The organism is Caulobacter segnis (assembly GCF_029543125.1).
In the GTDB taxonomy this organism is placed as follows: Bacteria; Pseudomonadota; Alphaproteobacteria; order Caulobacterales; family Caulobacteraceae; genus Caulobacter; species Caulobacter segnis_D.
In genome coordinates this window covers 363,069-470,979 of sequence record NZ_JARQWW010000004.1, presented here as the reverse complement: position 1 = coordinate 470,979, position 107,911 = coordinate 363,069, and the positions used below count along the sequence as shown (strand labels likewise).

107 protein-coding genes and 1 other RNA gene (1 of these 108 running past the window's edge) are annotated in these 107,911 nt (G+C 67.9%); 53 read left to right on the top strand and 55 right to left on the bottom strand.

Annotated features, from left to right (window positions below; genetic code table 11):
• Window positions 1-133: 133 nt before the first annotated feature.
• Together nadA and P7B02_RS14960 are read right to left on the bottom strand one after the other, a co-directional pair.
• Entirely contained in the window at window positions 134-1,219 is a 1,086-nt protein-coding gene (nadA, locus tag P7B02_RS14965; protein ID WP_431355818.1) for a quinolinate synthase NadA, read from the bottom strand.
• A 166-nt stretch (window positions 1,220-1,385) separates the two neighbouring features.
• Window positions 1,386-3,746: a hybrid sensor histidine kinase/response regulator gene (locus tag P7B02_RS14960; protein ID WP_277787142.1), complete on the bottom strand. Its 2,361-nt coding sequence runs from the start codon at window positions 3,744-3,746 to the stop codon at window positions 1,386-1,388.
• Between the two features lie 148 nt (window positions 3,747-3,894).
• Between P7B02_RS14960 and P7B02_RS14955 the strand changes: the two genes are divergently transcribed.
• Both P7B02_RS14955 and P7B02_RS14950 read left to right on the top strand, forming a co-directional pair.
• Window positions 3,895-4,374 (top strand): Dps family protein, encoded by a 480-nt coding sequence (locus tag P7B02_RS14955; RefSeq protein WP_277787141.1) that lies wholly within the window; start codon window positions 3,895-3,897, stop codon window positions 4,372-4,374.
• A gap of 55 nt (window positions 4,375-4,429) precedes the next feature.
• Window positions 4,430-5,557 (top strand): cell wall hydrolase, encoded by a 1,128-nt coding sequence (locus P7B02_RS14950; protein WP_277787140.1) that lies wholly within the window; start codon window positions 4,430-4,432, stop codon window positions 5,555-5,557.
• 3 nt (window positions 5,558-5,560) lie between these two features.
• On the opposite strand, the gene trxB is transcribed toward P7B02_RS14950, so the two are convergent.
• Together trxB and P7B02_RS14940 are read right to left on the bottom strand one after the other, a co-directional pair.
• Window positions 5,561-6,562 carry a thioredoxin-disulfide reductase gene (gene trxB, locus P7B02_RS14945; protein WP_277787139.1) on the bottom strand — a complete coding sequence of 334 codons (1,002 nt, stop codon included), beginning with the start codon at window positions 6,560-6,562 and terminating at the stop codon, window positions 5,561-5,563.
• 49 nt (window positions 6,563-6,611) lie between these two features.
• Window positions 6,612-7,331: a glycosyltransferase family protein gene (locus P7B02_RS14940; protein WP_277787138.1), complete on the bottom strand. Its 720-nt coding sequence runs from the start codon at window positions 7,329-7,331 to the stop codon at window positions 6,612-6,614.
• A 98-nt stretch (window positions 7,332-7,429) separates the two neighbouring features.
• Between P7B02_RS14940 and P7B02_RS14935 the strand changes: the two genes are divergently transcribed.
• From P7B02_RS14935 to P7B02_RS14920, 4 genes are read left to right on the top strand one after another with little or no spacing between them, the layout of a single operon-like run.
• Window positions 7,430-8,491 (top strand): N-acetylneuraminate synthase family protein, encoded by a 1,062-nt coding sequence (locus P7B02_RS14935; protein ID WP_277787137.1) that lies wholly within the window; start codon window positions 7,430-7,432, stop codon window positions 8,489-8,491.
• Window positions 8,488-9,444, top strand: coding sequence for a hypothetical protein (locus P7B02_RS14930; RefSeq protein WP_277787136.1), 957 nt, complete (start codon window positions 8,488-8,490; stop codon window positions 9,442-9,444). The genes P7B02_RS14935 and P7B02_RS14930 overlap by 4 nt, the downstream gene beginning before the upstream one ends.
• Window positions 9,444-10,625 (top strand): ATP-grasp domain-containing protein, encoded by a 1,182-nt coding sequence (locus P7B02_RS14925; protein WP_277787135.1) that lies wholly within the window; start codon window positions 9,444-9,446, stop codon window positions 10,623-10,625. The genes P7B02_RS14930 and P7B02_RS14925 overlap by 1 nt, the downstream gene beginning before the upstream one ends.
• Complete coding sequence (locus tag P7B02_RS14920) at window positions 10,612-11,310, top strand: class I SAM-dependent methyltransferase (protein WP_277787134.1); 699 nt, start codon at window positions 10,612-10,614, stop codon at window positions 11,308-11,310. The genes P7B02_RS14925 and P7B02_RS14920 overlap by 14 nt, the downstream gene beginning before the upstream one ends.
• Here P7B02_RS14920 and P7B02_RS14915 read toward each other — a convergent pair.
• The 5 genes from P7B02_RS14915 to P7B02_RS14895 form a co-directional block, all read right to left on the bottom strand.
• On the bottom strand, window positions 11,307-12,557 hold the full coding sequence (locus tag P7B02_RS14915; RefSeq protein ID WP_277787133.1) for an NAD(P)/FAD-dependent oxidoreductase: 1,251 nt from the start codon (window positions 12,555-12,557) through the stop codon (window positions 11,307-11,309). The genes P7B02_RS14920 and P7B02_RS14915 overlap by 4 nt on opposite strands.
• A 42-nt stretch (window positions 12,558-12,599) precedes the next feature.
• Window positions 12,600-13,589, bottom strand: coding sequence for a mitochondrial fission ELM1 family protein (locus tag P7B02_RS14910; RefSeq protein WP_277787132.1), 990 nt, complete (start codon window positions 13,587-13,589; stop codon window positions 12,600-12,602).
• Window positions 13,580-14,053 carry a transcription elongation factor GreA gene (gene greA, locus P7B02_RS14905; protein ID WP_277787131.1) on the bottom strand — a complete coding sequence of 158 codons (474 nt, stop codon included), beginning with the start codon at window positions 14,051-14,053 and terminating at the stop codon, window positions 13,580-13,582. Before greA (P7B02_RS14905) ends, P7B02_RS14910 begins: the two co-directional genes overlap by 10 nt.
• 103 nt (window positions 14,054-14,156) lie before the next feature.
• Window positions 14,157-14,378: a hypothetical protein gene (locus P7B02_RS14900; RefSeq protein WP_277787130.1), complete on the bottom strand. Its 222-nt coding sequence runs from the start codon at window positions 14,376-14,378 to the stop codon at window positions 14,157-14,159.
• Window positions 14,379-14,416: 38 nt separating this feature from the next.
• Window positions 14,417-15,082 carry a glutathione S-transferase family protein gene (locus P7B02_RS14895; protein WP_277787129.1) on the bottom strand — a complete coding sequence of 222 codons (666 nt, stop codon included), beginning with the start codon at window positions 15,080-15,082 and terminating at the stop codon, window positions 14,417-14,419.
• Between the two features lie 140 nt (window positions 15,083-15,222).
• On the opposite strand from P7B02_RS14895, the gene P7B02_RS14890 reads away from it, so the two are divergent.
• Window positions 15,223-15,522 (top strand): hypothetical protein, encoded by a 300-nt coding sequence (locus P7B02_RS14890; protein WP_277787128.1) that lies wholly within the window; start codon window positions 15,223-15,225, stop codon window positions 15,520-15,522.
• An 88-nt stretch (window positions 15,523-15,610) separates the two neighbouring features.
• Here P7B02_RS14890 and P7B02_RS14885 read toward each other — a convergent pair whose 3' ends face one another.
• The 5 genes from P7B02_RS14885 to P7B02_RS14865 form a co-directional block, all read right to left on the bottom strand.
• Window positions 15,611-16,960, bottom strand: coding sequence for a glycosyltransferase (locus P7B02_RS14885; RefSeq protein WP_277787127.1), 1,350 nt, complete (start codon window positions 16,958-16,960; stop codon window positions 15,611-15,613).
• A gap of 12 nt (window positions 16,961-16,972) precedes the next feature.
• Complete coding sequence (gene carB, locus P7B02_RS14880; protein ID WP_277787126.1) at window positions 16,973-20,269, bottom strand: carbamoyl-phosphate synthase large subunit; 3,297 nt, start codon at window positions 20,267-20,269, stop codon at window positions 16,973-16,975.
• Window positions 20,270-20,413: 144 nt separating this feature from the next.
• A complete protein-coding gene (locus P7B02_RS14875) occupies window positions 20,414-21,613 on the bottom strand; it encodes a patatin-like phospholipase family protein (protein WP_277787125.1) in 1,200 nt (399 codons plus the stop codon).
• A gap of 34 nt (window positions 21,614-21,647) precedes the next feature.
• Complete coding sequence (locus tag P7B02_RS14870) at window positions 21,648-22,493, bottom strand: DUF5694 domain-containing protein (RefSeq protein WP_277787124.1); 846 nt, start codon at window positions 22,491-22,493, stop codon at window positions 21,648-21,650.
• 68 nt (window positions 22,494-22,561) lie between these two features.
• Window positions 22,562-24,295, bottom strand: a complete 1,734-nt coding sequence (locus P7B02_RS14865) for an N-acyl-D-amino-acid deacylase family protein (protein ID WP_277787123.1) — start codon at window positions 24,293-24,295, stop codon at window positions 22,562-22,564.
• A gap of 50 nt (window positions 24,296-24,345) precedes the next feature.
• On the opposite strand from P7B02_RS14865, the gene P7B02_RS14860 reads away from it, so the two are divergent.
• Complete coding sequence (locus P7B02_RS14860) at window positions 24,346-24,591, top strand: DUF1272 domain-containing protein (RefSeq protein ID WP_277787122.1); 246 nt, start codon at window positions 24,346-24,348, stop codon at window positions 24,589-24,591.
• Between the two features lie 152 nt (window positions 24,592-24,743).
• Here the strand turns inward: P7B02_RS14860 and P7B02_RS14855 are convergent, their stop codons facing one another.
• On the bottom strand, window positions 24,744-25,442 hold the full coding sequence (locus P7B02_RS14855) for an HAD family hydrolase (RefSeq protein ID WP_277787121.1): 699 nt from the start codon (window positions 25,440-25,442) through the stop codon (window positions 24,744-24,746).
• A gap of 176 nt (window positions 25,443-25,618) precedes the next feature.
• Here P7B02_RS14855 and carA point away from each other — a divergent pair, with 176 nt between their 5' ends.
• The 3 genes from carA (at window position 25,619) to rpoD (ending at window position 30,791) form a co-directional block, all read left to right on the top strand.
• Complete coding sequence (gene carA, locus P7B02_RS14850; RefSeq protein ID WP_277787120.1) at window positions 25,619-26,788, top strand: glutamine-hydrolyzing carbamoyl-phosphate synthase small subunit; 1,170 nt, start codon at window positions 25,619-25,621, stop codon at window positions 26,786-26,788.
• 73 nt (window positions 26,789-26,861) lie between these two features.
• The gene (gene dnaG, locus P7B02_RS14845) at window positions 26,862-28,757 is read left to right on the top strand and encodes a DNA primase (protein ID WP_277787156.1); all 1,896 of its coding nucleotides are present in this window, start codon (window positions 26,862-26,864) and stop codon (window positions 28,755-28,757) included.
• A gap of 87 nt (window positions 28,758-28,844) precedes the next feature.
• Window positions 28,845-30,791: an RNA polymerase sigma factor RpoD gene (gene rpoD / locus P7B02_RS14840; protein ID WP_277787119.1), complete on the top strand. Its 1,947-nt coding sequence runs from the start codon at window positions 28,845-28,847 to the stop codon at window positions 30,789-30,791.
• A 47-nt stretch (window positions 30,792-30,838) separates the two neighbouring features.
• On the opposite strand, the gene P7B02_RS14835 is transcribed toward rpoD, so the two are convergent.
• The gene (locus P7B02_RS14835; protein ID WP_277787118.1) at window positions 30,839-31,504 is read right to left on the bottom strand and encodes a YbhB/YbcL family Raf kinase inhibitor-like protein; all 666 of its coding nucleotides are present in this window, start codon (window positions 31,502-31,504) and stop codon (window positions 30,839-30,841) included.
• 326 nt (window positions 31,505-31,830) lie between these two features.
• On the bottom strand, window positions 31,831-32,046 hold the full coding sequence (locus tag P7B02_RS14830; RefSeq protein ID WP_277787117.1) for a hypothetical protein: 216 nt from the start codon (window positions 32,044-32,046) through the stop codon (window positions 31,831-31,833).
• Between the two features lie 155 nt (window positions 32,047-32,201).
• Between P7B02_RS14830 and P7B02_RS14825 the strand changes: the two genes are divergently transcribed.
• A complete protein-coding gene (locus tag P7B02_RS14825) occupies window positions 32,202-32,576 on the top strand; it encodes a response regulator (protein ID WP_277787116.1) in 375 nt (124 codons plus the stop codon).
• Between the two features lie 31 nt (window positions 32,577-32,607).
• Here P7B02_RS14825 and greA (P7B02_RS14820) read toward each other — a convergent pair whose 3' ends face one another.
• A complete protein-coding gene (gene greA, locus P7B02_RS14820) occupies window positions 32,608-33,087 on the bottom strand; it encodes a transcription elongation factor GreA (RefSeq protein ID WP_277787115.1) in 480 nt (159 codons plus the stop codon).
• A 252-nt stretch (window positions 33,088-33,339) separates the two neighbouring features.
• Between greA (P7B02_RS14820) and P7B02_RS14815 the strand changes: the two genes are divergently transcribed.
• Both P7B02_RS14815 and P7B02_RS14810 read left to right on the top strand, forming a co-directional pair.
• Entirely contained in the window at window positions 33,340-34,170 is an 831-nt protein-coding gene (locus P7B02_RS14815) for an outer membrane protein (RefSeq protein WP_277787114.1), read from the top strand.
• Between the two features lie 102 nt (window positions 34,171-34,272).
• Window positions 34,273-34,782, top strand: a complete 510-nt coding sequence (locus tag P7B02_RS14810; protein ID WP_277787113.1) for a hypothetical protein — start codon at window positions 34,273-34,275, stop codon at window positions 34,780-34,782.
• A 16-nt stretch (window positions 34,783-34,798) separates the two neighbouring features.
• Here the strand turns inward: P7B02_RS14810 and P7B02_RS14805 are convergent, their stop codons facing one another.
• On the bottom strand, window positions 34,799-35,527 hold the full coding sequence (locus tag P7B02_RS14805) for a glutathione S-transferase family protein (protein WP_277787112.1): 729 nt from the start codon (window positions 35,525-35,527) through the stop codon (window positions 34,799-34,801).
• Between the two features lie 105 nt (window positions 35,528-35,632).
• Here P7B02_RS14805 and P7B02_RS14800 point away from each other — a divergent pair, with 105 nt between their 5' ends.
• Genes P7B02_RS14800 through P7B02_RS14790 form a run of 3 tightly spaced genes read left to right on the top strand, consistent with a single transcriptional unit; the run spans window position 35,633 to window position 37,401 of the window.
• A complete protein-coding gene (locus P7B02_RS14800; protein WP_277787111.1) occupies window positions 35,633-36,352 on the top strand; it encodes a helix-turn-helix transcriptional regulator in 720 nt (239 codons plus the stop codon).
• Window positions 36,353-36,384: 32 nt separating this feature from the next.
• Window positions 36,385-36,876: a hypothetical protein gene (locus tag P7B02_RS14795; RefSeq protein ID WP_277787110.1), complete on the top strand. Its 492-nt coding sequence runs from the start codon at window positions 36,385-36,387 to the stop codon at window positions 36,874-36,876.
• Between the two features lie 21 nt (window positions 36,877-36,897).
• Window positions 36,898-37,401 (top strand): hypothetical protein, encoded by a 504-nt coding sequence (locus tag P7B02_RS14790; RefSeq protein WP_277787109.1) that lies wholly within the window; start codon window positions 36,898-36,900, stop codon window positions 37,399-37,401.
• A gap of 65 nt (window positions 37,402-37,466) precedes the next feature.
• Here P7B02_RS14790 and P7B02_RS14785 read toward each other — a convergent pair whose 3' ends face one another.
• Entirely contained in the window at window positions 37,467-39,473 is a 2,007-nt protein-coding gene (locus P7B02_RS14785) for a hypothetical protein (RefSeq protein WP_277787108.1), read from the bottom strand.
• A gap of 173 nt (window positions 39,474-39,646) precedes the next feature.
• On the opposite strand from P7B02_RS14785, the gene P7B02_RS14780 reads away from it, so the two are divergent.
• The gene (locus P7B02_RS14780) at window positions 39,647-41,104 is read left to right on the top strand and encodes a helicase HerA-like domain-containing protein (protein WP_277787107.1); all 1,458 of its coding nucleotides are present in this window, start codon (window positions 39,647-39,649) and stop codon (window positions 41,102-41,104) included.
• A 123-nt stretch (window positions 41,105-41,227) separates the two neighbouring features.
• Here the strand turns inward: P7B02_RS14780 and P7B02_RS14775 are convergent, their stop codons facing one another.
• Window positions 41,228-41,953 (bottom strand): aspartate/glutamate racemase family protein, encoded by a 726-nt coding sequence (locus P7B02_RS14775; RefSeq protein ID WP_277787106.1) that lies wholly within the window; start codon window positions 41,951-41,953, stop codon window positions 41,228-41,230.
• Window positions 41,954-42,014: 61 nt separating this feature from the next.
• On the opposite strand from P7B02_RS14775, the gene P7B02_RS14770 reads away from it, so the two are divergent.
• The 11 genes from P7B02_RS14770 to P7B02_RS14720 all read left to right on the top strand — a co-directional run bounded on the left by P7B02_RS14770 (window position 42,015) and on the right by P7B02_RS14720 (window position 55,828).
• Window positions 42,015-42,344, top strand: a complete 330-nt coding sequence (locus P7B02_RS14770; protein ID WP_277787105.1) for an Mpo1-like protein — start codon at window positions 42,015-42,017, stop codon at window positions 42,342-42,344.
• A 380-nt stretch (window positions 42,345-42,724) separates the two neighbouring features.
• Window positions 42,725-44,710, top strand: coding sequence for a M10 family metallopeptidase (locus P7B02_RS14765; RefSeq protein ID WP_277787104.1), 1,986 nt, complete (start codon window positions 42,725-42,727; stop codon window positions 44,708-44,710).
• Between the two features lie 54 nt (window positions 44,711-44,764).
• A complete protein-coding gene (locus P7B02_RS14760) occupies window positions 44,765-45,721 on the top strand; it encodes a 2-hydroxyacid dehydrogenase (protein ID WP_277787103.1) in 957 nt (318 codons plus the stop codon).
• Between the two features lie 56 nt (window positions 45,722-45,777).
• Window positions 45,778-46,749 (top strand): ArsR/SmtB family transcription factor, encoded by a 972-nt coding sequence (locus tag P7B02_RS14755; RefSeq protein ID WP_277787102.1) that lies wholly within the window; start codon window positions 45,778-45,780, stop codon window positions 46,747-46,749.
• Window positions 46,746-47,699, top strand: a complete 954-nt coding sequence (gene metF / locus P7B02_RS14750) for a methylenetetrahydrofolate reductase [NAD(P)H] (RefSeq protein WP_277787101.1) — start codon at window positions 46,746-46,748, stop codon at window positions 47,697-47,699. Before P7B02_RS14755 ends, metF begins: the two co-directional genes overlap by 4 nt.
• Window positions 47,696-48,550 (top strand): subclass B3 metallo-beta-lactamase, encoded by an 855-nt coding sequence (gene bla, locus P7B02_RS14745; RefSeq protein WP_277787100.1) that lies wholly within the window; start codon window positions 47,696-47,698, stop codon window positions 48,548-48,550. The genes metF and bla overlap by 4 nt, the downstream gene beginning before the upstream one ends.
• Window positions 48,547-49,611 carry a homocysteine S-methyltransferase family protein gene (locus tag P7B02_RS14740; protein WP_277787099.1) on the top strand — a complete coding sequence of 355 codons (1,065 nt, stop codon included), beginning with the start codon at window positions 48,547-48,549 and terminating at the stop codon, window positions 49,609-49,611. The genes bla and P7B02_RS14740 overlap by 4 nt, the downstream gene beginning before the upstream one ends.
• 57 nt (window positions 49,612-49,668) lie before the next feature.
• The gene (locus P7B02_RS14735) at window positions 49,669-51,267 is read left to right on the top strand and encodes a flavin monoamine oxidase family protein (RefSeq protein WP_277787098.1); all 1,599 of its coding nucleotides are present in this window, start codon (window positions 49,669-49,671) and stop codon (window positions 51,265-51,267) included.
• Window positions 51,268-51,285: 18 nt separating this feature from the next.
• Window positions 51,286-51,795 carry a RidA family protein gene (locus P7B02_RS14730; protein ID WP_277787097.1) on the top strand — a complete coding sequence of 170 codons (510 nt, stop codon included), beginning with the start codon at window positions 51,286-51,288 and terminating at the stop codon, window positions 51,793-51,795.
• Window positions 51,796-51,876: 81 nt separating this feature from the next.
• On the top strand, window positions 51,877-54,537 hold the full coding sequence (metH, locus tag P7B02_RS14725; protein WP_277787096.1) for a methionine synthase: 2,661 nt from the start codon (window positions 51,877-51,879) through the stop codon (window positions 54,535-54,537).
• Window positions 54,538-54,553: 16 nt separating this feature from the next.
• Window positions 54,554-55,828, top strand: coding sequence for an MFS transporter (locus tag P7B02_RS14720; RefSeq protein ID WP_277787095.1), 1,275 nt, complete (start codon window positions 54,554-54,556; stop codon window positions 55,826-55,828).
• A 4-nt stretch (window positions 55,829-55,832) separates the two neighbouring features.
• Here the strand turns inward: P7B02_RS14720 and purT are convergent, their stop codons facing one another.
• From purT to P7B02_RS14705, 3 genes are read right to left on the bottom strand one after another with little or no spacing between them, the layout of a single operon-like run.
• Window positions 55,833-57,026 (bottom strand): formate-dependent phosphoribosylglycinamide formyltransferase, encoded by a 1,194-nt coding sequence (purT, locus tag P7B02_RS14715; RefSeq protein ID WP_277787094.1) that lies wholly within the window; start codon window positions 57,024-57,026, stop codon window positions 55,833-55,835.
• Window positions 57,023-57,544, bottom strand: coding sequence for a hypothetical protein (locus tag P7B02_RS14710; protein WP_277787093.1), 522 nt, complete (start codon window positions 57,542-57,544; stop codon window positions 57,023-57,025). Before P7B02_RS14710 ends, purT begins: the two co-directional genes overlap by 4 nt.
• A 21-nt stretch (window positions 57,545-57,565) precedes the next feature.
• A complete protein-coding gene (locus P7B02_RS14705; RefSeq protein ID WP_277787092.1) occupies window positions 57,566-61,141 on the bottom strand; it encodes a hydantoinase B/oxoprolinase family protein in 3,576 nt (1,191 codons plus the stop codon).
• Window positions 61,142-61,175: 34 nt separating this feature from the next.
• On the opposite strand from P7B02_RS14705, the gene P7B02_RS14700 reads away from it, so the two are divergent.
• The 4 genes from P7B02_RS14700 (at window position 61,176) to P7B02_RS14685 (ending at window position 63,753) form a co-directional block, all read left to right on the top strand.
• Window positions 61,176-61,871, top strand: a complete 696-nt coding sequence (locus P7B02_RS14700; RefSeq protein ID WP_277787091.1) for a J domain-containing protein — start codon at window positions 61,176-61,178, stop codon at window positions 61,869-61,871.
• A gap of 114 nt (window positions 61,872-61,985) precedes the next feature.
• A complete protein-coding gene (locus P7B02_RS14695; RefSeq protein ID WP_347276655.1) occupies window positions 61,986-62,291 on the top strand; it encodes a hypothetical protein in 306 nt (101 codons plus the stop codon).
• A 66-nt stretch (window positions 62,292-62,357) separates the two neighbouring features.
• Complete coding sequence (locus P7B02_RS14690; protein WP_277787089.1) at window positions 62,358-62,648, top strand: putative quinol monooxygenase; 291 nt, start codon at window positions 62,358-62,360, stop codon at window positions 62,646-62,648.
• Between the two features lie 4 nt (window positions 62,649-62,652).
• Entirely contained in the window at window positions 62,653-63,753 is a 1,101-nt protein-coding gene (locus P7B02_RS14685) for an NADH:flavin oxidoreductase (RefSeq protein ID WP_277787088.1), read from the top strand.
• A gap of 118 nt (window positions 63,754-63,871) precedes the next feature.
• Here the strand turns inward: P7B02_RS14685 and P7B02_RS14680 are convergent, their stop codons facing one another.
• The 5 genes from P7B02_RS14680 to P7B02_RS14660 all read right to left on the bottom strand — a co-directional run bounded on the left by P7B02_RS14680 (window position 63,872) and on the right by P7B02_RS14660 (window position 67,239).
• Window positions 63,872-64,780 (bottom strand): SMP-30/gluconolactonase/LRE family protein, encoded by a 909-nt coding sequence (locus P7B02_RS14680; RefSeq protein WP_277787087.1) that lies wholly within the window; start codon window positions 64,778-64,780, stop codon window positions 63,872-63,874.
• Window positions 64,781-64,866: 86 nt separating this feature from the next.
• A complete protein-coding gene (locus P7B02_RS14675; protein ID WP_277787086.1) occupies window positions 64,867-65,382 on the bottom strand; it encodes a dihydrofolate reductase in 516 nt (171 codons plus the stop codon).
• A complete protein-coding gene (locus tag P7B02_RS14670) occupies window positions 65,379-65,684 on the bottom strand; it encodes a phosphoribosyl-ATP pyrophosphohydrolase (protein ID WP_277787085.1) in 306 nt (101 codons plus the stop codon). Before P7B02_RS14670 ends, P7B02_RS14675 begins: the two co-directional genes overlap by 4 nt.
• Window positions 65,684-66,529, bottom strand: a complete 846-nt coding sequence (locus P7B02_RS14665) for a thymidylate synthase (protein WP_277787084.1) — start codon at window positions 66,527-66,529, stop codon at window positions 65,684-65,686. The genes P7B02_RS14670 and P7B02_RS14665 overlap by 1 nt, the downstream gene beginning before the upstream one ends.
• Before the next feature lie 158 nt (window positions 66,530-66,687).
• Window positions 66,688-67,239 carry a DUF924 family protein gene (locus P7B02_RS14660; protein ID WP_277787083.1) on the bottom strand — a complete coding sequence of 184 codons (552 nt, stop codon included), beginning with the start codon at window positions 67,237-67,239 and terminating at the stop codon, window positions 66,688-66,690.
• Between the two features lie 121 nt (window positions 67,240-67,360).
• Between P7B02_RS14660 and P7B02_RS14655 the strand changes: the two genes are divergently transcribed.
• The 3 genes from P7B02_RS14655 to P7B02_RS14645 all read left to right on the top strand — a co-directional run bounded on the left by P7B02_RS14655 (window position 67,361) and on the right by P7B02_RS14645 (window position 70,056).
• A complete protein-coding gene (locus P7B02_RS14655; RefSeq protein ID WP_277787082.1) occupies window positions 67,361-68,230 on the top strand; it encodes an RcnB family protein in 870 nt (289 codons plus the stop codon).
• Between the two features lie 154 nt (window positions 68,231-68,384).
• Window positions 68,385-69,404 carry a ketol-acid reductoisomerase gene (ilvC, locus tag P7B02_RS14650; protein WP_277787081.1) on the top strand — a complete coding sequence of 340 codons (1,020 nt, stop codon included), beginning with the start codon at window positions 68,385-68,387 and terminating at the stop codon, window positions 69,402-69,404.
• Between the two features lie 88 nt (window positions 69,405-69,492).
• On the top strand, window positions 69,493-70,056 hold the full coding sequence (locus tag P7B02_RS14645) for a nucleoside 2-deoxyribosyltransferase (protein ID WP_277787080.1): 564 nt from the start codon (window positions 69,493-69,495) through the stop codon (window positions 70,054-70,056).
• Between the two features lie 10 nt (window positions 70,057-70,066).
• Here the strand turns inward: P7B02_RS14645 and P7B02_RS14640 are convergent, their stop codons facing one another.
• Window positions 70,067-70,807 (bottom strand): tRNA1(Val) (adenine(37)-N6)-methyltransferase, encoded by a 741-nt coding sequence (locus P7B02_RS14640; protein ID WP_277787079.1) that lies wholly within the window; start codon window positions 70,805-70,807, stop codon window positions 70,067-70,069.
• Window positions 70,808-70,985: 178 nt separating this feature from the next.
• Here P7B02_RS14640 and P7B02_RS14635 point away from each other — a divergent pair, with 178 nt between their 5' ends.
• Window positions 70,986-71,921, top strand: a complete 936-nt coding sequence (locus tag P7B02_RS14635; RefSeq protein ID WP_277787155.1) for a polyprenyl synthetase family protein — start codon at window positions 70,986-70,988, stop codon at window positions 71,919-71,921.
• Window positions 71,922-71,953: 32 nt separating this feature from the next.
• A complete protein-coding gene (locus P7B02_RS14630; protein WP_277787078.1) occupies window positions 71,954-72,349 on the top strand; it encodes a YccF domain-containing protein in 396 nt (131 codons plus the stop codon).
• Here the strand turns inward: P7B02_RS14630 and P7B02_RS14625 are convergent, their stop codons facing one another.
• From P7B02_RS14625 to fumC, 3 genes are read right to left on the bottom strand one after another with little or no spacing between them, the layout of a single operon-like run.
• Window positions 72,350-72,658, bottom strand: a complete 309-nt coding sequence (locus P7B02_RS14625) for a CcdB family protein (RefSeq protein ID WP_277787077.1) — start codon at window positions 72,656-72,658, stop codon at window positions 72,350-72,352.
• On the bottom strand, window positions 72,659-72,901 hold the full coding sequence (locus P7B02_RS14620) for a type II toxin-antitoxin system CcdA family antitoxin (RefSeq protein ID WP_277787076.1): 243 nt from the start codon (window positions 72,899-72,901) through the stop codon (window positions 72,659-72,661). It lies immediately after the preceding gene.
• Between the two features lie 51 nt (window positions 72,902-72,952).
• Complete coding sequence (fumC, locus tag P7B02_RS14615) at window positions 72,953-74,344, bottom strand: class II fumarate hydratase (RefSeq protein WP_277787075.1); 1,392 nt, start codon at window positions 74,342-74,344, stop codon at window positions 72,953-72,955.
• Between the two features lie 82 nt (window positions 74,345-74,426).
• On the opposite strand from fumC, the gene P7B02_RS14610 reads away from it, so the two are divergent.
• Window positions 74,427-74,783, top strand: a complete 357-nt coding sequence (locus P7B02_RS14610) for a RusA family crossover junction endodeoxyribonuclease (RefSeq protein WP_277787074.1) — start codon at window positions 74,427-74,429, stop codon at window positions 74,781-74,783.
• 18 nt (window positions 74,784-74,801) lie between these two features.
• Here the strand turns inward: P7B02_RS14610 and P7B02_RS14605 are convergent, their stop codons facing one another.
• The gene (locus P7B02_RS14605; RefSeq protein WP_277787073.1) at window positions 74,802-76,886 is read right to left on the bottom strand and encodes a serine hydrolase domain-containing protein; all 2,085 of its coding nucleotides are present in this window, start codon (window positions 76,884-76,886) and stop codon (window positions 74,802-74,804) included.
• Between the two features lie 68 nt (window positions 76,887-76,954).
• Here P7B02_RS14605 and P7B02_RS14600 point away from each other — a divergent pair, with 68 nt between their 5' ends.
• Complete coding sequence (locus P7B02_RS14600; protein ID WP_277787072.1) at window positions 76,955-77,734, top strand: helix-turn-helix domain-containing protein; 780 nt, start codon at window positions 76,955-76,957, stop codon at window positions 77,732-77,734.
• A 68-nt stretch (window positions 77,735-77,802) separates the two neighbouring features.
• Complete coding sequence (locus tag P7B02_RS14595; protein ID WP_277787071.1) at window positions 77,803-78,321, top strand: hypothetical protein; 519 nt, start codon at window positions 77,803-77,805, stop codon at window positions 78,319-78,321.
• 5 nt (window positions 78,322-78,326) lie between these two features.
• Here the strand turns inward: P7B02_RS14595 and P7B02_RS14590 are convergent, their stop codons facing one another.
• From P7B02_RS14590 to miaA, 8 genes are all read right to left on the bottom strand, one after another.
• Window positions 78,327-79,103: a C13 family peptidase gene (locus tag P7B02_RS14590; protein WP_277787070.1), complete on the bottom strand. Its 777-nt coding sequence runs from the start codon at window positions 79,101-79,103 to the stop codon at window positions 78,327-78,329.
• Window positions 79,104-79,107: 4 nt separating this feature from the next.
• On the bottom strand, window positions 79,108-79,578 hold the full coding sequence (locus P7B02_RS14585) for a PaaI family thioesterase (protein ID WP_277787069.1): 471 nt from the start codon (window positions 79,576-79,578) through the stop codon (window positions 79,108-79,110).
• The gene (locus P7B02_RS14580; protein ID WP_277787068.1) at window positions 79,575-80,051 is read right to left on the bottom strand and encodes an SspB family protein; all 477 of its coding nucleotides are present in this window, start codon (window positions 80,049-80,051) and stop codon (window positions 79,575-79,577) included. Before P7B02_RS14580 ends, P7B02_RS14585 begins: the two co-directional genes overlap by 4 nt.
• Window positions 80,052-80,164: 113 nt before the next feature.
• Window positions 80,165-80,528, bottom strand: a transfer-messenger RNA (tmRNA) gene (gene ssrA, locus P7B02_RS14575).
• Window positions 80,529-81,278 (bottom strand): hypothetical protein, encoded by a 750-nt coding sequence (locus P7B02_RS14570; RefSeq protein ID WP_277787067.1) that lies wholly within the window; start codon window positions 81,276-81,278, stop codon window positions 80,529-80,531.
• A gap of 5 nt (window positions 81,279-81,283) precedes the next feature.
• Window positions 81,284-81,835: an acetolactate synthase small subunit gene (ilvN, locus tag P7B02_RS14565; RefSeq protein WP_277787066.1), complete on the bottom strand. Its 552-nt coding sequence runs from the start codon at window positions 81,833-81,835 to the stop codon at window positions 81,284-81,286.
• 8 nt (window positions 81,836-81,843) lie between these two features.
• Window positions 81,844-83,652, bottom strand: coding sequence for an acetolactate synthase 3 large subunit (locus P7B02_RS14560; RefSeq protein ID WP_277787065.1), 1,809 nt, complete (start codon window positions 83,650-83,652; stop codon window positions 81,844-81,846).
• Window positions 83,653-83,853: 201 nt separating this feature from the next.
• Complete coding sequence (gene miaA / locus P7B02_RS14555; protein WP_277787064.1) at window positions 83,854-84,765, bottom strand: tRNA (adenosine(37)-N6)-dimethylallyltransferase MiaA; 912 nt, start codon at window positions 84,763-84,765, stop codon at window positions 83,854-83,856.
• 64 nt (window positions 84,766-84,829) lie between these two features.
• Here miaA and P7B02_RS14550 point away from each other — a divergent pair, with 64 nt between their 5' ends.
• From P7B02_RS14550 to P7B02_RS14540, 3 genes are read left to right on the top strand one after another with little or no spacing between them, the layout of a single operon-like run.
• Window positions 84,830-85,228: a hypothetical protein gene (locus P7B02_RS14550; RefSeq protein ID WP_277787063.1), complete on the top strand. Its 399-nt coding sequence runs from the start codon at window positions 84,830-84,832 to the stop codon at window positions 85,226-85,228.
• A gap of 40 nt (window positions 85,229-85,268) precedes the next feature.
• Window positions 85,269-86,138, top strand: coding sequence for a phosphoserine phosphatase SerB (serB, locus tag P7B02_RS14545; RefSeq protein ID WP_277787062.1), 870 nt, complete (start codon window positions 85,269-85,271; stop codon window positions 86,136-86,138).
• On the top strand, window positions 86,138-86,803 hold the full coding sequence (locus P7B02_RS14540) for an HAD family hydrolase (protein WP_277787061.1): 666 nt from the start codon (window positions 86,138-86,140) through the stop codon (window positions 86,801-86,803). Before serB ends, P7B02_RS14540 begins: the two co-directional genes overlap by 1 nt.
• On the opposite strand, the gene P7B02_RS14535 is transcribed toward P7B02_RS14540, so the two are convergent.
• The 3 genes from P7B02_RS14535 to hflK form a co-directional block, all read right to left on the bottom strand.
• Window positions 86,800-88,305, bottom strand: a complete 1,506-nt coding sequence (locus P7B02_RS14535; protein ID WP_277787060.1) for a serine hydrolase — start codon at window positions 88,303-88,305, stop codon at window positions 86,800-86,802. The genes P7B02_RS14540 and P7B02_RS14535 overlap by 4 nt on opposite strands.
• Before the next feature lie 64 nt (window positions 88,306-88,369).
• The gene (gene hflC, locus P7B02_RS14530; protein WP_277787059.1) at window positions 88,370-89,212 is read right to left on the bottom strand and encodes a protease modulator HflC; all 843 of its coding nucleotides are present in this window, start codon (window positions 89,210-89,212) and stop codon (window positions 88,370-88,372) included.
• A complete protein-coding gene (hflK, locus tag P7B02_RS14525) occupies window positions 89,209-90,345 on the bottom strand; it encodes an FtsH protease activity modulator HflK (protein ID WP_277787058.1) in 1,137 nt (378 codons plus the stop codon). Before hflK ends, hflC begins: the two co-directional genes overlap by 4 nt.
• 120 nt (window positions 90,346-90,465) lie before the next feature.
• Here hflK and P7B02_RS14520 point away from each other — a divergent pair, with 120 nt between their 5' ends.
• The gene (locus tag P7B02_RS14520; RefSeq protein ID WP_277787057.1) at window positions 90,466-91,578 is read left to right on the top strand and encodes an Mrp/NBP35 family ATP-binding protein; all 1,113 of its coding nucleotides are present in this window, start codon (window positions 90,466-90,468) and stop codon (window positions 91,576-91,578) included.
• A 3-nt stretch (window positions 91,579-91,581) separates the two neighbouring features.
• On the opposite strand, the gene P7B02_RS14515 is transcribed toward P7B02_RS14520, so the two are convergent.
• The 5 genes from P7B02_RS14515 to P7B02_RS14495 all read right to left on the bottom strand — a co-directional run bounded on the left by P7B02_RS14515 (window position 91,582) and on the right by P7B02_RS14495 (window position 97,050).
• The gene (locus tag P7B02_RS14515) at window positions 91,582-92,886 is read right to left on the bottom strand and encodes an OmpP1/FadL family transporter (protein ID WP_277787056.1); all 1,305 of its coding nucleotides are present in this window, start codon (window positions 92,884-92,886) and stop codon (window positions 91,582-91,584) included.
• A gap of 180 nt (window positions 92,887-93,066) precedes the next feature.
• Window positions 93,067-93,972, bottom strand: coding sequence for an SDR family NAD(P)-dependent oxidoreductase (locus P7B02_RS14510; RefSeq protein ID WP_277787055.1), 906 nt, complete (start codon window positions 93,970-93,972; stop codon window positions 93,067-93,069).
• A gap of 138 nt (window positions 93,973-94,110) precedes the next feature.
• Window positions 94,111-95,106, bottom strand: a complete 996-nt coding sequence (locus P7B02_RS14505) for an HlyD family secretion protein (protein WP_277787054.1) — start codon at window positions 95,104-95,106, stop codon at window positions 94,111-94,113.
• Window positions 95,107-95,110: 4 nt separating this feature from the next.
• Complete coding sequence (locus P7B02_RS14500; RefSeq protein ID WP_277787053.1) at window positions 95,111-95,914, bottom strand: ABC transporter ATP-binding protein; 804 nt, start codon at window positions 95,912-95,914, stop codon at window positions 95,111-95,113.
• Complete coding sequence (locus P7B02_RS14495; RefSeq protein ID WP_277787052.1) at window positions 95,911-97,050, bottom strand: ABC transporter permease; 1,140 nt, start codon at window positions 97,048-97,050, stop codon at window positions 95,911-95,913. Before P7B02_RS14495 ends, P7B02_RS14500 begins: the two co-directional genes overlap by 4 nt.
• A gap of 216 nt (window positions 97,051-97,266) precedes the next feature.
• On the opposite strand from P7B02_RS14495, the gene P7B02_RS14490 reads away from it, so the two are divergent.
• Window positions 97,267-98,547: a NupC/NupG family nucleoside CNT transporter gene (locus P7B02_RS14490; protein WP_277787051.1), complete on the top strand. Its 1,281-nt coding sequence runs from the start codon at window positions 97,267-97,269 to the stop codon at window positions 98,545-98,547.
• A gap of 56 nt (window positions 98,548-98,603) precedes the next feature.
• Window positions 98,604-99,221 carry a glutathione S-transferase family protein gene (locus P7B02_RS14485; RefSeq protein WP_277787050.1) on the top strand — a complete coding sequence of 206 codons (618 nt, stop codon included), beginning with the start codon at window positions 98,604-98,606 and terminating at the stop codon, window positions 99,219-99,221.
• 120 nt (window positions 99,222-99,341) lie between these two features.
• Here P7B02_RS14485 and wrbA read toward each other — a convergent pair whose 3' ends face one another.
• Window positions 99,342-99,941 (bottom strand): NAD(P)H:quinone oxidoreductase, encoded by a 600-nt coding sequence (wrbA, locus tag P7B02_RS14480; protein WP_277787049.1) that lies wholly within the window; start codon window positions 99,939-99,941, stop codon window positions 99,342-99,344.
• Window positions 99,942-100,059: 118 nt separating this feature from the next.
• On the bottom strand, window positions 100,060-100,512 hold the full coding sequence (locus P7B02_RS14475) for a PaaI family thioesterase (RefSeq protein WP_277787048.1): 453 nt from the start codon (window positions 100,510-100,512) through the stop codon (window positions 100,060-100,062).
• Window positions 100,513-100,593: 81 nt separating this feature from the next.
• Between P7B02_RS14475 and pcaF the strand changes: the two genes are divergently transcribed.
• The 5 genes from pcaF to P7B02_RS14450 are packed head-to-tail and all read left to right on the top strand — an operon-like array spanning window position 100,594 to window position 104,828.
• A complete protein-coding gene (gene pcaF, locus P7B02_RS14470) occupies window positions 100,594-101,802 on the top strand; it encodes a 3-oxoadipyl-CoA thiolase (protein ID WP_277787047.1) in 1,209 nt (402 codons plus the stop codon).
• Complete coding sequence (locus tag P7B02_RS14465) at window positions 101,802-102,116, top strand: DUF3253 domain-containing protein (protein ID WP_277787046.1); 315 nt, start codon at window positions 101,802-101,804, stop codon at window positions 102,114-102,116. The genes pcaF and P7B02_RS14465 overlap by 1 nt, the downstream gene beginning before the upstream one ends.
• 6 nt (window positions 102,117-102,122) lie before the next feature.
• Window positions 102,123-102,710 carry a uracil-DNA glycosylase family protein gene (locus tag P7B02_RS14460; RefSeq protein WP_277787045.1) on the top strand — a complete coding sequence of 196 codons (588 nt, stop codon included), beginning with the start codon at window positions 102,123-102,125 and terminating at the stop codon, window positions 102,708-102,710.
• Window positions 102,707-103,723, top strand: a complete 1,017-nt coding sequence (locus P7B02_RS14455) for an alpha/beta fold hydrolase (protein WP_277787044.1) — start codon at window positions 102,707-102,709, stop codon at window positions 103,721-103,723. Before P7B02_RS14460 ends, P7B02_RS14455 begins: the two co-directional genes overlap by 4 nt.
• Window positions 103,724-103,766: 43 nt before the next feature.
• Window positions 103,767-104,828: a Leu/Phe/Val dehydrogenase gene (locus P7B02_RS14450; protein ID WP_277787043.1), complete on the top strand. Its 1,062-nt coding sequence runs from the start codon at window positions 103,767-103,769 to the stop codon at window positions 104,826-104,828.
• Here P7B02_RS14450 and P7B02_RS14445 read toward each other — a convergent pair.
• From P7B02_RS14445 to P7B02_RS14435, 3 genes are all read right to left on the bottom strand, one after another.
• Complete coding sequence (locus tag P7B02_RS14445) at window positions 104,825-106,336, bottom strand: flavin-containing monooxygenase (RefSeq protein ID WP_277787042.1); 1,512 nt, start codon at window positions 106,334-106,336, stop codon at window positions 104,825-104,827. The two genes, P7B02_RS14450 and P7B02_RS14445, sit on opposite strands and share 4 nt — an antisense overlap.
• Window positions 106,337-106,412: 76 nt before the next feature.
• Window positions 106,413-106,589, bottom strand: coding sequence for a hypothetical protein (locus P7B02_RS14440; RefSeq protein WP_277787041.1), 177 nt, complete (start codon window positions 106,587-106,589; stop codon window positions 106,413-106,415).
• A 4-nt stretch (window positions 106,590-106,593) separates the two neighbouring features.
• Window positions 106,594-107,472, bottom strand: coding sequence for a transglutaminase family protein (locus P7B02_RS14435; protein ID WP_277787040.1), 879 nt, complete (start codon window positions 107,470-107,472; stop codon window positions 106,594-106,596).
• 77 nt (window positions 107,473-107,549) lie between these two features.
• On the opposite strand from P7B02_RS14435, the gene P7B02_RS14430 reads away from it, so the two are divergent.
• A protein-coding gene (locus tag P7B02_RS14430) for a putative DNA modification/repair radical SAM protein (protein ID WP_277787039.1) crosses the window boundary here: on the top strand, window positions 107,550-107,911 show its start. 871 nt of this gene lie beyond the right edge of the window; the window shows 362 of its 1,233 coding nt (coding positions 1-362); its start codon is at window positions 107,550-107,552; its stop codon lies off the right edge, out of view.

The following is a 107,911-nucleotide window of genomic DNA, read 5'->3' as shown; positions in this document are numbered from 1 at the left end:
TTTGCGGCGCCCGGGGCCCCCCCCACAAAACCCAGCCCCCCCGCGGGGGGGGGGCCCCCGGGCGGGGGGGGGGGGGCCCCGGCCCCCTCCGTCCTACGGGACACCTCCCCCTGAGGGGGAGGATTTAGAGATGTCAGATCAGCTCCACATCCACATGGTGGCGCGCCTTGACCAGGTCGTAGCGGGCCGGCTGAGCCGGGGGCGGCAGGTCGATCATCCGCTGGACGGCCAGGCGGGCGCGGTCGGCGATGGCGGGATCGACCGTCACCTCGAACTCGTCATTGACCAGGGCGTCGTAGATGTTCTGCAGGGTGATCCGCTTCATGTGCGGGCACAGGTTGCAGGGGCGGACGAACTCGGTGTCCGGCGCGTCGGCGGCGACGTTGTCGGCCATGGAGCACTCGGTGATCAGGACCACCTGCTTCGGCTTCTTGGACACCACATAGTCGTTCATGGCGGCGGTGGAGCCGGCGAAGTCCGACACCTCCAGCACCTCGGCCGGGCATTCGGGGTGGGCCAGGACCTCGGCGCCCGGATAGGCGGCCTTGATCTCCAGGATGTCCTCGGCGGTGAAGCGCTCATGCACCTCGCAGCGGCCGGCCCAGGCGATGATCTTCACGTCGGTCTGGCGGGCGACGTTGCGGGCCAGGAACTCGTCGGGGATCAGGATGACCCGATCCACGCCCCATTCCTTGGCGGCCCACTCGACCACCTGCACGGCGTTGGCGCTGGTGCAGCAGATGTCGGTCTCGGCCTTCACGTCGGCGGTAGTGTTCACATAGGTGACAACCGGAATGCCCGGATAGCGCTGCTTGATCAGCGCCACGTCGGCGCCGGTGATCGACGAGGCGAGCGAGCAGCCGGCCTCCAGGTTCGGGATCAGCACCTTCTTGTCCGGCGACAGGACCTTGGAGGTCTCGGCCATGAAGTGGACGCCGGCCTGGATGATGACGGCGGCGTCCGATTTGGCGGCCTCCTTGGCCAGGGCCAGGCTATCGCCCACGAAGTCGCCGACCCCGTGGAAGATCTCGGGCGTCATGTAGTTGTGGGCCAGGATGGCGGCGTTCTTCTCGCGCTTCAGCCGGTTGATCTCCGCGATCAACGGCGCGTGCAGACGCCATTCCAGGGGGCTGACATGGGACTTCACCTTCTCCCACGCGGGAGCGGTGAGGGCTTCGACCTCGGGGGTGAAGACCAGGTGGGCGGAACCGTCGGCCATGTCCATCCTCCTTATGCTCAAAGTGAGCATTAGTGGGGCCACAAAAAACGCCGGGCCGAGAGCGCCGGCGCCCGACTTATGCTGAAAGTGAGCAAAAGTCGTTTAAGACATATAAACGTCAAACCGGGTTCCGGAAAGAGGGGCGAATCAAAAAGGCTTGGCTGGCTCAGGCCGAGGCGCTGGCGGGCTGCGACTTTTCCATTGCCTGAGAGATGGCGGCGGCCAGGGCGTCGAGGGCGTAGGGCTTGCGTAGCAGAGGCCAAGGCGCGGCCTCGGCCAGGGCCAGGGTTTCGCCGGTGTAGCCGCTGGACAGCACAACTGGCAGATCTGGCCGCTGCTCGGCAAGGGCGCGGGCCAAGTCCACGCCGCTGGCGCCGCCAGGCATGATCACGTCAGTGATCACCAGTCCGACCTCCGGGGTCGAGGCCGCAACATGCAGGGCCGCATCCACATGGTCGGCGCGGATCACGGTGTGGCCCAGCTCGGCCAACATCGTCTCCACCAGCTCGCCCACGTCATGGTCGTCCTCCACCAGCAAGACGGTGAGGCTGGCCTGCGGGCGTGGGGTGTCCGGCGTCGCTGAAGTCTCCACCACCCGGACCGGCTCGCTGACCATGGGCAGCAGCAGGGAGACGGTGGCCCCTTCGCCCGGGGCGCTGTCGATGGTCACGCCGCCGCCGCTCTGCTTGGCGAAGCCATAAACTTGCGACAGGCCAAGGCCGGTGCCCTTGCCCACCGGCTTGGTGGTAAAGAACGGTTCGAACACCCGGGCGGCGGTCTCGGCGTCCATCCCCTGGCCGTCGTCATGGACCGAAATCTTCAGATATGGCCCGGCGGGCAGGCCGCCGATGGGGGGCTCCTTCAGGCATTCGGTGCTGATGGTGATGCGGCCGCTGGGCGCCGCGTCGCGAGCGTTGACAGCGAGGTTCAGCAAAGCCGCCTCGAACTGGCTGGCGTCGATGCGAGCGGCGCAGCTCTCGGCGTCCATGGCCAGCTCCAAGGCCACCGCTTCGCCGATGGCCCGGCGCAGCAGGGGCTCCAGCTCGGTGATCAGGGCGTCGGCGTTCAGCACTTCCGGCCGCAGAGGCTGCCGGCGCGAGAAGGCCAGGAGCTGCTGGGTCAGGCGCTCGCCCCGACGGGCGGCGGACATGGCGGCCTCGACCAGGCGCTCGCGGCGGCGCGCGTCCTCGGGATGCTTCAGCACGATGTCGAGCGCGCCGATGACCACGGTCAGCAGGTTGTTGAAGTCGTGGGCCACCCCGCCGGTAAGTTGGCCCACCGCCTCAAGCTTCTGGGCCTGGATCAGGGCGGCCTGGGCGGCGTCGCGTTCGGCCAGGGCCACCTCGGTCCGCTCAGTGAGAGACAGGTTCACCTGAGCCAGTTGTAGTTGCGCCTGCTTGGCCTCGGTGATGTCGAAGCCGATGCCGATGAAGCCGATGAACTCGCCGCCTGGACCGTAGCGCGGCTGGGAATAGGATTTCAGCCAACGCCATTCGCCGTCGGCGCGGCGATAGCGGGCCTCCAGTGAAAAGGGCTTCATGGACCCTTCGCCCGCCACCTGCTCGTTGAGGATGCGAGGCAGGTCGTCGGGGTGCAGCACGTCGCGCCAGTCCAGATCGAGGGCAGCCTCGAAATCCATGGCCGCGAACTCAACATAGGCGCGGTTGACGAACTCGCGCCTGCCGCCCAGGCGCGACACCCACATCAGGGCCGGGGCGCTGTCGGCCAGGGCGCGGAAGCGGGCCTCGCTCTCACGCAGGCCGGCTTCGGCGGCGCGCCGGTCAGTCACGTCGAAATTCACCCCGATCAGGCGGCGGCCGGTCTCCGGATCGTCGGTGACCTCGCCCCGGCTGTGCAGCCAGCGTTCGCCGGAGCCGGCGGGTTGGGTCAGGCGGTATTCGATCTCGTAGACACCGCCCTTCTCGATCGCGGACAGCACGCCGTGGCGCACCCGTTCGCGGTCGGCCTCGTCGATGTGCGCCAGGAAGCCCTCGAAGCTCGGGGTCTCCGTCGGACCGATGCCGACATTGCGACGGAAGCCCGAGGACCAGTGGATCTCGCTGGTGGCGAGGTTCCATTCCCAGACCCCCAGGCCGACGGCCGCCTGGGCCAACTGCAGGCGGGTCTCGCTGGCGGTGAGGGCCTGTTCGGCGTTCGTGCGGGCGCGGGTCGCTTCATCCAGACGGATGATGGTGACCCTCAAGGCCTCCGCCGCGGCGGCGGTGAGAGCCGCCGCGAGCAGGTAGAGAATGAGCGCGCCCTGCTGCAAGGCGGTCAGAGCCTGACCCGTGCCGCCCACCCATCGCCACCAGGTCACCGCCGCGCCAGCCGCGATGCAAACGGCGCCCCAGCGCCAGCCGCCATAAAGGGTGGCGACGATCAGGGCTGGAAAGAAGGCTTGGGTGGGGCTGATCCCGGTCGAGATGCCGGCGACCACGAGATAGAGCAGAAACGCCCCGCCGACGGATGCGGCGGTTACGGCGAATCCGCCCAGAAATCCCGGCGATCGGATGGGAGCCAGCCGCATCGCCAGGAGTTCTGGTCGAAACGCGGGCTTGCGGGCGCCGTCCCTCGACATTCGGGCGTTTTACCTCCGAAAGCGCAGCTTCCGCCCTGCTACATCTTGTCACCAAGATGGACGACCATACCTTAGCGATGCAACAGAGGAGATACCTATGCCGGCCAAGATCAACACGGGGTTCACCGACGCTCAACGCAAGGCGATCGGCGAGGCCCTGTCCAAGGTGCTGGCCGACAGCTACGGCGTCTATCTGAAGACCCACGGCTACCACTGGAACATCCGCGGCCCGTATTTCCAGTCGCTGCACGTGCTGCTGGAAGGCCAATACACTGAAGAGTGGACGGCGCTCGACACCATCGCCGAACGCCTGCGCGCGCTCGGGGTGGCGGCTCCCATGGGCTACGGCGCGTTCGGCAACCTTTCCTCCATCCGCGACGGTGATCCGGAGAACGGCTGGGAAGCGATGCTGACCGAGCTTCTCAAGGACAACGAAGCCCTGATCGCCACCCTGCGCTCGGCCGTCGAGCCCGCGGAGGAAGCTGGCGACGAGGCCACGGTCGATCTGATCACCCAACGTCTGGCTGCCCACGAAAAGCATGCCTGGATGATCCGCGCGACCCTCGACGGGAAATAGGCTTCTGCGCGCGCGCCTGGCCAAGGGGCTCGCTCTCGCCGCGGCGGTCACCGCCGTGGTCGGGCTGGGCGCGTGCGCGAGCCGTTATTACCTGGCCCGGGGATCGGGCAAGGCGGAGGGCGTGGCCGCCACGGCGCGCGGCCTGTCCGACCGAGCCTTCGGCCGCCTGACCGCCGACATGGACGATGCGGCCCTGGCCGTGGCGCGACGGCATGATCCGGTTCCCCGCCTGGACTACTGGGGACGGGTTCCCGGCTGGGAGCGTCTCGATCTCAAGACCCTGCCGACCCTGGCCCTGACCACGATCGACTTCGACACCGCCCGCAAGATCAACGCCTTCAAGGCCGCCGCGCCTCTACCGCCGGCCCCGGCCCGCCCCTTTGTGCTGAAGGCTGGCGGGGCGGAGCGGGACCGGGCCCTGCAATGCCTGTCCCAGGCCGTCTATTTCGAGGCGGCCTATGAGCCGCTGGAAGGCCAGCAGGCCGTGGCCCAGACGGTGCTCAACCGCATGCGCCACCCGGGCTATCCCAAGTCCGTCTGCGGCGTGGTGTTCGAGGGCTCCCAGCGCACCACCGGCTGCCAGTTCAGCTTCACTTGCGACGGATCGCTGGCCCGGCCCCTGAATCCGGCCATATATGCCCAGGCCCAGGCGGTGGCTCGCCGGGCCCTGAACGGATTTGTGCTGAAGAGCGTGGGGACGGCGACGCACTATCACGCCGACTACGTCGCGCCGTATTGGGCGCCGACCCTGGTCAAGCTGCGCCAGATCGGAGCGCACATCTTCTATCGCTGGACGGGGCCGTCGGGTGAGCCGGCAGCCTTTACCGGCCGCTACGCCGGCGGCGAGCTCAAGCTTGATCCGGCGGTGCTGACCGGTTTCGACGCCCGAATCCAGAACCCGACGCCGGGCTCCATGGTGGTGGACGGCAAGGCGGTGGGCACCAAGGTCGTGACCATTCCCGGCCCGACCGGACGCATCGAGGTGGTTCAGGTTCCTGACGCCGCCGCGCCGGACGGCATGCGCACCCGCGTGCGCACCACGCTCGCCGGGCGTCGTCAGGCGACGCCGGAGGAGATGGAGCAGATCAATGCGCGGCTGAAGGCGCTGGAGGAGCGCATGCGGCCTTCGGCGGAGGCTGACCCGGGCGCGCCGATCAGCACCGCGCCGCCGAAGCCGCAGTAAGCCCTACCAGGCTCCGATCTTCTCGGCCTCGGCGTGGCTGATCGGGTGGTTGGCCTTGGCGTGATCTTCCTCGGCCAGGAAGCGCACGGCCTCCAGCGCGGCCATGCAGCCCATGCCGGCGGCGGTGACCGCTTGGCGATAGACGTCGTCGGTGACGTCGCCGGCGGCGTAGACACCCTTTACGGCGGTCGATGCCGTGCCCGCCTTCACTTTCAGATAGCCGCTGGAGTCCATCTCCAGCTGGCCAGCGAAGAGCTGCGAAGCTGGGGCGTGGCCGATGGCGATGAACACGCCGTCGCAGGCCAGGTCGCGGGTTTCGTCGGTCTTGATGTTCTTCAGACGGACACCGGTGACGCCCATCGGATCGCTTTCGCCCTTCACCTCGTCGAGGACGCTGTCCCAGACCACCTCGATCTTCGGGTGGGCCAGCAGGCGCTCCTGCAGGATGCGTTCGGCGCGCAGCTCGTCCTTGCGGTGAACCAGGGTGACCTTGCTGGCGAAGTTAGTCAGGAACAGCGCCTCTTCAACGGCGGTGTTGCCGCCGCCGACCACGACCACTTCCTTGCCGCGATAGAAGAAACCGTCGCAGGTGGCGCAGGCCGAAACGCCAAAGCCCTGGAACTTGGCCTCGCTCTCGATGCCCAGCCACTTGGCCTGGGCGCCGGTGGCGATGATCAGGGTCTCGGCCAGCCACTCCTCGCCGCTGTCGCACTTCACGTGGAAGGGACGCTTGGACAGGTCCACCGACAGGACGATGTCGTTGATCATTTCCGTGCCCACGTGCTCGGCCTGGGCGCGCATCTGGTCCATCAGCCACGGACCTTGGATGACGTCGGCGAAGCCCGGATAGTTCTCCACGTCGGTGGTGATGGTCAGCTGGCCGCCCGGCTGGATGCCGGCGATCAGAACGGGCTTCAGCAGGGCGCGCGCGGCGTAGATGGCGGCGGTGTAGCCGGCGGGGCCTGAACCAATGATCAGGCAGCGAGTGGTGCGGGGCTGGGACATGGCTCCTATGTAGCGAAGATTCTCCGCCGTTGGAGTCGTCGTGGCGGGCCTAAACCGCTTTCTGGATCACGTCGCTGTTAAGGGCGGCCCAGTCCGGGCGGGCGTCGAGCACAGACACCACCTCGCGCCAGCCGAAATCATCACCGCCGAAGTGATCATAGAGGCGTTCCGCCAGGGCCAGATCCGCCGGTGTGTCCACGCACAGGCGATAGGCGCCGCCAGCTCCGTCGGCGGCCACGCGTTGTGTCGTGAAGCGGTCAGGCTGGTTGCGGATGAAGGGGGTGACGTGCTCGCGATCGTGGGTCGAGGCCGCCTCGGCGGCCGCCGTCTCCAACGCCGCGCGGGTGAAAACCTCTACGTCCAGGCCGCGCGGATAGACGCCAGGGGCGTCGAGCGTGGCGTAGTCGACCCCAGTTTCGGCGCGGCGCGCCACCACAAGATCGACCAGCTCGGGGTCGATGAACGGACAGTCGGAGGTGACGCGGACGATGATGTCCGCCCCGGCGAAGCGGGCGGCGTTGAGGAAGCGGGCAAGGACGTCATCTTCGGGGCCATCGACCACCGGGAAGCCGAGCGGAGCGCAAAGCGCGCGGATCGGATCGGACACGGGCCCTTCCGGAGAACCGACCACAACCCGATCGATCCGCCCGGCGCGAGACAGCCGCGCCAGATGCCGCGCCAAAAGCGGCTGGCCGGCCAGCGGCTTCAGGATTTTTCCGGGCAGGCGCTCGGAGGTCATCCGCGCCTGGGTGATGGCGACCGTGGTCATGGGGCAAAGGTATGCGGTCGGGGTTTGCAATCTGCAAACCTGCTTGCTGGTTTGATGCGCCGATTCATCAGATGGTCGCGGCCTGGAGGCGCGTATTCATGGCCAGGATCAAATTCGGCGACCGGCACATCGGCGAGGGCGAGCCCTGCTATCTGGTGGCCGAGATCGGAGCCAATCACGACGGCGATCCGGAAAAGTGCCTGGAGCTGGTGCGCCTGGCCGCGGCGGCGGGCGCCGACGCGGTCAAGCTGCAGACCTACACCGCCGCCGAACTGGTGGCCGACCCGCAGCGGGTGATCACCTGGGGCCCCGAGGAGCAGGAACGCTCCGAGACCATCGGCGGGCTGTTCGATCGCCTGGCCCTGCCGCGCAAGGCGCACGCCGCGATCTTTGCCGAAGCCAAGCGCCTGGGCGTGACCATTTTCTCCACGCCCTTCAGCCTGGACGGCATCGGCTTCCTCGCCGGGCTGGGCGTGCCGGGGTGGAAGATCGCCTCGTCCGACATCCAGTACGGCGGGATGCTGGACGCTCTGGCCGCCACCGGCCAGCCGGTGATCATGTCCACGGGCAAGCACACCTTGGCGGAGGTGGACGCGGCGGTCAGCCGCCTGCGCCGCGGCGGCTGCAGGGAGTTGGTGCTGCTGCACTGCATCGCCCAGTACCCGGCGCCGATGGACGAGATGAACCTGCGCTCCATCCCCGCGCTGCAGGGCATCTATCCGGACGCGGCGGTTGGACTGTCAGATCATTCCATCGGCGTGACAGCCGGGCTCGGGGCCGTGGCCCTGGGCGCGCGGATGATCGAGAAGCACTTCACCTACAACAAGGCGGCCGACGGGCCGGACCACTGGTTCAGCGCCGACCCTGCCGAGTTCGCCGCCCTGGTGCGCGGGACGCGGGAGATGGAGGCGGCGCTGGGGGGCGTGCGTCTCGGCGTCACCGAGAGCGAGATCGCCGAGCGGCGCAACGCCGTACGCTCGTTGGTGACGGCGCGGCCGATCAAGGCGGGCCAGCCGGTGACCGCCGAGGACCTTACGGCCCTGCGTCCCGGCTGGGGCGTCAACCCCATGCAGATGGAGTCCGTCCTGGGTTTGGCGCCCGGCCGCGACCTGCCGGCGGGCCAGGTGCTGACCTGGGACGACTTCAAGCCGGCGCCATGATCGTCTGGTGCGCCGCCGGCCCGGACCTCGGCGTCGGGCACCTGTCGCGTTGCGCCACTCTGTGCCGGGCCTTGGTCGATGCAGGGCAAGCGCCTTTGCTGTTGGTCGAGGCGGCGCAGGCCTATCCGGCGTTCGCTTCGCGGGCGAAATGCGAGGTCGCGTGGGTTGAAGGTCGTGAGGCGGCCTGGGCGGTGCTGGCTTCGCGGAGCGGCGGCCTGCTGGTCACCGATCTGTTGGGTCTGAGCGTGGCGGATTCCGCGCGGGCGAGGACGCTGGGTTTCGGGGACCTGGCCCATATCAACGACAGTCTCAACGGCTACGCCGCCGACCTTCTGGTGGACACTGATGTGACGCCTTCGGCTGCCGCGCCGGCGGGTGTCGAGGTATTGGCGGGGGCGGCTTGGCACATGGTGCGGTCCGACGTGACGGCCGCGCGGCCGGCGATCCCCTGGTGGGGGGCGAAGGCGGAGACCGTCCTGCTGGCCTTCGGCGGAGCGGATCCGGCGCGGGCGACAGAGGCTCTGGTCGCCAGTCTTGCGGACGGTCCCCTGAAAGTAACGGCGGCGCTCGGGCCAGCCATGCCGCAATCGCGCAAGGATGCTCTACGCCGAGCTCGCGGCGCGACCTTCGTGGACGCGCCGGAGGCCATGTCGGAGCTGATCCTGTCGCACGACCTGATCGTCACTCTCGGTGGGCTGACGAGCTACGAGGCCATGGTGCTGGGGCGGCCGGTGGCCTGCGTCTCATGGCGCAATATGGCGCCCTATGTGGCGCTATTGGCGCAGGCTGGCGTGGCGGCGGATCTGGGACTAGTCGAGACGGCCGCTTCGGCTGTGCTTGCCCTGGCCGAAGATGGCCCGAGGCTTTCCGCCCTGGCCCGGAAGGGGTTCGAGACCGTTGACGGAGAGGGCGCGCGACGGGTGGCTGAAGTCCTCATTGGGAAGGTGGCGTGATGCGGCGCGTGCTGGCGGTGGGGGCGGGTCCCGAACAACTGCATCCCATCCGCATCGCCAAGGCGGCGGGGCTGGAGGTGGCGGCGGTGGACCGCGATCCCGCCGCGCCGGGGTTTGCGCTCGCCGATATCTCCCGGCCCATCGATGTGGCGGATAAAGCGGCGGTGATCGCCTTCGCGCGCGATTTGGGAGTCGAGGCGGTTCTGCCCGCGCCGATCGGCCGGTTTCTGACGACCGTGGCGGCGGTGAACGCGGCCCTGGGGCTGCGGGGCATACAGCCGGATGCGGGGGCGGCCTGCGCTGACAAGCGCCTGGCCCATGGCATCCTTTCGGCGGCGGGCGTCCCGGTGGCCGCGCAGGCGGCCATCGACGGGCCGGAGCAGTTGGCGGCGGCCGTGGCGGCGGTGGGCGTCCCTTGCGTGGTCAAACCCACCTTCGGTTCGGGCAGCCGGGGCGTGGCTCTCTGCGCAACGGCGGATGAGGTCGAAGCCGTGGCGGCTTCGGGCCATATCGGGCCGGGCGAGGCCTGGCTTGTCGAAGCGGCGCTGCAGGGGACCGAGTATGGGGTGGATGCGGCGATCTACGCTGGCGTGTTCACCGGCTTGCTGGTCCGAGAGAAGGTCATGACACCGGCGCCGAGCCGGCAGGAGCTGACCTACATCCATCCGGCCCGCGTACCGCACGAGGCGTCGGCGGCACTAGCAGCGGTCGAAGGAGCGGCGCGGGCCATCGGCCTGACGGATTGCCTGATCAACGCCGACGTCATGGTCGATGCGGCCGGGCGGGCCAGCCTGATCGAGATCAGCGGTCGAGCGCCGGGAAACAACATCACCACCCGAATCTATCCGGCGATCCACGGCGACGACCTGATCACCGCCGCGCTTAAGGCCTTGGAGACGGGAAAGCCGCTGCCGCATCCCGGCGAAGGGCGGCCGGTGGTCTTCGCCTTCCTGCCGACGCCGCCGGGGCGGGTTCTGTCGGTGGGGGCGACACCCGACACGCCTGGGCTGTTGGACATTGAGGTCCGCCTCCGCCCTGGCGATGTGCTGGATGTGCTGCGCACCGGCACGGACGCCATGGCCAGGGGCTGGTTGATGGCGACGGGGCGCGACTCGGAAGAAGCTCTGGCCAATTCGCGGAAAGCCCTCGCGGCTCTGGAGATCGAAATTGAGCGCCTCTGACACCCAGCTTGCTGATCGCAGCCGCGACTTCTGGAGCGACGCCATCCGCAAGCACCGGCTGCTCTATCCCGACAGCGAGGTGATCCGCTTCATGGCGCGCATGGCGCCGGACCGCGCGGCCAACGCCGGCAAGGCGGCCCTCGACATCGGCTGCGGCAGCGGCCGGCACATGCTGCTGCTGGCCGACTACGGTTTCTCGCCCGTGGGTCTGGATTTCAGCGCCGACGCCCTCGCCGCCGCCAAGGAGGGCTTGGCCGAGCGCGGTGTCACCGATGTGCGGCTGATCGAGACGCCGTTCCAGGACGCCGAGATCGCCCCGGCCAGCCTGTCGGTGGTCATCGCGTACGGGGTGTTCTTCATCGCCTCGCCGCAGTCCTGCGCGGCTGATCTGGCCCGAGCCTATGAGGTGCTGGAGCCGGGCGGCGCGCTGATGATCAACTTCCGAGATCCCGAGAGCTGGTTCTTCGGCCTGGGCGTGAAGCTGGGCGAGGGCTTTTACGCACTCGACGAGCGGGCCGGAGCCTATGCGGGCAGCAACTACCTGTTCCTGGATGAGACCCAGTGCGAGCGGCTGGTGACGGCCGCCGGATTCGAGATCGTCAATCGCGAGGGGATCACCCTGTTCAAGAACGACCGCAAGGAGCGGCACGTCTGGAACAACTACTGGCTCCGGAAGCCGGTCTAGGCGGTGAGCCGCGTTTCGGCGGGCGTCAGGGCGCGCGACAGGGCTGCCGAAATCTCCGACAGCTTGTCGACCTTGGCGTAGGCCTCCCATGCGCCGGGAACGAACGACGTTCCAAACCGTGTGTTCAGTGCCGAGCGCAGGAGGGTCAGGGCGTTGACGCATTCGGGCGGCTGGTAGCCCCAGCGCGGCGCGACGCTTGAGGCGAGCTGATTCCCAATCGACAGTCGGCCAAACAAGCCGACCAGATTTTGCAGTTCCTGCCGCAGGGCGCCGTCGTCCGCTTCAGCTACGCATTCAGCGGTCAGCAGCACCTCGCCGGCGCTCTCGTAGAGGAAAGCGCGGAAGACCACGCCTTGGGCCGTGAAGTTATGAAGGAAGAACGGCGCGGGCCCGTCGAAGGTCGCGTGGAAGACGTGGGTGTGAAACAGCTTTGCGCGGGGACGCGGCGTTGGCAGGTGCATGGCCTTGAACAAGGGCGTGGGGTTGCCGGCCCAGACAAGAACCTCCTCTTCGGGGACTTCGGCCAAGGCTTGGCGCGGCGAGACCAGGGTCCCCTCGGAAACCCTCACGCCGGCGGAGGTGAGGGCGCGTCGGCAGTCGTCGAAGAAGCGCACATAGCCGGAGACGGGCATGGCCCCGGTCTGGACGCTGGTCCGCCCCCACAGCTCCCGGGGGATCCCGTAGAGGTCGTCATAGGTCGGGTCGCCCTGCTTTAGCGCGGCCAAGGCGTCGATGTTGCAGCCCGCCGGGAACACGCGGCGAAGGCCCATGGTCGCCACGGCGGAGACGTGGAGCGCGGAGGCCGCCTCGCCCACATGCCAGGCGCAGTAGCGTTCGATCGCCTCGTTGATGCACGCCGGGTAGGCGGCGATGCGATCGGCGAGGCTGTCGCCGGCTCCTAACGGGCGCAGATGCACGGTGTCCGAGGGCAGGACCGGGCCGCCGAAACTCTCCATGGCGACCATGCCGCCGTCCGCGGCGGGACTGACCGAGCCGTAGCGAAGCGGTGATTCAACGAACTCCAGGCCATAAGCCTCGAGCAGCCGGCGGGCTGGGTCGTTGCGGTCGCCGAAGTAGTAGGCGCCGTCGCGTATGTCGAAACCGTCCACGGTCTTCGAGCGGGCGACGCCGCCGAGGCCTTCCAGGCGCTCGAACAGGGTGATGTCGCGAAAGCCCAGGCGATGCGCCTCGAACGCGGCGAGGATGCCGGTCATGCCGCCGCCGACGATGCGGACCTTCTTTTCCACCAAGCCGCCCCCAACCTGAGCGAAACGCCCAGCGGCGGGAGCTTAGGTGATTCCCATCCGCCCCAGCACCTCCGCCGCCAGGCGGTCGGTTTCGGCCAGGGGGGCGTAGGTCCAGCCGTGGAAATGGCCGCCGAAGGGGCGGGCGGCGCCGTGGTCCTCCAGGGACTGGTGGAAGGCGCGGAACTTGCGGCTATCGCCGTCCATCTTCAGGACGAAGACCGGCTTGCCGGTGCCGGCGGCCTCGACCGCCATGTTGGTGCTGTCCTCGGTGACGCAGATGTAGTCGGCAGCTGCGAGGAAGGCGAAATAGGGGTTCGGCCCCTCGCCGTCCCAGATCACGCCGGGCAGGTGCTTCAGCCGCGCCGTCATCAGGGTCTTGGCCTCGTCCGGGGTGCGGCGCGAGAAGGTCATCATCAGCGAGCCGCCGTCGTGCTCCAGCGGCAGGACCAGGTCGCGGGCGATGCCGGCGGCGCGGGTCTGCGACAGGTCGAAGGCTTTGGACCGGCCGCCGATCAGCACGGCGACGCGGGGATGCGGCAGGCGGTTCAGCTTGCGGGCGAAGGCCTTGTGCTCGGCGGCCAGGCGGGCGGCGGTCACCCGGTGGGGCGAGCCGACGATGGGCAGGACGTTGTCGCCGGTCAGGCGGTCGTGCTTGGGCGGTGCGACCAGGTCGAACAGACGGGAGGGGGCCTTGGGGTCCTGCAGCTGGACCACGAAGGTCTTGCCACGGGACCAGCGCTTGACCCGGATCGACAGGGGGATGCTGGCGCGGCCGCAGCCGATCCAGATGTCGGGCCAGGGGCCGACGATGTCGCTTTCCGGCTTCAGCGTGGCGCGCGGGAAGGGGTGCAGCCGCCAGGGCAGGCGGCCCCAGTTCCCGCGATAGCCGATGCGCTTGACGACGATGCGGGCGCGGGTGAGGCGAGCGATCGCCTCGGCCAGGCCGACGGCCTGGGCCTCGATGCCGGCGCGTCCGTCCGAAACCGCCCAGATGACGAGCGGTTCGGACGGCTTGTCCGGTCCTAGATCCACTCGACCTTGAGGATTTCGTAGGCCTTCACGCCGCCGGGGGTGTTCACCTCCACGACGTCGCCGGTCTCCTTGCCGATCATGGCGCGGGCGATGGGCGAGGCGATCGAGACGCGGCCCGACTTCACGTCGGCCTCATGCTCGCCGACGATCTGGTAGCGGGCCTCTTCCTCGGTGTCCTCGTCGACGACGCTGACGGTCGCGCCGAACTTCACCTGGGTGCCGGAAAGCTTGGAGACGTCGATGACCTGGGCGCGGGCGATCTTGTCCTCGATCTCGGCGATGCGGCCTTCGATCCAGCCCTGGCGCTCCTTCGCGGCGTGATACTCGGCGTTTTCGCTGAGATCGCCATGCGAACGCGCTTCTGCGATGGCGGCGATGACGTTCGGCCGCTCCACAGTCTTCAAACGCTTCAGTTCTTCGTCGAGGGCGGTGTAGCCCCCGGCGGTCATCGGGACTTTTTCCATTGCGGATTTAGCTCGGGTCGCCCTGGGTTTGATTTCCGGCCGCGGGCGCGGACGTCCGGGGGCTGAGAGGATAGGGGGGCATTCCCCCCGGATCAAGGGTTGTTCAGGGAAGCTTCACCGGCGGTTGATTTTCCTCGACTTTCCCGCGGCGGCCCAGACGGGCGTAGCCGTATAGGATCAGGCCGATCAGTCCGACCCCAAGCCCCACGAACACCACGACTCCGATGGCGGCCCCCAGGACGTAGAAAAGACCAAGGACGATGACCGCCGCGATGGCGGCGATCACGGCCAGTATAAGGCCGCCGGCGAGGGAGGTGCGTTTCATGCCGCCCTCAACGCACCACCAAGGCGAAGGTTCGCCGATCAGGCGTAGGCGTAGGGCCCGCCGCGCTCCAGCGCCCGCTGATAGGCCGGCCGCGCGTGGATGCGTTTCAGGAAGGCGGTCAGCTTCGGCTTGTCCGGCCCGAAGGGGGCGCGGGAGGCCGCGGCCTCCAGCGGGAAGCTCATCATCACGTCGGCGGCGGTGAATTCCGGCCCGGCGAACCACTCGGACCTGGACAGGGTGTCCTCCCAATAGGCCTGCTGCGCCTTCAACTGCGGATCGACGAAGCCGGTCTGGGCCTTGGCCGAGATGCCCTTGACGATCGGCTTCAGCAGGGCCGGGGCGCGTTCCGGGAGGACGCCGAACACCAACTTCATCAGCAGGGGCGGCATGGCCGACCCCTCGGCGAAATGGAGCCAGTGGGTGTAGGCGCGCTTGTCCGCCGTGCCGGCCGGCGGGACCAGGCGGCCGGCGCCGTAGGTCTCCAGGATGTATTCGACGATGGCGCCGGTCTCGGCCACGGTGATGTCGCCGTCGGTGATCACCGGCGACTTGCCCAGCGGGTGCACGGCCTTCAGCTCCGGCGGCGCCAGCATGGTCTTGGCGTCGCGCTGGTAGTGCTTGATCTCGTAGGGGACGCCCAACTCCTCCAGCAGCCAGAGCACGCGCTGCGAGCGGGAGTTGTTGAGGTGGTGGACGGTCAGCATGGCGTTCCCCTGATCATTGTTCAGGTCACTGTGCATCAGCCGCGCGGCGGCGCAAAGCGCTGGCGAACAACGGGCCATGAGACGGGGGAGACGCTTGGCCGCATGGTCAAGCTGGGCCCTTGCCGAGTAAGGCCAAACGCATGTCCGAGCCGAAAAAACGCCGTTTTCCCGTCCGTCAGATCGCCTCCCTCGCGGCGGCGGCCCTGCTGCTGTTCATGGTGGTCTTCCTGCTCACCGCCAACTGGGGACGCGGCGAGGCGGACGCCAGCGGCAAGTGCCGCGACGCGGTGGGCCTGGCCGCCTACACCCAGGACGGCTGGCGGACCATCAAGGACACCTGCACGGCCAGCGAACTGGCGGCCCTGACGGCGGAGTTCAACGCCAACGGCGTGTCCACCGAGCACATCGACCTGGCGCGTCGGATGCAACAGGCGGAATAGATTTGGCTCGGTCGGTCGGCCGATCCCAAAAGCCGCTCATCCCGCCCCCGGCACGTTCGCGGCTTCTCGGTCCTGGCCGACGCCAAAGTCACCGGCCCCAGGCACGATGCCTGGCGTGACAGCGGTTGGGGGCGGCGGCGCGGGCTCGGCGGCGAGTAGCCAATCCGATCACCAAGTCCGCCCCGACCGCCGCGCCGTTCTCGGCCCCACTGAGCGCCTCCGCCGCCGCCGCGCGCTCGGCGATCTTCGAGTCCCCCAACAACCGGCTCAACGACTCCGCCGCCGCCCCGGCCTTGAACCGGTCGCGCTTCAGCACCACGCCGGCGCCGCGCGCCGCGATCCGCGCGCCATTGTCAAATTGGTCGCCCAGGTGCGGGACGACGAGTTGGGGGCGGCCGGCGCGCAGGGCCTGCTGGGTCGTGCCGACGCCGCCTTGGTGGACGTTGGCGGCGGCGCGGGGGAACAGCAGGGAGTAAGGCGCGTAGGAGACGGTGATGGCGTCCGTGGCGCCCCGGGTGAGGCCAAGATCGCCGTCCGGGCCGACCAGCAGCACGGCGCGGCGGTTCAGGGCGCGGGCGGCGGCCAGACCCTCGACATGGAAACGATCGGCGATGTGGACAGCCGCGCTGCCCAAGGTGAAGACGATGGGCGGCTCGCCGGCGTCGAGAAAGGCGGCCAGCGCTTGCGGCAGCGCCGGGGGACCGCCCATCTCGCTGTCATAGCAGGCATAGCCGGTGATGTGGGTGTTGGCGGGGTGGTCGGGCAGCGGCCCGCCGAGCACGGGCGAGAACAGCCCCAGGACCAGGTCGGCGCGCCAGGGCGTGTCGAAGATCACGTTGTCGCGGCTGGGCGGCAGGCCGAGCGTCGCGCGGGCGGCGTTGACGCGCTCGGTGAAGCCGCGTGTCAACAGGCGGCCGAGGTTCAGGGTGGCCCGATTGAGGGCGAGGCCCGCGCGGCTGGTGCGCGGTTTCAGCCATGGGGCGCCCGGCAGCGGCGTGGGCTCGTGCGCCGACATGAACAGCATGGGCGAAAGGGCGACCGAGACGAAGGGCAGGCCCAGTTTCTGCGCCGCCAGTTGGGCGCCGAGGGCGAATGATGAGGCGACGATGACGTCCGCGCCTTCAGCCAGCTCGATCATCCGCCGAGCGCCGGCGGCCGCGTTTGGCAGGACGATGTTATCGTAGAACCAGAAGTTGGATTGGGCGATCTTGCGGGTGATGCCGGCCAGGTCGAGGCCGAGTTCCGCCTCGAAGTCAGCGAGGCCGAGACTGGCGTCCTGAAAGAGCAGGCCCTCGGCTTGGACCTTGGGTTGGTATTCGAGCGAGGTGGCGATCTGCACCCGCGCGCCCCTGGCCTTCAGCGCTTCACCCAGGGCCAGGAACGGATGCAGGTCGCCGAGAGAGCCGGCGGTCGCCAGGATGATCCGAGGCGCCGCCATGCTCGTGGCCCCCTACGCGTAGCTTTGCAGCGGGCGCACTTCCAACGCGGCCGTCTCGGCTTGAGGCGAGGCGATGGCCTGCGCGGCCGCGAGGGCGCCGGCGGCGGTGGTGTAGTAGGGGATCTTCGACATCAGGGCTGAGCGGCGAATCTCGAAGCTGTCGGCCAGGGACTGCTTGCCCTCGGTGGTGTTGAAGACCAGCTGGACCTCGCCGTTCTTCATGGCGTCGACGATGTGGGGGCGGCCCTCCAGCACCTTCTTGACCACTTCGACCTGCAGGCCCTGCTCGGCCAGGTAGGCGGCCGTGCCGGTGGTGGCGAGGATGCGGAAGCCGGCCTGGATCAGCAGGCGGGTCGGCTCGACGATGAAGGGCTTGTCGGCCTCGCGCACCGAGACGAAGGCGCAGCCTGAGCGGGGCAGGGTGACGCCCCCGCCCAGCTGGCTCTTGGCGAAGGCGCGGGCGAAGGCGGGCATGAAGTCCTCGCCCTCGCGCTTCCAGTCGAGGCCCATGACCTCGCCGGTGGAGCGCATCTCGGGGCCAAGCACCGTGTCGACGCCGGGGAAGCGGGCGAACGGGAAGACCGCCTCCTTCACCGCGATGTGGTCGTACGGCTTGTCGGTCAGGCCGAAGCTGGCGAGCTTGGCGCCGGCCATCACCTTGGCGGCGATGGAGGCCACGGGCTGGCCGATGGTCTTGGCCACGAAGGGCACGGTGCGCGAGGCGCGCGGGTTCACTTCGAGGACGTAGATGCGCGGGTTTTCGCTGTGCGGCTCCTCGATGGCGAACTGCACGTTCATCAGGCCGCGGACCTTCAGCGCGAAGGCCATGGCCTCGGTCTGACGCTTCAGTTCGGCGATGGTCTCCGGCTTCAGGGAGAAGGGCGGCAGGGAGCAGGCGCTGTCGCCCGAGTGCACGCCGGCTTCCTCGATGTGCTCCATGACGCCGGCCACGAAGACGGTCTCGCCGTCGCACAGGGCGTCCACGTCCACCTCGGTGGCGCGGTTCAGGTACTGGTCAATGAGGACGGGGCTGTCGCCCGACACCTGCACGGCGGTGCGGATGTAGCGGTCCAGCTGCTCGTCGTCATAGACGATCTCCATGGCGCGGCCGCCCAGGACGTAGGACGGGCGGATGACCACGGGGTAGCCGACCTTGTGCGCCCCGGCGAAGGCCTCTTCGGCGCTGCGGGCGATGGCGTTGTTCGGCTGGGCGATCTTCAGGTCGTGGAGGAGCTGCTGGAAGCGCTCGCGGTCCTCGGCCAGGTCGATGGCGTCGGGGCTGGTGCCCAGGATCGGGATGCCGGCCTGCTCCAGCGCGTTGGCCAGCTTCAGCGGGGTCTGGCCGCCGAACTGGACGATGACGCCGAGCAGGGCGCCCTTGGTCTGCTCGACCGCCAGCAGCTCCAGCACGTCCTCGGCCGTCAGGGGCTCGAAGTACAGGCGGTCGGAGGTGTCGTAGTCGGTGGAGACGGTCTCGGGGTTGCAGTTGACCATGATCGACTCGATGCCGACCTGATCCAGCGCGAAGGCCGCGTGGCAGCAGCAGTAATCGAACTCGATCCCCTGGCCGATCCGGTTGGGACCGCCGCCGAGGATGACGGCCTTCTTGCGGTCCGACGGCTCGCTTTCGCAATCCGGCAGCTGGCCCAGGGCGCCCGTCTCGTAGGTCGAGTACATGTAGGGCGTGTCGGCGCGGAACTCGCCGGCGCAGGTGTCGATGCGCTTGAACACCGGGCGCACGCCGTGGGCGTGGCGCTGGCCGCGGACCTCGGCCTCGGTGAGGTTGGTCAGCTTGGCCAGGCGGGCGTCGGAGAAGCCCATGGCCTTCAGGCGGCGGAACTCGGCGGCGTTGTTGGGCAGGCCGCCAGCGCGGACCAGGCCCTCCTGGCGGACGATCTCGGCCAGCTGGCGCAGGAACCACGGTTCGTACGAGCAGGCGGCGTTGATCTCCTCGACCGTCAGGCCGTGGCGGAAGGCCTGGGCGATGACGCGCAGACGGTCCGGGGTGGGGTTGCCCAGGGCGCGGACCACGGCGGCCTTGCCGGTGTCCGGATCCTCGGCGCCCTCGATCTCCACGTCGTCCAGGCCGGTCAGGCCGGTCTCCAGGCCGCGCAGGGCCTTCTGCAGGCTTTCGGCGAAGGTGCGGCCGATGGCCATGACTTCACCCACCGACTTCATGGAGGTGGTCAGGTACGGCTCGGAGCCCGGATACTTCTCGAAGGCGAAGCGCGGGATCTTGGTGACCACGTAGTCGATGGACGGCTCGAACGAGGCCGGCATGGCGCCGCCGGTGATGTCGTTGGCCAGTTCGTCCAGGGTGTAGCCCACGGCCAGGCGGGCGGCGACCTTGGCGATCGGGAAGCCGGTGGCCTTGGACGCCAGGGCCGAGGAGCGCGACACGCGCGGGTTCATCTCGATGACGACCATGCGGCCGTCCTTGGGGTTCAGGGCCCACTGGACGTTGGAGCCGCCGGTCTCGACGCCGATCTCGCGCAGCACGTCGATGCTGCCCTTGCGCATCCGCTGATATTCCTTGTCGGTCAGCGTCAGGGCCGGGGCCACGGTGATGGAGTCGCCCGTGTGGACGCCCATCGGGTCGATGTTCTCGATCGAGCAGACGATGATGCAGTTGTCCGCCTTGTCGCGGACGACCTCCATCTCATACTCTTTCCAGCCCAGGACGCTCTCTTCGATGAGCACCTCGGTGGTGGGGGACAGGTCGAGGCCGCGCTCGACGATCTCTTTGAATTCCTCGACGTTGTAGGCGATGCCGCCGCCGGTGCCCGCCAGGGTGAAGGACGGGCGGATGATCGCCGGCAGACCCACGAAGTCGAGGCCGTCCATGGCCTCCTCCATGGTGTGGGCCGCCTTGGAGCGGGGGCTTTCCAGACCCAGCTTGTCCATGGCGTCGCGGAATTTCTGACGGTCCTCGGCCTTGTCGATGACCTCGGCCTTGGCGCCGATCATCTCAACCTTGAACTTGGCCAGAACGCCTTGCTCTTCGAGAGCCAGAGCGGTGTTCAGCGCCGTCTGGCCGCCCATGGTGGGCAGCAGGGCGTCGGGGCGCTCTTTCTCGATGATCTTGGCGACGATGTCGGGGGTGATCGGCTCGATATAGGTCGCGTCCGCCACGTCCGGATCAGTCATGATCGTGGCCGGGTTCGAGTTGACCAGGATGATGCGGTAGCCCTCGGCGCGCAGGGCCTTGCAGGCCTGGACGCCGGAGTAGTCGAACTCACAGGCCTGGCCGATGACGATCGGGCCCGCGCCGATGATCAGGATGGACTTGATGTCTGTGCGTTTGGGCATGTCGTTCTCGCGCGCAAGGGCGGTCGCGCGGCGGCGCGCCCGTCCCCTAGGTCAGATTGCAGGTTAAGGGGGTCGTTTAGAGACGTGTGACCCCGGGCGCAAGAACGCAAAATCAGGAAAGATGATGAACGCGCGTTCGCGCTGTCATCGCGGGTCGGGCGCGGGCCCCGGCGTCGCAGGGGGCGGAGCCTCCAGCGGCTTGAAGGCCTGGCCTGAGCGGCCGGCCTCGAACCCGCGCTGGAAAAGGTCGCGCATGTTCTCGGTGCTGAAGTCCAGGCTCGACGCTTCAGCGTTGTCAGGGATGGCGGTGTAGCGCAGGGTGGCGTTGTTTCGGTCGGCGAAGCCCTGGGCGACCAGCAGGTTGGCCTTGGTCTGCGACCGGCTCATGGCGTTGTAGGACCGGCCGAGGATGGCCATGGTCTTGCCCTTGGTGAAGCCGAAGGTGGGGCCGACCTTGCCATTGACCACCACGTAAAGCTCGCCCGGCCGCATCCGGTCCGGGGCCCGCCACAGGTTCATGGATTCGGGGATGAAGAAGAACGGCACGGTGACGCCGCCGTCCACGTGCATCTCCGACACCGCGCGGCCGGCGCCCTGAACGGGAATCACCGCCGGCGGGAAGACGCCGGGGATGGAGGCCGAGGCCACGAGCACGGTGCTGAACAGTTCGACCGAGGCCGCTTCATTGCCCGGACGCTCGGCCGAGATGGCGATCTCGCCCATGTCCCAGATCACCGTCTCCTCGGTGTCGAGGTTGGTGGTGGCGACCAGCAGGCGGCGACCCTTGCGGTGCTCGGCGGCCACGGCGCGCAGCAGCTCTGCGTCCACATGCTTTTCGACCAAGTGCTTGAGGGGCTGCACCCGGAACAGGCTGGGCAGGAACAGGGCGCCCAGGCGGCCGCTGGTCAGGTTCGCGGCCTCGCCATCGGTGTAGGCGGCCCTCAGCTCGTCATCCCATTTTGAGCCGAGGAAGGCGAAGGGGGCGGTCAGGGCGCCGGTGCTGACGCCGGTGACCACATCGAAGTCGGGGCGCGAGGCGCTCTGGGTCCAGCCGACGATGATCCCGGCGCCATAGGCCCCGTTGGCCCCGCCGCCGGAGATGGCCAGGGCCTTCACTCCATGCAGGAAGCGTTGAGAGCTCTGGGCGCGGAAGCGGTCGACGAAGGCGAGCCCGGCGGCGGCGTCGTTGCCGTTGAAGCGCAGCCCCTCAAGCCCGGTGGGCGCCTGGACCGATCGCAAGTCGGCGTTGGTGAAGGGTTCGCGGGAGATGCTGCCGCAGGCGGCGAGGATCATCGCCGCCGCGCTCAGGGCCAATATCTTCCGGAACACGACCATGGCGGGCATTTCGCTCAGCCAGGCCCTATCCCGCAAGGGATTCCTACTTGGGAAGCCAGGCGTTCGGCTCGACCAGCTTGAAGCCTGGAGTCTCGCTCACGCACTGGCGCAGCAGGTGGGCGTGGCCCGCGCCGTAGATGACGACGATGCGGTCGCCGGGCTTGGCCGACTGCAGCATGCGGGCGCAGATCTTGAAGTTGCGCTCGTACCAGCCGGTCAGCAGGGCGGCGCCGGGCTGGTCATCCCCGCCGCCGATCAGGCCGATCTGGCGGTAGAAGTCATGATCCGCCTTGATCGCCGCGGGCGTGTTCATTTGGCGTAGAACTGCGGAGGTTCCGCCCTTGGCGAACAGGGCCTCGCGCGCCTTCATCTCCGCGTCGGTCTTGGCGCGATGGGCGTCGAGCATGGGCTTCTGACCGTGGGCTTCGGCGTAGGCCATGACCGGGCCGTAGGGGAACTGGCCGTCCACATCGACGCCCTCGATGGCGGCGCCGGTCTGCTTGGCCAGGCGATAGCCCAGCTGGACCACCTCGTTACGCTCGCTGCGGTGACCCTTGAGGCCGTCCTGCTGATACTGTGCGTAGCGCTCGGCGGTGACCTTCTGCGGCCATTCAACGGCGATGCGGGTCGGCTTGAACTTCGCCAGGGCGTCGACCGTCTTGACCACGCCGGCCTGTTGCTTAGGCGACAGCACGTCTTCGAACTTGGCGTTGGAGATGTCCGCCCCTGGATTGGCCATGTGGAACGTGCCGACGACCATCACCTCGACCGGCTTGGCCGCCGGTTCAGCGGCGTGCGCCGGCAAGGTGGCGGCGGCCAGGGCGGCGCCGGAAATCCAGCCGGCGATGGCGCAAGCGATCAGTCGTTTCGTGCGGTAGGTCAGGTTCATATGCACCTGATCGCCTGACCAAACGCCGGAATCCAGTGAACTTTCGGAAAGGTCGGCGAACGCCGGTCTCACCAGCTCCAGTCGGCCGCGCTGGTCTTGCAGCCGCCGTCGTTCCAGCCTTTCCAGGCCCGACCGCGCACGACCTGGCCGGTGGCGGCCCCGGTCGGCTCGCCGTTGGACAGGGCCAGGCCGCCGTTGACCACCACGTCGCGGACGCCGACGGCGAACTGCTGAGGCTTCTCGTAGGTGGCCTTGTCGGCGACGGTCGCCGGATCGAAGACCACCAGGTCGGCGTAGTAGCCGGCCTTCAGCAGGCCCCGATCGCGTAGGCCCAGGTTGTGGGCCGGCAGGCTGGTCATTTTGCGCACGGCGTCGGGCAGGGTGAGGGCCTTGTCCTCGCGCACGTACTTGCCCAGCAGGCGGGCGACATTGCCGTAGGCGCGGGGGTGGGTGGAGGATTTCAAGAACACCCCCTCCGGCGCCAGGGCGGCGGCGTCGGAGCCGAAGCTCATCCAGGGCAGGGCGGTCTGGCGGCGGACATTGTCCTCGCTCATCAGGAAATAGACCACCTGCACGCGGCTGCCGTCGGCGATGATCAGGTCGATGATCGCGTCCTCCGGGCTGACGCCGCGCTCCTTGGCGACATCGGCCAGGGTGCGGCCGGTGAGGGGCTTCAGCGCCTCCGACCGGAAGCCGACCAGCAGGGTCCCTTCGGCCCCGGCGTGGCGGTAGAGGCTTTCAAAGTCCGGCTTCTCGGCCCGCATCTCCTTCAGCACCCGGGCGCGGGTCTCGGGATTCTTCAGCCGCTCGATCCAGGCTTCGCGGCCGCCGGCCTGGACCCAGGTGGGCATGGCGGCGTCGAAGCCGGTGGAGCCGGCGGTGTAGTTGTACATGTTGGCGGTGATGCGCTGGCCCTTGGCGCGGGCGGCCTCCACGCGGGCGATCACCGTGTCCAGCTTGGACCAGTTCTCCCGGCCGGCGGCCTTCAGGTGCCAGATCTCGGCCGGGGCGCCGGAGCGGCGGCTGATCTCGATCAGTTCGTCCACGGCCTCGACCAGGCGGTCCCCCTCGCTGCGCATATGGGACAGGTAGATCCCGCCGCAGCGGCCGGCCTCGGTCACCAGGGCGACCAGTTCATCCGTCTCGGCATAGGTCCCCGGCGCGTAGATCAGGGAGGAGCCGATGCCGAGAGCTCCATCCTCCATGGCCTGGACGACGATCCGGCGCATCTGGGCCAATTGTTCAGGCGTCGGATCCACGTCGCCTTCGCCCAGGACCATGACCCGGGGCTGCTCTGCCCCCAGCATGGAGGCGACGTTGGGGGCGATGCCGCGCTTGGTCAGGCCGGAGAGGTATTCGTCCAGGCTGCTCCACCAGATGTCGTACTTGATGTCGCCCTGGCGCGATTGCTCCGCCGCCTTCATGGCCGGGGTGAGGGGACCCATGGAGGAGCCTTCGCCCATGACTTCCAGCGTCACGCCCTGCTTCAGGTCGGACAGGCCGCGGCCGTCGGCGATCAGGCTGTCGGTGGCCCAGCTGAGCATGTTGATGAAGCCGGGGGAGACGGCGAGGCCCTTGGCGTCGATTTCCTTCGTCCCCGCGCCGGGCGCCTTGGGCCCCACATAGACGATCCGCTCGCCCTTGACCGCCACGTCGCCAGTGAAGGGCGCGCCGCCGGAGCCGTCGATCACCGAGCCGCCCCGGATCACCAGGTCATAGGCGGGAGCGGCGAGGGCGGAGGTGCTGAGAAGGGCTGAGAGCGTTAGGGCGGCCAGTGTCGGAAAACGAGGGAACTTCGTCATTTCGGCTGTCGCGGACCTCTGCCATCAGGGACTGGAAGGAGACCCTACCCATGCTCAGCCTGCGTCCCAACTGCGAATGCTGCGACCGCGACCTGTCGCCGGAAAGCCTGGAGGCGCGCATCTGCACGTTCGAATGCACTTTCTGCGCCGACTGCGCGGACAATCGGCTGGGCGGGGTGTGCCCGGGGTGTTCGGGAGAGCTGGTGCGGCGGCCCGTGCGTCCGGCGGCGAAACTGGCGCGGTTCCCGGCATCGACGGCGCGGGTGGTGAAGAACCACGGGGCTTGTGCGGCTTAGATTTTTCTCCTCCCCCGCCTGCGGGGGAGGGGGACCACGAACTGGTGGAGGCGGCGTCCGCAAGCGCAGAGCTCCGTCCGCGCCCCCTCCGTCTCGTCGCTGCGCGACGATCCACCTCCCTATACGCTTCGCTACCGGGCGGGAGAGGAGAGTTACTCCTCCAGATGCGCCAGCCAGGCCGGCATGTCGGCCAGGGTCTCCAGCTGGGCGTAGCGGGGATGATCCGTCGGAGCCTCTGCAGCTTCGTGCGCCCAGACCAGCGGATAGGGAATCAGGGCGGCGTAGCTGCCGGCCTCCAGCGCGGGAAGGATGTCCGAGCGCACGGAGTTGCCGGCCATGGCGGCTTGCTCCGGACCCGTGCCGTGGCGGGAGAAGACGCGGCGATAGGTGTCGGCGTCCTTCTCGCTGACGATCTCGACGGCGGCGAAGTGGTCGCCGAGGCCCGAGGCGGCCAGTTTCTGCTCCTGATGCAGCAGGTCGCCCTTGGTGATCAGGACCAGGCGGTACTGCTCGGCCAGGGTGGCCACGGCGGCCTCCACCCCCGACAGGGGCTCCATGGGATGGGCCAGCAGGTCGCGGCCTGCGGCGAGGATTTCGCTGATCACCCGGTTTGAGACCTTGCCCCCGCTGAGCTCCAGCGCGGTCTCGATCATCGACAGGGTGAAGCCCTTGGCCCCGTAGCCGTAGAGGCGAAGGTTGCGCTTCTCCACCTCGGCCAGGCGCGATTCCAGGGTCGCTTCCTCGGCGCAGTCGGACATCAGGTCCACAAACCGCTTGTGGGTCAGGCGGAACAGGGTCTCGTTGTGCCAGAGGGTGTCGTCGGCGTCCAAGCCGACTGTGGTGATGGGCATGGAAGGCTCCAGATCGGAGCGGGGTGATAGCGCAGGGCGAACTCGACGTCATCCACGCCCGTTTCACCGGTTGACCCGGCCGACCACAGCCCGTAATGACGCGCCCGTTTGCCGGCGGGCGAGGGGTGGCCCTTCGCCCGCCGTTTTGCGACCATGACCCCACAGGAGAATGTCCCATGTCGATCGAGCTGCTGCCTGGGGTGACGGGGGTTCTGGTTCTGGCGGACGGCACGGTCCTGCAAGGGATCGGCGTCGGCGCGGCCGGCGAGGCCCTCGGCGAGGTGTGCTTCAACACCGCCATGTCGGGCTATCAGGAGATCCTGACCGACCCGTCCTACATGTCGCAGATCGTCGCCTTCACCTTCCCGCACGTGGGCAATGTGGGCACGAACCTCGAGGACATCGAGCAGATCGGCGGCTCGTCGGACACCTCGGCCCGCGGCGCGATCTTCCGCGACGCTCCGACCGATCCGGCCAACTGGCGCTCCGAATCGACCCTGGCGGCTTGGATGGAGCGCCGCGGCGTCGTCGGCCTGGCCGGCGTCGACACCCGCGCCCTGACCCGCCTGATCCGCGAAAAAGGCATGCCGCACGGCGTCATCGCCCACAGCCCGAACGGCGAGTTCGACATTCCCGCCCTGCAGAAGAAGGCCGCCGAATGGACCGGCCTGGTGGGCCTGGACCTGGCCAAGGACGCCTCCACCCGCCAGTCGTTCGAATGGACCGAGACCGAATGGTCGTGGCCGGAAGGCTACGGCAAGGTCGAGGCGCCGAAGTACGACGTGGTGGTCATGGACTTCGGCGTGAAGCGCAACATCCTGCGCTCGCTCGCCCAGGTCGGCGCCCGCGTGACGGTGGTCCCCGCCGACACGTCGGCCGAGGACATCCTGGCCCGCAACCCGGACGGCGTCCTGTTGTCCAACGGCCCGGGCGATCCGGCGGCGACTGGCGAGTACGCCGTGCCTGAAATCCAGAAGCTGGTGGAGAGCGGCAAGCCGGTGTTCGGCATCTGCCTCGGCCACCAGATGCTGGCCCTGGCCCTGGGCGCCAAGACGGTGAAGATGGAGCAGGGCCACCACGGGGCCAACCACCCGGTGAAGGACCTGACGACCGGCAAGGTCGAGATCGTGTCCATGAACCACGGCTTCACCGTGGAGCGCGAAACCCTGCCGGCCCCGGTGAAGGAGACTCACGTCTCCCTGTTCGACGGCACCAACGCCGGCATCGAACTGTCCGGCAAGCCGGTGTTCAGCGTCCAGCACCACCCGGAAGCCAGCCCCGGGCCGACGGACAGCCTCTACCTGTTCGAACGCTTCGCCGAGAACATGGACAAGGCGAAGGCCTGAGTTCTTCCAAGGCTTGGCGGTGTGAGCGGCCAACCATAAGGTGGGCCGTGACGCCAACTCGCCCTCAATTCTGATGCGCTTCGACGACCGCTTCCTCGAGGAGATCAAGTCGCGCGTCCGTCTGTCGGACGTGATCGGCAAGTCCGTGAAGCTGAAGCGTCAGGGGCGGGAGTTCGTCGGCCTGTCGCCGTTCTCCAAAGAGAAGAGCCCGTCCTTCTTCGTCAATGACGACAAGGGCTTCTTTCACGACTTCAGCTCCGGCAAGCACGGCGACCTGATCGCCTTCTTCCAGGAGACCGAGCGTCTGACCTTCGTCGAGGCGGTGGAGCGCCTGGCCGCCGAGGCGGGGGTGCCCATGCCGGAGCCGGACGCCCAATCGGCCCAGCAGGAGGAAAAGCGAAAGAGTCTCACCGACTGGATGGACCAGGCGGCCAAGTGGTTCGAGGCCGAGCTGCGCCGCCCGGTGGGCGCCGCGGCGCGGGCCTATCTGGAAAAGCGCGGCCTGCCCGAGAGTGAATGGAAGCGGTTCGGCCTGGGCTTTTCGCCGCCGGGCCGCACGGCGCTGAAGGACTACCTGATCGCCAAGGGCGCCCGGCCCGGCGATCTGGTGGACGCCGGCCTGCTGATCGCGCCGGAGGACGGCGGCGCGCCCTATGACCGGTTCCGCGACCGCATCATCTTTCCCATCGCCGACGCGCGGGGAAAGATCGTCAGCTTCGGCGGGCGGGCCATGGACCCGGAGGCCCGGGCCAAATACCTGAACGGGCCGGAGACCAGCCTCTTCCACAAGGGGCGGCTGCTGTACGGTTTGCCGGAGGCCCGCAAAATCCTGCACGCCGGCCAGGCCGGGGGCGGTGACGCCGCCCTGGTGGTGGTCGAGGGCTATATGGACGTGATCGCCTGCCAGCGGGCGGGGATTTCGGCCGTGGCGCCGTTGGGCACCGCCCTGACCGAGGAGCAGATGGAGGTGCTGTGGCGCCTTCATCCGGAGCCCACCCTGTCCTTCGACGGTGACAAGGCCGGCCAGCGCGCCGCCAGCCGCGCCATCGACCGGGCCTTGCCGCTGCTCAAGCCCGGGCGGAGCTTCCGCTTCTCGGTGGTGGAGGGCGGCAAGGACCCCGACGACGTGCTGCGCGAGCAGGGCGCGGCGGCGCTGAAGAGCCAGCTGGCCAACACCACGCCGTTCGTGGAGGCGCTGTTCACGCGCGAGAAGGACGCCGAGCCGCTCGACACGCCCGAGCGCAAGGCGGGGCTGAAGCAGCGCCTGCGCGCCGCCGCCCAGACCATCGCCGACAAGGACCTGGCCCAGGCCTATCGCGACGATCTGCTGGAGCGGCTGGATGCGCTGCTGGGGCGTGACGCGCCCAAGGCGCGCCCGGCCTGGCAGCCGCGCGCACCGTATGAGGGTGGCCGCGGCGGCGCCTGGAAAAAGGGGCAGCCGCCGCTGCTTCCGCCGACGCCGCAGGGTCTCGCCGCCGCCGAGCGGCTGGCCAATTCGCTCGATCCCCTGGCCGCCGCCCTGGCCAAGGGCGCGCTGGAGGATCCGCACCGGCTGGACGACCATCTGGAGGATCTGCCCACCAAGGGGTTCGGCGATCCGGCTTTGAGGGACCTCGCCAACGAGCTGACAAGCGTGCGTCTTGAAGCAGAAGGCCTTGACTCGGAGGGACTCGCACGCCATCTGCGAACACGTGGGTTTGCCGCGCTTTTGACTGACATCGACCGGGCCGCCGCCGCATCGGGCGCGCCCTTCCTGAAACAGGATGTCACGATCGAGGCCGCCAGGTCCCAGTGGTCGCACGCTTTGTCGGTTCTGAACCGTCTGGCTGCGCTCGAGGAAGCCGTCAGCTCCGCCAAGGGTCGCCTTGGGGGACGTTCCGACATGGAGGCTTTCGAGCGCTTGAAGACGGAGCGGGACAATCTCAAGCGCGCGGTCCGCTCGGGCAGCCTGTGGTCTGAAGCGATCTGAGCCCGAAACGACGCGACCTAACGCCTCATAAGGATTTTTTCGGCGCCGCAATTGCACATATGCGCGGCGACGAATTCGGAGACCTAGATGACTGCTCAAACGGCCGAGACGGAAACTGCGGACGCCCCGGAAAAGGACGGCCCGCTACTCGACCTCACCGATGCCGGCGTAAAGAAGTTCATCAAGCAGGCGAAAGCCCGCGGCTACGTCACGATGGACGAGCTGAACAAGGTGCTGCCGTCGGAGGAAGTGACCTCCGAGGCCATTGAAGACACCCTCGCCATGCTGAGCGAGATGGGCGTCAACGTGGTCGAGGCCGAGGAAGACGCCGAGGGCCAGGAAGGCGGCGAAGTCGCCAACCGCGAGGAAAGCGCCGTCGTCACCACCGACGACAAGCCCGCCTATGACCGCACCGACGACCCCGTGCGCATGTACCTGCGCGAAATGGGCTCGGTGGAGCTGCTGTCGCGCGAGGGCGAAATCGCCATCGCCAAGCGCATCGAGGCCGGCCGCGACACCATGATCCGCGGGCTGTGCGAAAGCGCCCTGACCTTCGAAGCCATCATGGTGTGGCGCGAAGAGCTGGGCAGCGGCCGCATCCTGCTGCGCGAGGTCATCGACCTTGAGCAGACCTATGGCGGCGAAAAGGGCGGGCTGCCGACCGAAGGCGCGCCGGCTGAAGGCGAAGCCGAGGAAGAGGCCGAAGAGGGCGCCGAAGCCGCCGCCGAGGGCGAAGGCGAGAGCGATGACGACTTCGACGACGGCGCCGGCCCGACCGTCAGCGCCATGGAGGCCGAGCTGCGCGAAGGCGTCATGGCGACCCTGGACGCCATCGCCTCGGAGTTCGAAAGCTTCCGCCGCCTGCAAGAGAAGCTGGTCGAGAGCCGCCTGCGCGGCGAGGACCTGTCGGCCGCCGACCGCAAGGCCTATGAGGCCGCCACCAGCGCCATCGTCGGCAAGCTGAAGACGTTGAAGCTGAACAACAACCGCATCGAGGCCCTGGTCGACCAGCTCTATGCGATCAACAAGCGCCTGGTGGGCCTGGAAGGCCGCCTGCTGCGCCTGGCCGACAGCTACGGCATCAGCCGCTCGGAGTTCCTCAAGGCCTATTTCGGCCAGGAGCTGAACCCGAACTGGGCCGAGACGGTGAAGACCATGGGCGTCCGCTGGACCAAGTTCAGCGAGAACGACGGCAGCCAGATCGGCGACATCCGCCAGGAGATCGCGGCGCTGGCCACCGAGACCGGCGTGCCGATCGACGACTACCGCCGCATCGTCCAGACCGTGCAGAAGGGCGAGCGCGAGGCCCGTCAGGCCAAGAAGGAGATGGTCGAGGCCAACCTGCGCCTCGTGATCTCCATCGCCAAGAAGTACACCAACCGCGGCCTGCAGTTCCTGGACCTGATTCAGGAAGGCAACATCGGCCTGATGAAGGCGGTGGACAAGTTCGAATACCGCCGCGGCTACAAGTTCTCGACCTACGCCACCTGGTGGATCCGTCAGGCGATCACCCGCTCGATCGCCGACCAGGCCCGGACCATCCGCATCCCGGTCCACATGATCGAGACGATCAACAAGATCGTCCGCACCAGCCGCCAGATGCTGCACGAGATCGGCCGCGAGCCGACCCCGGAGGAGCTGGCCGAAAAGCTCGCCATGCCGCTGGAGAAGGTGCGCAAGGTCCTGAAGATCGCCAAGGAGCCGATCTCCCTCGAAACCCCGATCGGGGACGAAGAGGACAGCCACCTGGGCGACTTCATCGAGGACAAGAACGCCGTCCTGCCCATCGACGCGGCGATCCAGAGCAACCTGCGCGAGACCACCACCCGCGTCCTGGCGTCCCTGACGCCGCGCGAGGAACGCGTCCTGCGCATGCGCTTCGGCATCGGCATGAACACCGACCACACCCTTGAGGAAGTGGGCCAGCAGTTCAGCGTGACCCGCGAACGCATCCGTCAGATCGAGGCGAAAGCCCTGCGGAAGCTGAAGCACCCGTCACGGAGCCGGAAGCTGCGCAGCTTCCTGGACAGCTAGGACGGAAACGAAAACGCCCCGGAGACGATCTCCGGGGCGTTTTTGATTCAGGGTCTCACCACCCCATCCGGCCCATGCGGCGCATGCCTGTCCACGTCATCCTCGTCCAATCCGCCCCGTCCGTGATCGTTGGCGGCGAAGGTGCGGGGGATGGACAGGTCAGCGGGGTCCTTGGTCTTGAAGGTTCCCACCAGGTCGGCGCTGGCGATGGTCTCGGCCTTCAGGGCGTTGAGGAGGTCGGGCAGGGGGGTGTTGGGGCCCATGCCGAGGCGCTTGCCCAGGGCGAAGAGCTGGAAGTGGTAGCGGTGGAGGCCGTGACCGGCGGGCGGCCGGGGGCCGAACCAGGCGTTGTGGCCGTGGCCGTTCTTGCCCTGGATCGGGCCGACGGGGCTTTGCGGATAGGGGCCTTCCATGACGCCGCGATGCAGCTCGGTCGCCGTGCCGGGGATGTCCCAGATCATCCAGTGGACGAAGGGCGCGTCGCCGGGAGCGTCGGGGTCCTCGACGATCAGGGCGAAGCTTTCGGCCTCCAGCACCGGGTTCCAGGCCAGGGGCGGGGAGAGGTTGTCCTCGTCGGCGCTGTAGAGCGCGTCGATGCGGCCGTCGTCGCCGATGGCGGGGGAGGTCAGGACAAGGGCGCCGGCCATGCGCGGCTGGACCGCCTGGATGGCGAGCGGCGCGCGGGCATGTTGCGGGGGCTTGGACTGAGCCATGGCGTGGTCTCTCGTGCTTGCGGCTGGAACCCTGGAAGAACCCCTGGCGGAGCTTCCGGCTCCAAGCTTGGCCATGCGACGAAATGCGTGCGCTTCAAAACAATTATAGGTTGTTTTTCTCGGAGCGATCACGCAATCTGCACGAGTCGGAGACTTGTTGAGCTCTTGCAGCAGTTGATCCCCCTACGGCTGCGTGACGACCGACGAGGGCGGCGCCGAAAGGCGTCGCCCTTTTCGTTGGGGGGATTCAGCTTGGGTCCCCGCCTGCGCGGGGATGAGCGGATTGGGCCCTTAGGCGGCGAGGGTCTCGCCGTCTCTTCTTGCCCTTAGGCGGCGAGGGCCTCGCCGCCGTGGCTGCAATAGTAGGTCTTCAGCCATTCGGCCGCGTCGGCCGAGGGGGTGGCGATCTGGGCGCTGTCGTGGCGGATCAGCAGCTCGGCGCCAGGCTTCAGGGGCGCGGGCAGGCTTTCATAGGCCTCGCGCGCGGCCGTGGCGTTGTTGAGTTCGAGCACGAAGGCGTCGAGGAGTTGACGCTGTCGCATGGGAGGTCTGGCCCTGGCTGTTGCACTTGCACGACGACCTTACGACAGCATGATGAACGCAAGATGAGCGAGCGGTCAGGCTGTCGCAGCGGCTAGGCGCCGCAGGGCGGGCGGTGAATACTGACGCCGCCGCTCCGCGTTTTGTGAGGATGCCCATGCGCCCCCTGAACCTGCTTTATGTCGATGACGACCCCGACATGCACGATCTGGCCGGCGCGGCCCTGGCGCTTGATCCCGAAATGACCATCACCTTCGCCTCCTCGGGCGAGGAGGCGCTGTCGATCCTGAGCCGTTTTCACCCCGACGGCGTGCTGCTGGACCTGGTGATGCCGGGGATGGACGGGCTGACTGTGCTGGAGGAGATGCGCAAGATGCCGGGCCACGCGGAGACGCCGGTGGTGTTCGTCACCGGCCACTCCCACGCGGTGACCTTGCAGGAACTGCGCGCCCTGGGCGGCAAGGGGGCGGTGACCAAGCCGTTCGACCCCCGGTTTCTGGCCAAGAACGTGCGGATGTTCCTGGGGGCCTGATCTCCTCCCCCGTTTCACGAGGGAGGATAAGTCACCCGATCGCCACGATCTCCACCTCCGAACCCGCGACCATGGCCTCGTCGCCCACGGCCTTGCCGAGCACGGCCTGGGCCAGGGGTGAGACGTAGGAGACCGCGCCGTTGGCCGGGTCGGCCTCGTCCTCGCCGACGATGCGGAAGGTCTGACGGCGGCCGTCCTCGCGGTCGAAGGTGACCGTGCCGCCGAAGGTGACCACCTGGGCGTCGGGCGTGGGCTCGACCAGCTGGGCGCTGGCGCGACGGGCCGACCAGTAGCGCAGGTCGCGGGTGGCGCGGGCGATGGCGGTGCGGTCGCTGCTCACGTCGCCGGCGGACTGGGCGGCGGTGTAGGCGGCGCGGGCCTCGGCCAGCTCAGCCTCGATCCGGTACAGGCCTCGGGGCGTGACAAGATTGGCGTGGGGCGAGATCGGGCGATCCGGCAGATCCGCCGCCGTGGCCTCGTAATCCTCTTCCCGCGTGAAGGCGACGCTCATGGTTTCTCACTTTTATTCAGACGCGCACGGCGCGTTCGAAGGTCCAGGCTGAACGGCTCAGGCGGCCCGTCGTTGCAGGCTTTGAGCTTCACTGTGCGTTGAAACGCAAGGCCTTTTGCGTCTGCTCAAGCTTTGTCCGGATATCGGCGTCTGCGCCATTTAGGCCACACCGAAACCTGGCGGCGGTGCGTTGTGCTGCCCATTCGACCTCTCCGATCGGCGGAGGCGGTCGGTCAGTAAACGGGTTTACGCATGAAGCACCTCCTCCTCACCGCGGCCGCCCTGGCGGCTCTTGGCGCCGGCTCAGCGGCGAACGCCCAGTCCGCGCGCGACTGGTCCGGCGGCTATGTGGGCGCCCAGATGGGGTGGGGGCAGCGCGCCAACGCCGAGGGCGAGCGGCTGGTGTTCGACACCGACCTGGACGGCCAGTTCGACGACACGGTCCGCACCGCCGCCGGCGCTGACGCCTTCTCGCCCGGCTCCTGCGACGGCGTGGCGCGCGGCGCGGCCCGCGGGGCCGGCTGTACGGGCGACAAGGACAGCAACTTCGAGTTCGGCGCCCGCGCCGGCTATGACTGGCAGTTCGGCAACTGGGTGGTGGGCGGCGTCGCCGAAGTCACCCGCCTGAACCTGGACGACGATGTCACCAGCTTCTCGACCACGCCGGCCTTCTACACCTCCACCCGCGAGTTGAACGGCTGGGGCGCCCTGCGGGCGCGCGGCGGCTACGCCATGGGCGACAACCTGCTCTACGCCACGGCCGGCGTCGCCTGGGCCGAGATGCGCGACCGCTTCACCACCAGCAACGGGGCCAACAGCTTCACCGTCACCGGCGATGACAAGTGGGTCACCGGCTATCAGGTCGGCGGCGGTTATGAGCGCAAGCTGACCGACGATGTCTCGTTGGGGGTGGAGTACCTCTACAGCAACTTCGATGAAGGCACGGCCACGACGCGCGCGGGGGGACCGGCCCCGGCCGGGAATCCGTTCCTGCTGGTCAACAGCGCGGGCACGGACATGCGTCGCTCCAAGGACATGACGCAGATCCACTCCGTGCGGATGACCGCCAGCTATCGGTTCTGATCGAGGGGCCGGGCCCGGCGTCTCACGTCGGGCCCGGCGCCTAGCGTCTTGGTCGGCGGCCCCGCAGGCGCCATTGTGCGCCCACGCAATCTTGGAGGCCGCATGTCCGCCACCCGCACGACGTTTCTCTCACTCGCCGCTCTCGCCACGCTTGGCGTGGGCGCCGCCCAGGCGCAACCGGTGACCAAGATCACCGAACTGAAGCCGGCCGACCTGCCGTCGGCGGTGACGGCCCTGGTCAAGGGCACGGTGCCGGGCATCACCATTCTCGAGGCGCAGAAGAAGGAGCGCGAAGGGCGCATCTACTTCGACGTGGAGGGCAAGACGCCGGAAGGCGAGATCGAGCTCGACGTCATGCAGACCGGCGAGGGCGCCTATAGCGTGGTGGAGATCCAGCGCGACATCGCCTGGGCCGACGCCCCGACCGAGGTCCGCGCCGCGGCGGCCAAGGCCGAGAAGAAGGTCGAGCCGGTCCGCGTGATCGAAAGCAAGCAGACCGACGGCTCGGTGATCTACGAGCTGTTCGCGGCGGGCGTGCCGAAGGACCCGTCGCTGGAGATCATGGTCAAGGGCGGCCAGGTCTCCGTGCTCAAGGAGGTCTGGCCGCACTGACGGTCTCGGGGGGGGGCTAGGCCGCGATCGACAGCTCTCCCCACGGATGGTCCGGATAGTGCCGGGCCATCATGCGGTCCACATAGGCGACGAGGTTGCCGTAGCGCTCCGCCCGGCGGCGCAGCGGTCCGTCGAAGAAGGGCGTCAGCACTCCGGCCAGGGCGCCGAAGGCGGTGGCGTCCACCCCCGCCGGCTGGTCGCCCATCAAATAGGGTTTGCAGTCCAGCAGGGCCGACAAGGACTGCAGCGACCAGTCGCCCATGGCCAGGATCTCGTTCGGGGCGTGGCGGGCGACGCCCACTGACATCAGGTTGGCCTGGACCTTGTCCATGACCACGGCCCGCATCTCGTCGCGCTGCTGCGCCGGTAGATGGTCGAACCAGCGGCCGGGGCCTTTCTCGTAGTTCTCGGGGATCATGAAGCGGGCCCAGGCGGAGACCCAGCCGAAGTGGTTCTCGATCATCCGCTCGATGGCCCAGGCCTGGGCGCGCTGGGCGTTGGTGAGGCCTGCGTCCAGGTCGACGCCGTAGGTCTCCTCCATATGGACGCGGATAAAGGTGGAGTCGGCGATGATCCTGCCGCCGTCGTCGATGAAGGGCAGCTGGCCCTTGGGCGACATGTGGGGCGGGGCGCGGTGCTTCTCGTAGGCCAGGCCCGCCATCTGAAGCTGCACCTCGGTCTTGCAGGCATAGGGGCTGAATTCAGGCAGGCCGAAGCCTTCGCCGGCGCCATAGAGCTTGATCATCGCGGTCCCTCCATCGTCACGGCCCCCAAGCGGCGGCCGACGAGCTATTGCTACCGCCATCCTGCTGCCAGCATGCTGTCAGCATGGCTCAGCTAGAGGTTCGCCATGAGACGCGCGGAACGCCTTTTCCAGATCATCCAGATCCTTCGCCGGGCCCGCGGGCCGATCACGGCGGATGCGATCGCCGTGGAGCTGGAGACGTCCAAGCGCAGCGTCTATCGCGACATCGCGGCCCTGATGGGCCAGCGCGCTCCGATCCGGGGCGAGGCCGGCCTGGGCTATGTGCTTGAGGACGGATACGACATGCCGCCTTTGATGCTGACCCCGGACGAGATCGAGGCCGCCGTGCTGGGCGCCCAGTGGGTGGCCGGGCGGGGCGACCCGGCCCTGGCGCGCGCCGCCGAAGACCTGATCGCCAAGATCGCCAGCGCGGTGCCGGAGACCCTTCGGCCCCATGTGCTGGAGCCGGCGGGGAGGGCGTTCAATTCCTGGAACGTGCAGCAGGACTCCATAGACATGGGCCAGGTTCGCTCCTCCATCCGCACCGGCTGCAAGATCGTGCTGGACTATCGGGACGAGCAGGGACGGCCGACCCAGCGGACGATCTGGCCGGTGACGGTGGGCTACATGGAGACCGTGCGTCTGCTAATCGCCTGGTGCGAGCTGCGCGAGGATTTCCGCACCTTCCGCACCGACCGGGTGGCCGGCGCGCAGTTCCTCAATGAGCGCTTCCCGGAGCGGCCAGGCGTGCTGCGCACCAAGTGGCGGAAATACATGGACGCCGAGCGGCGTCGCAGGGCTTCCGCTTCGGGTGAAGGTTGCTAGGTTGAAAACAATCTCTGATTGTGGACCGCCTGATGAAGCCCTTCGTCCTGATCGCCGCTCTGTGGGCCGTGGCCGGCACGGCCTGCGCCAAGCCGGAGGAGGATGTCGCCCAGGCGATCAACGCCTGCTTCGCGGCGGTGATCGACGGGCGGCCGTTGAGCGACCTGACCCACGGGGCGACCTCGATCAAGCTCACCCATAACCCCACCGACTGCACCATCAGGGCCATGGACGGCGCGCCCGAAGCGCTGCGGGGGCAGGTGCTGGCGGCGATGCGGGCGAGGGTCGAGGGCTTCATCCCCGCGCAGACCCGCTGGGAGCCGATGGCCTATGGCCGGCGGGAGACCTTCTGCCTGCCGCCGGGCGGGCGTCATCTGTTCGTGCTGATCAGCACCGCCGAGCCGGACGCCAAAGGCACGCGCCTGATGGCGACGGTGCTGGAGTCGGCCAAAGCCGACCCGCGCTGCTATGCCGACAAAGGCGAGCAGCGGGCGATCATCAGGGATTACCTCAAGGTTCCGTAGGTGGCCGCCAGGCTGCGGAAGGTGGCGGCAAGACCCTCGCGCAGCTCCGGCGGCGACAACACTTCCGGCTTCGCGGACATGGAGGTGCGGCGCAAAGCGCTGGAGGCCTTCTATGGCGGGCCGGTCTGGCAGGCGAACCGAGACAACGACAATGTGTTGCTTCTGAAGCCGGTCGGGCCGGACTTCGACCTGGACCAACGGGCGCCGGTGGGGGCTGGCGGCGATGGTCCCGGCTTCGTGGCGGTGCATACCCACAATCTGAAGGCGCCGGCGGATGCGGCCTTCCTGCGCTTCTTCCGCACCGAGATGGAGCCCGTGCTGCAGGCGGCGGGCATCAATGTGCTCGCGCCCATGGCCACGGAGGCGAGCGCCAACACCTTTCCCCGCCTTCCGGTGCGCGAGAACCTGCCGTCCTTCGTCTGGTTCGCACGGTTCCCCGATGCTGCGGCCTATGACCGGGCCTTGGGCGACCTGGCCCGCAACCCCGATTGGACGAAGGCCGAGGCCCGTCTGGGGGGTGGCTGAAGCGGCTGGTGCAGCGCCTTCGCCTGACGCCGACGGGACGTTCACGGTTGCACGGTTGATCGCCGTCAGCCGGCGTAGCTGTACTCCGGGCGGCCATAGTCGCCCACGAGATCGACACGATAGGCCGAAGACCCGTCGGCGAGGTCGGTGAGGTAAGCCGCGTTGGAAAGTGCGTACATTCCAATGTCCGCTTTCTCAGCCTCAGCCAGCAACCAGCCGACCATGGCGGCCTTCGTTCCTACGCCGTTCGGACCGTCGCCTCCGTAGGATGCGAAATACTGCGCCCGCGACATGACCGCGCCATTGACGGTGAAGGTGGGATCCAGGATCGCCTGGACCTTCGCGTCGCTGGGTGTCCCGCCGAAAATCTCCGCGTAGGCGGATCGCGTTGCTTCGAAGAGGGTCTTGCCGCCGTACTCGGCTTCGAAAGCGGCGCGGCCTTCGCCAACCTTGCCCAGGTTGACGGCGAAGTTGATGTACCGGTTCTCCAGATTGAAGGACTGGTAGTAGGCCCCATTGATGTTGTTGGGGTTCGGGCCTGTCGGTGAGACGAGGTAGTCTAGGCCGCCTTCGGTGGGCGTTCCGTCAGTGAAGAACTGATAGCTGAGGGTAGCCACCGAGGTGGTGGCGTCGGCCGCCTGGACCACGATTTCATTCGCCCTTGCTTCACCCTCGGCGTCGCCCGCCGCGTAGGACAGGGCGGCGTCCAGAAAGACCGCACCAGCCTTGCCGTCCAACTGGGTCTGGCGCAGGACAGTCGTGACTTTCTGCGGGACTTCGGGATCGGCCGCCTTGAGCTCGTCCCGGGAGGCGTACAGCACCGTGTCGGCGAACTGGAAGACGCGGACGCCGATGTACAGGTCCGTGCCGTCTGGCGAGCCCACACGCTGGTCGATGAGGTAGAAGGCCGAGGCTTCCTGGCTGTCGCTGAGTTCGTAGTCTGTGGACTTGCCGGAAAGGCGCGCTGTCGCATTTCCGCCGTAGGCATAGACGCGATCGTCGCCGCCGCCAGCGATCACCAGGTCGAAACCTTCGTTCGCATAGATGTTGTCGTCGCCGTCACCCCCGTCGAGGATGTCGTCTCCGACCTCACCGTTGAGGAAATCGTTTCCGCCGCCGCCAATGATGCGGTCATCGCCCGCCCCAGCGTAGACGGTGTCGGCTCCCGAGCCGCCTACGAACCGGTCAGCGCCGGCGCCGGCGGATAGGGTCGCTCGCTCGATGTTGACAACCGAGCCGCCGCCAAAGGCTTGCGCCACCCCGGCGGCGCTGAGGCTGATGTCGATGTCGAGCGCCGCACTCATGTCATTGGCGTACAGGTGAGCGTGGTCGGAACCTAGGCCGCCGTCGATATGGTCGCCGCGCCAGCCGTAGAGGGAATCGTTTCCATCGCCGCCATCAAGGAAATCGACATCCGCATCGATGGTCGATCCATAGGGCGCATTGGCCCGGCCGCTCCAAAGGACGTCGTTTCCGCCACCGCCGTAAAGCCGGTCAGCGCCTTCACCCCCAGCGAGAACATCCGCGTAGATCCAGCCGGAGATGATGTCCGCGCCGGATCCGCCCGTGATGACGCCTGCCTCGATGTTCTTGAACCAGCCTCCTGGGAAGCCAGGCGTGTTAGGGATGACAATGACGGGAACACCAGCGGCGCTGGCGGCCACATCGATCTGAACGCCGCGCGTCAGCAAGCGCATGTCGAGGGTCAGGGTGTCGAACCCGGCGGAGCCGTCGATTTCGTCCTCGGGACCGCCTGTCAGGTAATCGTCGCCAAGGCCCCCGAAGAGGATGTCGCGCTCACCGGCTTCATCCACGGTGTTGAAGTGGCCGTAGAGCCTGTCGGCGCCGTCGCCGCCGTTCAGAACGTCCCTGCCCTCGCCGCCCCAAAGGGTGTCGCTGCCCGAGCCGCCGTTTAGCTGATCGTCGCCAAGGCCGCCGCTTAGATTGTCCTGCCCATCCAAGCCGTTCAGGAGATCCGCGCCGGCGAGGCCGTCAATCACGTCGTTCTCGGCGATGCCGCTCCGGTCGCCGTCGAGGCGATCGTCGCCCGAAGTTCCATAGATTGTGGCCACACACTTGCTCCAATTTGGCGGAGCGGCGGTATGTAGAATTAGAATGGAGCTGATTTAGGACGTGATCTTGTTCAATGGCTTAGCTTTCGGGATTTGTATTCCAGTGTGAGCTTTGCTTGGTATCTCTGGACAGCAGGCTAAGCTGCGGCTCCAGACGCCAGGGAGGCATGCGTATGACCGACGTCATGATCGGCTTGTCGGAAAAGCCGGAGGGCCTGCGCCTTGATCGCGCCAACCGTCACGGGATCATCGCCGGGGCGACGGGGACGGGGAAGACCGTCACCTTGCAGGTGCTGGCCCAGGGCTTTTCCGACGCCGGGGTGCCGGTGTTCACCGCCGACGTGAAGGGCGACCTGTCGGGCGTGGCGGCGGCGGGGGCGCCGAACGAGAAGATGCTGACCCGCGCCGCCGAGATGGGCGTGACCCTGGCGCCCGCCGCGGCGCCGGTGGTGTTCTGGGACCTGTTCGGGGAGAAGGGCCATCCGATCCGGGCCACCATCTCGGAGATGGGGCCGACCCTGCTGGCGCGGCTGTTCGACCTGAACGAGGTGCAGGAAGGCGTGCTGCACATCGCCTTCGAGGTTGCGGACCGCGAGGGGCTGCTGCTGCTGGATCTGGACGACCTGCAATCGGTGCTGGCCTATCTGGCGGAGAACGCCAAGGAGATCGGCCAGGTCTACGGCAATGTGGCGCCGGCCACGGTGGGGGCGTTGCAGCGTCAACTGCTGACCCTGCGCAACCAGGGCGGGGAGGCGTTCTTTGGCGAGCCGGCCCTGCGCCTGGTCGACCTGATGCGGACGGACCCCCAGGGGCGCGGCTATGTGAACGTGCTGGCCGCCGACAAGCTGATCGCCAGCCCGCAACTCTACGCCACCTTCCTGCTGTGGCTGATGAGCGAGCTGTTCGAGGAGTTGCCGGAGGTCGGCGATCCGGAGAAGCCGAAGCTGGTCTTCTTCTTCGACGAGGCGCACCTGCTGTTCCGCGATGCGCCGAAATCGCTGTTGCAGAAGATTGAGCAGGTGGTTCGCCTGATCCGGTCCAAGGGCGTGGGCATCTACTTCGTCACCCAGAACCCGGCCGACGTGCCGGACAGCGTTCTGGCCCAGTTGGGCAACCGGGTGCAGCACGCCCTGCGCGCCTACACCCCGTCCGAGCAGAAGGGGCTGAAGGCGGCGGCGGAGAGCTTCCGTCCCAATCCTGCCTTCGACACCGCAGAGGCGATCCAGAATCTGGGCGTGGGCGAGGCCCTGGTTTCGGTGCTGGACGAGAGGGGCGCGCCGACCGTGGTGGCGCGGACCAAGGTGCGGCCGCCGAACTCCCGCATCGGGCCGGCGACGCCCCTCGAACGCGATGACGTGCAGGCGCACAGCCCGGTGCGCGGGGTCTATGATGAGCCGATGAACCGTGTCTCCGCCCACGAGATGCTGCAGGACCGCGCGGGGGCGGCGGCCAAGAGCCAGAAGCCGAAGGCGCAGGTAGAGCAGCGGGAGGAGAAACCCCGCGCCGCGCCACGCCGATCCAACCGCCAGTCAGCCGGGGAGGCCTTCACCAAGTCCATGCTGCGCACCATCGGCAGCCAGTTGGGCCGGGAGCTGATCCGCGGGGTGCTGGGGGGATTGAAGCGGCGGTAGGCCTTCAAATCCTCCCCCGCTGGGGGAGGTGGCCCGGAGTGCCGGAGGGGGACGGCTGAATCAGAGGCGCGCTCCAAGCCCCCTCCACCGCTTCGCGGTCTCCCTCCCCCAGAGGGGGAGGATCTATGAGCGCATCCCCAACGCCCGATCACAGGCCGCGTGGGCGTGGATGCTCGTCGTGTCGTAGACCGGCACGACGCTGTCTTCCTGGCCGACCAGCAGCATGATCTCGGTGCAGCCGAGGATGATGGCCTCGGCCCCCGCCTCGACCAGGCGGGCGATGATCTGGCGATAGGCCTCGCGCGAGGCCGGCTCGATGCGGCCGGAGATCAGCTCCTGATAGATCACGTCGTGGACCACCTTGCGGTCCTCGGGCCAGGGCACGATCACTTCCAGGCCGAAGCGCTCGGCCAGGCGGCCCTTGTAGAAGTCCTGCTCCATGGTGAAGGCGGTGCCCAGCAGGCCGACACGACGATGCCCGTCGGCGACGATGCGCTCTCCCGTGGCGTCGGCGATGTGCAGCAGGGGCGCGGAGACCGCCGCCTCGATGGCCGGGGCCATGCGGTGCATCGTGTTGGTGCAGATGACCAGGAAGTCCACGCCGCCGGCCTCCAGCCGCTTGGCGGCGTCGATCATCAGGTCGGTCAGCTCGTCCCAGCGGCCGTCATGCTGCAGGGCCTCGATCCGCGAGAAGTCGAAGGACCACATCAGGCATTGGGCCGAGGCGGTCTGGCCCAGCGCCTCACGGGTGCGCTGGTTGATGATGCGGTAGTATTCGGCCGAGCTTTCCCAGCTCATGCCGCCGATCAGGCCGATGGTCGGCAGGGCGTCGTTGAAGGCGGTGGTCATGTCTTGCCGATCACGGGTTGATGTCCGATCCTCTCCCTAAACAAGACCGAGGAAACGATCCATGGGCGTCGCCCCCACACCCGCCGACGGCGAACGCTATCGCAGCTTCGGCGAGTTCTACCCCTTCTACGTTCACGAGCATTCCAACCGCACGAGCCGGCGGCTGCACATCATCGGCACCGGCTGCTCCATGGCCCTGGCGGTCTCGGCGGTGGTGCTGCGTGACTGGCGGTTGGGCCTGGCGGCGCTGGTCTGCGGCTACGCCTTCGCCTGGGTGGGGCATTTCTTCTTCGAGAAGAACCGACCGGCCACCTTCACCTATCCCCTGTGGTCGCTGATGGGGGATTTCCGCCTGTTCTTCGAGACGGTGAGCGGCAAGCGACGGTTCTGAAGGTGTGGCCGGAAGGCCTCATGCGCATCTTTGTGTGCGCTGCAGCATTCAGGAACTCTATCGCGCGCGGCAAAGTCAAAATGCCGCATTGCTTGCCTTATCCGCTCCCTCCGAGAGGCGCGCCCGTCAAGGTTGCGAGCGGTAACTCTCGCTAACCGTTACCGCGCAAGGGATTCTACCTGGGATTGGCAGTCGGTTGCAAATGCTATTATAGCAACCTGTGCGATAGTATCTTTACTAGAGCAACTAACACTACTTCTAATGGTCGTGTTCGACTGCTACATCCGGTCGCTGTGTAATCTTGTATAAATCTTGCTAAAGGCACGCTCGTTTTCTGCGTGCTCCTGAAGAGACACGTGTTGAGCCTCCCGGAGCATTCAGTGGCTTTCGACCAAGAGTGGCAAACCTGCGGCTGCGCGGCATGCGCTGCCGGCCTGACCGCGCACGAGACGATCTCGGCGGGTGACGGAACCCTGTCGGCCGCGGCGGCGAGCAAGCCCGTCTGGTCCGCCAACCAGATCATCACTAACTACGACCGCAATAATCTGAGCTGGTCGAGCGGCACGGTGCTCTACAGCTTCATGAACACCGGCACGAGTTCGGTGGGCGCGGACTTCAAGGCGCTCACGGCCGAGGAGCGCATCTACACCCGCGCGGCCTTCGACCTGATCGCCGACGTGATCAATCTGAAGTTCGTCGAGACCGTCGATGACGGTTCGAGCAACGGACGCATCCGTTTCGGCTCCGACAACGGCGCCGAGGACTTTGAGTGGGGCCACGCCAGCTGGCGGCGGTCGGGCAGCGATCTGCGCTCGGTCGAGGTCTGGCTGAACCCGGACGCCACGGCGGAGCGCAAGTGGTTCTTCGGCGGCTACAACTTCATGGCCCTGATGCACGAGATCGTGCATGGCCTGGGGGCGCTGCATCCGGGCGACTACAACGCCAACGGCGGCAAGATCACCTACGCCGACCACGCCACCTTCATGCAGGACAGCCGGCAGTACACGATCATGTCGTACTTCCAGGCGTCCGAGACGGGCGCCGACTTCCTGTTCGACGCCGACAACGCGATCTATTCGGGCTCGACCCTGCTGCTGCATGATGTGGCAGGGCTGCAGGCCATGTACGGGGCCAATATGAGCACCCGGGCCGGCGACACGGTCTATGGCTACAACAGCACGGCGGGCCGGGCGTCTTACGACTTCACCCAGACCAAGCAGCCGATCGTCACCCTCTGGGACGGGGGCGGCAACGACACCCTGGACCTGTCGGGCACGAACCTGGTCTCGCGCATCGACCTGAACGCCGGCGCGTTCAGCGACGCCCTGTCGATGACCAAGAACATCTCGATCGCCTATGGGGTGACGATCGAGAACGCCCGCGGCGGCGGCGGCAATGACTCCATCACCGGCAACGCCGCCGACAACAAGCTGGAAGGCCGCGGCGGCAACGACACCATCGACGGCGGCGCCGGCACGGACACGGCCGTCTATTCAGGCGCGCGTGCCAACTACAGCTGGACCGCCAACGCCGACGGCACGATCACCATCCGCGACCTGCGCAGCGGCTCGCCGGACGGGACCGACACCCTGAAGTCGATCGAGAAGCTGCAGTTCACGGACACGACCATCACCCTGTCGGGTGGCGGGGGCGCGACGCCGAGCGTTTCGCTGGACGTGGCCTTCGCCAACATCCTGCGCCATGCGCCGGCCACGGACGCCGAGAAGGCGCTGCTGAACAGCCTTACGTCGCAGGTCGCCATGGGGACGATCAGCCAGGCCCAGGCCTATCAGCAGATCGCCGATGCGGCCGCCGGGACCACCAAGGTCGCGGCCCTGGCCTATCAGTTCTTCGTGGGCTCCACACCCAGCGAAGGCGGCATGGACTACCTGCTGACCAGCGCCGGCGGCAACGCCAACCACCTGAACAGCGCCTACTACACCAGCTTCAATGTCGAGAACCGCTACATCAATTTCGCGGTGAACCTGGGCAAGATGGGCGAGGGCAAGGCCGCCTTCCAAACGGCCTACGGCGCGCTCAGCTTCGATGAAGCGGTGTCCAAGGCCTATGCCACCATCTTCGGCTCGACGCCCACCGCGACCAAGATCGACCAGATCGTCGATGCGAACGTCGGCGCCGGCATGACGCGCCTCGACTATTTCGCGTCCTATGGCGGCGACCATGAGCTGGGCGCCAAGGCGGCGATGGTCGGCTGGCTGCTGACCGAGGCCGAGAAGGCCGGCGTGGGCGTCTACGCCAAGGCGGTGGACGCCTATCTGATGGATCTGGCCGACGGGGCGGCGTTCGGGGTGAACCTGATCGGCGCCTACGGAAGCTCCGCCTTCGTCTATTCGGACCTTGGCTGACACCTGTCGGACGCTCTAGCGTTGGGTCATAAGAAGACGCAACGAGGAGCGCCCATGGCCGAGACGACCGAAAAGCCCTGCATCCTGCTTTCGCACGAGATGCTGATGCCTCTGCAGGCGATGCTGGAGGCGACCTACGAGGTGGTGCGGCTGTGGGATCATCCCGACACGCTGGGCTTCCTGTCGGGTCCGGGGCTGAAGGTCCAGGCCATCGTCCATGCGGGCGAGATGCCGCTGCCCACCGACCTGCTGGCCGAGATGCCGCGCCTGGGCCTGATCGCCTGCGTCAGCGCCGGTTATGACGGCGTGCCGATGGCGTGGTGCCGCCAGCACGGGATCGCCGTGACCCATTCCACCGGCGTCAACGCCGAGGACGTGGCCGACGTGGCCGTGGGCCTGCTGATCGGCGCCTGGCGAGGGATCGTCGAGGGCGACCGCCGGGTGCGCGATGGGCGCTGGGGGCCGGGCGACCGCATGCATTCACGACGTTCGCTGCGCGGCCGCAAAGCCGGCGTGGTGGGCCTGGGCCATATCGGTGACGCGACGGCGCGCCGGCTGGAGGCGTTCGGCATGACCGTCTCCTGGTGGGGCCCCAATCCCAAGGAGAGCCGCTGGCCGCGCGCGGACAGCGTCATGGCCCTGGCCCGGGACAGCGATGTGCTCGTGGTCGCCTGCCGCGCCACACCGGAGAACAAGGGGCTGATCTCCGCTGCGGTGATCGAGGCGCTGGGGCCGCAGGGCTGCCTGGTGAACGTGGCGCGCGGCTCGGTGATCGACGAGGACGCGATGATCGCCGCCCTGAAGGACGGCAAGCTGGGCATGGCCGCCCTCGACGTGTTCGAGGAAGAGCCGACGCCGCCCGCGCGTTGGGAGGGCGTGCCGCACACCGTGCTGACGCCGCACCTCGCCGGCGCGACGGTGGACGCCATTCCGCAGATGGTGGGGCTGACGGTGGAGAACCTGCGGGCCTTCTTCCATGGCGAGCCCTTGCCCAGCCCGGTTCAGGAATAGGGCCTCCAGCGCACAAATTGCTTGCCAAAAGGACATAAAGATATCTTTATGTCTCCATGTCGATCAGCATGGCCCAAGTGGTGGAGATCTTGCGCGCGGCGGGTGAGGACACCCGCATGCGGGTTCTGGCTCTCCTCGCCCAGGAGGAGCTGTCGGTCCTGGAGCTCTGCCGCATCCTGGACCAGAGCCAGCCGCGTGTCTCCCGTCACCTGAAACTGCTGGCCGAGGCCGGGCTGGTCGAGCGTTTCCCCGATGGCGCCTGGGTCTTCTACCGTCTGGCCGCCCATGGGCCGGGCCGGGCCATGGTGGACGCCGCCCTGGCGCCCATTGATCCCGCCGGTTCCGAGGCGCGCGCCGACGCCGAGCGCCTGGGCGAGGTGCGGGCCGAGCGCGCGGCCGAGGCCAGCGCCTATTTCGCCCGCAACGCCGCGCGCTGGGACGAGATCCGCTCGCTCTATGTGGCCGAGGCTGACGTGGAGAAGGCGATCATCGCCGCCGCCGGGCCGGGACCGTTCCGGGGTCTGGTGGACCTGGGCGCGGGCACTGGCCGCATGTTGACCCTGCTGGGCCGCAAGGCGTCGAGCGCCCTGGGCCTGGATCTGTCGCAGCACATGCTCAACATCGCCCGGGCCGAGACGGCCAAGGCGGGGCTGGACCATTGCGAGCTGCGCCACGGGGACATTTTCTTCACCCGCCTGCCGGACGCATCCGCCGATCTGGTGACCGTGCATCAGGTGCTGCACTATCTGGGTGATCCCGCCGCCGCCGTGGCCGAAGCCGCGCGGCTGGTGGCGCCGGGCGGGCGGTTGCTGATCGTCGACTTCGCCCCGCATCGCCTGGAGTTCCTGCGCGAGGCGCACCAGCATCGCCGCCTGGGCTTCTCCGACGCCGAGATGCTGCGCTGGCTGTCCGCCGCCGGGCTTGAGGGCCGCGTCGAGGCCGACCTGCCGCCGGCCAAGGACGGCGGTCTGACCGTGAAAATCTGGACGGGCCGCCGTCCGGCTTCAGTACAAAGGAGCGCCGCATGAGCGCCGCTGAACCCCGCCGCGTCATCGGCCCCGTGGCCCGCGCCGCCGAGCGCGCGCAGTCGCGCCTGAACGTCTCGTTCGAGTTCTTCCCGCCCAAGACCGAGGCCATGGAGGAGACGCTGTGGAGCTCCATCCGCCGGCTGGAGCCGCTGGGCCCGTCGTTCGTGTCCGTAACCTATGGCGCCGGCGGTTCGACCCGTGAGCGGACCCACCGCACGGTGCGCCGCATCCTGGACGAGACCAACCTGCTGCCCGCCGCGCACCTGACCTGCGTCGGGGCGAGCCGTGAGGAAGTGGACGAGGTCATCCGCGAGTACTGGGCGGCCGGAGTGCGCCACATCGTGGCCCTGCGCGGCGACCCGCCGCCGGAAGAGGGCGGCTCGGGCGTGGGCGGGGTCTATACGCCGCGTCCCGACGGCTATCAGAACGCCACCGAACTGACCGCCGCCATTCGCCGTATCGCCCCGTTTGAGGTGCTGGTCGGCGCCTATCCGGAGAAGCACCCGGAAAGTCCGTCCCTGGCTCACGACATCGACGTGCTGAAGGCCAAGGTGGACTCCGGCGCGACCCAGGCGATCAGCCAGTTCTTCTTCGACATCGACGCCTTCCTGCGCTTCGTGGACAAGGCGCGCGGCGCCGGGATCGCCATCCCGATCATCCCGGCGATCATGCCGGTGACCAACTTCAAGGGCCTGAAGCGCATGGCCGCCGCCTGCGAGGCGACGGTGCCCGGCTGGCTGGCCAATCTGTTCGACGGGCTGGACGACGACCCGGACACCCGCCGCCTGATCGCCTGCTCGGTGGCCGCCGAGATGTGCGCCAAGCTGGAGGAGCAGGGGTTCAAGGACTTCCACTTCTACACCCTGAACCGCGCCGATCTGGTCTACGCCCTGTGCCGCGTCCTGGGCGTGCGCGAGCCCGCGCCGTCGCCGTCGGAGGCCGCGGCATGAGGATCGCTCTCGCCACGCTCGCCCTGACGACGGCCTTGTCCGGGACGGCACTGGCCCAGGGCTGGCCGGCCGCGTGGACCAAGCCGGCCGCGCCTTACCGCATCGTCGGCAACGTCTGGTACGTGGGAACCGAAGGCATCGCCTCCTACCTGATCTCGGGCTCGCAGGGGCATATCGTGATCGACGGCGGCATGCCGGAAGGCGCGCCCCTGGTCGAGGCCAACATCCGCAAGCTGGGCTTCAAGCTTGAGGACGTGAAGATCCTGTTGAACACCCACGCCCACATCGACCACGCGGGCGGGCTGGCGCAGTTGAAAGCCGACACCAAGGCCAAGCTCTACGCCGCCAAGGGCGACGAGGAAGGCCTGGAGAAGGGCGCTCACATCGGCGACAGCGAATACGGCGGCGCGACCTTCCCGCCGGTGAAGGTGGACCGCACGATCAAGGACCTGCAGGTGGTGAAGCTGGGCGAGATCGCCGTCACCGCCCACGTCACGCCAGGCCATACGCGCGGCTGCACCACCTGGACCTTGCCGGTGGTGGAGCGGGACCGTCCGCTGAACGTGACCTTCTACTGCTCGACTTCGGTGGCCGGGAACGTGCTGTTCGGAAACAAGGCCTATCCGCAGATCCTGGCCGACTACGAGGCCAGCTTCGCCAAGCTGCGGCTGATCCCGACGGATGTGTTCCTGCCGAACCATCCGGAGTTCGCTGACCTGCCGGGCAAGCGCCAGCGGCAGATCCGTGGCGAGCCCAATCCCTATATCGACCCGGCCGAGATGGGCCGCTTCATCGACGCCTCGCAGCGGGCGTTCGGGCAGGAGCTGGCCAAGCAGGAGAGACGCCGATGACCCGCGCCGAGCGCATCGAGGCCCTGAAGGCCGCCGCCAAGGAGCGCATCCTGATCCTGGACGGGTCGTGGGGCGTGATGATCCAGCGCCGCGGCCTGGACGAGGCGGACTTCCGCGGCGACCGGTTCACCGAGCACAACGGCCAGATGAAGGGGAACAACGACATCCTCTGCATCACGCGTCCGGACATCATCGCCGACCTGCACGACCAGTATTACGCGGCGGGTGCGGACATCTCCGAGACCAACACCTTCAGCGCCACGACCATCGCGCAGGAGGACTACAAGCTCGACGCCCAGGCGGTGCGCGACATCAACCTGCAAGGGGCGCGTCTGGCCCGTGAGGCGGCGGATCGCTGGACGGCCAAGGAGCCGCACAAGCCGCGCTTCGCCGCCGGCTCCATCGGTCCGCTGAACGTGATGCTGTCCATGTCGTCGGACGTGAACGATCCGGGCGCTCGCCGCGTCACCTTCGACCAGGTGTACGAGGCCTATCGCCAGCAGGTCGCCGCCCTGCACGAGGGCGGGGTGGACCTGTTCCTGATCGAGACCATCACCGACACCTTGAACTGCAAGGCCGCGCTGAAGGCGATCAAGGACCTTGAGGACGAAGGATACGAGCCGTTGCCGATCTGGATCAGCGGCACCATCACCGACCGCTCCGGCCGCACCCTGTCGGGGCAGACGGTGGAGGCGTTCTGGAATTCGGTGAAGCACGTGAAGCCCTTCGCCATCGGCTTCAACTGCGCCCTCGGGGCCGACCTGATGCGGCCGCACATCGCCGAGCTGGCGCGGATCGCGGACACCCTGGTGGGCGCCTATCCGAACGCCGGCCTGCCCAACGCCATGGGCCAGTACGACGAGGAGCCGCACGAGACCTCGCACATGCTGCACGAGTGGGCGAAGGACGGTCTGGTGAATCTGTTGGGCGGCTGCTGCGGCACAACCCCTGATCACATCCGCCATGTGGCCGACGAAGTGCGCGGAATCGCGCCACGCCAGCCTCCTGAACGTGCGAAAGCCCTCCGACTCGCCGGACTGGAGCCCTTCGAACTCGCCTGAGGCAACCTGCCGGAGTCAGCCTCTCCCCGATCATTCGATCTGAAGGGGAACAGCGTCATGGCTACGAGTAGAAGGAGTTTTCTAAAGCGTATCGGCGGCGTCGGCGGGGCCGGAGCCGCGTTCTCGGCGATGACCGCCCTGGGCCTGATGCCCACGGAGACCTTCGCCGGCATGCCCGAGCTGTCGAAGACGGCGGGGGCGGGCAAGAAGGTGGTCATTCTCGGCGCGGGGATCGCCGGGCTGGTGACCGCCTTCGAACTGGAGAAGGCCGGTTTCGACGTGGTCGTGCTGGAAGCGCGCGACCGGGTCGGGGGCCGCAACTGGACTGTGCGTGGAGGCGACAAGATCGAGATGGTGGGGGAGGAGACGCAGGTCTGCAGCTTCTCGGACGGCCTCTATCTGAACGCCGGTCCCGCGCGCCTGCCCAGCCATCACAAGGCGATCCTGAGTTACTGCCAGCAGCTAGGCGTTCCGCTCGAGGTGGAGGTGAACTCCAGCCGCAGCGCCTACATCTGGTCCGAGAACGGCTGTGGCGGCAAGCCCGTGGAGATGCGCCAGGGCCTCAATGACACCCGCGGCTATGTGGCCGAGATGCTGGCCAAGGCCGTCAACCGCGGCGCGCTGGATCAGGAGCTGACCGCCGACGACAAGGAGCGGCTGATGCCGTTCCTGAAGATGTACGGCGACCTGTCCGAGGACATGACCTTCAAGGGGACGGAGCGTTCGGGCTTCGAGACCTTCCCCGGCGCCGCCGACCAGTTCGGCAAGCATCGCGCGCCCCTGCCGATGAAGGACCTGCTCGCCCACGAACAAATGCGCGCCACCCTGTTCGAGGAGAACATCCACCAGCAGGCGGCCATGTTCCAGCCGGTGGGCGGCATGGACGCCATCCCCAACGCCTTCGCCAAGGCCATCCGCAGCCCGATCGTTCGCGGGGCCGAGGTGACGGAGATCAAGAGCCGCAACGGGGTCCAGGTCGTCTACAAGGACACCAAGTCCGGCGTGGTGAAGACCGTGGCCGCCGACTATGCGGTGGTCACCATCCCGCTGGCCCTGGTGGCCAAGATGAAGACCGACTTCGACCCCCAGGTGACCAAGGCCGTCGCCAGCGTGCCCAACGACTACTCCAACAAGATCGGCTTCGACGCGCCGCGCTTCTGGGAGAAGCAGGGCATCTATGGCGGCATCTCCTTCGTGGGCGGCGAGACCTCGCTGGTCTGGTACCCGAGCGCCAATATCTTCTCCGAGCGGGGGATGTTGCTGGCCTGCTACGGCTCCGGCCCGCGCGCGGCGGCCTTCGCCAAGCGCCCCCTGGCCGAGCAGATCGCGATCGCCCGGGCGACCGTGGGCAAGCTGCATCCGGGCCAGGAGGCGGCGCTGTCGCGCGGCGTCGTCGTGAACTGGAGCAAGATTCCCTACAACATGGGACCGTGGCCGCGCTGGTCGGGCCAGCAGGGGCAGGAAGGGCACATCGACGGTCCCGAGTACCGCCTGCTGAACCAGGCCGCCGGCAATGTCTATTTCGCCGGGGCGCACCTGTCGCAGACCCCCGGATGGCAGGAGGGGGCGATCCTGTCGGCCCACCGCACCATCCGCTCCCTGGCGGAGCGGCAAAAGCACGCCGCCCTCGTCAACACCGCCGCAGCCGCGGCCTGAGCCAGAACTGGAGACTGAATGATCCGCAAGCTTCTGACCGCATCCGCCGCCGGCGCCCTGGCCTCCTTCGCCGCCCTGACGGGCTCGCAGGCGGCGGAGATCACCCGCACCTATCCGAACCCGCAGGCCTTCATCGCCCAGGTGATCCGCGTGCCGGCGGGGTCGGAGACCATCTATCTGTCGGGCCAGCTGCCGGCGGTGGCTGACGCCTCCGCCCCGGCGAACACCATCGCCGCCTTCGGCAACACCGAGGTTCAGGCCGCCAGCACCTTCGCCAAGATCGAGGGCATCCTGAAGAGCCAGGGCCTGACCATGGGCGACGTGGTCTCGATGACCATCTATCTGGTCGGCGACCCGGCCCTGGGCGGCAAGATGGACTTCGCCGGCATGATGAAGTCCTACAACAAGTACTTCGGCACGCCAGAGCAGCCGAACCGTCCGACCCGCTCGACGGTGCAGGTCTCGGCCCTGGCCGGACCCGGCTTCCTCATTGAGGTCGAGGTCACCGCCGCCAAGGCCCCCAAGTAAGCGTAATCCTTCAAGTTCCGCTCATGCCGGCCTCAGCCGACATGGGCGGACAAGACGCCCCAATCAGTCTATTCAGCGCGTATGAGACCGACCTTCGTAAACATCGGCGAGCGGACCAACGTCACCGGGTCCGCCAAGTTCAAGAAGCTGATCGTCGAAGGTCAGTACGGCGAGGCCCTGAGCGTGGCCCGCCAGCAGGTCGAAGCCGGCGCCCAGGTCATCGACATCAACATGGACGAGGGCCTGCTGGATTCGCAGGCCGCCATGACGACCTATCTGAATCTGCTGGCCGCCGAGCCGGACATCGCCCGCGTGCCGATCATGATCGACAGCTCCAAGTGGGAGGTGATCGAGGCGGGCCTGAAGTGCGTCCAGGGCAAGACGATCGTCAATTCGATCTCGCTCAAGGAAGGCGAGGCCAAGTTCATCGAGCAGGCCACGCTTTGCCTGCGCTACGGCGCGGCCGTGGTGGTCATGGCCTTCGACGAGGTGGGCCAGGCCGACACCGAGGCGCGAAAGGTCGAGATCTGCGAGCGCGCCTACAACGTGCTGGTCGACAAGGTGGGCTTCCCCGCCGAGGACATCATCTTCGACCCCAACATCTTCGCCGTGGCGACGGGGATCGAGGAGCACGCCAACTACGCGGTCGACTTCATCGAGGCCACGCGGCGCATCAAGCAGCTGCTGCCCTACGCCCGAGTGTCGGGCGGGGTGTCGAATGTGTCGTTCAGTTTCCGCGGCAACGAGCCGGTGCGCCGGGCGATCCACTCGGTGTTCCTGTACCACGCCATCAACGCCGGCATGGACATGGGCATCGTCAACGCCGGCGACCTGCCGGTCTATGACGACATCGATCCGGAGCTGCGCGAGGCCGTCGAGGACGTGATCCTCAACCGTGCGCGCGCCGACGGCGCCGATCCCACCGAACGGTTGGTGGACATGGCCCCGCGCTATAAGGGCGAGAAGGGCGCGGCCAAGGTCGTGGACCTGGCCTGGCGCAACGCCCCCGTGGGCGAGCGCCTGACCCATGCCCTGGTCAACGGCATCACCGAATTCATCGACGCCGACACCGAAGAGGCGCGCCTGCAGGCCGAACGGCCGCTGCACGTCATCGAAGGCCCGTTGATGGACGGCATGAACGTGGTCGGCGACCTGTTCGGCGCGGGGAAGATGTTCCTGCCGCAGGTGGTGAAGTCCGCCCGGGTCATGAAGCAGGCCGTGGCCTGGCTGATGCCGTTCATGGAAGCGGAGAAGGAAGGCGGCGCGCGCCAGTCGGCAGGCAAGGTCCTGATGGCCACCGTGAAAGGCGACGTCCACGACATCGGCAAGAACATCGTCGGCGTGGTCCTGCAGTGCAACAACTACGAGGTCGTGGACCTCGGCGTGATGGTGCCGGCCGACCGCATCCTGGATGAAGCCAGGGCGCACAAGGTCGACATGATCGGCCTGTCGGGCCTGATCACCCCGTCGCTGGACGAGATGGTGTTCGTGGCGTCGGAGATGGAGCGCCAGGGCTTCGACATTCCGCTGCTGATCGGCGGCGCCACCACCAGCCGCACCCACACGGCGGTGAAGATCGAGCCGGCCTATCGCCGTGGCCCGACCACCTATGTTCTCGACGCCTCGCGCGCCGTGGGCGTGGTCTCCAACCTGCTGTCACCCACCGAGAAGGATCGGGTGATGGCCGAGACGCGCGACGAGTACGTCCGCATCCGCGAGCAGTTCGCCCGCGGCCAGGAGGTGAAGGTCCGGACCTCCATCGCCGACGCGCGCGCCAAGAAGCTGGACGTGGACTGGGCCGGCTACACGCCGCCGAAGCCGTCGTTCACGGGCTTGCGCACCTTCGAGCCGAGCCTGGACGAACTGGTCCCGTTCATCGACTGGTCGCCCTTCTTCGCCAGCTGGGAGCTGATCGGGAGTTACCCGCAGATCCTGGAGGACGACGTGGTCGGTGAGGCCGCCACTGACCTCTATCGCGACGCCCGCGCGATGCTGGACAAGATCACCGCCGAGAAGTGGTTCACCGCCAAGGGCGTGGCCGGCTTCTGGCCGGCTAACACGGTGGGCGATGATGTGGTCGTCTATGCCGACGAGACCCGCACGACGGAGCTGGGCCGCCTGCACACCCTTCGCCAGCAGATGGCCAAGAGCGAGGGCAAGGCCAATGTGGCTCTGTCCGACTTCGTCGCGCCGGTGGGATCGGGCTCCGACTACATCGGCGGCTTCGCTGTCACCGCCGGCCATGGCGAGGACGAGATGGTCGCCAAGTTCAAGGCGGCGGGCGACGACTATTCAGCGATCATGGCGTCCGCCTTGGCCGACCGCCTGGCCGAAGCCTTCGCCGAATGGCTGCACTACAAGACCCGCGTCGAGCTCTGGGGCTATGCGTCCGAAGAACCGGCTGACGTCGAGCAGATGATCGCCGAGAAGTACCAGGGCATCCGCCCGGCAGCCGGCTATCCCGCTCAGCCCGACCACACGGAAAAGGAGCTGCTGTTCAAGCTCCTGGAGGCTGAGGCGCGCACCGGGATGCAGTTGACCGAAAGCTTCGCCATGATGCCAGGCGCGGCCGTGTCGGGTCTCTATTTCAGCCACCCGCAGGCGCACTATTTCGGCGTCGGCAAGATCGACCGCGATCAGGTCGAGGACTACGCCCGTCGCAAGGGTTGGGAGATCGCCAAGGCCGAGCGGTGGTTGTCGCCGATCCTGAACTACGACCCCAACGCCCGGGCGGCGGCTTAGGAAGCGGCGCCGGCGCATGACCGCATCCGCCGGCGCTCATCCAGGCATCTCCCGACGCTCCATGGCGGTGGCCGCCTTCTCGACCGTGGTCGAGTGGTACGACTTCACCCTCTATCTCTACCTGGCGACGGTGATGTCGCGGGTGTTCTTCGGCGGCGGAGAGGCGTCGCTGATCGCGACCCTGGCCGGGTTCGCCATCGCCTATCTGATGCGGCCCCTGGGAGCGGCGGTGTTCGGCCATATCGGCGACCGGCACGGGCGGCGGCGGATGATGCTGCTGTCCATGTTGCTGATGACCGGGGCCATGTTGGCCACGGCGCTGTTGCCCACCCACGCGCAGATCGGCCCGGCGGCGGGCGTGCTGATGCTGCTGCTTCGCTGCGTCATGGGGTTCTCCGTGGGCGGCGAATACACCGGCGTGGTCGCCTACCTGATGGAGGGAGCCAAGCCACACAGACGAGGTCTCGTCACCTCGTCCGCCTCCGCGGCGAGCGAGGTGGGCGGGCTGCTGGCGGTGGGCGTTTCCGCTCTGACCGTGCATCTGCTGGCGCCGGCCGATCTGGATAGTTGGGGCTGGCGCATTCCGTTTCTCGTAGGGGCGGCCCTGGCGGCCAGCGTGTGGATCGCGCGCTCGACCATGCAGGAGTCGCCGGACTTCGAGCGCCAACAGGCGGCAGGCACGGTGCCTGCTCGGCCGCTGCGCCATACGCTGAAGCATCACCGGGCCGGCATTCTGCGGTCCTTCACGATCTCGGCCCTGGGCTCGATCACCTACTATGTCGGCATCACCTACGTGCCGGCGTTCCTGACCTCGGCTGGCGCGCTGTCGGAGAGCCTCGCGCTGTGGCTGGCGACCATCGCGGCAGTGGTGGTGATCGTGGTGACGCCGCTGATCGGCATGGCGTCCGACCGCTGGGGCCGCAAGCCGGTGCTGCTGGCCCTGGCGGTGGGAAGCGCCTTCCTGCCCATGGCCATGTTCTCGCTGATGGCCAGCGGCTCGGCGGCGTCGGCCCTCCTGGGCGCGGTCGTTCTGGCGGGCGTGGCGGGCGGCGTCAGCGCCGTGGGCGCCGTGGCGACGGCGGAGCAGTTTCCGGGGGAGGGACGGCTCAGCGGTCTGGCGCTTGGCGCGACGGCTGCGACCGCGATCTTCGGCGGACTGACGCCCTGGCTGGCGCAGGTGCTGACGAACCTGACCGGCAAGCCCATGGTTCCCGGCGCGATGATCGCGGTCGTGGCGTTGCTGGTCCTGCCGGTGTTGCTGGGTCTAAAGGAGACCCGGCCCCCAAACTAGGCGTCTAGGCCTTGACGACGCGTACCTTGCCGGCGGCTTCGCGGGCGCGTTCACGGGCCTGATCGGTGTCGGCGCCGGTGGCGACCGCCACGCCCATGCGGCGGCGCTCGAAGGCTTCCGGCTTGCCGAACAGGCGCAGGTCGGCGCCCGGCACGGCGAGGGCGTGCTCGACGCCTTCATAGGCGACGCCGACAGCCTCCATGCCGCCATAGATCACGGCGCTGGCGGCGGGCTCGCGCTGGGCGACGTCCACCGGCAGGCCGAGGATGGCGCGGGCGTGAATGGCGAACTCGCTCTGGCGCTGGCTGCCCAGAGTGACCAGGCCGGTGTCATGCGGGCGGGGGCTGACTTCCGAGAACCAGACCTCGTCGCCCTTCACGAACAGCTCGACCCCGAACAGGCCGAGGCCGCCGAGGGCGGCGGTGACCTTGCCGGCGATGTCCTGGGCCTTGGCCAGGGCGGCGGGCGTCATGGCCTGGGGCTGCCAGCTCTCCACATAGTCGCCCATCACCTGGCGGTGGCCGATGGGGGCGCAGAAGGAGGTGATGGTCTGACCATCCTTCAGCGAGCGGACGGTCAGCAGGGTGATCTCGTAGTCGAAGGCGATGCGGCCCTCGACGATCACGCGGGCGGTGTCCACCCGGCCGGCGGCCAGGGCGTAGTCCCAGGCGGCGCCGATGTCGGCCGCCGTCTCCACATAGCTCTGGCCCTTGCCCGAGGAGGACATGACCGGCTTGACGAAGCAGGGATAGCCCACGGTGTCGGCGCCGGCCGACAGTTCCTCGGACGTCGAGGCGAAGGCGTAGGGCGAGGTGGGCAGGCCCAGCTCCTCGGCCGCCAGACGGCGGATGCCCTCGCGGTTCATGGTCAGCTGGGCGGCGCGGGCGGTGGGGATCACCGTGGCCAGACCCTCGGCCTCGATGCGCGCCAGTTCGTCGGTGGCGATCGCCTCGATCTCCGGCACGATCAGGTGCGGCTTCTCCTGCTCCACGAGGGCGCGGATCGCGGCGGCGTCGGTCATGGCGACCACGTGGCTGCGATGGGCGACCTGATGGGCGGGCGCGTTCGGATAGCGGTCGACGGCGATCACCTCAGCGCCCAGGCGCTGAAGCTCGATCGCCACCTCCTTGCCGAGCTCGCCCGAGCCGAGAAGCATCACCCGAAGGGCGGTGGGCGAGAGCGGCGTTCCGAGTTTCATTGGGTACCAGGGTTGTTGGCGTTCAGCGCCTTGCCGAACAGGCTGGCCTTGGCCTGCAGACGCTGGGCCGTCGGCGCGCAGCGGGCCGGCGGGGTCCAGCCCATCCAGGCCTGGGCGAGCTTGGCCTTATCGCTGGTCGCGGCGCCGGTCCAGATGCCCCGACCCTTGCCGATGGCGGACTTGCCCTGCTCGGCGATGACGGTCGGGCTTGCGCGCTCGGCAGCCTCGATGGCGCCGGCGAACAGCTTCATGTCCTTGGCGCCCTGGTCGCGCAGTTGCGGATAGACCTTCAGGGACGCCTCGACGCCGCTGGGTGAGGGCCAGGCGCGTTCGATGCGCTCAACCTCGGGCATGACCTTGTCGTACAGATCGATGTAGCCGCCCACGGCGCCGTAGCACCAGGCGGTGAAGCCGTAGTCGTCGGTCGGCGCGCCGACGGGGAAGGGCGCTTCGGCCGGAGTCGCGGCGGGTGCGCCTTGAGCGAGGAGTGAGAGAGCAAGCAGGAAGGCAGGCGCCATAAGGGGTCCCTTGGGCAAAATCTAATTCGCGGGGGCGATGCCGGGCGCCGGACCGTATCCCCCGCCCCCCGGGGTTTCGATCTCGATGGCGTCGCCAGGCTTGACCATAACGGAGAAGCAGCCGGAAAGCTCCCGAACGGTTCCATCCGATTGCAGCAATCTTTGGGCGCCGGGCTTCCCGGGGGATCCGCCGGCCAGCCCCTGAGGGGCGTGATCGCGGCGTGTGGAGAGCAGGGCGGCCTCCATTTCGGCCAGGAAACGCACCCGGCGCACGGCCCCGTCGCCGCCCGGCATGGCGCCGGCGCCGCCCGACCCCTTGCGCACGCCGAAGTGCTCCAGCCGCACGGGATAGCGCCGCTCCAGGATCTCCGGATCGGTCAGGCGCGAGTTGGTCATGTGGGTGTGGATGGCGCTGGCGCCCGGCGTCGTCGCCGTGGCCCCAGAGCCGCCGCACAGGGTCTCGTAGTACTGCCGCGTCTCGTCGCCGAAGGTGAAGTTGTTCATGGAGCCCTGGCTGTTGGCCATGACCCCGCAGGCGGCGTAGAGCGCGTCGACCACGTGCTGGCTGGTCTCCACATTGCCCGCCACCACGGCGGCCGGTGGCGCGGGGTCGAGCATGGAGCCGGGCGTGGTGGTGATGTTCAGCGGGTGCAGGCATCCGGCGTTCAGCGGAATCTCGTCATCCACCAGGGTGCGGAAGACGTACAGCGCCGCGGCGTCGACGATGGCGGCCGGAGCGTTGAAATTGCTGGGCAGCTGTCCGGCGGAGGCGGTGAAGTCCAGAGCCGCCTCGCCCTTGGCCTGGTCCACGGTGACCTTCACGACGATCTCGCCGCCGCCGTCCATGGGCACGCGGGCCTCGCCGCCGGTGAGCTTGCCTACCGCGCGTTTGACGGCGGCCTCGGCGTTTTGCTGCACGAAGACCATGTAGCGGCCGACGGTTTCGCCACCGTGGGTCTCGATCATTCCCGACACCGCCCCGGCGCCGGCCTGGCAGGCGGCGATCTGGGCCTTGAGGTCGGCGAGGTTCTGGTCGGGGCGGCGGGCCGGATGTTCGCCCGCCAGCAGGACGGCGCGGACGTCATCTTCCAGGAACACGCCGCCGCGCATGATCGGCAGGGCGTCGAGCATGACGCCCTCCTCGTCGATGGTCTTGGAGAAAGGCGGCATGGAGCCGGGCTGAACGCCGCCCACATCGGCATGGTGACCGCGCGCCGCGACGTAGAAGGTCGGGCTGGCCGCCGCGCCGACGAAGATCGGCATGACCACGGTGATGTCCGGCAGGTGCGTGCCGCCGGCGTAGGGATTGTTCAGGGCGAAGGCGTCGCCGGCCTTCAGCACCGGATGACGATCGCGCACCGCCCGGACGCTGGCGCCCATGGAGCCCAGGTGGACCGGCATATGCGGGGCGTTGGCCACCAGGCCGCCGTCGGCGTCGAACAGGGCGCAGGAGAAGTCGAGCCGCTCCTTGATGTTCACCGACTGGGCCGTGCGCTCCAGCGCCGCGCCCATGGCCTCGGCCACGCCCATGAAGCGGCGGTTGAAGAGCTCCAGGGTGACGGGATCGGGCTTGTCGACGGCGAGCTGGGCCGTCTTGGCCGCGCCGGTGCGGGTCAGGCGGACGAGGCCGTCGGCTTCGGCCTTGGCGGTCCAGCCTTCGAGCACCGCGATCTGGGTGTCGCCGCGGATGATGAGGCAGGGGCCGGCGGCTTCCGTCAGTTCCTCTGCAAATATTACCCGCTCATCCCCACGAAGGTGGGGATCCAGGTGAAGCGCTGCTGACGCACTGGATGAATCTGGGCCCCGGCCTTCGCCGGGGTGAGCGGCTGAAAGCTCCTCCGCCTCGACCTCGACGCTCGCGATGATCACAGCGCGGGTCGGTTCGATGAAGCCGAACAGGCGCTGGTGGGCCTGCTCGAAGGCGGCCTTCGCAACGTCCGCTTCAGACAGAGCCACAGGCAGGGCGGCGTCGGCGCCTTCGTAGCGCAGCAGCAGACGGCGTTCGGCCTTGCCGGTTTCCGCCCCTTGCGCGGCCATGGCCGACTGGGCTTCCGCCTCCAGGCGTTCTGCGGCGGCCTGCGCGTCGGCGAGACCACCCTGGAGCGCCTTCTCCAGCCCAGCCTGGCGCAGGACGCGCACGCGGGCTTGGCCGATGCCCCAGGCCGACAGCAGGGAGGCGTATTTGGGGCTCAGCACTTCGGTCACGCCCAAGGCTTCGGCCACGGCGCAGGCGATCTGGCCGCCGGCCCCGCCGAAGGCGACCAGGGCATGATCGCGCGGGTCGAATCCGCGCTCCGTGGAGATGCGGCGCACGGCCTGGGCGGTCTGCTCTACGGCCACGGCGATGAAGCCTTCGGCGGCCGCTTCCGGGCTGGCGGCGCCCATGGCCTTGGCCAGCTCGCTCAAGCGGGCGCGGGCGGCCTCGGCGTCCAGCGGCGCATCGCCATTCGGGCCGAACACCGAGGGGAAGTAGCGCGGGTCCAGGCGGCCGAGCACCAGATTGGCGTCGGTCAGGGCGGCGGGGCCGCCGCGGCCGTAGCAGGCGGGGCCGGGCATGGCGCCGGCGCTGTCCGGGCCGACCCGGGCGCGGAAGCCGTCGAAGCTTAGGATCGAGCCGCCGCCGGCGGCCACGGTCTCAACATCCAGCATGGGCGCGCGCAGCTTGGCGCCGGCCACGGTCGCCTTGTCGCGGCGCTCCAGCACGCCGGCGTAGCGGCAGACGTCGGTGGAGGTGCCGCCCACGTCGAAGCCCAGGGCCGCCTTGCCGCCGCCGTCCTCGGCGGTGCGGGCGACGCCCACCACCCCGCCGGCCGGGCCGCTGACCACGGCGTCCTTGCCGCGGAAGTCGGCCGCGCGGACCAGGCCGCCGGCGGATGTCATGAACCACAGGGGCGCGCCGTTCACGGCGTCGGCCACCTGGCGCACATAGGCGCGCAGGATCGGGGTCAGATAGGCGTCCGCCACCGCCGTCTCGGCGCGGGGAATGAAGCGGGGCAGGGGGGAGACCTCGTGGCTCAGCGCCACGTAGTCGAAGCCGAGTTCTTCGGCGATGCGGCCAGCGGCCAGTTCGTGCGCCGGGTCCAGGTCGGCGTGCAGGAAGGCGATGGCGACGCTGGTGAAGCCTTCGGCCTTCCTGGCGGCGAGGGCGGCGCGCAGGGCGTCGCTGTCCAGAGCCTCGACCACGGCGCCGCCCGCGCCGCGCCGCTCCTCCGCCTCGACGACGCCGGAGTAGAGCGGCTCGGGCCGGGTCAGATCGAGGGCGAAGAGGTCGGGGCGCGACTGGTCGCCCATCATCAGGGCGTCGGCGAAGCCCTTGGTGACCACCAGCAGGGTCTTGGCGCCCTTGCGCTCCAGCAGGGCGTTGGTGGCGACGGTGGTGCCCATCTTGATCGCCGCCACGCGATCGGCGGGGAAGGGCTCGCCCGGCTTGGCGTCCAGCAGGCGGCGCATGGCCTCCACGGCGGAGTCCGCATAGGCCGGCGAGGCCGACAGCAGCTTTCGCGTGTGTTCGATCCCTTCAAGATCGCGGCCGATGACATCGGTGAAGGTGCCGCCGCGGTCGATCCAGAAAGTCCAGCCGGCCGTATGTGTTGTCATGCGAACGCCACCATCTTAAACTTGTAGTCCTCCCATGAGCTTCTGGCGCAACATAGCAAGCCTCGCCGCCCGCAAGGTGGACGCGGCCGACTGCACGGACTGCCCCGCCGGCCGTCCGGGCGAGGATCCCGCGTTCTCGACCGCGGTGACCGCGCTCGGCGCCAAGCTGGCCAGCGCCGACGGTCGTGCGAGCGAGGATGAGTTCGCCGTCTTCTCGGAGGTCTTCCAACCCGATGCCGGGTCGGAACGCAACGTCCATCGTCTCTATGACCTGGCGCGTCAGACCACGCGGGGGTTCGAAAGCTACGCCAAGCGCCTGGCCAAGCGCTACCGCCACTGCCCGGACCTGCTGGAGAACGTGCTGGACGGGCTGTTCCACATCGCGCGGGCCGACGGCGTCGTCAGCCATGACGAGCTCATCTATCTGGAGCAGGTGGCGCACCTGTTCGGCATGTCGCCCCTGGCGTTCCGCCGGCTGAAGGCCACGCACCTGGGCGCTGGGCCGGACGATCCCTATGAAATCCTTGGTGTTCCGGCCGATGCGCCGGACAATATCGTGCGCGCGGCCTGGAAGGCGGCCCTGACCCTGGCGCACCCGGACAAGGTGCATGGCCGGGGCCTGCCGCAGGAGTTCATTGAGGTCGCGCACGCCAAGTCGGCGGCGATCAACGGGGCTTTCGACACCATCATGCGGGAGCGCCGGGAACTGTCTCTGGCCGGCGCCGCTTGATCAGGCGTGGTGCGACCTTCGCGCCCGATTACCGCTTGTTCAGTTGACGTGAAGATACTGTGACCCAAATTATGGGTCGAAGGGCGCGGCTAGCGCCCGTGGAAGGCGATGACGATGGAACGGTTGTCTGCGACGACGGGTAAGGGTTCGGCATTCCGGGGCCTGTTCTGGCTGGCCGGAGCGCTGGCGACTCTCGCCGCCGCCGCCGTCGGGGCTGTCCTCGCCGTATTCGCCGCCGCTACGGTGGTGGTGATCGCGGTCATGGCCACCGCGCTGCTGACCCTGGCCGGCATGGCCACCCGCGCCCGCCGCACGGCCCGCGCCCGCAAGGCCAGCGCCGCCGATCCCCAGATTATCGAAGCCCGGCAGACCGGCGGTCACTCGTGGGTCGCCTACGGCTGGAACGAAAGCCCGCGCTAACAAGCGCTTTTCAATTGCAACCGACTGCGCTTAACGTGCCGCTCAAACAAATGTTTGGAGGCGCGTATGATCGGCGTTGTGGCCACCCTTCGGGTGCAGGACGGCAAGAACGAGGGCTTTGAGAAAGCCTTCCTGGACATGGCCGCCCAGGTGCGCGGCAACGAGCCGGGCAACGTCATCTATCAGCTGACCAAGAGCCGCACCGAGCCCAACACCTACAAGGTGCTTGAGCTTTACGCGTCGGAAGAGGCCATGAAGGCCCACGGCGCCAGCGACCACTTCAAGGCGGGCGGCGCCAGCCTGGCCCCGTTCATGGCTGGCCGCCCGGAGATCGAATACCTGGACGTTGTGGAGTAGCCGCATGTCGCTTGACGCTCTGTTCCAGCCGTTTTCCGTCAAGAGCCTGACTGTCCCGAACCGGGTGGTCATGGCGCCCATGACCCGTTCCTTCTCCCCCGGCGGCGTCGCCACCGGCGAGGTGGCCGACTATTATCGCCGCCGCGCCGAGGGTGGCGTCGGCCTGATCGTCACCGAGGGGACCGGCGTCGCCCGTCCCGCATCGTTGAACGATCCCGCCGTTCCACGTTTCCACGGCGAGTCCGAACTGGCCGCCTGGGGCAAGGTGGTCGAGGCCGTGCATGGCGCCGGCGGCAAGATCGCCCCGCAGCTGTGGCACGTGGGGGCGGTGCGCACCCGCAGCGAGGACTGGACCCCGCCGGGCCCCTATGACAGCCCGTCGGGCCTGTCGCGGCCAGGTAAGACCTTCGGCGTCGGCATGACCGATGCGGAGGTGGCCGACGCCATCGGCGCCTTCGGCCGCGCGGCGGGCGAGGCCAAGCGCCTGGGCTTTGACGCGGTGGAGCTGCATGGCGCCCATGGCTACCTGATCGACCAGTTCTTCTGGGAAGGCACCAATGTCCGCGCCGACGGCTATGGCGGCCCGACCCTGCCGGAGCGTGCGCGGTTCGCTGCTGATATCCTGAAGGCTGTGCGGGCGGCGGTGGGGCCGGGCTATCCGGTGATCCTGCGCGTCTCGCAATGGAAGCAGCAGGACTATGACGTGAAGCTGGCCAAGTCGCCGGACGAACTGGCCGCCTGGCTGCAGCCCCTGGCCGACGCTGGAGCCGACGTCTTCCACTGCTCGCAGCGCCGCTTCTGGGAGCCGGAGTTCGAGGGGAGCGACCTGAACTTCGCCGGCTGGACCAAGAAGGTCACGGGCCTGCCAACCATCACCGTCGGCTCGGTGGGCCTGTCAGGCGAGTTCATCGCCGCCTTCGCCGGGGAGGGCAGCCAGCCCGCCTCCATCGACGGCCTATTGGAGCGGCTGGAGCGCGGCGAGTTCGACATGGTCGCCGTGGGGCGTGCCCTGCTCCAGGACCCCGAATGGGTGAAGAAGATCCGCGAAGGCCGCACTGGCGAACTCAAGGCGTTCGAGCGTCAGGCGCTGGGGGTTTTGTACTAATTCTTCTCCTCCCCCGCTGGGGAGGTGTCCCAACGGGACGGAGGGGGCTTGCTGAGTCAGCAGAACCCCCTCCACCGCTTCGCGGTCCCCCTCCCCCTGAGGGGGAGGATTTGGGCGTCTAGCCGAAATTCAGCTTCAGCCCCGGTCGGGGCCAGCGGGCTTTGTAGAGCTTGCCGGTCCCGGACGCGGTGATCCAGGCGTCGCGCATGTCCGCGCCGCCAAAGCAGATGTTGGTGACGATCGGGTCCGGGAAGGTGAAGTGCTCGGTGGAGCCGTCCGGGTCGAAGGCGGTGATCCCGCCGTTGATGATGGTCGCCACGCACACCTTGCCGCTGGCCTCCACCGCCAGGCTGTCGAGAAGCTGATAGCCGGGCAGGGTGCAGACGACACGCGCCGGCTGGAACATGGGCGGCTCGGCCAGCACGCCCGGTCCCGCCAGATCGAAGGCCCACAGACGGCCCAGGGTGGTGTCGGCCATATAGACGACGTCCTCCTCGGGCGAGAGGCCGACCCCGTTGGGCGAGACGAAGCCGCCGCGCACTTGCTCGATCCGCGAGCCGTCCGCCTTGGCGTAGTAGAGCGCGCCGAACTTGCGCCCCTCCGGCGTGGTGCAGCCGTGGTCGGTGAACCAGATGCCGCCCTGCCGGTCGAAGACCAGATCGTTCGGGCCCACCAGCCGCACGCCGTCGCAGGCGTCGTAGAGCATCTCCACCCGGCCGGTGTTCAGGTCCACTCGCTGGATCGAGCCGCCCACATGGGTCGGCGGCGTGGGGCCGGGGATGTTCAGCCCGCCCATGTCGTGGAAGTTGAAGGCCCCGCCGTTGTTGGTGACGTAGACCGCTCCGTCAGGACCGAGAGCCGCCCCGTTGGGGCCCCCGGGCAGGTTCGCCACGGTCTCGCGTTTTCCGTCGGGCGTGATGCGTGTCAGGGTCTGGCGCTGGATCTCGACCAGCAGGACCGAGCCGTCGGCCAGGGCGATGGGGCCTTCGGGGAACTGCAGCCCCTCGGCGACGAGTTGGATGTCCATGATGCGCTCCCTGTTCGCCTCTGACGGGCGTTGGGGAGACTATGAGCGCGCGGATCGAGGGTGGCGAGGCTGACGTGGCGTCAGGCTCAGCGCCGCTCCAGCACGCGGAACACGAAGGGGAAGTCGTCGCCTTCGCTGGCGGGATGCTCTTCGCGCCGGACCTCGACCCAGGCGCTTTCGTCGAAGGCGGGGAAGCGCACGTCGCCCTCAACCTCGGCCTGGACCTCGGTCAGATACAGGCGGCGGGCCTTGGGCAGGGCCATCTCGAACAGGGCCGAACCGCCGATGACGCAGACCTCGTCGACGCCGTCGTCCTCGGCTTGCTCGCGGGCGATCTGGGTCGCTTCCAGGAAGCTTTCGCACACGATGGCGCCGTGCGGCTCGAACGAGCCGTCGCGGGACAGGACGATGTTGGTGCGGCCGGGCAGGGGCTTGCGGGGCAGGCTGTCCCAGGTCTTGCGGCCCATGATCACGGGCTTGCCCAGGGTGGTCTGCTTGAAGATCGCCAGGTCCGACTTCAGCCGCCAGGGCAGGTCGTTGTCGCGACCGATCACGCCGTTCAGGGCCCGGGCCACCGGGCCGACGGTGAGGATGACGCTCATGCCGGCTCCTTCAGCCAGGCCAGCCACTTGGCGTCCACGGCCGCGTCCAGGTCGACGCCGGCCTGACGGCAGTAGATCAGCAGCATGCACAGCACGTCGGCGGCTTCGGCCGCGCGGTCGGCTTCGCTGGCCTCGCCCCGGCCGCGGCCGGTGAGGCGCAGGTGCGCCTGGGACAGCTCGCCCAGCTCTTCCTGCAGCTTGATCAACGCCCAGTCGCGGTCCCGGTCGATGCCGAAGTTGGCGGCATAGATGTCCGACACGGCCATGACCTTGTCGGAGAGGGCGGCGAGCGGACGGGACATCAGACCGAAACGGCGGCCTTGATGTGAGCGTGCGCCTCGTATCCTTCCAGCTGGAAGTCCTCGTAGGCGAAGGCGAACAGGTCGCGCTTGTCGGCCACGTTCATGGTCGGCAGTTGAAGCGGCTCGCGCGTCAGCTGGGTGCGGGCCTGATCCAGGTGGTTCAGATAAAGGTGTGCGTCGCCCAAGGTGTGGACAAATTCGCCCGGCTGCAGGCCGACGACCTTGGCCACCATCAGGGTCAGCAGGGCGTACGACGCGATGTTGAAGGGCACGCCCAGGAACACGTCGGCGCTGCGCTGGTAGAGCTGGCAGGACAGCTTGCCGTCGGCCACGAAGAACTGGAACAGGCAGTGGCAGGGCGGCAGGGCCATGTCCTCGACGTCCGCCGGGTTCCAGGCGGAGACGATGTGGCGGCGGCTGTTGGGGTTGGTCTTCAGGCCTTCGATCAGGCGCTCGATCTGGTCGATGCTCTCGCCGTTCGGCGTGGCCCAGGAGCGCCATTGCTTGCCGTAGACGGGGCCAAGCTCGCCGTCCTCGTCCGCCCACTCGTCCCAGATGGAGCAGCCGTTCTCCTTCAGCCAGGCGATGTTGGTCTCACCGCGCAGGAACCACAGCAGCTCAACAATGATGGAGCGCAGGTGCAGCTTCTTGGTGGTCAGGACCGGGAAGCCCTTGGACAGGTCGAAGCGCATCTGCCGGCCGAACACGCCCAGCGTGCCGGTGCCCGTGCGGTCGCCGCGCTGCACCCCGTTGTCGAGGATGTCCTGAAGCAGATTCAGGTACTGGCGCTCGGGGTGGTCCGAGGCGGCCGGCGAGGGCGGGTTCAGGATGGTGATGGCGGTCATGGGCGTCTCCGCCCACACCCTCGGGCCGAATCACCCTCGGGGACAATGTCGGCCGGGATGGTTCTCCACAGTCCTTGCCCGCTCATCCCCGCGAAAGCGGGGATCCAAGCTGCGGCTCAGTATGGGCTCCCGCCTTCGCGGGAGTGAGCGGAGAGAAATCAGCCCGCGAACCCGTCCTCTTCCAGGAATGCCTGCTCCTCGGCCGTGGTCTTGCGGCCAAGCTGGCGGTTGCGGTGGGGGAAGCGGCCGAAGCGGGCGATCACCGCATGGTGGTGCTTCGCCCACTTGGCTATTTCGGGGTCGCCTTGCTCCTCGGCCAGGGCGTTGAAGTGGGCGAGAGCCTGGTCCTGGTCGGCCATGGCCTCCGAATGCTGCAGCGGCAGATAGAGGAAGGGGCGCAGCTTCGGCTCCAACTGCTTGTCGAAGCCGGCGGCGAGCGCGTCCCGCGCCACCTTGCGGGCCAGGGGATCGGTGGCGAAGGCGTGGCCGGAGTTCCGGAACAGGTTGCGGGGGAACTGGTCCAGGGTCAGCAACAGGGCGAGGGCTCCCTCCGGCGTCGCCGCCCAGGCGTCATATTCCCCGCGCGCGGCGGCGAAGTGTGTGGCTTCGAACCGCAGGCGGATTGCGTGGTCGAAGGCGTCGCTCTTGGCGAACCACTTCTCGGGCCCCGCCTGGATCCAGAAGCCGATCACATCCTGCGGCGTCGCCATGGGCTCGATTCTCCTGCGTCACATTCAAGCGCGGTTCATGCGCCGGGGCCCATTAGATCGGGGCAACGGGCGTGGGCCGAGTTCCGATCATGGAAACAGCCCACGCTCCTGGAGTTAGACCATGAAGCGTTTGATGACGACCGCTTTGACCCTCGCCCTGATGGCGACGACCGCGACCGCGGCCCTCGCTCAGGAACGCGGCGGGCGCGAGCGTGGCGGCGGTCCGCGCGAAGACCGTGGCGGCCGCCAGGAACAACGGATGGAGCGCGGTGATCGTGGCGATCGCGGCGGCGGCCGTGGCGACTGGGGCGGTGATCGCGGCCAGCGTCAACGCCCGGAAGCCGGCAGCCGTCCGAACTACACCCCGACCCAGGCGGCCCCGACCTCTCCGCCAGCCTACACTCAGCCGCAGGCCGCGCCGCAGAACAGGGGCGACCGCGACTGGAATCGTGGCGGCGAACGCCGGGACGACAACCGCAATGACGGTCGCAACAACGGCCGCCCCGATGGCCGGAATGACAACGACCGCCGCGGAGACCAGAACCGCGACTGGAATCGGAGCGACTATCGCTGGAACGACAACGACCGGCGCGGCGACGACCGTCGGGGCGATGACAATCGCCGGTGGGATAACAACCGCCGGGGCGACCAGCGCTTCGACCGCGACTACCGCCGCCCGTCGCAGCTGCGCGACCGCGACCGGGGGCGCGGCTGGTACAACGAGCGCAATTGGCAGCGCAGCTATCACGCGCCCCGCCGGTTCCGCGCTCCGGTCTATCGGCCGCCCGCCGGCTGGTACGCCCGCAGCTGGGGCTATGGCGACTTCTTGCCGCGCGGCTGGTTCGGGTCGAACTACTACCTGAACTGGGGAACCTACGGCCTGGGCCTGCCGCCCATCGGCACGGAATGGGTCCGCGTCGGCCCTGACGCCTTGCTGGTCGACATCTGGACCGGCCGCGTGCTCAGCGTCTACTACGGTCTCTTCTGGTAGGAGAGGATCAACCCCGACCTTCACGGTCGGGGTTTTTTCTTTCGCCAAACCGCCGTCGGCCTTGACGGCGGCGCAAAAAAACGCTGGATAGCCCCGCTTTCGCCGGGCAGACATTGCGTGATCCGGCTTCTAACGACCTGTCAGGAGAATAAACATGCGCGTCTATTATGATCGCGACGCCGACCTCGCCCGCATCCTGGACAGGAAGATCGCGATCGTAGGCTATGGCTCGCAAGGCCACGCCCACGCGCTGAACCTTCGTGACTCGGGCGCCAAGAACGTGGCCGTCGCCCTGCGCGCCGGCTCCCCGACCGCCAAGAAGGCGGAAGGCGAGGGCCTGAAGGTCATGACCGTGGCCGAAGCCGCCGCCTGGGCCGATCTGATCATGATCCTGGCGCCCGACGAGCATCAGGCCGCGATCTACAAGAACGACATCGCCCCCAATATCCGTGACGGCGCGGCCCTGCTGTTCGCCCACGGCCTGAACGTCCACTTCGGCCTGATCGAGCCGAAGGACACCATCGACGTGCTGATGGTTGCGCCGAAGGGCCCGGGCCACACCGTGCGCGGCGAGTACCAGAAGGGCGGCGGCGTGCCGTGCCTGATCGCGGTGCATCATAACGCCACCGGCAACGCCCTGGACCTGGGCCTGGCCTACGCCAGCGCCATCGGCGGCGGCCGCTCGGGCATCATCGAGACCAACTTCCGCGAGGAATGCGAAACCGACCTGTTCGGCGAGCAGGCCGTCCTGTGTGGCGGCACGGTCGAGCTGGTCCGCGCCGGCTTCGAAGTGCTGGTGGAAGCCGGCTACGCGCCGGAAATGGCCTATTTCGAGTGCCTGCACGAGCTGAAGCTGATCGTCGACCTCATGTACGAAGGCGGCATCGCCAACATGAACTACTCGATCTCCAACACGGCCGAGTACGGCGAATACGTCACCGGCCCGCGCATCATCACGCCGGAAACCAAGGCCGAGATGAAGCGTGTCCTGGAAGACATCCAGTCGGGCAAGTTCGTCCGCGACTTCATGCTGGAGAACCAGGTGGGTCAGCCGAGCTTCAAGGCGACCCGCCGCCGTTCGGCCGAGCACCAGATCGAGGAAGTCGGCGGCCGCCTGCGCGACATGATGCCCTGGATCGCCAAGAACAAGCTGGTCGACACCGCCCGCAACTAAGCGGCTTCGCCAGCTCCCGGGGGAGAAGCCCTCTGCCGTTCGACGGCAGGGGGCTTTTTCTTGCCGCCTTCACGGGCGTAGATGGTTCATGCGTTCCATTCGATCCCTGTACCTGGCCGGCCCGCAGCCCTGGCTTCCCGATCCCGCGCGCCACATGGGCCTGCAACGGGCGCTTTGCGACGCCGCCGGCCTGATCGCCCTGCTGCCCGACGAGGGCGGCTTGCTGGCGCAGGAGCCCTCGGAGATCGTCGCGCGCCAGATCTACGCCGCCCGCATGGCGGCCATGCGCCAGGCCGACGCCGGGGTGATCGACCTGACCCCCTGGCGGGGGCCGAGCGCCGACCCGGGCGCGGCCTTCGAGGCGGGGGTTCTGTCAGGCCTGGTCAAGCCGGTCTTCGCCTACATGAACATCACCGTCGATGACGACGCCGACCTGGCCACGCGGCTGTCGGGGTATGTGGGCGTGGAGATCGGCGAGGACGGCGAGGCCTACGACCAGGACGGCTGCCGCATCGAGGACTTCGGCCTGCCCGAGACCCTGATGCTGTGGGCCGAGGCGCGGCGCCTGTTCATCGTCGTGACGGACGATCCCCTGCGCGACCTGACCGGACTCCAGCTTTGTCTTGAGGCCATCCGCCAATATGCGGGGTAGAGCACGCGGGTTAGGCCCAAGGCAGAGCGGCTTCACCCCTCAAGATCGCTTCGGCTTCGTTCGTATGCTTGGCGCCGCCGCGCTCGTGCATCACCAGCGGCGGAAGCAGGACCAGCGGGGCCTTCCCCGTCTTGATCGCCCGCACCAGCACCCGCTTGGCCGGCTGATCGGCGAAGGGATAGATCGGTCTGATCTTGAACGAGCCCGCCTTGGGCGACAGCAAAGCCAGGATATCCGCCAGCCGGTCGGCGCGGTGGACGATGGTGATGGTCCCGCCTTCGCGCACGGCCTTCAGCAGGAAGCCGGTCCAGGCCTCCAGCCCGCCGTCGGCCATCCAGGCGCCGGTCTTGGCCTCCGACGGGGCGCGAAGGGCCTTGGGGTCGTCGAAGAAGGGCGGATTGGCCATGGCCGCGTCGAAGGGCTCCACGCCCAGGGCGCGAAAGCCGGTCTGAACATCGCCGTCCAGGATCGTCGCCCGGTCGCTCAGGCCGTTCAGCGCGCTGTTCTCCCGCGCCAGGGCGGCGGCGGCGACATCGCGCTCCAACCCCGTGAAGCTTGCGCCGGATCGCCGCACCGCCGCGGCCAGCAAGGCGCCGCCCGCGCCGCACCCGGGTTCGATGACCCGCGCTCCATCTGGCGCATCACAGGCCGCAGCAAGAAGAGCAGCGTCGAGTCCGGCCCGATAGCCTCCCGCCGCCTGCCTCAGGCGTACGCGTCCGTTAAGCACACTATCTTCGGCGACGTCGTTCACGGCGAATTTTCAAGCCTTGCCCTCGGTTCCCCCCTGACCTATCCCGACCAGTAGGACCCTCGCAACGTCGACCGATGTTCGAGGAATTTGTGGAGCGCTAGTTTTGGACGCAGCCGTCACGGCTCCTGCTCGTCGGCCCGGATCGGTCGATCCAATCGTGCGCCTTTCGGCGGGCGACATGGTGAAGGTGAACGCCCTCATCACCGACCGCATGCAGAGCGACGTCGCCATTATTCCCGCGCTGGCCGATCACCTGATCGCCGCAGGCGGCAAGCGCCTGCGTCCCCTGATCACCGTCGCCGCCGCACGTCTGGCCGGCGCCACCGACGACAACGGCCTGAAGCTGGCCGCCGCCGTAGAGTTCATCCACACCGCCACCCTGCTGCATGACGACGTGGTCGACGGCAGCCAGCTGCGCCGCGGCAAGGTCGCCGCCCATCTGATCTGGGGCGGGGCGCAGAGCGTTCTGGTCGGCGACTTCCTGTTCGCCCGCGCCTTCGAGCTGATGGTCGAGACCGGCTCGATGAAGGCGCTGGAGATCCTGGCTCGCGCCAGCCGCGTCATCGCCGAAGGCGAGGTGCTGCAGCTGACCCGCAGCCACGACCTGAACCTGTCGCAAGAGCTCTATATCGAGATCATCGCCGCCAAGACCGCCGAGCTGTTCGCCGCCGCCGCCGAGGCGGGCGCCGTTTCGGCCGGGGTCGAGTCGGTGAAGACCGCCGCCCTGCGCGCCTATGGCATGAACCTGGGCCTGGCGTTCCAGCTGGTGGATGACGCCCTCGACTACGGCGGCACGACCGAGTCTCTGGGCAAGAACGCCGGCGACGACTTCCGTGAGGGCAAGGCGACCCTGCCGCTGCTGCTGGCCATCGCCCGCAGCGGGGCCAAGGAAGCCGATTTCTGGGAACGCACCGTTGGCCGTCGCGAGCAAACCGACGCCGACTTCGCCCGCGTGCGCGAGCTGATGATCGGCACAGGCGCCATCGAGGCCACCCTGGACCTGGCCGCCGACTATGCCGAGGCCGCCAAGGCCGCGCTGAAAGGCTTCCCCGCCAATGACTGGCGCGACGCCCTGGAGCAACTGGCCGACTTCTCAGTCAGCCGTCGGGCCTAGAGCCCGCGCCCCAGCTCTGACAGAGTGCGGGGATGATCCGGTTCATCCTCAATCTCCTGTGGTTCTTCTTCGGCGGCTGGCTCGCGGGCCTGCTGTGGCTGTTCGGCGGCCTGCTGCTCGCCATCACCATCGTCGGCCTGCCCTATACGGGCGCGGCCTGGCGCATCGCCGGCTTCGCCTTCTGGCCGTTCGGCAAGGACGTGGTCTCGCGCTCGGCCATCAACGGCGGCGACATCGGCACCGGGCCGCTGGGCTTCCTGCTGAATGTGATCTGGTTCGTGCTGGGCGGGTGGTACATCGCCCTGGCGCACCTGATGATCGCCGTGGCCGAGTTCATCAGCATCATCGGCATCCCCTTCGCCCTGAAGGACCTGCAGCTCGCCCGCATCGCCTTCGCCCCGATCGGGACGGCGGTGGTTCGGAAGTAGTCAGAAGCCGGTGAACATCCGGTCGAGCGCGCGACGGATGGCGTCCTCGTGTGTTTGCAGGCTGCTGACTCGATGTTTCAGCGCAGCGGATGTCATGCTGAATAGCTCACTGATCGCCAGCGTGAGGTGCAGGCCCTCGATCTCGACGGCGATCTCCAGATCGCCAAGCATCTGGCTTACATCGTTGATGGCGGGAGCAACGACGACCTCCGACAGGCCGTGCAGATGATGAGATGACAGGATCACCAGATAGGGCGCGATCCGTGCCGCCGTCGGAGAGGGGTTTCGATAAACGTCAAACTGACGCAATCACCACCGCCGGAAATGGTCAGAGATCAGGCCCCGGCGCTCGATGCGCTCATTGTGCTCTTTGATCGCTTCAGCGTTCTCTTCCGCCCAGCGCCGCGCTCGGGCTTCGGCGCCGGCCGGATCGATCTTCTGCAATAGCAGACGAAGCTGGGTTTCGCTGAGACCGACGACCGAAACGCCAAGCTTCTTGGCCTGCGAAAGCAGTTCCGGGTCGATCTCGATATTCAGGTCAACCTTGCCCATGGCGTGAAGCGTAACGCGGTTTCTGATCCCGCGCTACGCTCCGCCAAGGCCTCAGCCCGGGCTGACCATCTTTTCCGGACGGACCAGTTCGTCGAACTCTTCGTTGGTCAGGTAGCCGCCGCCGACGGTTTCTTCGCGCAGGGTCGTGCCGTTCTTGTGGGCGGTCTTGGCGATCTTGGCGCAGTTGTCGTAGCCGAGGCGGCCGTTCAGCGCCGTGACCAGCATCAGGCTGTTCTCGACGCCCTTCTTGATGTTGTCGATGCGCGGCTCGATGCCGACCACGCAGTTGTCGGTGAAGCTGACCGCGGCGTCGGCCAGCAGGCGGACCGACTGCAGGAAGTTGTAGGCCATCACCGGGTTGAAGACGTTCAGCTCGAAGTGGCCCTGGCTGCCGGCGAAGGTGACGGCGGCGTGGTTGCCGAACACCTGCACGCAGACCTGGGTCAGGGCTTCGCACTGGGTCGGGTTGACCTTGCCCGGCATGATCGACGAGCCCGGCTCGTTCTCCGGCAGGGCCAGTTCGCCCAGGCCCGCGCGCGGGCCCGAGCCCAGGAAGCGGATGTCGTTGGCGATCTTGAACAGCGAGGCGGCGACTGTGTTGATGGCGCCGTGGCTGAACACCATGGCGTCGTGGGCGGCCAGGGCCTCGAACTTGTTCGGGGCGGTGGTGAAGGGCAGGCCGGTGATGCCGGCGATGGCTTCGGCCACGCCCTCGGCGAAGCCGATCGGGGCGTTCAGGCCGGTGCCGACGGCGGTGCCGCCCTGGGCCAGCTGCATCAGCTTGGGCAGGGTCTGCTCGATGCGCTCGATGCCGTTGGCGACCTGCTGGGTGTAGCCGCCGAACTCCTGGCCCAGCGTCAGCGGGGTGGCGTCCTGGGTGTGGGTGCGGCCGATCTTGATGATGTCCTTCCACGCCTCGGCCTTGGCGGCCAGGGCGGCGTGCAGGTGCTTCAGCGCCGGGATCAGGTCGTGGACGATCTGCTCCGCGCAGGCCACGTGCATGGCCGTCGGATAGGTGTCGTTCGACGACTGGCTCATATTGACGTGGTCGTTCGGGTGGACGGGCTTCTTGGAGCCCATCTCGCCGCCCAGGATCTCGATGGCGCGGTTCGAGATCACCTCGTTGGCGTTCATGTTCGACTGGGTGCCAGAGCCGGTCTGCCAGACGACCAGCGGGAAGTGGTCGTTCAGCTTGCCTTCGATGACTTCGTTGGCGGCGGTGACGATGGCCTTGGTCAGCTCGGCGTCCAGCTTGCCCAGCTTGTGGTTCGTCTCGGCGGCGGCGCGCTTGACCACGCCCAGGGCGCGGACGACGGGCAGGGGCTGCTTCTCCCAGCCGATCTTGAAGTTGCCGAGGCTGCGTTGCGCCTGGGCCCCCCAGTAACGGTCGGCGGCGACTTCGATCGGGCCGAAGGTGTCGGTTTCGGTGCGGTTGGCGGTCATGTGCTCAATCCCCTGAACGCGTGTTGGGGCGGTTTAACGGGCCGGGGGGCGACTGCAAAGCCGTAAGGCTCTATGGAGCCTCATGGATGACGGCTGGACACATCACGGCAAGGTGCGCGCGCGCGAGATCGACGGCGTGCTGGAGCTGGTCGTCGACGGCCTGACGACCCAGGCCAAGTACTACAAGCCGCTGATCTACGAGTTCTTCCGCAAGGCCTGGCGCGGCTCGCGCCCGGCCTGGGGCGAGTTCTCGGTGGAGATCGGCATGGACTATGTGGGCGAGCCGCCGTGGCTGGACCTCGACAATCTGGCCAAGGCCCTGCTCGACTCCATCAAGGGCTACGCCTTCCATGACGACGCTCAGGTGGCCCGCCTGCTGGTCCAGCGCCAGCCAGGCGAGCGCGAGCGCATCACGATCAAGGTCTGGAAGCTGTCCTAAAGCGCCCTTGGACGCTCTCTAGACGCTCCAGGGGAACAGCGCGCCCCAGAAGGCCAGCAGCAGCGAGAAGGCGGTGAAGATCACCGTCGTCACCGAGAAGCGCAGCTTGCGCCACGGCGTCCAGCTGTCGACCCGACGGCCGCCGCGCCAGACGATCGGCAGGACCAGCAGGGTCGCCACCGACAGGATCGCCGCCACAAGGGCGCAGGCCGAGGCGATGATCACCAGCGGCGAGGGCCAGTTGTAGAAAACCTTGACCACATCGCTGGCCGCCGACTGACCCCAGGCCGCGAACAGGGCGGCGGCGGTCAGCCACAGGATGGCCTGGGTGGTCTGCATCAGGCTGGCCTGGCTCTGGATCGAGGTCTGGCGCAGTTCGCGGTGATCGCGGGTGAACAGACCGACCAGGGTGGCGATGGCGGCGATCAGCGCGATCGCGGCCATGAGGACCAGGGTGTTGGTGCGGTTGAACAGTCCGACACGCTCGTAGGTCGAGGTGCCCGAGGCGGAGAAGTACCGCACCGCGCGGCCGTTCTCGACGACGAAGACCAGGGTCTCCGGTCCGTTGACCGCCTGGAAGACGCCCTCGCGGCCCGTGGCGCGCCAGGCGCGTCCGTCCCCGTCGCCGCCGACGATCAGTTCGCCGCGGGCGTTCACGCTGACCTGTGTCTGGCCGCTCAGGTGGCTGACGAAGCCTTCCAGCCCGCCATAGGCGCGGCGGGTGGTCAGGTACGTGCCTTCATAGACCGATGCGTCAGCCTTGAGCGTCGGCGGTCCGGCCAGCGTCGGAGCGGGGCCGTAGAAGCGCTGGACGACCATGCCGGGCAGGGCGCTGACCAGATCGCGGCCGCCGTCGGTGTTGGTGGAGACGAAGACGCCGAGGTTCAGCTCCGGAACCACGACCATCATCGAGAAGAACGACAGGGTCGCGCCGCCATGACCGTAGCCGCGACGCCCGCCGGGCAGGGCGACGTCCATGAAGCCGTGGTTCCAGCCCGCGGCGCCGGCGGCGGGCCGCCAGGTCTGGCCGGAGAAGGCGGCCGCGGTGCGCGGGCTGTAGAGCGGCGCGCGGTCGGCGCCGAGCGAGCCGTTGTTCAACAGCACCAGCATGTACTTGGCCATGTCGCCGGCTGTGGACGAAGCGCCGCCCGCCGGGGCGATCTGGCCGATGAACTCGTAGGGGCGCGACTGATAGCCGCCGCCGGCCCAGTGGAAGCCCTGGGAGGCGTCAGCCGCCAGTTCGGCCGGCATGGGCAGGGGCAGGCCGTCGCGCTGGTCGCGCGCCTCGCGGAAGGTGGTGCGCCACATGCCGAGCGGATGGAAGATCTGCTCTTCGGTCAGTTGTTCGAATGGCTTGCCGGTGACGTTGGACACCGCCTCGCCGGCCAGGCCCACGGCGTAGTTGGAATAGGACGGGACCATGCCCGGCTCGCGCACCCGGCGGACGCGCTCCTTCTGGAGATAGAGCTCCAGCGGGCGCACGCGGTTGGCGTCACGTTCGAAGAGCTGGCCCAGGGCGCGGTCCTCGAACCCGCCGGTATGCGTCATCACATGGCGAAGCTGGACCTGCTGTTTGAAGCCCTGGTCGCGGATGTGCAGGCGCTCCGGCAGATAGAGGTTCATGGGCGCGTCGAGACGCATGCGCCCGGCCTCGACCTCCTTCATCAGGGCGACCCAGGTGAAGGTCTTGGAGATGGAGCCGATGCGGAACAGGGTCTTGTCCGGATCCACCGGCTTGACCGGATCGAGGCTGGAGACGCCGTAGCCCTTCTTCAGGACGACCTGTCCGCCCTGGACCACGGAGACGGTGACGCCGGCAAGGTGGTCGTCGGCCATGGAGCGGCCGACGACCCCGTCCACATAGGCTTCGAGCTGCAGCGGCGTGAGGGGCTGGGCGGCCGGAGCGGCGGGGGCCGCCGTTGCCGGTGCGGGCGTGACGGGCGTTGCGGGACGCGGTGTGGCCGGAGCCGCCGGACGGGGAGTTGCGGACGGTTCGACCTGAGCCTGGGAGACTGGCGCGAGGCTGAGCGCGCCGAGAGCGGCCGCGAGGAAAACCTTGGCGTTCATGCGCACCGACACCTGCTCTACCTCGTATTGATTCACGGCTGACCTGATCCCTTGATAGGCACAGTCGGCGGTCATGGGTAGCGGCGCCGGAGGGGGAAACCGCAATGAATGACGAGATGCTCTACGAGGAGCTCGAAGTGCCTCCCGCCGCGCGGGGCCTGGCGATCTGCTACTGGCGATTCCGTCTTGGCGACGACGTGGCCGGGCCGGTGGAGCATGTGATCGTGCCGGACGGCGTGACCTCGCTCAGCGTGGCCGTGGCGGCGACCGGCGCCTCGCCGCTGTTGTGCGCGGGGCCGACCCGTATCGCTCATTCCGTTCAGGTGCAGGCCGGCGTGGTCTATGGCGGGGTGCGATTGGCCCCGGCGGCGGGAGCCGCCGTGCTCGGCGTCCATGGCTCGACCCTGCGCGGCCACATCGGGCCGTGGGTGGGCGGCGACAACCGGTTGGGCGGGCTGCGCGAAGCGCTGGTTGAACTGGCCCGTACGGGTGTGACGCAAGCGGCGGACATGCTGCTGACCCAGTGGGCGAAAACGCTGTCGACCGACGAGGCGGTGGGCCGCGCCGCCGACCTCCTGATCGACAGCGGAGGGCGGGCCCGCATCGCCGACGCCGCCGATGCCTCGGGCCTGAGCGAGCGTCAGCTTCGGCGGCGCTTCTTCGACGTCGCGGGCCTGACGCCCAAGGAGTTCGCGGGCGTTCGCCGTTTGCGTGAGGCCTGCATCCGGGCGGTGGCGGAGCACGAGACATGGGCCTCCGCCGCGGCCGGCGCCGACTATGCCGACCAGGCGCATCTGAGTCGCGAGGTGCGCAGCGCCTTCGACCAGACCCCGCGCCGGATCGCGAAGCACCTGCGTCGGATCGATCACCGCTTCCTGGGCTGATGGCCGAAAGTTTCAAGATCGGTGATCGTTCGCCGCATAGGGTCCGGGCCGGATCTGGGGAGACTACAATGCGCCACTTTGCAGCCGCCGCCTTCTCGCTTTTCGTCGTCGCCGGGGCGCAGGCCGCCGAGCCGACGACGCCTCATGAGGCCATAGCGCCGCTGAAGCCGCTGGTGGGGCGCTGGGAGGGGCAGGGCTGGATGAGCACGCCGGCAGCGGGCCGCCAGACGTTCATCTCGCAGGAGATCGTCAGCGAACGGGTAGGCGGCGCGGCTCTGTTGGTCGAAGGGCTGCACAAGAGTTCGACCCCGCCCAACGCCGTGGTGCATGACGCCATGGGGGTGATCGTCTGGTCGCCGCGCGACAAGGCCTATCGCTTCCGCACCAATCTCTCGACCGGGATGTACGGCGATCATCCGATGACGGTGGAGCCCGGCAGGTTCACCTGGGGCATGACAGTCGGCAATGGCGGCAAGGTGGAGTACGTTACCGAATTCACCGCCGACACCTGGCGTGAGACCGGCCGCTACAGCCCCGACGGCAAGGTCTGGACCCCGATCTTCGAGATGACGCTTAAGAAGAAGTAGGCCCGCTAGGGGCTGGCGGGCTTGGTGAAGGCGTAGAGCGGCAGCATCGGACGCAGGCCGCCGCCGATCCAGACCTGGGGCTCGGACGGCGGTTCGGCCTTGGTCTCGATCTCCTTGGCGGCGACGCAGGCCTTGGTTCCGTTGGCCAGGGCGACGAAGTCGCGGGCGGTTTCGGTGGTGCGCAGGAAGCACTCGTCGAAATAGGGGTACTTGTCGCTCTCGCCGCAGCCGAAGGATGCGCGGTCGGGACGTGCGGCGGTCATCACCATGCGTTGCGGTCCCGATAGCGGATCGATGAACACGCCAGAGAAACAGGCCGAGATCACCGCGATCACGGGCCGCCCCGGGCAGGCTCCCTCGATCATCGCCGCCAGCAGGGCGGGGGACAGGCGGCCCTCGCCGAAAGTGATGCCGCGCGGCTCGCCATGGGAGGTGAAGTAGAGCAGGCAGCCGGCCTTGGCCGTCCCGCCGGTGGCCTTCAACTGTTCGTACACCCCACGCAGGTCGGCCTTCTGCGGGCGGGGCGCGGCGTACTTCTCCGGCTGGACCGAGAACTGGCTGATGTTGGCGGGATTGAAGCCCATGGCGGCCAAGCGGCCGCTGACGTCGCGGCGGGCGTTGTCGAAGGCTTCGGTCACGCCGCCGCCGTGGGCCGCATTGTCGGCGGCGACCACCACGGCGGCCCAGTTGGCGAAAGGGCTGGCGGCGGAGGCCGGATTGGAAAAAACGAGGCCGGGCAGGGCCAGTGCGAACGCCAGAAAGACCCCCGCCAGACCCCGCATGCGCCTACTTCCTGAACTTCGCGAAGGGCGTGGGCATGGCCGTTCCTGTCGCCTTGGCCACCAGCCGGCCCTCGGCGTCGAACAGCTCGCCCTCGGTGAAGGCGATGGTCCTGCCCCATTTGACGACCCGGCCGATCCCGCGAAGCTGACCCGGCATGGCGGGGCGCAGGAAGCTGGTCTTCATCTCAAGCGTCGGGGCCACGCAGGTCATGCCGGATGTGACGAGGCACGCCACCGACATGCACTCGTCCAGCATGACGCAGACATAGCCGCCCTGAACCTGGCCCATGGGGTTGGACAGCAGGTCGGCGCGGGCGTCGAAGCCGACCTCGACCTCGCGCTCGGCCTGGCTGACGCGGACAAGCTTGAACCCGACCGTCCTTGAGCCGGACGGCTGGTTTGTCGAGCGCTCGAACCGCTCGAGGATCGCCTCGTCGGTCAGGCTCTCTGGCGTGTCCGAGGCGACGTCGCTCACTTCTTCCGGAACTGGTCCAGCGAGACGACCTTGGGGCCGTCGTCGTCACCGCCCGCGCGGGGCGGCGGGGTGGGCGAGGGAGCGGGCTCCTCGGCCACGTCCTCCACCTCGAACTGCAGGACGAACTGCACGCTCGGGTCATAGAAGCGGGTGACCGCCGCGTAGGGGATCACCAGGTTCTTGGGCTGGCCGCCAAACTTCAGCGTCACCGAGAACTGCTCGGGCGTGACCTCCAGGTCCCAGTACTGGTGCTGCAGGACGATGGTCATCTCGTCCGGGTACTTGCCGAGCAGGTCCTGCGGCCCCTCGACGCCCGGAGCCCGGGTCTTGAAGGTGATGTAGAAGTGGTGGTGGCCGGGAAGGCCGCTCGGATGGGCGGCGCGCTCCATGGCGGACCGGATGACGCCGCGCAGCGCCTCCTGGGCCATGGCCTCATAGTGCATGAGGTCTTCGGGCGGCTTTTCCTGGGCCATTCTCAAATCACGAACAGAAGTTGAAAGCAGCGGCGAAACTAGCGCGTCGGCAAGGGCGCGCAAGGCCGCTTTCGCAAAAGCGCGTCGGCGGTTTCGAGACAGCAAGAAATGGAAGTGGGGAGGTTCTGTTGCCAGGCCCTCCCCGAGCCCCGCCTAGGGATCTGAACCCCTAGGACTTTAAGGTCGAAATCAACCTAGCGCTTACGCAGCCAGGCGGACTTCTTCAGCGAAGTTATCGTTCGCATTTAGAAAATGGCCCGATGCGGCGGAACCATGCCGAGAGAAGGCATACACCTTTACACGTCTGTCGATGCTGATCGGCCCCGCATCATCCGGCGATAACTCCGGAAGGTTTTGGTGGAGCCGCCGGGAATCGCACCCGGGTCCAGTCCGCTTATTACGTGCGCGTTTATCTCCATAGTCCGGGCGAACCCGGACCCTCTCAATATAGGGTGCGTCGGCTGGAATTGCACCCCCTTAGGGGGTCTTGGCCGCCTCCAGTCGTCCGCCCCCCGCGATCACGGCGTCATAGGCGCGGCGCTCGGCCGAGAAATCGGCGGCGTTGGGAAACAGCACGTCGATTCGCGGATCGCGCCCCAGGGCGGCGGAAACCAGCGGCGTCAGGATGTCGGCGATCTGGCCGATCTCGGCAGAGTCGCACGCGCGGCGCAGGTGCCGGACCTTTCGCGTGGTCACCAGAGTGACGTCCCAGGAGGTGCCGTCCAGGCAGATGCTCGACACCGATCCCTGGCCGTCGAGGACCACGACCCGGCGCGGCGAGTCCCAAGACGGCAGGGAGGGAAGGGCGCGGAACGGTTCGGTCGACGCCAGCTGCGCATCCACGTCCACACGGCGGCCGATCTCCGGCGAACAACAGCCCAGTCCGGCGCGGGCCTGGACGAAGGCGTGTCCGTCGCGACGGACAGTGACACGGATGACGGTCTGCTCGACACGCCGAGACGGCCTGCGCCAAAGCTCAACGACCATCTCGTCACGTTCGAGAATCTGGTTCTGAAGCGGCTGCAGGCCCCACAGTCGATACAGCAGCGGCTCCACGCCGTTGTCGACGGCGGGCAAGCTCGCGCCTTCTGCCAGGCGGCGGCCGGCCAACGGTTCGCGGTCTGGTGAAGGGCGTTCGACCCTGGCGGACCACCAGTCCTTCGGATCTGGCGCGGGCGCGGCCTGGGCCTGAAGCAGAAGCGCGAGGGCGGCTGCTGTCAGGCTCATGGCGGCTACATCCCCTCGGCGCCGCGCTCGATGGAGAGCACGCCGGTGCGGGAAAGTTCGACCAGGCCCAGAGGACGCATCAGCTCCACGAAGCTGTCGATCTTGGTCGGGGCGCCGGTCAGTTCGAAGACGAAGGACTCGGCGGTGGTGTCGATGACCTTGGCGCGGAAGATGTCGGAGACGCGCAGCGCCTCCACCCGTTCCGGCCCCACGCCGCGCACCTTGACCAGGGCCAGCTCGCGCTCGACGCCGTTGGGATCGCGGGTCACGTCATGGACGCGGCGAACGGCGACGACCTTCTTCAGCTGCTGTTCGATCTGCTCGATCACGTGGCGCGTGCCGCGGGTCACCACGGTGATGCGGCTGGTGTGCGCCTTGCGGTCCGTCTCGGCGACGGTGAGGCTTTCGATGTTGTAGCCCCGGGCCGCGAACAGCCCGACCACGCGATGCAGCACCCCCGGCTCGTTGTCCACGAGCAGGGCGAAGGTGGCGGTGTATTCCGACGCGTCGGCGGTCACGAGGTCGTAGGCGGAGGCGGGCGTAAGGTCGCTGGGCATGTGGCCTCTTAAACCAGACGCCGGCCGGCTTCGTCGATGACCTTGGTGATGTCCAGGTCAGCGTCGTCGGGCAGGATCATTTCATTGTGCGCCTTGCCCGAGGGGATCATGGGCAGGCAGTTCTCGTGCTTCTCGACGCGGCAGTCGACGATGACAGGCCCGGCGGTGTCGATCATCCGCTGGATGGCGGCGTCCAGTTCGGCCGGATCGTCGACCCGGATGCCGGTGGCGCCATAGGCCTCGGCCAGCTTCACAAAGTCGGGCAGGCTGTCGGAATAGGAGTGGCTGTAGCGCTCGCCGTGCAGCAGCTGCTGCCACTGGCGGACCATGCCCATCCATTCGTTGTTCAGGACGAAGATCTTCACCGGCGTGCCGTATTGGATCGCCGTGGACATCTCCTGGATGCACATCTGGATCGAGGCTTCGCCCGCGATGTCGATGACCAGGTCGTCCGGGAAGGCCATCTGCACGCCGATGGCGGCCGGGAGGCCGTAGCCCATGGTCCCGGCGCCGCCCGACGTCATCCAGCGGTTCGGCTCCTGGAAGCGGAAGTACTGGGCGGCCCACATCTGATGCTGGCCGACCTCGGTGGTGATGCGGACGTTGCGGCTCTTGGTCAGTTCGTACAGACGCTCGACGGCCTGTTGCGGCTTGATGGTGGTCTCCGACGCGCGGTAGCGCAGGCACTGGCGGGCGCGCCAGCCGTCGATCTGACGCCACCAGTCGTCCAGCGGGCCGCGATTGGCTTCGTGGCCGCCGGCCTTCCAGGCGGCGATCATGTCTTCCAGCACCGCGCCGCAGTCGCCGATGACCGGGATGTCGACGCGGACGTTCTTGTTGATCGAGGACGGGTCGATATCGATGTGGATTTTCTTCGAGCCGGGGGAGAAGGCGTCCAGCCGCCCGGTGACCCGGTCGTCGAAGCGCGCGCCGACGCAGATCATCACGTCGCAGTCGTGCATGGCGTTGTTGGACTCGTAGGTCCCGTGCATGCCGACCATGCCCAGCCAGGCCGGGTCGCTGGCCGGGAAGGCGCCCAAACCCATCAGGGTCGAGGTGACCGGCGCGCCGGTGATGGCGGCGAACTCGCGCAGCAGGGCGCTGGCCTTGGGACCGGAATTGATGACGCCGCCGCCGGTGTAGAGGATAGGGCGGCGGGCGCCGGCGATCATGCGGACCGCCTCGGCGATGCGGCCGGCCTCGGCGCGGACGCGCGGCTCATAGCCGTGGACGGGCTCGACCTCTTCCGGGCCGTAATAGTCGGCGCGGGCGAACTGGACGTCCTTGGGAATGTCGATCAGCACCGGGCCGGGGCGGCCGGTGGTGGCGATGGTGAAGGCCTCGTGGATCACGCGCGGCAGTTCGGCGGCGTTCTTGACCAGATAGTTGTGCTTGGTGATCGAGCGGGTGATGCCGACCGTGTCCGCTTCCTGGAAGGCGTCGGTGCCGATCAGGTGTGTCGGGACCTGGCCGGTGATGACGACCATGGGGATGGAGTCCATCAGGGCGTCCAGGATGCCGGTGACGGCGTTGGTCGCGCCCGGGCCCGAGGTGACCAGGCAGACGCCCGGCTTGCCGGAAGAGCGGGCGTAGCCCTCGGCCGCATGGGTCGCGCCCTGTTCATGGCGGACCAGAACGTGCTGCAGGCGCGATTCATGGAACAGGGCGTCATAGATCGGCAGGACCGCGCCGCCCGGATAGCCGAACAGCGTCGTGACCCCCTGATCGACCAGGGCGCGGACCACGATCTCGGCGCCGGTCATGGAGCGGTCGGTCGGGGCGGCCGGTTTGGCGGTTTGCAGCGTCTGGGCGGTCATGGTGCGGTCCGAGGAAACTGGGCTGGGGGATCGGGAAAAAGAAAAAGGCCCCAGAGGGGCCCTTGTGCGCGCGACCTACTTCGTCGCGACCTTTTGAGGGGTCACGCCGCTGTCGGTCGCCTTGTAAGTACGATCTTCAGGTCGCGCACGAGTTGTTGCTCCAAATCCACGAGCGAGGAATGCCATGCCCTTTAATGGGCGTCAAGCGCCCATGCGCGCAATAAACTGCCCCCATTGGTCGTTCTGCGTGACAGCGTCGATGCGTATCCAGTCCGGGGTCTGGTTGCGGAACCAGGTCAATTGCCGCTTGGCGTAGCGCCTCGTCTCCATCTGGGCGGCGGCCAGGGCGTCGGAAAGGGAGATTTCCCCCCTGACATGAGCGGCCAGCTCGCGATAACCGACCGCTTTCAGCGCCGGCAGGGCAGGATCGAGCCCTCGGGCCTCCATGGCGCGCACTTCGTCCAGGGCGCCGTCCTTGATCATCTTCCCTAGCCGCAGGTCGCAGCGAGCGTAGAGCGCCTCGCGATCCGGCTCCAGCACGACGCCTCGCCAAGCGTCTGGCGAGATCGGCGGGACGGTGTCGGCTTGCCAGTCCGAAAGCGCTCGACCGGTGCTGCTCGCCACGGCGTAGGCGCGGACGAGACGCTGGCGGTCGCCGGACTCGATCCGGGTCTCGGCTTCGGGGTCCAGCGGGCGCAGCAGTTCGCGGAACGCCGCCTCGCCGATGGTGTCGAAGTGCTGGCCCGCGGCGTCACGCGCGGCCTCGGGCACCGGCGGCACGTCGGCCAGGCCCTGGGTGAGGGCGCGGAAGTAGAGGCCCGTGCCGCCGACCACCACGGCGGTGCGTCCCCGCGCCTCGATATCGGACAGGGTCTCGAGCGCGGCCTCCAGCCACCGGCCGACGGACCAGCTCTGGGCCGCATCGACCACGCCGAACAGATGGTGCGGCGCCTGGGCGGTCTCCTCCGGCGGCGGGCCGGCGGTCAAGACGCGCAGGCCGTCATAGATCTGCATGGAGTCGGCGTTGATGATCTCCGCGCCGGCTTCCTTCGCCAACCTCAAGGCCAGGGCCGATTTGCCGCTTGCGGTGGGGCCAGCGATGAGTGTGATCATGCGGGTCGTCAATCGCGGGTGGTGTTCGGCCGTCCGCGGAGCTCCAAGGATTTCAGGAGACATCATGTCGCGTATCGCCGCCCTCGCCGCAACGCTCCTCGTCTCGGTCCCATCCCTCGCGGCAGCCCAGTCGCCCGCTTCTCTGGAAGAACGGACGGGGTGCGCCGTTTTCCTGCTGACCGCCAACGAGATGGCGGCTCGCTTTCCTGAGATGTTCAAGGGCGACGACGCTGAAATGGCGCAGTCGATGTTCCGACTGATGAGCGCGGCCGGGGCGCCGCTTCTCGACGCTGCTTTCGCGGAAGGGGCGGCTCAGGGAAAGTCGGCGGCGGAGATGTACCGAGCGGGGCTTGGCTACAATCTGGACGCCTTTAAAGGTGTCGGCCCAAAGGACCCGAGGTTCAAGAGCCGGGGCATGGCGCTGACGAAACGGTGCATGGCGGTGGCCGCACCCAAGGACTGACGGGTTGACGTGGGGGCCAAGGTCCAATAGCCGCCGCGTCATGCTCAGCCTCACCATCGTCAGCTCCGATCCTTCCGCACTCGCGGCGGGTCTCGACGCATTGCGCGGGATCGCCCGCACGGACCAGGCCGTCAGGCTCGGGGCGGAGGCTTTTGACATCGCCATCGAAGGCGGCCGCGCAGAGCTCCGCGCCGCTGCGGAAGCGGCCTTGGCTGGTCTGCCGGTCGATGTCTGCGTGCAACCGGCCGAAGGACGCCGCAAGCGCCTGCTGGTGGCCGACATGGACTCCACCATCATCGGCTGCGAGTGCATCGACGAACTGGCCGACTATGCCGGCGTGAAGGCGGAGATCGCCGAGATCACCGAGCGCGCCATGCGCGGCGAGCTGGCCTTTGAAGGCGCCCTGCGCGAGCGGGTCAGCCGCCTGAAGGGTTTGAACCGTTCGGCCCTGCAGACCTGTTTCGACGAGCGGGTGCGCCTGAACCCCGGAGCCGAGGTGCTTGTGAAGACCATGGCCGCCCATGGCGCGCGCTGCGTGCTGGTGTCCGGCGGCTTCACCTTCTTCACCAGCCGGGTGGCCGCCGCCGCCGGCTTCCACGACAACCGGGCCAACACCCTGCTGGAGGACGGCGACGTCCTGTCCGGTCTGGTGGGCGAGCCGATCCTGGGACGCGAGGCCAAGCTGGCCGCTCTCCAGGAAGAAGCCGCTGCTCTTGGTCTGACCCCGGAAGCCGCCCTCGCCATCGGCGACGGGGCCAACGATCTGGCGATGATCGAGGCCGCGGGTCTCGGCGTCGCCTATCGCGCCAAGCCTGTGGTCGCCGCCCAGGCGGACGCCCGCGTGGACCACGCCGATCTGACCGCGATGCTCTACTTCCAGGGCTATCGCGCCGAGGAGTTCGCCGCCTGATGTCCTTCCCTCGCCGCATCGAAGCCGTCGTTTTCGACATGGACGGCCTGCTGGTCGACACCGAGACGGTCTACGCCGCAGGGATGGAGACGGTCGGGCGCGAGTTCGGCGTCGATCTGGGGCGGGAGGTCTATTGCTCGATGATCGGCCACACCCATGCGGTCTGCACCGAAATCCTGCTGGACCGCTATGGCCGCGGCTTCGCCACTGAAGCCTTCTGGGCCCGGGCGTGGAGCGAGATCGAGGACATGCTGAAGGTTCAGCTTCAGCTCAAGGCCGGGGTGATCGAGCTGCTCGACCACCTGGATGACCTGAACCTGCCGCGCGCCATCGCCACCTCCAACGGTCCGACACAGGTTGAGGGGTATCTGGGGCGTCTGGGTGTTCGCGACCGCTTCCACGCCGCCGTCACCGGACCCGAAGTGACCAACAAGAAGCCGCATCCGGAGCCCTACCTCACCGCCGCGGCGCGCCTGGGCATTGACCCGCACTACTGCCTGGCGCTGGAGGACTCTCACGCCGGCGTCACCGCCGCGCACGGGGCGGGAATGATGACGGTGATGGTGCCCGACCTGCTGGACGCCAGCGAGGACGCACGGTCCAAGTGCATCCACATCGCCGACAGCCTGCACCACGTGCTCGACCTGCTGAAGCGGGCCGCCTAGTCGAGACGTTCGGCGCGCAGCCGCCAGACCCGGCGCTGGCTCAGCTCCAGGCCGTCAATCCGGCCCGCGCCGTCGCGGGTGAAGGTCACGCCGCCCAGGCTTGATCCGACAAAATGGTCGCCGCCGACGGACTCCAGCGCCATCGGCTCCATACGGGGCCAAGTGATCGTCAGCCGCCCATCCTTCGCCGCCACCTCGTACGAGGTCGCCAGCTCGTCGCTGCGATAGCGGCCGGCATAGGGTTTAAGGTCGGCAGGTGTGGCGGCGGTGACCTTCTCATAGGTGCGCGAGGGCAGGGGATCGTAAAGGACGCGCAGAAGCGGGGGCTGGCCCTCAGCCTGCGGATCAAAGCGCCACCGATCGGCGGGCACGTTCAGCCGTCCGTCGCGCCATTCCACGCGCATCACCATGCCGGTTTCAGGGCTGCGCCAGACGCCGGCCAACTCCCGCCGCGCCGCGTCGGCGGGTGGGGCGGCGGAGGGGATGGTCAGGTCGGCGGCGCCCCGGGCCAGATACCCGGCGTCCGCGTCGGCGTCATTGCACAGGGTGACGACCGCCAGCTCTTCACGCGGAAAGGCCAGGGTCTGGGCGCGGAAGCCGCCGTCCAGGCCGTCGTGGCCGATGCTCTGGCGGCCGCCATTCTGGCTGATGTAGAGGCCGCCGCCATAGCCGATGGGCGTCCCGTCGGTCAGGCGGCCGGTTGTCCGCATCCATTCGACCGTGGCCTCTTTTGCCGGCGGGTTCATGAGGAAGCGCTGCCAGGCCAGGAGGTCTTTCGCCGTGGTCAGCAGGTTGCTTGCGCCATAGACCTCAAGCGCCGGCTGGGCGCCTTCCCAGTGCGCGCCAGTCCAGCGATAGCCGCGGGCGCGATGGCGGACCAAGACGTCTTGGTCTTCGTAGAATCGCGTCGAGGTCATGCCCAGCGGCGTGAAGACCCGCGCCTTGGCGAAGTCGGCGAGCGATTGGCCGGAAACCTTGCGGACGATCTCGGCCAGCAAGGTGTAGCCGCTGTTGTTGTAGAGATCCTGGGTTCCCGGGCGGAAATTGAGGCTTTTCTGCCGTTGGATGACCGACAGGGCGTCCTGACGCGTCACCCGATCGTGCGGACGCCACCCGGAAAGGTGCAGCAGAGCCCCCTGATCCCGCAGGCCGCTGGTGTGGTGAACCAGATCGCGCACGCGGATCGGATCGCCGTAGTCCGGCATGTCCGGCAGGTGTTTGCGGATGTCGTCGTCGAGGGAAAGTTTGCCCTCCGCCGCCAGCAGGCCGACGGCATAGGCGGTGAACTGCTTGGCCAGGGACGCCGCGTGGAAGACGGTGTCCGTGGAGATCGGCGTGACCTGCTCCAGATCCGCCAGACCGTTGACGGAGAAGCGCTCCACCCCGTGGTCCGACACCCCGGTCACGCAGCCGGGAACTGATTGAGCCTGCGACGTCGCCGTGGCGGCGAGGCCGATGGCCAGGCCCAGAGCCATGGATTTGTAGTGATGGAATCTCTGCATCGACGCCCCCGATCGTGCAGCGCACTCCGCCGCCCGGCCTCAGGCCAGGCGGCGGCGCGACGGGTTACTGAGCGCTGGGACCGCGCTCGAAGTACTTGAAGAAGGCGCTGTCGGGCGACAGCACCAGGGTGGAGTCGCCCTGGGCCAGCGACGCCTCATAGGCCTGCATCGAGCGATAGAAGGCCGCGAAGCTCGCGTCCCGGCCGAAGCTGGAGGCGAAGAGTTCTGCGCGGCGGGCGTCGCCCTCACCGCGGATCTTTTCGGCTTCCTCGGTGGCGGTGGCGATGATTTCGCGCTTCTGCTGCTCGCCGACGGCGCGGATCTGGGCGGCCTCCTGCTGGCGGGCGGTCTGCATCCGCTCATAGACCGCCTTCTGGTTCGCTTCCGGGAGGTCGGCGCGCTTGATGCGCACATCGACGACTTCCAGGCCCAGGCGCGAGGCGGCGGCGCGGCGGATGACGATGTCGCGGGTCACGCGGGTCAGCTCCGGCCGGCGACGGGAGATGACGTCGTCCGAGGTGGCCGAGCCCAGAGTCTGGCGCAGGGTGGCGTTGACCAGGCGCTCCAGGCGGTCCGCCGCCACGCGTTCATCGCGCAGGGTGCGGTAGAACTGCAGCGGGTCGTTGATGCGGTAGCGGATGTAGGCGTCCACCACCAGGCGTTCCTGGTCGGCGGTGATGACCTCGCCCTGTTCAGCGTCCAGCGACAGGTTGCGCTTGTCGAACATGACGACGTTCTCAAGGAACGGCGCCTTCAGTTTCAGGCCGGGCGAGGTGATCACGCGGACAGGTTCGCCGAAGCGAATGACGAGAGCCTGCTGACGCTGATCGATCTGGAAGATGCTGTTGCCCAGCACCACCAGGGCGACCACGACGACGGCGGCGATGGCGAAGAGATTGCGGTTCATTGGCCGCTCCTCGCGGTAGGTGCGGTCGCCTTGGGACGGAAGACGTCGGGCGGCAGGACCACCGGGCCGCTGCCTTTGGTGTCCAGGATGACCTTGTTCGAGTTGGCCAGCACGCGCTGCATGGTTTCGATGTAGAGGCGCTCGCGGGTCACGCCCGGCGCCAGGCGGTACTGTTCGTACACCTGGTTGAAGCGCGCGGCCTCACCGGCGGCCTCACGGACCACCTGCTCGCGATAGCCGATGGCGGCCTGGACCACCTTGGCGGCTTCGCCTCGGGCGACGTTGGCGGCGGACTCGGCGTTCTGGCCGGCGGCGGCCACGTCGCGGAAGGCGTCGATGACGTCGGTGGGCGGGTTGGCGTTGCGGATCTGCACGCCGTCGATGAACACCCCGGCGTCATAGCGGTCGAGGACCGCCTGCATCAGCTGAGCGGCCTGTTCCTGCACCTGGCCGCGAGCCGTGGTCAGGACCGGCTGCAGGGGCGTGCGGCCGACGACCTCGCGCATGGCGCTTTCGGCCACGGCCTTCACCGTGGCGTCAGGGTCGCGGACGTTGAACAGGTACTTGGAGGCGTCCGAGACGCGCCACTGAACCGAAAAATCCAGGTCGATGATGTTCTCATCGCCCGTGAGCATCAGGCTTTCTTCCGGCACGTCGGCGCCGTCGGCGCCGCCCACGTCGATGCGGTTCAGGGTGGTGACCGACACCTTCTCCACCGCTTCGACCGGCCAGGGCAGGTGATAGCCCGCGCCCGAACCCGTGGTGCGCGAATAGGCGCCGAAGGTGGTGACCACGGCCTGCTCGTCCGGCTGGACGAAATAGACGCCGGTGGCCAGGTACAGGGCCGCCGCGCCGGCGATCACCGTGCCCACGGCGCGCGGGCGGATGTTGCCGCGGCCGTCGGTGAAGAACTCGCGCAGGCGGGCGTTCAACCGATCGAGCGTGTCATTCAGGTCCGGGCCGGTAGGCGGAGGCTTGCGCGGGCCGCCCTTGGGGCCGCCGCGTCCGCCGGGGCGCTGGGCCTTGTCCTCGCGGGGGTCCTTGCCGTCTTCCGGCGGGGGCGAACCCCAGGGACCTGGCTTGCCGGAACCGGAATTACCGGAACCCGAACTCGAATTGTCGTTCCAAGGCATAAGGTCGCGTCGTCTCTTTCGTTATTCGGCGCGGCCGCTGGTGAGCCCAAGGCGGGCTTGTAAACCGGCGCTGTCCTGCGGATATGAGACCCCCAACGCCGCAAAGCAAGCCGATCAGGTATGGATCACTCTCAAACCGCCACTCGCGACACAGCGTTCGCCGCGCTGAACGGCATTCTCGATCCCAAGACCGGCCGCGGCCTGGCCGACGCCGGACGGGTCCAGGGGCTGGTGGTTCGCGACGGCCGCGCGGGCTTTGTGCTTGAGGTCGCGGCTGCCGATGCGGCGGCCTACGCCCCGGTGCGCGAGGCAGCCGAGGCGCTGCTGGCCAGCCTGCCGGGCGTGGAGAAGGCACAGGTCGTCCTGACCGCCGCCGCCAGCGGCGAGACCGAGCGGGTGCGCAAGGGCGCGGCCCGGGTCGCCGCTGACCCGCAGGCTCAGGCCGCACCGCCGCCGTCCGCCGAGAAGCCCGCCCATGTCCGCCACGTGATCGCCGTGGCCAGCGGCAAGGGCGGGGTGGGCAAGTCCACCGTCTCGGTGAATCTGGCCTGCGCGTTTGCGAAGCTTGGCCTGCGCACCGGGCTGCTGGACGCCGATGTCTATGGCCCCTCCGCCCCCACCATGATGGGCGTGGATGGCGAGCCGGTGTTCGTGGACAAGAAGCTTCAGCCGCTGGAGGCCCATGGCGTGAAGCTGATGTCCATCGGCTTCATGGTCGACCCCGGCCAGGCGATGATCTGGCGCGGGCCGATGGCGTCCTCGGCTGTGCGGCAGATGATCCAGGATGTGGCCTGGGGTTCGGAGGAGGAGCCGCTGGACGTGCTGGTGGTCGATCTGCCGCCGGGCACGGGCGATATCCAGCTGACCCTGATCCAGAAGCTTTCGATCGACGGCGTGGTGATCGTCTCTACCCCGCAGGAAATCGCCCTGATCGACGCGCGTCGCGCCGCTGAGATGTTCCGCAAGACCGCCACCCCGATCCTGGGCGTGGTGGAGAACATGGCCTTCTTCGCCGATCCGTCCACCGGCGCGCCGATCCCGATCTTCGGGACGGGCGGAGGCCAGGCGGAGGCGGATCGCCTGGGCGTGCCGCTGCTGGGCCAGGTGCCCATCGAGATCGCCTTGCGCGAGGCGGGCGATGTGGGCCGGCCGCTGACGGCGGGTGAAAGCGAAAGCGCCGCCGCCAGGGCTTTCCTGACGGCGGCGCAGACGCTCTCGGCGAAGTTCGCTTAAGGCTTAGAAGCTCCAGCGGGCGCCGGCGGCCATGATCACGCCGCTGCCCTCCGCCTTGCCGCGCAGGGCCACGGGGGTGGCCAGCGGGGTGCCGCCGAAGATCACGTCGTCACGGACGATCTCGGCTTCATCGAAGGCGATGTAGGCGCCGGCGATGTCCAGGGCCAGGTTCGGCTTCAGATTGATGGTCGCGCCCGCGCCGTACAGCCAGCGGTCGCCGTCCGGCACGCGGGCGGTGCGGCCGATGTCCGGCGTCGGGGTCGGGTCGTATTGCACGCCGGCGCGCACGGTCAGCTTTTCGTTGACCGCGTAGTCGAAGCCGACGCCGCCGCTGGTGACGTCCTTGTAGTTCTGGTCGGATTCAAAGCCGCCGCCGGCGTAGCTGACGCGGATGGCGTCGAACTCGCCCCAGCCGATGCGCTGGGCCTGGGCGTTCAGGGTCAGCTTGTCGGTTACGGCCCAGCGCGCGCCCAGGGTGGCGATCCACGGGGTGGTGATCTTGGCCTTGCCGTCCACGTCCATGTTGGCGGCCGCCGCCGGAGCCAGCAGACCGCTGACGACCACCGAGCCGTCGAGGGTGTGCTTCACTTCAGAGCGGTACGAGGCGCCGATGGTCAGCTTGTCGTTGGCGTGCAGCTGCAGGCCGGCGTTCCAGCCGAAGTCCCAGCCGTCGCCGGTCAGCTCAGAGCGGCCGTCCGGCTGCAGCGGCGAGACGTTCGGATAGGCCGAGGTCAGGGTGGCGTCGGCGTAGATGGCGTTCACGCCCACGCCCACGTCCAGCCAGTCGGTGACGCGATAGGCGGCGGTGCCCTGGATGTTGGCGGTCATCAGGCGGGACTTCAGCGCGTCGTAGCGGGTGAAGCTGTTGCCCGAATAGGCGGTGGTGAAGTTGTACGGCGCGTAGGTCGAAACGCCTACCGCCAGACGGTCGGTGACGCGGAAGGCGCCCGACAGGTTCGGCACCAGGCCACCCTTGATCGGGTCATAGGCGCGCTCGTCGCCGCCCACGGGCAGGACCGGCACGCCTGGAGCCACGCGGTCGATGGTCGAGCCGGTGTTCGACACCTCGGAGTCGACCATGACCAGGCTCATGCCGCCGTAGATCTCGTTGTTCTGGATGCCGGCGATGGCGGCCGGGTTCCACCACAGGCTGGCGGCGCCGCGGTCGGCGACTTCACCCGAATAGGCGCGGCCGGTGCCGCGGACCGATTGTTCCTGGAGATAGAAGCCCGCGGCCGAAGCCTGGCTGGCGGCGATGAGGGCGGCGCCGGCGACGCCGAGCGCGAGAATGATCTTGGGGGAGGACATCAAAAGAGAACCTTATACGGCCGTGGGGGAGACGGCGGGGACGGCGCTCTAACGTATGTTGGGGCTCACTGTTGCGTTTGAAAGAAACGCTCCGTCGATCAGTCGACGGAGCGTTGCCTAAACGTCACAAATGCGTTGGGGTCAAAAACCCCCGATCTGCGGGATCGAGGTTGGACTTCCTCAGCCGCCCGCCATCTTGCGGAAGAATTTCTGGCCTTGCTCGCCGCCGGCGAAATAAGCCTTCTGTCCCGCGTCGTCGCTGATCTTGTCCCAGTTGGCGCGGACTTCCTCGGCCGACAAACCGCCTTCGCCCAGATAGACGCCTTCGGTCTCGTAGATGCGCGACAGGGCGAAGGCGCCGGCGCCGGCCGCCAGGATCGCGCCCGTGGGGGCTTCGTCCGAGGCCAGGTAGATCACGCCGGGCGTCACATATTCCGGCTTCAGCTTCTCCAGCACTTCCGGCGGCATCAGGCCTTCGGTCATGCGGGTCGCGGCCACGGGGCTGATGGCGTTCACGTGGACGCCATTCTTCTGGCCCTCGAGCTTGATGGTGTTCATGAACCCGACGATGCCCAGCTTGGCGGCGCCGTAGTTCGACTGGCCGAAGTTGCCATAGAGGCCGGACGAGGAGGTGGTGACCACGATGCGCCCGTAGTTCTGGGCCTTCATGATCTCCCAGACCGCCTTCACCGGCTTCACCGTGCCCATGAGGTGGACGTTCAGGACGAACTCGAAGTCGGGGATGTCCATCTTCGAGAAGGACTTGTCGCGCAGCACCCCGGCGTTGGCGATCAGGATGTCGATGCGGCCCCACTGATCCATGGCCTGCTTGACCATCAGGGCGACGCCGGCGTCGTCGGTCACCGACGAGCCGTTGGCGATGGCTTCGCCGCCGAGAGCCTTGATCTCCTCGACCACCTTCATGGCCGCGTCCGAGCCGCCGCCAGAACCATCCATCGAACCGCCCAGGTCGTTGACCACGACCTTGGCGCCGCGACGCGCCAGCTCCAGCGCATGCTGACGGCCAAGGCCGCCGCCGGCTCCCGTCACGATCGCCACCTTGCCGTCGAAGCGGATGTCCGCCATGCCTGTCGCTCCTCTCAAACGCTTGTTTTGTGCAGGCGTTGTGCGGCGCGGCGCAAACGCCGTCAAGCGGGCGCGGGGCAAAGAAAAACGCCGCCCGGAGGACCGGACGGCGTTCGAGCTTCTCTTTAGGCGGAGCGCTTAGCTCTTCTTTTGATCCTCGGCCGGGGCGGCGGTCGGGTGCTTGGCGCCCGCGACCTTGCCCGGCTTCATGAACTTCACCAGCACGCGCTGGCCGATCAGGAAGGGCGCGCCGTCGGCGGTGACCACCGTCTCCACCACGCGCTCGTCGGTGCGCTCGGACGGATCGTCCGACTGCAGCTTGCGGGCCCCGAACATGGCCGAGCGGCGGATCACCTTGCCGGTGAAGACCTTGCTCGGGTCCGACTCCATGCTGATCTCGACCGGCTGGCCAACATAGACGCCCGTCACCGAGGCCTCGGCGATCTCCGCGCGGATGATGCGAGGGGCCTTCGGCTCCAGATCGAACATCGGGGTGACGTTCAGGGTCGAGGCGCCCGCGCCCGGGTTGGCGTAGCGGCGGACGATGACGCCGTCCGCGGGAGCGCGGATGTTGGTCATCTCCAGGGCGAACTCGGCTTCACGCAGGGCGGCTTCCGAGGCGCCGATATTGGCGCGCTGGGCGGCCAGGTTGGCTTCGGCCGATGCGATTGCGTCGCGGGCGGTGTCCAGGCGCTGGCCGGCCACGAAGTTCGAGGCCGACAGGTTCTGCAGGCGCTGGTGCTCGCGGCGGGCGGTGCGAAGCTGCACGTCCAGCAGGGCGATCTGGGCGCGGACCTGGGCGACCTGGGCGCGGGCGCGGTTCACGGCCAGGACGGAGTCGTCGTCCTGCTGGCGCGCCAGGATCTGGCCCTTGGAGACGCGCTCGCCTTCCTGGACCAGGACTTCGCTGACGATGCCCTGGCGGCGGGCGGCCACCTGGATGATGCCGCCCTCGACGTCCGCCTTGCCGTTGGCGATGGCGGCGTAGGGGCTTTCCGGAGCCTGCTTGGCTTCGGCGGCGGCCTTTTCCTTCTTGGCGTTGGCGTTGGCCATCATGAAGGCGCCGCCCCCGCCCACGAGAACCACGGCGGCGGTGACGAGCCAGAACGAACGGCGACGGAAGAACGCGGGCATAGTCTTAGGCTCCGATGAGGGATGCGCCGTGGCCGGCTTGCGGCGCTGCGGCGGGAGAGGGGCGGCTGTCGCTCAGGATCAGGCCGTCCTCGATGTGGATGACGCGGTCGGCGAAGGCTTCGAGGCGCGGGTCGTGCGTGACGCAGATGACCGCAGCTCCGTGGTCCTTGGCCGCCCGTTGAAGCAGCTTGGTGACGATCTGGCCGTTCTCGCCGTCGAGGGCGGAGGTCGGTTCGTCGGCGAACAGCAGGCGAGGGCGCTTGGCGAGGGCGCGGGCGATGGCCACCCGCTGCTTCTCGCCGCCCGACAGCTCGGCCGGACGCTGGTTCAGGCGATGGCCCAGCCCCACCTCGGTCAGGGCTTCCTTGGCGCGGGCGTGCGCCTCGCCAGGTTCAACGCCCTGATACTTCAGGACCGTGGTCACCTGCTGCAGGGCCGAGAGGGCCGAGAACAGGTTGAAGCCCTGGAAGATGAAGCCGCAGTTGTCGAGGCGGAACTTGTCCAGCTTGCCCGGGGTGAGGCCCTTGGCGGCGCCGGAGGACGGGCCGTCGCGTTCCTCAACCCACTTCTCGGCGGGGCCCCACATGTTGACGCCCAGAGCCTCGACCTTGCCGCCGTCCGGCTTCAGCAGGCCCGACAGGTTGGCCACCAGGGTGGACTTGCCCGAGCCCGAGGGGCCCATGACCATGGTCACCTCGCCCAGCAGGGCGTCGAAATTGACTCCCTTGAGGACCTCGATGTGGGTGCGGCCGGTCTTGAACCGCTTGCGCAGTCCGGTGGCCTTGATCGCGTAGTTGGGAGCGCTCATCGCAGCAGGTCCGCAGGTTGGCTTTTCTTGAGGATGCCGAGGGCCATCAGGCCCGACAGCATCGAGATGGTGACCAGGAAGATGCCGACCATCGAGACGATGCCGAGCGGGAAGGCCATCGGCAGGCCGCCGGCGCTGGCCAGAAGGGCGATGCCAGCCGTCATCAGTCCGGTGGCGCCCAGGCCGGCGATGCCGACCCAGAACGACAGCTCCAGCACGATCATGCGCAGGGACCCCATGCCGACACCCAGGGCGCGTAGCGAGGCGAACTCCTTGATGTTGGCCAGGATCGCGCCGCGCAGGGTCTGCGAGGTGATGCCCACCCCGATCAGCATCCCGACGAAGAGCGAGAAGACCAGCATGATGCCGATGATCTGCTCCTTCAGCAGTGCGCCCTGGTTCGCCTCCGACAGCTCGGCGCGGGTCCAGGCGCGATAGGCGCCGCCGCTGGCCGCGTTCAGCTGGTCGCGCACGGTGAGGGCCTGCGCCGGATCCTTGATGCGGACGATCAGGGCGCCCGTGCGGTCGGCGCGGCCGTTCATGCCCAGCTTGCGCAGGGTGTCGCGGGACATGAACACCATGGGGGCGTTCATGTTCGGATAGTTGTCGAGCACGGCGACGACACGGACGGTCTTGCCGTTCAGCGAGCCCTTGTCGCCGAGCTTCACGCCGAGGCGAGCCAGGGCGGTCTTGTCCACCGCCACGCCGTAGGGCTCCAGCAGGGCCACGCGCAGATCTTCGGAGAAGTCGATCGGCAGGGTGACCGCGTCGGGCCAGGTGTCGACGGCGTAGGCCTGGGCGAACTCGCGCTTGCGCTTCTTTCCCGGGCCGGGGTCGTTCTGCCACATGCCGCCGTTGACCATCACCTCGCCCACGTCGACGACGGCGGGGTTGGTGTAGAGGGCCGGCTTGACGCGGGCGGGCAGGCCGGCGCCGCCGTTCATCAGGCTCTCGGCCTTGGGGCCGAGCACCATGATGTCGCCGCGGGCGCGGTCGATATTGGCGGTGAACGCCTTGCCCATACCCATGAACATCCCGACCTGAGCCAGGATGAGCAGGCCCGAAAAGGCCAGGGCGATAATGGCCGCGAGGTATCGCCGCCATTCGTAAATCAAAGTCGCTAGGGCCAGGGACATGGGCCGGCTGAACTCCCCCAAAGATTGCACTCAGCAATGTGCGCGAGGGGCGTTGGAACCAAGTTAAATCGGGGTAAGGCAGGCCCAGGCCGCCTTACAAATTGGTCATGCAATTCGTGCTTGCGACATGCGCGCCCTTGCATTGGCCGCCTTGGCCGGTGTCAAAAGGCCTGTGCGGCGCCAAGGGGGCGGCCGTCCAAGGGCCGGTTTCCATACATGTTTCGTCTTGAGAACGCGCAGAGCCTTGTCGGCGTGGCCTTCACCCTCGGCCTCTGCTGGGCGCTGTCGGAGGACAGGAAGCGTTTTCCCTGGCGTCTGGCCCTGGGCGCGATCGCGCTTCAGGCGGGTCTTGTTCTGCTCGTCTTCGGTCTGCCGGCCGCCCGCGCGGTGATCCATGGAATCAATGACGCGGTGGACGGCCTGGCCGCCGCTACGGCCCAGGGCACGCAGTTCGTCTTCGGCTACATGGGCGGCGGGACGCAGCCCTATGCGGTGGAGAATCCGAACGCCCTGTTCGTCTTCGCCTTCCAGGTTCTGCCGGTGATCCTGGTCATCTCGTCCCTGTCGGCGCTGATGTGGCACTGGAAGATCCTGAAGTGGATCATCCGGGGCTTCGGCTTCGTCTTCGAGAAGACCATGGGCATGGGCGGCGCCTCCGCCACGGCGACGGCCTCCAACATCTTCCTGGGCATGGTCGAGACGCCGATCATCATCCGCGGCTACCTCGACAAGCTGTCGCGCTCCGAGCTCTTCATGATGATGGTGGTGGGCCTCGCCACCGTCGCGGGCTCGACCATGGTGGCCTACGCCACCGTGCTGAAGGCCGTGCTGCCCAACGCCGCCGCCCACGTGCTGGCGGCCTCGGTGGTTTCGGCGCCGGCTGGCGTTCTGCTGGCCCGCATCATGATTCCAGAGAAGCCGAACGTCGGCGGGGTGTCGGTCGATTACACCAGCCTGCTGAAATACGACTCCGCCGTCGACGCCATCTCCAAGGGCGTCTCGGACGGTCTGATGGTTGTGCTGAACATCTCGGGCGTGCTGATCGTCTATGTGGCCTTCGTGGCCATCGCCAACATGCTGCTGGGCTGGGTGCTGCCGGACATGTTCGGTGGTCCGGTGACCATCGAACGCATGCTCAGCGTGGTGTTCGCACCGCTCGCCTGGGCGCTGGGCATCAGCTGGGATGAGGCTTTCAAGGCCGGCTATCTGCTGGGCGTGAAGCTGATGCTCACCGAGTTCATCGCCTTCATCCAGCTGGGGTCGATCCCGGCGGCGGAGATGAGCGAGCGCACCCGCACCATCCTGACCTACGCCCTGTGCGGCTTCGCCAATGTGGGGTCCGTCGGCATCACGGTGTCGGGCATGGGCGTGCTGATGCCCGAGCGTCGCGGCGAGGTGATCAGCTTGGTCTGGAAAGCCCTCGTGGCCGGCTTCCTGGCCACCTGCCTGACGGCCGCCGTCGTCGGCGCCATGCCGCGCGAACTGTTCGCCGCCTAGAGCCTTTGCGTCCCCTGCGTCACCCGTGAAAGGTTGGCGTCAGGGAGGACAACAACATGAAGCTCTATGACAGCCGCCGCGCGCCCAATCCGCGCCGGGTCCGTTGGTTCATGGCGGAGAAGGGCGTCGAGGACATCGAGATCGTCGATGTCGACCTGTTCAAGGGCGAGCATCGCGCGCCGGACTATCTGGCGCGCGCAGGCATCGCCAACGTCCCGGCCCTCGAAGTCGATGACGCGCTGACCATCACCGAGTCGGTGGCGATCTGCCGTTACCTGGAGCATCTCAACCCCGAGCCGAACATGTTCGGCCGTGATCCCCGCGAGATGGCCGTCATCGAGATGTGGTCGCGGCGGGTGGAGCTGATGGTGGCCATGCCGCTGATGATGGCGGTGCGCCACGCGCATCCGGCTTTGGCGGCTCTGGAGAAGCAGGTGCCGGAAGTGGCCGAGTTCAACCGCGCCTGGGCCGAGCGTTCCATGAAGATGCTGAACCGCCAGTTGTCGAAGACCGAGTTCATCGCCGGCGACCGGGTGACCATGGCCGATATCCTGGCGGCCACCAGCATCGACTTCGCCCGGATGGTTCAGTTCGAGCCCGCGGAAGAGTTCGAGCACGTCCACCGCTGGCTGGGCGCGATGATGGCCCGGCCAGCGGCGGCAGCTGGGACTTAGAAGTTCTAGATCCTCCCCCCTTTGGGGGAGGGGGACCGCGAAGCGGTGGAGGGGGTTTTGCTGAGTCAGCAGACCCCTCCGTCCCTTTGGGACACCTCCCCCAGAGGGGGAGGATATTGATCACCCGAACAGCTTGGCGGCGGTCTCGGCGACGAGCTTGCCCTGGAAGCGGGCGCCGTCCAGTTCGTTGGCGCTCGGCTGACGCGAGCCGTCGCCGCCGGCGATGGTGGTCGCGCCGTAGGGCGAGCCGCCGGTCACTTCGTCCAGCTTCATCTGGCCTTGGAAGCTGTAGGGCAGGCCGACAACCACCAGGCCGAAGTGCAGCATGTTGGTGATGATCGAGAACAGGGTCGTCTCCTGGCCGCCGTGCTGGGTGGCGGTGGAGGTGAAGGCCGCGCCGACCTTGCCGTTCAGCGCGCCCCGCGCCCACAGGCCGCCGGCCTGATCGAGGAAGTTTGCCATCTGCGAAGCCATGCGGCCAAAACGGGTGCCCACGCCGATGACGATGGCGTCGTATTCGGCCAGGTCATTGATCGTGGCCACGGGGGCCTTCTGGTCGAGCTTGTAGTGGGCGTTCTTGGCGACCTCTTCGGGCACCAGTTCAGGCACGCGCTTGATGTCGACGGTCGCGCCGGCCGAGCGGGCGCCTTCGGCGACGGCTTCGGCCATCTGCTCGATGTGGCCATAGGCGGAGTAGTAGAGAACGAGAACCTTGGGCATGGGGAGATGCTCCTTCCGACGAATGAAACCAGGCAAGTTGCAGTTCTAACGGAGCGCTCGTCTCCGGTCGTCAGAAAGTTTTGCGATCCTCCATGTTCCGTCTTGAATGATCCCGTCGTCAGCGGGAGCGGATTTTCTTCACCACGCCGGAGAAGGACAGCATGGCGCGGCCGCCCGTGCTGAGCGTGCCGCGCACGAACAGCAGCGAGCCGCCGTCGCGGACGATCTCGCCCGTGGCCTCGACCAGGTCGCCCACCGCGGCGGGGCCGACGAACTCGCCGTTCAGGCTGACCGTGACGGCGCGGGTGTCCTTCAACGCCTTCCAGCCGATGGCGAACAGACAGAAGTCGGCGAAGGTCATCATGCAGCCGCCGTGCATGAAGCCGCCGCCATTCATGTGCTTCCTCTCGGCGCGGAAAGCGCAGCGGACCGTCCCGTCATCCTCGTCGCGGAAATAGAAGGGGCCGGACTGATCCTCGAAGGGGTCTGAGCCGCGCCAGGTGCTCCACCCCGCCCACTCGCCCTCGGTGACGCGCTGCGGGCCGCTCATGATCTCGTTGCCGCCGTCCATGCCCATCTCCCTCGAACGATTGTTTGATCGCAGAGCCCATGTCTGCCTAACCTGCGGCCAAATGAAAAGGCGGAGGCGAGGATGCAAGGTCGGACGGTCTATCTGTGCAGCGGTTTTCGGACGCCCATAGGCCGGTTCGGCGGCGGGCTTTCCAAGGTGCGGGCCGACGACATGGCGGCCCATCCGCTCAAGGCTCTGATGGCCGCCCACCCCAAGGTCGACTGGGACCGGATCGACGAGGTTATCTATGGCTGCGTGAACCAAGCGGGGGAGGACAACCGCAATGTCGCCCGCATGGCCCTGCTGCTGGCTGGCCTGCCGGTGCGAACCCCGGCGGTGACGGTGAACCGCCTCTGCGCCTCTGGCCTGGAATCCGTGATCCAGGGCGCGCGGATGATCGCCACGGGCGACGCGGAGTTCGTGATCGCCGGCGGGGTCGAGCACATGACCCGCTCGCCCTTCGTCATGGGCAAGGCCGAGACCGCCTTCCAGCGCAGCGCCGAAATCTTCGACACCACCATAGGCTGGCGGTTCATCAATCCGGCCATGCGCAAGGCCTACGGCGTGGACGCCATGCCGGAGACCGCCGAAAACGTGGCCGAGGACTACCAGATCGCCCGCGCCGACCAGGACGCCTTCGCCTATCGCAGCCAGCAGCGCGCCGCCGCCGCCATCAAGGCGGGGTATTTCGAGGGTGAAATCGCGCCGATCACCATCGTCGACAAGAAGAAGGAGACGGTGCTCTCCGCCGACGAGCACCCGCGCCCGGACACCACGCTTGAGGCGCTGCAGGCGCTGAAGCCCATTGTGCGCGAGGGCGGCACGGTCACGGCCGGCAACGCGTCCGGCATCAATGATGGGGCGGCGGCCATGATCCTGGCCACGGAGGAGATCGCCCGCGAATTCGGCCTGGAGCCCATCGCTCGGGTCGAGGGTGGAGCCGCGGGCGGCGTCGCGCCCCGGATCATGGGCGTGGGCCCGATCCCGGCGGTGGAGACCCTGACCAAGCGGCTCGGCATCACGCCCACGGACTTCGACGTCATCGAACTGAACGAGGCCTTCGCCGCCCAGGCCCTGGCCTGCACCCGCGCCTGGGGGCTGGCGGACGATGCGGAGCACGTGAATCCGCACGGCGGCGCCATAGCCTTGGGCCACCCTCTGGGCGCCAGCGGGGCGCGTCTGGCGATCACCGCGGCGCGGGCCATGAAGGCGCGAGGCGGCAAACGCGCGCTCGCCTCCATGTGCATCGGGGTTGGCCAAGGCGGGGCGCTTGCATTAGCAAGCGTCTGATGAGCTCCCCGATCGAAGACGCCCTGCTGTCCGCCATCGCCGACCTGCCCGAGGGCAAGTCCGCTGACCCCGCCAAGGTCGCCCAGGCCATCGAGCCCGAGCGCTGGCGGCGCATCCTGCCGCACGTGCGCAACGTGGCCATCGGCCTGGCGCGCGAGAACAAGCTGGTGATCCTGCGCCACAACAAGCCGGCTGACCCGGGCAAGTTCAAGGGCGTCTGGCGTTTCCGCGCCCTCACGCCCGAGGAAGTCGCTGCGGGCGGCGCGACCTTCGTCCAGGTCTATGGCGGAACCGACGAGGACGATCTCGATTAGGACGGCATGAGCGCGCTCGAGGCCGTTCTTTCCGATATCGCCGCCTGCCGGGCCTGCGCGGGGGAGTTGCCCCACGAGCCACGGCCGGTGGTTCGCGTCTCGCCTCAGACCCGCATCCTGATCTGCGGCCAGGCGCCGGGACGGCTGGTTCATGAGACTGGTCTGCCGTTCAACGATCCGTCCGGCAACCGCCTGCGCGGCTGGATGGGGATCGACCGCGAGACCTTCTACGGCGACGGCCGGGTCGGCGTGGCGGCCATGGCCTTCTGCTTTCCCGGAACGAACCCCAAGGGCGGCGACTATCCGCCGCCCACACGCTGCGCGCAGCTCTGGCGGCGCAAGCTTTTAGATAACCTCCCGAGGATGGAGCTGACCCTGTTGGTCGGCTGGCACGCTCAGGCCTGGGCGCTGGGCCCCCGGTCCATGCCGAACATGACCGAGACCGTGCGGGAATGGGAACGCTACATCCCCGAGTTCCTGCCCATGCCGCATCCATCCTGGCGCAACACCGCCTGGCTGAAGAAGAACCCCTGGTTCGAGGCGCAAGTGGTTCCCTATCTTCAGGCCAGAGTGCAGAAGATTCTGAAGCCATGAACCGCCGCGCCTTCCTCCTCACTTCCGCCGCCCTGACCGCGACCGCCTGCGCGCCCATGGTGCAGTCGCGCGGAACGCCAGGCGTTGGTTTCGCGGGACCGCATCTGGCCGCCGAGGCCTTCGTCAGCATCGACGGGGCGCGGCTGGGGCTGTCGCAATGGGTTCCGGAGGAGGAGCCGTGGGCGGTGATCGCCGGCCTTCACGGCATGAACGACTACGCCAACGCCTTCCACTTCTGGGGCGAGTGGGGGAAGGCGAGGGGGATCGCCACCTACGCCATTGACCAGCGCGGTTTCGGCCGCTCGCCCGAGCGCGGCGTCTGGGGCGGCGATGACCTGATGGTGGACGACGCCCGCGCCCTGTGCGCGGTCCTGCGGGCGAGGCACCCCAGAGCGATCATCGCCCTGGCCGGGATCAGCATGGGCGGGGCGGTGGCGGTGGACGCCATGGCCTCCGATCCCGCGCCGGACGCGGATCGAACCCTGCTGCTGGCGCCAGCCGTGTGGGGCTGGTCGGAGCAGCCGCTGCTGAACCGCGCGGCCCTGTGGCTCAGCGCCCATACCTTCCGGTCCAAGGTCTGGACCCCGCCGGCCTGGCTGACCCGCAAGGTCAAGCCCACGGACAATATCGACGAGCTCTACCGCATGGGCACGGATCCCCAGATGATCTGGGGGGCGCGGTCGGACACGCTCTATGGGCTGGTCGACATCATGGACCGGGGTCAGGAGCGGATCGACGCGGTGAAAGGCCCGGTGGCCTACTTCTACGGCGCCAATGACGAGATCATTCCGGACAAGGCGGCGATCAAGGCGGCGGCCCGGCTGCCGCAGGGCGCGCGCAGCGCCTTCTACGACAAGGGCTATCATCTGCTGCTGGTGGATCATCAGCGCGAGACGGTGTTCGCCGACATGGTCGCCTTCCTGAAGAACCCCGCCGCCCCGTTCCCGTCAGGTGTCCCGCCGATCGTCGCGCCTGTCGAAACGGGGGTTGTGACTCGCGCCCCGGAGGCGTAGAGGGCCCGCACATAATTTTGCGCAGCGGGACAGGCTTACAGGCATGACTCTTTTCGATTCCCCGGCCTTTGAGGGCCATGAGGGCGTACACACCTTCTTTGACGAAAAGACTGGCCTCAAGACGATCATCTCGGTGCATTCCACGGCCCTCGGCCCGGCAGCCGGCGGCTGCCGCATGTGGGCCTATCCGGATGCGGAAGCCGCCCTGACCGACGCGCTGAAGCTGTCGCGCGCCATGTCCTACAAGAACGCCATGGCCGACATCGGCCTGGGCGGCGGCAAGGCCGTGATCATTGGCGACAGCCGTACCCAGAAGACCCCGGAGCTGTTCGAGGCTTTCGGCCGTGCGGTGGACGCCGTGGGCGGCCGCTACTGGACCGCCGAGGACGTGGGCGTCTCGCCCACCGATCTGCAAAACGCCCGCAAGCAGACCCGCTATGTGGCCGGCCTGGAAGGTCACGCCGCCGCCTCGGGCGATCCGAGCCCGGTGACCGCCGAGGGCGTGTTCCGCGGCGTGAAGCTGTGCGTCCAGCGCGCCTATAACCGTGACCTGAACGGCGTCACCGTCGCCATCCAGGGCGTCGGCCACGTCGGCGCCTATCTGGCCGAGAAGCTGCACGCCGCCGGCGCCAAGCTGGTCATCGCCGATGTGAACCAGGCCGCTCTCGACGAAGTCGCCGCCAAGACCGGCGCCAAGATCGTCTCCACCGACGCCATCTTCGACGTGGACGCCGAGGTGTTCGCGCCCTGCGCTCTGGGTGGCGCGATCAACGCCGAGACCCTGCCGCGCCTGAAGGGCAAGGTGGTGGCCGGCGGCGCCAACAACCAGCTCGCCACGCCGGAGATCGGCCGCATCCTGTTCGAGAAGGGCATGCTGTATGCCCCGGACTACGTCATCAACGGCGGCGGCATCATCAACGTGGCCGGCGAGATCCGCGCCCTGGAAGCCGACGCGGCGTTCGATCCGTCCTGGGTGGCTGACAAGCTGTCGACCCTGATGCTGACCCTGGGCGAGGTGCTGGACCGTTCGGCCGCCGAAAAGCGCCCGACTCACGAAGTCGCCAACGAAATGGCGAAGGCCCGCATCGCGGCGGGCCGGGCTTAAGCCTCGGCCTTCACCCGCTCCATGTCGTAAGCCGCCGGGTCGACCGCCTTCACCCGGCGGCGGTAATCGAATGTGAAGCCGGGCCAGATGGTCGTGTTGCGGCCATCCTCGGTCAGGTACCAGCTCTTGCAGCCGCCGGCGTTCCAGACGGTCTTGCCGACCCGGTCCTGGACGAAGGCGTTGAAGGCGTTCTGGGCGTCGCGCTTGGGATCCATCCAGGCCGCGCCCGCCGCGTCCATGCGGCGAAGCCCGTCCATCACGTGCCGGATCTGGCTCTCGATCATGTAGACGATCGAGTTGTGGCCTAGTCCTGTGTTCGGCCCCATCAGCATGAAAAAGTTCGGATAGCCGCTGACGGTCACGCCCAGATAGGCCTGGGCGCCGGCTTCCCATTCAGCGTTCAGGTGCCGTCCTCCGCGCCCATGGACCTGGGTCGGCGACAGGGCGTCGGTGGCCGCGAAGCCAGTGCCATAGACGATGACGTCCACCGCGTGCTCGACGCCGTCGGTGGTGCGCACGCCCTTGGCCGTGATCTCGGCGATCCCCTCGGTGACCAGGTCCACGTTGGGCCGGGCCAGGGCCGGGTAGTAGTCGTTGGAGATCAGTATCCGCTTGCAGCCCATGCGGTAGGTGGGCGTCACCTTCTGGCGCAGGACCGGGTCGGGGATGGTTGCTTCTATGAACTGCCGGCCCAGCTTCTCGAACTTGGCCATGGAGTCGGTCCGCCAGACCAACGCCGTCGCGAGAAGCTCCAGACGCGTATAGGTCAGCCCGCGAAGCAGCTTCTGGAACACGGGGGCCGCGCGGAACAGGGCGCGCTCCCAACCGTGCCTTTCGCGATCCTTCTTTGGCATGACCCAGGACGGCGTGCGCTGGAACACGGTCAGCGACTTCACCTTTGGCGCGATCTGCGGGACGAACTGGATGGCGCTGGCGCCTGTGCCGATCACCGCCACCGCCTTGCCCGTCAGATCATAGTCGTGATCCCACCAGGCGGAGTGGAAGGTCTTACCCTTGAAACGGTCCATGCCCTTGATGTTCGGCAGGATCGGCCTGGACAGCCCGCCCATGCCCGACACCACGACGCGGGCGGTCAGGACCTGGCCGTCGTCGCTGGTCACGCGCCAGAAACCGCCGGCTTCGTCGAAGCTGATGTCGGTGACGGTGCGCCCGAACCGCAGGTAGGGGCGCAGGTCGTACTTGTCGGCGACCCGATCCAGATAGGCGCGGATCTCCGGCTGGGTCGGATACACACGGGACCATTCCGGGTTCGGCTCGAACGAGAAGGAATAGAGGTGGCTGGGTATGTCGCAGGCGCAGCCGGGATAGGTGTTGTCGCGCCAGGTGCCGCCGACGCCTTGCGCCTTCTCAAGGATTACGAAGTCGTCCCGGCCGTCCTTGAGCAGGGCGATGGCCATGCCCAGCCCGGAGAAGCCCGAGCCCAGAATGGCGACGTCCACGTCCGGCTTGGAGGGCGCCTGGCCCGCCGGTTTGAAGGGCGCGTTCATGGTCCACCTGATGAGGTCGCCGTCTGACGCGGCGTAACCTCATCCTGAATGTGAACGCTGATAAGTCAATCGAGCTTTAGTGGCCCGGCTTCGGGTCGAAAGAGCGTGGCGGGTTGACCTTCAGGGCCAGTTTGCTGGCTTTCTGGCCGTGCTGCGGTTTGGCGGCGACGTGGGTTATCGGGGTGGTCTTCAGCGGATCGTCCTGCTGCTGGAACCCTTGCGGCATGGCCTGGCGCTCCCGTGTTTTGCTCATCGTATCACGCAGCCTCCGACAGAGACGTGTCGATCAATACGTCCACCTTCACATCCAGGTGACAGGTTCCGGGATCACCAAAGATCGAGCCTGAGATCGGCGCGGCCTGGGCGGGTGTGCGGGCGGAGGCCACGGCGATGAGGTCTGGCGATTCCGCCAGGCCGTTGGTCGGATCGAACTCCATCCAGCCCAGGCCGGGCAGGAAGACCTCGACCCAGGCGTGAGTGGCGCCCGCGCCCCGGACCTTGCTGACCTTCTCGCTGTACAGATAGCCGGTGACGAAGCGCGCGGCGTAGCCCAGGCGGCGCAGGCCCTCGACCATCAGCCAGGCGAAATCGCGACAGGTGCCCGCCCCGCGGCGCAGGGTCTCGGCCGGCGTCTGCGTGCCTTCCGCGTCCCGCCGGCCATATTCGAACTCGCCATGGATGGCGCTGTTCAGGCGCAGCAGGAAATCGAGCGCGGGTTCGTCCGAGCGGCCCATGTGATTGCGCAGCCAAGTGAGAAGGCCCGCGCCTTCGTCATCCGTCGCCGGCGCCATGAAAGGCTCCAGCGCCGTTCGGTCCTCGCGCTCATAGACGATGGGCGTGGCGGTGTGCGGGTCGCCGATCTCCAACGGCGACAGGGGGGCTGGAAAGCGGTCGATCAGCAGATGGCTGACGATCCGCAGTTCGTTCGCTTCCTGCTCCGGCGTGTACCAGCAGACGCAATTGCCAAGGGCGTCGTAGACCCAGCGGGATGCGCCCACGGGCGACAGCTCCAGCGTCGCCTCGACGATGCGCGCCGCGTGGCTGTCGCGTGGGCGCAACATGAGACGCTGCGGCCCGAACCGCACCGGATGCTCATAGGAATAACGGGTTTCGTGGCGGATTCGCAGGCGGGTCATGACCGCGAGGAAACGTCGCAGCCAGTTCCATGTTCCTGCATATCGACAGAACAAAATGAGAACTTTAGATTGCCGCCATGGCCGTTCTCGATCTCAAAGCCAAGCTCGCCATCCTGTCTGATGCAGCTAAGTATGACGCTTCCTGCGCCTCTTCGGGGGGGCAGAAGCGCAACTCTCTCGATGGAAAGGGCGTGGGCTCCACCGAGGGGATGGGCATCTGCCACGCCTATGCCCCGGACGGACGCTGCATCAGCCTGCTCAAGATCCTGCTGACCAACTTCTGCATCTACGACTGCGCCTATTGCATCAACCGCGCTTCCTCGAACGTGAAGCGCGCGCGGTTCACGGTGGAGGAGATCGTCGATCTCACCCTCGGTTTCTACAAGCGCAACTATATCGAGGGGCTGTTCCTCTCCTCCGGCATCATCCGCAGCGGCGA

Bases quoted from the DNA above. Each gene is read 5' to 3' on its own strand.
- nadA (WP_431355818.1), bottom strand. From the start codon at position 1,219: ATGGCCGACGGTTCCGCCCACCTGGTCTTCACCCCCGAGGTCGAAGCC.
- P7B02_RS14960 (WP_277787142.1), bottom strand. From the start codon at position 3,746: ATGCGGCTGGCTCCCATCCGATCGCCGGGATTTCTGGGCGGATTCGCC.
- P7B02_RS14955 (WP_277787141.1), top strand. From the start codon at position 3,895: ATGCCGGCCAAGATCAACACGGGGTTCACCGACGCTCAACGCAAGGCG.
- trxB (WP_277787139.1), bottom strand. From the start codon at position 6,562: ATGTCCCAGCCCCGCACCACTCGCTGCCTGATCATTGGTTCAGGCCCC.
- P7B02_RS14940 (WP_277787138.1), bottom strand. From the start codon at position 7,331: ATGACCACGGTCGCCATCACCCAGGCGCGGATGACCTCCGAGCGCCTG.
- P7B02_RS14935 (WP_277787137.1), top strand. From the start codon at position 7,430: ATGGCCAGGATCAAATTCGGCGACCGGCACATCGGCGAGGGCGAGCCC.
- P7B02_RS14930 (WP_277787136.1), top strand. From the start codon at position 8,488: ATGATCGTCTGGTGCGCCGCCGGCCCGGACCTCGGCGTCGGGCACCTG.
- P7B02_RS14925 (WP_277787135.1), top strand. From the start codon at position 9,444: ATGCGGCGCGTGCTGGCGGTGGGGGCGGGTCCCGAACAACTGCATCCC.
- greA (WP_277787131.1), bottom strand. From the start codon at position 14,053: ATGGAAAAAGTCCCGATGACCGCCGGGGGCTACACCGCCCTCGACGAA.
- P7B02_RS14900 (WP_277787130.1), bottom strand. From the start codon at position 14,378: ATGAAACGCACCTCCCTCGCCGGCGGCCTTATACTGGCCGTGATCGCC.
- P7B02_RS14895 (WP_277787129.1), bottom strand. From the start codon at position 15,082: ATGCTGACCGTCCACCACCTCAACAACTCCCGCTCGCAGCGCGTGCTC.
- P7B02_RS14890 (WP_277787128.1), top strand. From the start codon at position 15,223: ATGTCCGAGCCGAAAAAACGCCGTTTTCCCGTCCGTCAGATCGCCTCC.
- P7B02_RS14885 (WP_277787127.1), bottom strand. From the start codon at position 16,960: ATGGCGGCGCCTCGGATCATCCTGGCGACCGCCGGCTCTCTCGGCGAC.
- carB (WP_277787126.1), bottom strand. From the start codon at position 20,269: ATGCCCAAACGCACAGACATCAAGTCCATCCTGATCATCGGCGCGGGC.
- P7B02_RS14875 (WP_277787125.1), bottom strand. From the start codon at position 21,613: ATGCCCGCCATGGTCGTGTTCCGGAAGATATTGGCCCTGAGCGCGGCG.
- P7B02_RS14870 (WP_277787124.1), bottom strand. From the start codon at position 22,493: ATGAACCTGACCTACCGCACGAAACGACTGATCGCTTGCGCCATCGCC.
- P7B02_RS14865 (WP_277787123.1), bottom strand. From the start codon at position 24,295: ATGACGAAGTTCCCTCGTTTTCCGACACTGGCCGCCCTAACGCTCTCA.
- P7B02_RS14860 (WP_277787122.1), top strand. From the start codon at position 24,346: ATGCTCAGCCTGCGTCCCAACTGCGAATGCTGCGACCGCGACCTGTCG.
- P7B02_RS14855 (WP_277787121.1), bottom strand. From the start codon at position 25,442: ATGCCCATCACCACAGTCGGCTTGGACGCCGACGACACCCTCTGGCAC.
- carA (WP_277787120.1), top strand. From the start codon at position 25,619: ATGTCGATCGAGCTGCTGCCTGGGGTGACGGGGGTTCTGGTTCTGGCG.
- dnaG (WP_277787156.1), top strand. From the start codon at position 26,862: ATGCGCTTCGACGACCGCTTCCTCGAGGAGATCAAGTCGCGCGTCCGT.
- rpoD (WP_277787119.1), top strand. From the start codon at position 28,845: ATGACTGCTCAAACGGCCGAGACGGAAACTGCGGACGCCCCGGAAAAG.
- P7B02_RS14835 (WP_277787118.1), bottom strand. From the start codon at position 31,504: ATGGCTCAGTCCAAGCCCCCGCAACATGCCCGCGCGCCGCTCGCCATC.
- P7B02_RS14830 (WP_277787117.1), bottom strand. From the start codon at position 32,046: ATGCGACAGCGTCAACTCCTCGACGCCTTCGTGCTCGAACTCAACAAC.
- P7B02_RS14825 (WP_277787116.1), top strand. From the start codon at position 32,202: ATGCGCCCCCTGAACCTGCTTTATGTCGATGACGACCCCGACATGCAC.
- greA (WP_277787115.1), bottom strand. From the start codon at position 33,087: ATGAGCGTCGCCTTCACGCGGGAAGAGGATTACGAGGCCACGGCGGCG.
- P7B02_RS14815 (WP_277787114.1), top strand. From the start codon at position 33,340: ATGAAGCACCTCCTCCTCACCGCGGCCGCCCTGGCGGCTCTTGGCGCC.
- P7B02_RS14810 (WP_277787113.1), top strand. From the start codon at position 34,273: ATGTCCGCCACCCGCACGACGTTTCTCTCACTCGCCGCTCTCGCCACG.
- P7B02_RS14805 (WP_277787112.1), bottom strand. From the start codon at position 35,527: ATGATCAAGCTCTATGGCGCCGGCGAAGGCTTCGGCCTGCCTGAATTC.
- P7B02_RS14800 (WP_277787111.1), top strand. From the start codon at position 35,633: ATGAGACGCGCGGAACGCCTTTTCCAGATCATCCAGATCCTTCGCCGG.
- P7B02_RS14795 (WP_277787110.1), top strand. From the start codon at position 36,385: ATGAAGCCCTTCGTCCTGATCGCCGCTCTGTGGGCCGTGGCCGGCACG.
- P7B02_RS14780 (WP_277787107.1), top strand. From the start codon at position 39,647: ATGACCGACGTCATGATCGGCTTGTCGGAAAAGCCGGAGGGCCTGCGC.
- P7B02_RS14775 (WP_277787106.1), bottom strand. From the start codon at position 41,953: ATGACCACCGCCTTCAACGACGCCCTGCCGACCATCGGCCTGATCGGC.
- P7B02_RS14770 (WP_277787105.1), top strand. From the start codon at position 42,015: ATGGGCGTCGCCCCCACACCCGCCGACGGCGAACGCTATCGCAGCTTC.
- P7B02_RS14760 (WP_277787103.1), top strand. From the start codon at position 44,765: ATGGCCGAGACGACCGAAAAGCCCTGCATCCTGCTTTCGCACGAGATG.
- P7B02_RS14755 (WP_277787102.1), top strand. From the start codon at position 45,778: ATGTCGATCAGCATGGCCCAAGTGGTGGAGATCTTGCGCGCGGCGGGT.
- metF (WP_277787101.1), top strand. From the start codon at position 46,746: ATGAGCGCCGCTGAACCCCGCCGCGTCATCGGCCCCGTGGCCCGCGCC.
- bla (WP_277787100.1), top strand. From the start codon at position 47,696: ATGAGGATCGCTCTCGCCACGCTCGCCCTGACGACGGCCTTGTCCGGG.
- P7B02_RS14740 (WP_277787099.1), top strand. From the start codon at position 48,547: ATGACCCGCGCCGAGCGCATCGAGGCCCTGAAGGCCGCCGCCAAGGAG.
- P7B02_RS14735 (WP_277787098.1), top strand. From the start codon at position 49,669: ATGGCTACGAGTAGAAGGAGTTTTCTAAAGCGTATCGGCGGCGTCGGC.
- P7B02_RS14730 (WP_277787097.1), top strand. From the start codon at position 51,286: ATGATCCGCAAGCTTCTGACCGCATCCGCCGCCGGCGCCCTGGCCTCC.
- metH (WP_277787096.1), top strand. From the start codon at position 51,877: ATGAGACCGACCTTCGTAAACATCGGCGAGCGGACCAACGTCACCGGG.
- P7B02_RS14720 (WP_277787095.1), top strand. From the start codon at position 54,554: ATGACCGCATCCGCCGGCGCTCATCCAGGCATCTCCCGACGCTCCATG.
- purT (WP_277787094.1), bottom strand. From the start codon at position 57,026: ATGAAACTCGGAACGCCGCTCTCGCCCACCGCCCTTCGGGTGATGCTT.
- P7B02_RS14710 (WP_277787093.1), bottom strand. From the start codon at position 57,544: ATGGCGCCTGCCTTCCTGCTTGCTCTCTCACTCCTCGCTCAAGGCGCA.
- P7B02_RS14705 (WP_277787092.1), bottom strand. From the start codon at position 61,141: ATGACAACACATACGGCCGGCTGGACTTTCTGGATCGACCGCGGCGGC.
- P7B02_RS14700 (WP_277787091.1), top strand. From the start codon at position 61,176: ATGAGCTTCTGGCGCAACATAGCAAGCCTCGCCGCCCGCAAGGTGGAC.
- P7B02_RS14695 (WP_347276655.1), top strand. From the start codon at position 61,986: ATGGAACGGTTGTCTGCGACGACGGGTAAGGGTTCGGCATTCCGGGGC.
- P7B02_RS14690 (WP_277787089.1), top strand. From the start codon at position 62,358: ATGATCGGCGTTGTGGCCACCCTTCGGGTGCAGGACGGCAAGAACGAG.
- P7B02_RS14685 (WP_277787088.1), top strand. From the start codon at position 62,653: ATGTCGCTTGACGCTCTGTTCCAGCCGTTTTCCGTCAAGAGCCTGACT.
- P7B02_RS14680 (WP_277787087.1), bottom strand. From the start codon at position 64,780: ATGGACATCCAACTCGTCGCCGAGGGGCTGCAGTTCCCCGAAGGCCCC.
- P7B02_RS14675 (WP_277787086.1), bottom strand. From the start codon at position 65,382: ATGAGCGTCATCCTCACCGTCGGCCCGGTGGCCCGGGCCCTGAACGGC.
- P7B02_RS14670 (WP_277787085.1), bottom strand. From the start codon at position 65,684: ATGTCCCGTCCGCTCGCCGCCCTCTCCGACAAGGTCATGGCCGTGTCG.
- P7B02_RS14665 (WP_277787084.1), bottom strand. From the start codon at position 66,529: ATGACCGCCATCACCATCCTGAACCCGCCCTCGCCGGCCGCCTCGGAC.
- P7B02_RS14660 (WP_277787083.1), bottom strand. From the start codon at position 67,239: ATGGCGACGCCGCAGGATGTGATCGGCTTCTGGATCCAGGCGGGGCCC.
- P7B02_RS14655 (WP_277787082.1), top strand. From the start codon at position 67,361: ATGAAGCGTTTGATGACGACCGCTTTGACCCTCGCCCTGATGGCGACG.
- ilvC (WP_277787081.1), top strand. From the start codon at position 68,385: ATGCGCGTCTATTATGATCGCGACGCCGACCTCGCCCGCATCCTGGAC.
- P7B02_RS14645 (WP_277787080.1), top strand. From the start codon at position 69,493: ATGCGTTCCATTCGATCCCTGTACCTGGCCGGCCCGCAGCCCTGGCTT.
- P7B02_RS14635 (WP_277787155.1), top strand. From the start codon at position 70,986: ATGGTGAAGGTGAACGCCCTCATCACCGACCGCATGCAGAGCGACGTC.
- P7B02_RS14630 (WP_277787078.1), top strand. From the start codon at position 71,954: ATGATCCGGTTCATCCTCAATCTCCTGTGGTTCTTCTTCGGCGGCTGG.
- P7B02_RS14620 (WP_277787076.1), bottom strand. From the start codon at position 72,901: ATGGGCAAGGTTGACCTGAATATCGAGATCGACCCGGAACTGCTTTCG.
- fumC (WP_277787075.1), bottom strand. From the start codon at position 74,344: ATGACCGCCAACCGCACCGAAACCGACACCTTCGGCCCGATCGAAGTC.
- P7B02_RS14610 (WP_277787074.1), top strand. From the start codon at position 74,427: ATGGATGACGGCTGGACACATCACGGCAAGGTGCGCGCGCGCGAGATC.
- P7B02_RS14600 (WP_277787072.1), top strand. From the start codon at position 76,955: ATGAATGACGAGATGCTCTACGAGGAGCTCGAAGTGCCTCCCGCCGCG.
- P7B02_RS14595 (WP_277787071.1), top strand. From the start codon at position 77,803: ATGCGCCACTTTGCAGCCGCCGCCTTCTCGCTTTTCGTCGTCGCCGGG.
- P7B02_RS14590 (WP_277787070.1), bottom strand. From the start codon at position 79,103: ATGCGGGGTCTGGCGGGGGTCTTTCTGGCGTTCGCACTGGCCCTGCCC.
- P7B02_RS14580 (WP_277787068.1), bottom strand. From the start codon at position 80,051: ATGGCCCAGGAAAAGCCGCCCGAAGACCTCATGCACTATGAGGCCATG.
- P7B02_RS14570 (WP_277787067.1), bottom strand. From the start codon at position 81,278: ATGAGCCTGACAGCAGCCGCCCTCGCGCTTCTGCTTCAGGCCCAGGCC.
- ilvN (WP_277787066.1), bottom strand. From the start codon at position 81,835: ATGCCCAGCGACCTTACGCCCGCCTCCGCCTACGACCTCGTGACCGCC.
- P7B02_RS14560 (WP_277787065.1), bottom strand. From the start codon at position 83,652: ATGACCGCCCAGACGCTGCAAACCGCCAAACCGGCCGCCCCGACCGAC.
- miaA (WP_277787064.1), bottom strand. From the start codon at position 84,765: ATGATCACACTCATCGCTGGCCCCACCGCAAGCGGCAAATCGGCCCTG.
- P7B02_RS14550 (WP_277787063.1), top strand. From the start codon at position 84,830: ATGTCGCGTATCGCCGCCCTCGCCGCAACGCTCCTCGTCTCGGTCCCA.
- serB (WP_277787062.1), top strand. From the start codon at position 85,269: ATGCTCAGCCTCACCATCGTCAGCTCCGATCCTTCCGCACTCGCGGCG.
- P7B02_RS14540 (WP_277787061.1), top strand. From the start codon at position 86,138: ATGTCCTTCCCTCGCCGCATCGAAGCCGTCGTTTTCGACATGGACGGC.
- P7B02_RS14535 (WP_277787060.1), bottom strand. From the start codon at position 88,305: ATGCAGAGATTCCATCACTACAAATCCATGGCTCTGGGCCTGGCCATC.
- hflC (WP_277787059.1), bottom strand. From the start codon at position 89,212: ATGAACCGCAATCTCTTCGCCATCGCCGCCGTCGTCGTGGTCGCCCTG.
- hflK (WP_277787058.1), bottom strand. From the start codon at position 90,345: ATGCCTTGGAACGACAATTCGAGTTCGGGTTCCGGTAATTCCGGTTCC.
- P7B02_RS14520 (WP_277787057.1), top strand. From the start codon at position 90,466: ATGGATCACTCTCAAACCGCCACTCGCGACACAGCGTTCGCCGCGCTG.
- P7B02_RS14515 (WP_277787056.1), bottom strand. From the start codon at position 92,886: ATGTCCTCCCCCAAGATCATTCTCGCGCTCGGCGTCGCCGGCGCCGCC.
- P7B02_RS14510 (WP_277787055.1), bottom strand. From the start codon at position 93,972: ATGGCGGACATCCGCTTCGACGGCAAGGTGGCGATCGTGACGGGAGCC.
- P7B02_RS14505 (WP_277787054.1), bottom strand. From the start codon at position 95,106: ATGCCCGCGTTCTTCCGTCGCCGTTCGTTCTGGCTCGTCACCGCCGCC.
- P7B02_RS14500 (WP_277787053.1), bottom strand. From the start codon at position 95,914: ATGAGCGCTCCCAACTACGCGATCAAGGCCACCGGACTGCGCAAGCGG.
- P7B02_RS14495 (WP_277787052.1), bottom strand. From the start codon at position 97,050: ATGTCCCTGGCCCTAGCGACTTTGATTTACGAATGGCGGCGATACCTC.
- P7B02_RS14490 (WP_277787051.1), top strand. From the start codon at position 97,267: ATGTTTCGTCTTGAGAACGCGCAGAGCCTTGTCGGCGTGGCCTTCACC.
- P7B02_RS14485 (WP_277787050.1), top strand. From the start codon at position 98,604: ATGAAGCTCTATGACAGCCGCCGCGCGCCCAATCCGCGCCGGGTCCGT.
- wrbA (WP_277787049.1), bottom strand. From the start codon at position 99,941: ATGCCCAAGGTTCTCGTTCTCTACTACTCCGCCTATGGCCACATCGAG.
- P7B02_RS14475 (WP_277787048.1), bottom strand. From the start codon at position 100,512: ATGGACGGCGGCAACGAGATCATGAGCGGCCCGCAGCGCGTCACCGAG.
- pcaF (WP_277787047.1), top strand. From the start codon at position 100,594: ATGCAAGGTCGGACGGTCTATCTGTGCAGCGGTTTTCGGACGCCCATA.
- P7B02_RS14465 (WP_277787046.1), top strand. From the start codon at position 101,802: ATGAGCTCCCCGATCGAAGACGCCCTGCTGTCCGCCATCGCCGACCTG.
- P7B02_RS14460 (WP_277787045.1), top strand. From the start codon at position 102,123: ATGAGCGCGCTCGAGGCCGTTCTTTCCGATATCGCCGCCTGCCGGGCC.
- P7B02_RS14455 (WP_277787044.1), top strand. From the start codon at position 102,707: ATGAACCGCCGCGCCTTCCTCCTCACTTCCGCCGCCCTGACCGCGACC.
- P7B02_RS14450 (WP_277787043.1), top strand. From the start codon at position 103,767: ATGACTCTTTTCGATTCCCCGGCCTTTGAGGGCCATGAGGGCGTACAC.
- P7B02_RS14445 (WP_277787042.1), bottom strand. From the start codon at position 106,336: ATGAACGCGCCCTTCAAACCGGCGGGCCAGGCGCCCTCCAAGCCGGAC.
- P7B02_RS14440 (WP_277787041.1), bottom strand. From the start codon at position 106,589: ATGAGCAAAACACGGGAGCGCCAGGCCATGCCGCAAGGGTTCCAGCAG.
- P7B02_RS14435 (WP_277787040.1), bottom strand. From the start codon at position 107,472: ATGACCCGCCTGCGAATCCGCCACGAAACCCGTTATTCCTATGAGCAT.